Origin of the sequence: Streptomyces spiroverticillatus (genome assembly GCA_014650415.1) — a bacterium.
Classification (GTDB): Bacteria; Actinomycetota; Actinomycetes; order Streptomycetales; family Streptomycetaceae; genus Streptomyces; species Streptomyces spiroverticillatus.
Genome location: BMUX01000005.1, coordinates 111,368 through 223,727 on the forward strand (window position 1 = coordinate 111,368; position 112,360 = coordinate 223,727).

Here is a 112,360-nt window from a genome sequence, read left to right on the forward strand (position 1 = left end):
ATCGAACTCCCCGACGGCAGCGCCCTGCTGGTCGTCGGCGATGTCGCCGGGCACGGGCTGGACGCGGTCGCCACCATGGCCCAGCTGCGCTTCACCGCCAAGGGCATGGCCGTCACCGGCACACCGCTGCCCGAGATCCTGACCCGCCTCAACACCCTCCTCCTGCACACCTCCGGGCGGAACTACGGCACCGCCACGATGATCATGGGTCGTTACGATCCCGCCACCGCCCGGCTCTCCTGGGTGCAGGCCGGGCACCTGCCGCCCCTCCTGCTGCGCGCGGGCCAACCGCGCTACCTGCCGGTCCCCCGGGGCATCCTGCTCGGCGCCATGACGGAACCCGTCTACGAGGAGGCCACCCTCCAACTGCTCCCCGGCGACCACCTGTTGCTCTTCACCGACGGCCTGGTCGAGATCCCGGGCCGTGACATCTACGAGGGCCTCGCCCGTCTCGCCCGCGCGGCGGCGGACCAGGTGGACAATCCCCGCATACTGGACGCACTGGTCGGGCCGGAGTCCCGGCACGACGACACCTGCGTGCTGCACGCCACGCTCTGACCAGGCCTCTCGCCGGGTGCAGGCGTCTCACCGGGTGAGGGAGGCACCCCGCGTTGACAGAGAACTGTCGACATGTTGCTATGCGATCCCACAAACCCCACTGATCCCGGACAGAGCGAGGACCCATGCCGCAGCGCGCTGCGACCATCGTCGGCGGCGGCATCGGCGGACTCGCGACCGCCCTCGCCCTGCACCGCCGCGGCTGGCGCGTCGAAGTGCTGGAACGCGCCCCGGAGTTCACCGAGATCGGCGCCGGGATCTCCCTGTGGCCGAACGCGCTGCACGCCCTGAAGGCGCTCGGCCTGGCCGACGCCGTGCTGGCCCTCGGCGCCGTCGAGACCACGGGCGGCATGCGCGACCTGCGGGGCCGCTGGCTGTCCCGTACGGACAACGCGGAGGTGGCGCGCCGCTTCAGCCACCCGCTGGTGGTGCTGCACCGCGCCGACCTGCTGCGGGTGCTCGCCGACGCGCTGCCCGCCGACTGCCTGCGGCCGGACGCGGAGGTCTCGGCGGTCCGCGACCCGCAGCACCGGCCGGTGGTCGAGCACCGTGGCGGCGAGTCCCGGGCCGACCTCGTGGTCGGCGCGGACGGGCTGCGCAGCGCGGTCCGCCGCACCCTGTGGCCGACGGCGGCCGGCCCCCGGTACGCCGGTTACGCGGGCTGGCGCACGATCACCGCCCCGCTCGCACAGCCGCCGGCCGAGGGGGCGGTGACCTGGGGGCGCGGGGAGCGGTTCGGGTTCACGGCACTGCCGGGCGGGCGGATGTACTGCTTCGGGACGGCGTCCGTGCCGGAGGGCGGTACGGACACGAAGTCCCCGTACGCCGAACTCCTGCGCCGGTTCGGGTCCTGGCCCGATCCGATTCCCGCGCTGCTGGCCGCCGTGCCCGCCGACGCCGTACTCCGGCACGACCTGTACGACCTGCCGCCGCTGCCCTCCTTCGTGCACGGCCGCGTCGCGCTGCTCGGCGACGCGGCCCACGCGATGACGCCCAACCTGGGCCAGGGCGCGTGCCAGGCGCTGGAGGACGCGGTCACTCTGGCGCACTGCCTCGACGGGACCGGCGACATCGAGGCGGGCCTGCGCTCGTACGACCTGCTGCGCCGCCCCAGGACGCAGGCCGTCACGCGCCGTTCCGCCCGGCTGGGCACGATCGGCCAACTGTCCTGGCCGCCCGCGGTGCTGCTGCGCGACACTGCCGCCCGTCTGACGCCGATGCGGGCGACGCTGCGCTCCATGACCCCGGTGCTCGACTGGACCGCGCCGGGCGACCCGGCCGCCCGGTGACCGGTTCACCGGACGCCCCCATGAACGCAACGTCGCCGGACGCCCCATGAACGTAGCGCCGCCGGACGCCCCCATGAACGCAACCAAGAACAAATGCCCTCGAGAGGCACGAAACCGATGAGCGAGAGACCCTGATGCCGGACTGGACGTATCACCCGCTGCGCGGCCTGGCCGCCGCCGTCGTCGGCAGGCGGCGCTCGCAGCGGGCCGCGCTGCGGCTGCTGGCCTCGGTCGGCTCGCGGCCCGCCGGTGCGCGGCTGATCTCGCGGGGGTTCGGGCACCGGCATCCGCACGAGAGCCTTGCCGGTGAGCTCGCGGGGGTGCCCGTGAGCGTACGGGTCGGCATCTCGGTGCCGCCCGCGCTGGCCCGTGAGACGGTGCGCGCGATGGCACCGTTGGGGGCCGGGGTCGTGGAGGTGACGGGGGTCGGGGCGGCGGACGTGGAGACGGTACGGGAGGCGGCGCTCGGCCGTTCGGTGCCGGTGGTCGTCCGCACCGACGACCCGGCCGTCGAGGCCGTGCTCGCGCCCGATGTCGACGGGTTCACCCGCGGCGACGACGGCCAGCGCGTGGTCCGTACGTCCGACCCCTCCGTCACCGCATCGGCGACCGCGCTCGCGGAGCCGGGCACCGTCGTGCTGGCCCGGCCCGGGGTGCTGGTCGCGGCCGGGCCCGGCTGGTTCCAGCGGGTCGCCGAGGCGGCCACGCCCACCGCGCCCGCCCAGGGCCTCCGGGACCTCGGGCTCGACCCGCGCCGGTGGCCCGCCTGGGCGTGGGCGCTGCTCCTCGGGCTCGGCATGACGGTCGCCGGTCTCGGCGCGGCGGCGATCACGCTCGGTCCGGTGCTGCTCTGGTACGACCGCGACTACCTCGGCCTGACGCTGGACGACCTGCACGCCGCCAACCACCACCTGGTGCACTTCCTCCAGCACGACCGGATCACCATGGCCGGGACGATGGTGGCGATCGGTTCCCTCTACATCGGGCTCGCCTGGGGCGGGATCAGGCGCGGCCGGGCCTGGGCGCGCGAGGCGTACCTGGTGTCGGGGGCGATCGGCTTCCCGACCCTCTTCTACTTCCTGGCCACCGGCTTCGTGGAGCCACTGCATACGGCGACCGCGCTCGTGCTGTTCCCGATGTTCGTGCTGGGGGTCCGGCGGGGCCCGCGCACACCCCGGTGGGAGCCGGTCCCGGAGGGGCCGGAGCGGGAGCGCCGGCGGGCGCTGGTGGGCCAGTTGCTGCTGATCGTCACGGGGGCGGGGCTGTTCGTCGGCGGGGCGGTGATCTCGGTGGTCGGGCTGACGGGCGTGTTCGTACCGAGCGACCTGACCTTCCTGCGGACCACCGTGCGGACGCTGGAGTCGGTGAGCCCGCAGCTCGTGCCGTTCATCGCCCATGACCGGGCGGGGTTCGGCGGGGCGCTGATGTCGGCGGCGGCGGCCATCGTCCTGCTCAGCACGTGGGGCTGGCAGCGGGGCGAGGGGTGGGTGTTCTGGAGCCTGGCCGGGGCGGGGGCGGCCGGTTTCCTGCCCGCGGTGTTCGTGCACGGCACGATCCACTACACGGACTTCCTGCACCTGGCGCCGGTGTACTTCGGCATCGTCCTGACCGCGACGGGGCTGGGGCTGGCCCGCCCGTACCTCTGCGCCGCGCGGGCAACGGAAGGGGCACAAGCCCGCGTTATGCCCAGTCGCTAGTACCCGCGACCTCCTCGTTTCGGCACGCTGGGGCCGTCAGCCCCACACGACACACGCACCTCAGCGTGTCCCCCGAAACGAGGAACCATGAAGATATCCAGGCTGGTCCCCGCCGCCTTCGCCGCCGCCGTCTCCGTCGTCGCCCTGATGTCCCCCACCGCGTCCGCCGCCCCGGCCCCGGCCGCCACGGGCAACCAGCCGATCATCGGCGGCGGTTACGCGTCGAACGCGCCCTGGGCGGCGCGGCTCTTCTCCAACGGCAGAGAGACCTGTTCCGCGACGATCATCGCGCCCACCTGGATCCTGACCGCCAAGCACTGCGTCTCCGGCGGCGGCCTCTCCTTCCGCATCGGCAGCCTCGACCAGCACAGCGGCGGCACCACCGCCAACGGCGTCCAGACCTACACCAACAGCGCCGACCTGGCCCTGGTCCGCCTCGACCGGTCGGTCTCCGGTACGTACGCCCGCCTCGGCCAGCCGGGTTCGGTGACCGTCGGCCAGAGCGTCCAGGTCTACGGCTGGGGCGCCACCTCCCAGTGCGGCTCCGAGATCAACTGCCAGTCCCGTCTCCTCAAGGTCGCCAACGTGACCGTCACCGGCGGCTGCACCGACGCCTACGGCGGCTCGGCGATCTGCGCCCGCCGGGGCAACGGCATCACGGCGGGCGGCGACTCGGGCGGCCCGATGAACGCGAACGGCATCCAGGTCGGCGTCGCCTCCACCAGCGACCGCCAGACCACCACCGCCTACACCAACGTCACCGCCTACCGCTCCTGGATCCGCTCCGTCGCGGGCGTCTGACCTCCCCCGTCCCCCTCCCCGTCCCCCTCCCCGTCCCCCTCCCCCTTCCCCGCACTCCGACGCCGCCCGGGCAGGCTCCCTCGGGCGGTGTCGGCCGTCCCGCGACCGTGCCGTAGCCTCACGCGGGACGGCTGGGGGGGGAGTCCGACCATGAGACTGCGATACGCACGCGCCGGGGCACTACCGGCCCTGGCCCTGGCCCTGGTAACGGCCTGCGCCGGGCCCGCCCAGTACTACGAGGGCTCGGGCCTCCACGACGCCACACCGACCGAGGCGACCGGCGACTGGTCGGGCGCCGAGGGCACCCGCGTGACGCTCCGCCCGGACGGCACGGCGACCCTCCGCCGCCTCGACGGCCAGGACTTCGACTTCGACACGGGCTGGCGCCTCACCGGCACGGGCACCTGGAAACTCTCCGACGCCCGTGCGGGCCAGCGTGTCCGCCTCACCCTGGCCAAGCGCACCGCCGTGGACCGCCGCACTCCCGCGACGCCGGCTCCGGACGCTCCGGCCCCCGACGCCTCCGCGCCCGAGACCCCGTCGACGTACACCTGGAGCCTCGACGTACGCCGGAATCCGCAGAAGGCACTGGAGCTGTACTTCTTCTTCGGCGACCCCGACGCGGGCAACACCTACGTCCTCCGGCGCACGGGCTAGTCCGCGTACACCGGCGCGAGGTCGATGTAGATGAGCCATTCGCTGGCCTTCTCGCCCCGGAAGGTGAGGATGTCCGCGTTGGGGACCGTGACCTGCCGGCCGTCCTTGCGGGTGTAGGTGACCTCGGTCCGGACGATCACCGTGTCGCCGGACTCCCAGGTGGAGAGGACCTCGTGGGAGAGTCCGGCGATCGTGGCGAAGAAGTCGGTGACGCCCTTGCGCACCTCCGCCGGTCCGGTCAGTTCGGGTGCGTTGGCGAAGCGGAAGACGACGTCGTCGGTGAGGTGGGCGACGAACTTCTCGGGGTCGAAGGTGTCGATGTCCCGGAAGATCGCGGCGATGTCGCGGCGGGATGAAGAGGCGTGCTCGTCCACGGGGTCCCCCTTTGTACGGCAGTGCGCGTTTTCCGTGAGAGTACGTCAGGAACCATTCCTGGCAGGGGATTTGGGAGAGCTCAGCTCCGGTCCTGTACGCGCTGGAGGTCGGGCATCCGCAGCCAGCTCTCGATCTGGCGGGCCATCGGGAGCAGCCCGTCCAGGGCCAGGAGTACGACGACGAGCAGCCCGGTGACCCCGAGCGCCGCCCCCTCCCCGTGCAGCCCCGGCAGGGCGAGCGCCCCCACCGGAAGCAGCGCGAGCAGGGTGGTCGCCAGCGCCCCGACCACGGTGATGCGCGGCAGGATGTACGCGAAGTATTCGGCGGTCGGCCGCCCCGGCCGGATACCCGGCACGAACGCCCCCTCCCGCTTCAGCTTGTCCGCGACCTCCACGACGTCGAAGTCCAGGATCCCGCGCACGTACGCACCGGCGAAGACCAGCACCGCGTACGCCACCACGAGCCACGGCCTCGGCGGTGCGGGCAGCAGCAGGAGCAGGGAGGCCGCGAGCATCAGGCCGAACCGGGCCCGGCCGCCGTGGATCGGGACGTAGGTCGCCCCGCCGCCGTGCGGCCTGCGGCCGATCATGCGTTTCGCGTACTGGATCGGGATGCGGCGCGCGCTGTGGCGGACGGTGACTGCCAGGACCGTGGCGAGTGCCAGGGTCAGCAGGAGGACCACGGGCGCCACGACCACGGCGCATGTCCCGTGCGCGCGGGCCACCTCCGCCACCTGCCCGGGGAGGACCGCCGCGACCTGGACGAAGAGCAGCAGGTACAGGCCCTCGCCGAAGCCGTGCCGGGTGATGATGCCGCTCAGCCACAGCACCACGGCGGTGCCCGCCGTCAGGCAGGCCACCAGGGTGAGCTGGGCGAGAGCGCCCGTGCCGTGCAGCACGTCCGCGTCGGCGGCGGCCAGCGGGGGACGGCCGTCGGCCGTCATGCGTACGACCACGAAGGCGAGCCCCGCGCCCACCACGACCGCGACGTACCGGGCGTAGAGCGCGAGCCTCGCCTCCCCCGCGCTGCCCGCCTCCGCCAGCGCGCGCAGGCGCGGGCTCACTGCTCCGGCGAGCACCGTCACCCAGTGCGCGGCGACGACCGGCACCACGCCCAGCGCGAGGACGGACAGGTGCGCCAGACCGCCGCCGGTGAACAGGTCGAGGAGTCCGGCCAGTTGGCCTTCGGGCCGGTCGGTCGCCGCCAGTGCGGTCACGTCCACCCCGGGCAGGGGCAGGTGCTGGCCGAGGCGGAACAGCACGACGGCCAGCAGTGTGACGAGCAGCCGCCGCCGTACGTCGGGCAGCGTGTAGAGGCGCTTGAACACCGTCGATTCCCCCGTCTTCCCGTACGTGTCCGTGCCGGACCCCGCCCGTGCCCGGCTACCCGCCCGCACCCAGCCGCCGCAAGTGCACCGCCGCCCGCTCCGAGCCCTTCGCCACCGCCCGCCGGTACCACTCCACGGCCTCCGCCGGCCGCACGGCCTCCAGCACCTCGCCGAGGTTGAGCATGCCCATCGGCTCGCCCGCCTCCGCCGAACGCCGGTACCACTGCTCGGCGTCGGCCCCCCGGTCGCTGTACCGCAGGATGTTGCCGAGGTTGTTCATGGCCTGCGGATGGCCCTTGTCGGCGGCCTTCCGGTACCACTGTTCGGCCTCCGCCTCCCGCCCGGCGTCCTGCACCAGCAGGGCCAGGCTGTACATGGCCGACCGGTGGTCCTTGTCGGCCGAGGCGCGGAACCACTTCTCGACCTCCCCCGTACGGCCCCCGATCTCGTTCAGCAGCATGCCCAGTACGTGCATGGCGTGCGCGTCACCCTGCTCGGCCGCCCCGTGCATCCACCGTTCGGCCTCGTCCAGCCGCCGCTCCTCGTAGGCGCGGAAACCTTCCTCCACCATGGCGGCGGGGTACCGGTGCTCGGCGGCACGGCGCTGCCAGGCGGCGGCCTCCGCCTTCTGCCCGGTCCGCTTGTAGACGACGGCCAGGTTGTTCATCGCCATCGGGCTGCCGAGGTCCGCCGCACCCCGGAACTCCCTTAGCGCGCCCGCCGTGTCGCCCTTCTCCAGCAACGCCGCGCCGAGCCGGATCATGGCGTCCGCGTCGCCGGACCGCGCCCCGCGCCGGTGGCGGGCCTCGGTGGTGTCGAGCTTCGGATCGGCGGTGAACCTTACGAGGGCCTGGAGCAGCGGCTCCAGCTCGGTGCGGCGTCGCCCGCCGGCTCGCGGGCTGTCAACTCGGCCGTGTGCCACGGCAGTTCCTTCCGTCGTCCCTTCGGTCCCGCTCGGCTCTGCCTGCACAGACGCCGCCGGGTCGACCGCCAGTTCCCAGTCGAACTCCCAGATCCGTACCGCCCCTTGGGCCTCCGCCGTCAACGCCCAGCAGCCGTCGGGGCCGAACACGGCGTCCCCGAAGTCGCCGTCCAGCACCCGCAGACAGCGTCCGGTGGCCAGCTCCCACAGCCGCAGCACGCCCTCGCTGTCGCGCGAGAGGACGAACCGGCCGTCGGGGGTGAGCCGCAGCACGCGCGCATAGTGCGGCTGCGCCTCGAACTCCCTTACACACAAGCCCTCTTGGAGGTCCCACAGCCGGATGCGGTCGTCGCCCCTCCCGCCGCAGGACACCAGCAGCCCGCGCTCCTCGTCCACGGCGAGCGCCTCCACGGGTGCGGTGTGTCCGCGCAGTTCCCGCAGGCGGCGGCCGGTGGTCAGGTCCCAGGTGCGTACGGTGTTGTCCGGCCCGGCGGTGGCCGCGCTCCGGCCGTCGGGGGCGAGCCACAGCCGCCGGTCCCGGCCGTGGTCCCCGTCCAGGGTGTGCAGGCACGTCCCGCTCGCCATCTCCCACAGCCGTACGCGGTGGTCGGCGCCCCAGACCAGGGCGCGCGCCCCGTCCCCGGTGAACCCGGCGGCTGCCGCGCCGAGGGTGAGGGAGATCGACGCCTGCCGGGTGCCGTCGGCCACGGACCAGGCGTCGAGCGTGCCGTCGGCGTTGGCCGTGAGCACGGTGCGCCCGTCGGCGGTGAAGTGGACGTCGCGCAGGACGTTCATGCCGTAGCTCTCCGGCAGCCCCTCGATCACCGTGCCGCGTGCGCCGGTCGCCACGTCGACGAGGTGGAGGTCGTGCGGGAGGCGGATGGCTGCCGTGCGCCCGTCGGGGGACAGCGCGAGGTTCGCCCGGCCCTCGAAGTCCCCGAGCGTCCGCGACGGCCAACTGGCGCGCAGACCGGTCCTGTTGACGTACGGCTCACGGGCAAGCGCATGCCAGGCGTCGAGCGCGCGGGGGTCGCGCTCGTGGCCGGGGACGGAGCGGGCGCGGCTGAGACGGTCGAGGGCGTCGGCGGTGCGGCCCTGCGCCCGCGCCTCTTCGGCGTCGGCGACCAGGCTCGCCACCCGCCCGTCCAGGCTGCTCAGTTCGTCGTGCCGCCGGGGGCGGCTGAGCCGGGTCGCCGCCGTGTACGCACCGGGCAGCCGCAGGCGGCGTACGGTGCCGTCGTGCCCGGCGGCGAGCAGGTGCCACCCGTCGTCCAGGAACACCACGGCGGCGGCCTCGCCCGCGTGCCCCCGGTAGGTGCGCAGGGTGCGGCCGGTGGCCACCTCCCACAGCCGGACCGCGCCGTCGCGGGCGCCGCCCGCCAGGAGGCGCCCGTCGGGGCTCAGGTCGAGGTGGTCGGCGGAGGCGCTGAGGGAGCAGAGTTCGTCGCCGGTGCGGGTGGCCCACACCTGGATGCGGCCGTAGTCGGCGGTGGCGGCGGTGCGGCCGTCGGCGGAGAGGCACAGGGGCGCCTCGAAGCGGTTCCCGTTCGGCATGCGGGTCTCCTCCCGCGCACCGAACGGGTCACGGAGATGGACCAGCTCAACTGCCCCTTGGAACAGGAGGTGTTGACCCTCCACGGCCGCCCGTACGGCCCCGCTGTGGAAGCCCTCCAGGGTGTGGCGCACCCGGCCGGTGGCGAGGTCCCAGCAGAGGACCGTGCCGTCGCTGGTGCCCGCGACGGCCAGCCCGGGCCCGGGCAGGAGCGTGGGCTGCCGTACGGCGGTGTCGCCAGTGCGGTACTGCGGGGTGAAGGTCCGCAGGCAGTGGCCGGTCTCGGCGTCCCACAGCCGGACCAGGCCGTCGGAGCCCACGGTCAACGCCTGCCGCCCGTCCTCGCCGAGGCCGACCTGACCGTGCGTGCCGTCGAGTTCGCGCAGGCAGCGCCCGGTGGCCAGATCCCAGAGGCGTACGGCGCCCCCGACGCTGGACAGGGCGCGGCGACCGTCGCGGGTCAGCCGTACCTGGCTGTCCTTCGTGCCCTTGGTGCGGTACGAGGACCAGCGCACCTCTCGTACGTCGTCCCCCGCACCGGTCGCACCCCGCTCGCGGTGGACCTCGTCGAGGAGGGGCCGCACCCGGGCGGCGTCCTCCGCGTCGGCGCCGACGGCTTCGAGGGCGGAGATCAGGTCCTCGTCGGTGATCCTGCCGCGCCGCCAGCGGGCCAGGCCCGCGTTGTAGGTGGCTTCGGGGTGGCGGGGGTCGGCCCGGAGGGCGGCCTCGAAGGCGGTGTCGGCCTCTTCGGTGCGGCCGAGGTCGAGGAGGGAGAGGGCCCGGTTGTTGAGTTCGTCGGCGCGCAGTTCGGCGGCGCGGGGCTGCGGGCGCGGATAGGGACGGCCGAGCAACTCCTCGTACAGCACGATGAGTTGCGCCGCGAGGGCGGCCATCGACTCCGGCCTCTGCTCCGGGTCCTCGCGCAGGCAGTGGGCGAGGAGGTCGGCGACGGGGGGCGGCAGGGCGACCGGGCCCTCCCAGTCGAGCCGCAGGGCCTCCAGGGACTCCCCCGCCACCGGTCCCATCAGCCAGGTCACCTCGCCGCTGAACAGCTCCAGCAGCGACACCGCGAAGCTGTAGACGTCGGTGCGCACGCTCAGCGGCCGGTGCCGGGCCTGTTCCGGCGAGGCGTAGGCCATGGTCATGCCGACCGGGGCGGCCTCTCCGCTGCCGGCCGCGCGGGCGCTCGCGATGCCGAAGTCGGTGACCTTGGCGGTGCCGTCCGTGTCGAGGAGGACGTTGGCGGGCTTCACGTCCTGGTGGACGAGGCCGCGTTCGTGGGCGTGCTGGAGCCCCCAGGCGGTCTGCACGGCAAGGTCCAGGACGCGGGCGAGGACCTCGTGCGGCGGGCCTTCGTAGAGGCTGCGGTCGTGGATGCGGTCACGCAGGCTGCCCCCGGGGACGTACTCCGCGAAGACCCTGGGCACACCGCCCAGGACGCGTACGTAATGACAGCCGCAGACGTGCGGGTGCAGCCCGAGCGACACCCAGGTCTCGGCCTCGCGGACGAACGCCCGCTGCTGCTCGGGGGTGCGGAAGAGCTCGGGGCGCGGGCACTTCACGGCCAGGTCCGTGTCCCAGTCGCGGTGCCGGACGCGGTAGACGAGGCCCATGCCGCCGTCGGTGTGGACGCCGGTCACCTCGTACTGGCCCGAGACGACGTCGCCGACCGCCCACGGCTCGTCCTGCGGCACCTCAGCGGGTCCGGAACGGCGGCAGCGCCTTGAACTCCCGTGCCACCACGGCGCTTTCGCGTACGGTACGCACCCACGCCCGCGCCTTGGAGAGCGGGTGGCGGGGGAACTGCTCGTCCCAGGCGGGGTCGTCGCTGGGCTCGAACGGCAGCTCGGGATCGTAGGGGTGCCCGCCCCTCTTGCCGTCCGGGCCGCCCGTCTGGAGGTTGACCAGCGACTCCCGCATGCCGCTGATCTCCCACTCCTCGAACTGGCCGGTCAGCACGGCGGTACGGTCCGCCTTGGCCAGCACGAACGAGGCCCGGAACAGGCGGCCCGTCGCCGACTTGGGCAGCTTCTCGGCGACCAGCGTGTACAGCGCCAGGCATCCGTCCAGCGCGACGGCGTCCGCTTCGAGGAGCCGGGCGGTGGGGTGCGGGTCGAGGCCGGGCGCCGGTCCGGGTACCGGGCGGGCGGCGTGGGTGTGTGCCAACTCCCGCCGCAGCACGTCGATTTCGTACAGCCAATGCGTGCTGCGCGGCAGTGCCTCGCCCACGCCGAGCACGACGACGTCCCGCGTTTCCGGGTCGAACCACCGCGTCCCGTCGAGGTGTTCGAACCCGGTGGTGTCGAAGGTGATCGGCTGCGCTTCCCAGGTCAGTTGAGCCACGCCCGCAAATTAACACGCGCCACTTGCCGCACACCATGCTCAACTGCCCTGGCCCGATGGCCTATTGGGCTACTTCCAGCCTTTCTTTCGGCGCGTAGGCAGAGTGGGTGCCGAAGGTGCGGTGGGCGTAGACGAGCGGTGCGGCCGTGCGGGAGTCGGCGGAGGTGACGGTGCCGATCAGCAGCAGGTGGTCGACGTCCCGGCGGGCGAAGGTGGTCGCGGTGGCGGCCTGCGCGTACCGGAGTGGTGCGCGGCCCACCCCGCCTTCCACATCGCCCCGACCTCGGGCACGGGCTCGGCCCGCTTCCTGGAGATCATGGAACGCATGCGGGACGGGACGACGATCCACCACCGCTGGATGGCCACCTACGACGCCACCGCGGTGGACCGCATGACGGCGGGCACCTGCGCTTTATTGCGTTGCCCGTGTCCCGCGAGTCCGCTTAGTCTGGTGCGGTTCCGCCGGTGCCCGTTCCGGGGCCCGGCGCTGTGTTTCGAGGTGATGGCATATCTCCCAGGCCGTGTAGCCGCTCGTTCTGAGGCGCTCTTTCCGGTATGTCCGCGTTCGCGGGCTACCGACGCATGCCTCGACGGCGGTGCTCCCGATGGCCTGGGCTGGTAGCACTCCTCATTCCCTCTGTCGCGCGGTAGGCGCACAGGGCATGCCCAGGCCTGCCCTGTGTCCCCTTTTCCCTTCCGTACGCGACAAGGACCCTTCCCTCGTGTCAACCGACACCCATACCCACCCGGCCCCGGCCGGCCGGACCGCCACGATCGCCCTGGCCGTGATCCTGATCGCCGAGCTGATGAACGCGCTCGACGGCTCCATCGTCCACACCGCCCTGCCGTCCATCCAGGCCGACACCGGGGCGACGAGCGCGGTGGTGCAGTGGATTCCCGCCGCCTACACCCTCACCTTCGCCCTCGCCCTGATCACCGGCGGCCGCCTGGGCGACCTCCACGGACGCAAGCGCGTCTTCCTCGCCGGCACCGTCGTCTTCACCGCGGCGTCGCTGCTGTGCGGGATCGCCACCGGCCCGGACTTCCTGGTCGCCGCCCGCGCCCTCCAGGGCGCCGGTGCGGCGGTGATGGTGCCGCAGGTCATGGCGACCATCGCGGTCACCTTCCAGGGGGAGTCGCAGGCCAAGGCGTTCGGCATGTACGGCATGATCATGTCGCTCGGCGGGGTCCTCGGCCCGGTCCTGGGCGCGGTCCTGACCTCCGCCGACATCGCCGGGCTCGGCTGGCGGGCGGTCTTCCTGATCAACCTGCCCATCGGCCTGCTCACGGTGCTCTTCGCGCTTCGATACGTCCCGGACTCCCGCGACCGGCAGGCCCGCCGCCCGGACCCGCTGGGCATGCTGCTCTCCGCCGCCGGTGTGCTGCTGATCGCGTACCCGCTCACCGTGGGCGGCGAGCAGCACTGGCCCGCCTGGAGTTTCGTCCTGCTCGCCGCAGGCGTGGCCGTCCTTGCGGTGTTCGTGCTCCAGCAGCGGGCCAAGACCCGCAAGGACGGCTCCGCGCTGGTGGCGCTGTCGCTGTTCCGCAGCACGGCGTTCGCGGGCGGGCTAGCGGCGCAGCTGGTGTTCGGGCTGGTCTCCGGGGTGTTCCTGCTGACGTGGGTGCTGTTCATGCAGTCCGGACTCGGCCTCACCCCGGGGCAGTTCGCCCCGGCCTCCGTCGCCATCTCGATCGGCGGCATGGGCGGGGCCGCGCTCGCCTCCCGGTGGGCGGGCACCCACCTGCGGCGCGTCCCGCAGGCCGGAACCGTACTGATCGCCCTCACGCTGGTGGGCTACCAGCTGCTGGTCTCCGCCCAGCAGACCGAGGTGCCCCTGCCGGCCGCCGTCGCCCCGATGGTCCTGGTCGGCGCCGGGTTCGGAATGGTCGGCGCGGGGCTCGCCGGGCTCACCCTCGGGCAGGTCGACCACGAGGACGCGGGGTCGGCGGCGGGGCTGTTCAACACGGCCATGCAGCTCGGCACCGCGCTGGGGATCGCGCTGGCGTCGCCGGTCTTCTTCCAGTACGCCCCGGCGGGCAGTCACGGCAGCGCCGTCACCCACGCCTTCGCGGGCAGCGTCTGGTACGTGGTCGGGGCGCTGGCGGTGATGTGGGCGCTGATGTTCCTCCTGCCGAGGCCCGCCCCCGGAACCGGCCGAACGACCTGACCTGACCCGGCGGCCGGGCGGCCCGCCCCTCACCGGGCGGGCCGCCCGGCCCCCTCCCTCCTTCCGGCACGGACAGCACCCTCGCGGTGCCTCTCCGCCCTGCCCGGAACGACGGCGACCCACCTGGGCCGGGCCCCGTACCGCCTCCTCCTGTGCGCATTCGGCGTACGGGACGGGCCCGGCCCTCGCCCGTACATCCCCCGATCCCACAGGAACAGGAACCTCCCCCGTGCCCCACGAGCCGACCACGACCAGCAGTCCACCGTCCCGGCCCCGGACCCGCACCCTCACCCGCACCCGCACCCAGCCCCGCACCCGGACCCTCGCCCTCGCCGTCGTCCTGACCGCCGAGATGATGAACGCGCTCGACGGCTCGGTCGTCTACACCGCGCTGCCCACCATCGCCGCCGACACCGGTGCCGGCACGGCGGCCCTCCAGTGGATCCACGCCGCCTACGCCCTGACCTTCGCCCTCGGCCTGATCACCGGTGGCCGCCTCGGCGACCTCTACGGCCGCAGACGAATCTTCCTCATCGGCACCACGATGTTCACCCTCGCCTCCCTGCTCTGCGGAATCGCGGACGGCCCCGCCCTCCTGATCGCGGCCCGTGTCCTCCAGGGCGCCGCAGCCGCGGCGATGGTCCCGCAGGTCCTGGCCACGCTCCACGTCACCTTCGCCTCCGACGAAGGCTCCCGCACCAAGGCATTCGGCCTCTACGGAACGGTCATGTCGCTGGGCAGCGTCGCCGGACCCGTCCTGGGCGGCGTCCTCACCCAGGCCGACCTCTTCGGACTCGGCTGGCGCCCCGTCTTCCTCATCAACCTGCCCCTCGGCATCGCCGCTGTCCTCTTCGGCCTGCGCTGCCTCCCCGAGTCCCGCGAGAGCACCACGCGCCGCCTGGACCCGTACGGCATGCTCCTCTCCACGCTCGGCCTGCTGCTGATCACCGTCCCCCTGACGATCGCCGACGAACACGGCCTGCCCACCCGGTCGTTCCTGACCATGGCCGCCGGCGTCCTCGTCCTGGCCGCCTTCGTCGCCCAGCAGAAGACCAAGACCCGCAAGGGCGGCTCCCCCCTCGTCGTCCTCTCCCTCTTCACCGGCCGCGCCTTCACCGGCGGACTCGCCACCCAACTGGCCTTCGGGCTGCTCTCGGGCGCGTTCTTCCTCTCCTGGGCCCTGTTCATGCAGGACGGCCTGGGCCTGACCCCGGGCGAAGCCTCCCTGGGCTTCGTCGCCGCCTCGCTCGGTGAGATGGGCGGCGCGTGGCTGGCGATGAGCCTGGTCCGCCGCTACGGCCGGGCAGTCCCGCAGGCCGGAGCCCTGCTCTCCGCCGCCACCCTGGCCGCCTACCACCACCTGATCACCACCGAAGGCACGAGCATGGGCCTCGTCCTGGCCGCCGCCCCCATGCTCGCCGTCGGCCTCGGCCTCGGCATGATCGGCGCCCCCCTCGCCGACCTGACCCTCGGCCGGGTCCCCCACGACGACGCCGGATCGGCCTCCGGCCTCTTCAACACGGCCACCCAACTGGGCATCGCCCTCGGCACGGCCCTGACCACCCTGATCCTCTTCACCGGAACCACCGCACGCCCCCAGGGCCCGCCCCTGAACACCGCCTTCGCCCACAGCCTCTGGTACGTCATCGCCGCCCTCGCCGCGATGTGGGCCCTGATGCTCCTGCTCCCCCGAGGCACCCGCCCGGACCGCCAGCGTCCCTCACCCACCCAGGAAAACCCTGCCCGCGAGTAGCTCCAACACCTCCTCCCACCGGAAGTTCGCCGCCGCACCCTCCTCGTCCGGAGAGTCCGACCGCTGCCGCTCACCGGGCGAGCCTGCGTGTGGCGCATCATCACCGACCTGGCGTCCTGGACGTCACCGGGGCGGGTCTCGTCCTGGTGGAGACCGCATCCGGCGTCAGCGCCGAGCAGGTGGCGGCGGCGACGGCGGCTCCGCTTGTCCACCGGACGGTGGACTGTGGTTCCTGACCGACTGGGGTGAACTGGGCGGGCCGTGCCGCACCGCGGTCTCCGACCACTGCCCTGGGGGAAGAAATGACCCGTGAGAACAAGCCCGTCCTCAACCGCCGCACCCTGCTCGGCGGTACCGCCGCAGCCGGTGTCGGTGTCGTCGTGCCCGCCGGGGCCGCCGCCGCACAAGGCGCGGGCGGGCGCGGGCCCCTCGACCAGTCGGCGATCGACGCCGTCGTCCGGCGCGTCGAGCGCAGTCTCGTGGAACTGCGGCGCGATCTGCACGCCCACCCGGAGACGGCGAAGAGCGAGGCCTCCGCGGGCGAGGTCGCCACGTCCCGGATCGTCGCGCACCTGCTGCGTGCCGCCGGGCTCGAGGTGACCACCGGGGTCGGCGGCTTCGGCGTCGTCGGCGTGCTCAGGGGCGCACGGCCCGGACGTACCGTCGCCTACCGCGCCGACATGGACGCCGTGCCGAAGGAGGGGATCTTCCCCGGCGCCGACCGGGCCGCCCATGCCTGCGGGCACGACATCCACACCGCCGTCGGCGTCGGCGTGGCGCAGACCCTCGCGCGGTTGCGGCACCGGCTCGGCGGCACCGTCGTCTTCTTCTTCCAGCCGGGGGAGGAGACCCTCCAGGGGGCTCGGGCGATGATCGACGCCGGTGTGCTGCGGGACCACGCGCCCGAGGAGATCCACGCCCTGCACTGCGGGCCCTTCCCCGTGGGGCAGTTCGCCGTGACCCCCGGCAGCGGGCTGCCCGGGCAGGACGGGACCGTCATCGAGGTGAACGGTCCCGACGCGCTCGCGCGGGCCGAGCGGCTCGCCGCCGAGATCACGGAACTCAGCACCGTCGCGCCCCCGGAGACGTCCGCCGCACTGGAGAGGATGGTCGCCGACGTGCAGGTCAAGGGCGGGCCGCTGGCCAGGTTCGTGACCGTCTCGGCGGGAGCGGCGAAGGACAAGGACACCGGGCGGGTCACGGTCTCCGTGTGGTACCGCTGCTGGCCCGAGGAGCGGTACGTCGAGGTGCGCGAGACCGTTCGGGGGCTGGCCCGGAAGTACGCGGGCACCGTGGTCGACTTCGACCGGGAGCCCTTCCCCGCCCTGGTCTGCCCGGAGCGCGACGCACTCGCCCTGGGACGGCATCTGCGCCGGGTCCTCGGCCCGGCCGGGGTCACCGTCATGCACGCCGCCTTCCCGTTCAACGGCGAGGACTACGCGCTGTTCCTGGACCGCATCCCGGGCACGTACTCCTTCCTCGGCGTACGGCGGCCGGGGGCCGACATCGCCGAGGCGGTCCCGCACTACGCCACCTTCGACCCCGACACCAAGGCGATCGGCGTCGGGGTCCGGGCGATGGCGGGGTGGCTCGCCGCACGGGCGAAGGGCTGACCGCCGGTGCCGGGGTGAGGTGAGGCCGCATCCCGTCAGGGGTGCGGGGCCGTACCGGTCCGCGGCTGCCGCCACGCGGGCGCGCCCTACCCCACCGCCCTCTCCCCCGCCCCCAGTTCGATCGTCGTCGTGATCCGGGTCAGCGCCGGATCCCTCGGCACCGACCCGAAGCCGAAGCGCACCGGCGGGTCGACCGGTGCGAGGGTGCCGAGGTCGGCGCCCTCGTAGGTGCCCGAGAGACCGGTCACCGGGTGCAGGTCACGCGCCCCGTACCACTCGCGACGCCCTCCCCCGGCGCTGCCTCGCGTGCGGACCCCGGGGAGCAGGAACCGTACGGACAGGTCGGTCACCGCACACCACGCCGGGTGGGCGGCCACCGGTCCCGGCACCGCCCGGAGCACCCGCCCGAGGGGCCCGCGCCGGCCGGTCCGGAAACGTACGTCGAGCGGACCCGCCGAGACTGCCCAGGCCCCGTCCTCGACGCTCACCCGGACCGGCGTGACACGGACCGTGTCGTAGGTGTACGTACGGCGGATGAATTCGGCGGTCTCGGCGGTGGGGGCCAGCAGCAGCCGCTCCCCGTCGGGCCGTTCGAGCATGACGTCGCTGAGCGGGCCGAACGGCGAGCGCGGCCAGTGGCCGAGCACGATCCGGGTCCCGCCGGAGGTTCCCATCCCGGCGATCCAGCCGTCGAAGCGCAGCCTGCGGTGGAGATGCGTCCTGTTCACCCTCATAGGGTGGCTCCGGGACGACCGTTTGTCAGCGTACGGACCGGTCATCGGCTACAGGAGCTTGTCCAGGGTCAGCGGCAGCTCCCTCACCCGCCTCCCCGTCGCGTCGTGCACCGCGTTCGCCACGGCCGCCGCCGCGCCCACGATGCCGACCTCGCCCGCTCCCAGCACGCCCAGCGGCATCGTCGGGTCCGGGTCGTCCAGCATGTGCACGTCGATGGCGGGGATGTCGGCGTGGACGGGGACGTGGTACTCGGACAGGCTCGCGTTCATGATGCGGCCGGTGCGCGGGTCGACCAGCGTCTCCTCCGCCAGCGCCATGCCGATGCCCATCACGATGCCGCCCCGCAACTGGCTCGCCGCCGTCTTGGCGTTGACGACCGTACCGATGTTGGTGCCCGTCAGGCCGAGCCGCTCGCGCAGCGCGTCCAGCAGGCTCACCCGGGGTTCGACGTCCAGCACCCGGGCCGAGCCGTTCACCCGCAGTTCCACCTCGACCATCGACCGCACTCCGCTCCGAAGCCGTACGTTCACCGTGCGGCCCAACGTATGCGCACCCCTCCCCCGGCGCACCGCGGAATTTCATGGCTTATCCCCGGCCGTCCGGGGCACTCGGCACTCCATGCACGGACGACACGCACGCCACACACCCCGCCCCCGTCCGCATGCGCGCGGCCGCACCACCGGCCGTCTGCGGCGGCGTCTCCTGGCGTACCGGGAGGTGGACTTCCAGGACACGCACCTCCCCGAGGCGCCGTCGGGCAAGGCCTCCGAGGAGTGCCTGCTGCTCGTCCACGTACGGCAGATCGTCGGCCGGGTCCACTACCGGATGTGCGAGCGCTGCGCCCGGGCCGTCATCACCGGCATCAGCATCGACGAGCGCTTCCGTACGACGGGCCTGGGCACCCGCGCCCTCTCCCACCTGCGCTCCCGCCACCCCGGAGTCACCTGGCGCAACAGGGCCCCCGGGCGCACCACCCGTGACCTGGTCCGCCGGATGTGCATCCCGACGGCGGACGACGCGGCGCCGTGTCCGCACACGGCGTGATGCCCGGCCCCTCCGCAGGAGGGGCCGGGCACGCGGGTCGACGGGTCAGCGCAGCTTCAGCGCCTCGCGCATCGTGCCGAACAGGTCGGTCTGGTTGGTGACGCCCAGCACGCGGTAGGCCTGCGGGCCCTGGGCCGCGATGCGGACCTGAACGCCGGTGTGCTCCTGGGACTTGCCCGGGGTGTTGGTCGAGTAGTTCACCTTGAGCTGCTGGCCCTCGTCGGTGACCAGGGTCGAGGTGAGACCCGGCGGGGTGGCGTCCAGCGGGACGATCTGGCTGGTGTGGCCGTGGTCGGCGGTGGTGACGACGAGGGTGTCGGGGTGCTTGGCCGCGTAGTCGCGCGCCACCTTGACCGCGCGGTCGAAGGCGGCGGTCTCGCCGATCTGGCCGCACGGGTCGGCGGCGTGGTCCTGCTTGTCGATGGAGGCGCCCTCGATCTGGAGGAAGAAGCCCTTGTCGGTGTGGCGGGACTTCTGCTTGGCCTCCAGGAGCTGGATGGCCTTGGTCGCCGAGTCGGCGAGGTTCGGGGTGGTGGCGGGGCGCTTGGGGTTGGAGGTGACGCAGCGCTGCGGGGCGGTGCCGCCGACCGCGGCCGTCTTGCCGGTCCACTCGGTGGGCACGTTGCCCGAGGCGAACAGGCCGAGGACGGGTGCGCCGGGCTTGGCCGCCTTGAGCGAGGCGTCGTCGTTGACGACCTGGTAGCCGAGCTTCCGCGCCTGCTCGGTGACGGTCAGCCCCTTGAACTTCCCGTCGGTCACCTTCTGGTCGAAGCGCTGCTTGCCGCCGCCGAGCAGCACGTCCACCTTGTGGTTGACGCTCTGCTCCGCGATGGAGCCGGGGCCGCCCTTGGCGATCGTGTCGGCGGGGCAGGAGGCCATGTCGGCCGGGCCCTGGCAGGAGCGGTCGGTGACGTGCGAGGCGAGCACGGCGGGCGTGGCGTCGGTGAGTTCGGAGGTGGTGACGCTGCCGGTCGCGTATCCGCCCTGCTGGGCCAGCTCCAGGATGGTCCGTACGGCCTTGTCGGTGCCGGGGGTCTTGGAGATGCGGCCGTTGACCGTCTTCACGCCGGTCGCCCAGCCGCTGCCGCTGGCCGCGGAGTCGGTGACGTAGTCGGGGGTGCCGTCCGGGTGCACGGCGTACGTCGTGTACGCGCCGGTCAGCGGGAAGCGGTCCATGTTCAGGCGGCCGGCCGCACCCACGGTGTAGTCGCGGGCGAGGGTGATCTCGGAGTCGCCCATGCCGTCACCAATCAGCAGGATGACGTTCTTGGCATGGCCGCCCTTGATGGACCGCTGGGCCTGCTCCTTGGTGTCGTAGGCGCTGACCGAGGTCGTCACGGCGAGCGCGGCCGCGGTCGCGGCGAGCATGGCGGTGGCGGCCTTCAGGTGACGGCTGGTGGGTCTGGGCATCGCGAGGGCTCCTTGGTGCGCCGGCCGGCGCGGACTGGCGGGTGACGACACGCCCTACGTCACCAGCCGCCGGTGAAGCACGGGTGACGCCCACCCGTCCGCACCATGGCGACGAAACCATGGCGGCGAAGGCACCACCGGCCGGACGCGTGGACGTGCCGGAACGCCGTGCCCGGGAGAGCCTGGGGACACACGGACCGGCCGACCGACCCACGGAGAACGCCATGCCCCAGAACGACGGAGCCCCCAGGACCCGGCGCCCGAACGTCTCCCCCCGGCTCGTGGCGGGCGTGCTGCTGGTCGCCCTCGCCATCTGGTTCGTACTGATCAACAACCGTTCCGTACGGATCCACTTCTGGATCCCGTGGGCGGAAGCACCCATGTGGTTCGTCCTCGGCGCCACCTTCCTGGCAGGCGCCGCCACCACCTGGCTCTTTCAGCTCCGGAAGAAGTAGCCGATCAGGCAGCTCGGGAAGAAGTGGCCGGTCAGCCGGTCGACACCAGCGCGTGGGACCGCAGCGTCCGGGCCGTCTGCCGCAGGTCGTCCAGGAACAGGGACGCCAGCCGCGGGGTGAACCCGGTGCGCACGACCACCCGCAGCGCCCAGGTCTCGGTCAGCCCGGTGGGCAGCGGGTAGGCGGGCACCTGCCAGCCACGGGCGCGCATCGCCTGGGCGACGTCGCGTTCGTGGATGCCGAGCGCGTGCGCGCGGTCGCTGAGACGGAACGCGAAGGCGGGCAGCTGGCTGCCGTCCGTGAAGAGGTCGAACAGGTCGATCTCGGCGACGCCCGCCGCGACCGCGCGGGCCGTGCGCCGCGACTCCAGGTGCAGCCGCCGCATGCCTTCGTGGCCGTACCGGGTGAAGGTGTAGTACTGGGCCGCCACGTGGGACGCGGGGCGGGTGAAGGTGAGCGAGAAGGTGTTCATCTCGCCGCCGAGGTAGTCGACGTGGTGCACCAGGTCGGCGGGCAGCGCCTCCGCGTCGCGCCACAGCGCCCAGCCCAGACCCGGGAAGACCTGGCCGTACTTGTGGCCCGAGGTGTTGATCGACGCGACCCGGGAGAGCTGGAAGTCCCAGAGCAGGTCCGGGTCGAGGAAGGGCGCGACCATCGCGCCGGACGCGCCGTCGACGTGGACCGGGATGTCGTGCCCGGTCGCCTGCTCGATGCCGTCGAGCGCCATGCACAGGTCGGCGATCGGCTCGTACGAACCGTCGAAGGTGGACCCGAGGATGCCGACCACGCCGACGGTGCGCTCGTCGCAGTACTGCGCGAGCAGATCGGGGGTGAGGTGGAGGCGGCCGGGGGCGAGGGGGACCAGGCGCGGTTCGACGTCGAAGTACGAGCAGAACTTCTTCCAGCAGACCTGGACGTTGGCCCCGGCGACGAGGTTCGGGCGGGCGGTGTCCTTGCCGGCGGCGCGCCTGCGGTGCTCCCAGCGGCGCTTGAGGGCGAGCCCGGCGAGCATGGCGGACTCGCTGGAACCGGTGGTGGAGCAGCCGGTGGCGCGGGCCGGGTCGGGGGCGTGCCAGAGGTCGGCGAGCATCCGTACGCAGCGCGCCTCCATGTCGGCGACCTGCGGGTACTCCTCGGTGTCGACCAGGTTCTTGTCGGCGGTTTCGAACATCAGCCGGCGTGCTTCGTCCTCCATCCACGTGGTGCCGAACGTGGCGAGGTTGAGACGGGTGCGCCCGTCGAGGAGGAGTTCGTCGCGGATCGCGCCGTAGACCGCGCGCGGGTCGGACTCCTCGCGCGGGAAGGCGGTCTCGGACGGGGTGAAGGAGGCGGCGGCGCACAGGGACGCGAGGGACGGGAGTGACGGAACGGGGGTGGAGGTGGAGGACATGACCTCTCCAGTTCGGACGGCGGCGGGATGCCGATCACGCCGAACCTAGATCGCCTCCGGGTCCACCGGCCTGCGCGTATTCACCCGTACGAAGGAAGCAAGCCCGATGTATAACCCATATTTTACGGACCGATTGACGCCCTTTACCCCGCTTTACCGCGCTTTGGCGAGGAGCGGGCCCGGTGCTCAGGCCGCGCCGTCGGCCTCGGCGTCCGTCTCGGGGTCGACGTCCGCGTCCGTGGTCATCCGGGCCACGTGCAGCGCCAGATAGGAGACCTCGTCCTCGCTCAGGCTCTCGCCGAGCCGCATCTCCACGATGGTCGCCAGGCGCTGCGCGGTGCGGGTCGCCTCCGGGTAGTGGCGGCGGATGCCCTTGCCGATCGTGGACTCGTGGCCCTTGAGCTGCCGGTGCTGCTGGATGCGTACGAAGAGGTAGCGCACGTGCGTGATGAAGCGCGCCGCGCTCATCGACTCGCGGGAGGCGTCCAGGCCGTACTGCTGCTGCACGACGGCCAGCATCTGCTGGATGACGCCGGTCATCGTGTACGTGAAGGACAGATCGCCGGAGGCGAAGCCCGCGTTGACCAGGTGCAGGGTGAGGGCGGTCGCCTCGGAGGGGTCGAGCTTGGGGTCGACGCGTTCGTTGATCGCGGCGAGGAGGCGCTGTGCCTGGGCGTACTCGTCGGCGTACAGGGCCTGCGCCTCGGCGCGCAGCGGATACTCGACGACGACGCCCCGCTTGGCCCGGTCCAGCGCCCCGGCGACGTGGTCGGCGACCGCGATGGCGAGGGTGGGCCGGGTGGACTCGCGGCCCTCGATGCCGACCTCGCCCAGCGCGATCACGACGGCCCGCAGCACCTCCTCGCCGACCAGCGCGAGGGCCTCGGCCAGGTGGTCGGGGTCGCGGCCGTCGGCGGGGACGAAGACCCGCACGATCAGCGAGGGGTCGACGGGCTTGCCCTGGCGGGCGTTGAAGCCGATACCGCGCCCGGTGAGGATGACCTCCTGGCCCTTCCCGTCGCGCGCGAGGACCACGTTGTTGTTGAGGACACGCAGCGTTTTCAACGCCTGCTCTCCTTGGGTTCGTTCGTGGTCGGCTCGTCCGCGGTCCGGTTTCCGGCCAATGTTCCTGCATTGTCTGCTGTACGGTCCATCCTCCCCCGGACCTGCGCGGTGCCCGCACCCGCCCCCTCCGGGACGTGTACGGGCACCTTCGTGCGGGGACGGCGTTCGTCAGCGCCGTACGGTCACCACGGGCGCGCCGGCGGCGACTTCCTGCCCGGTGTGCGGCTCGACCGAGGCGAGGTCGGCGGTGTTGGGGACCGTCATGAGGGTGACGGTCGGGTGCCCGGCGGCCCGGATGGCGGCGAGGTCGACCTCGGCGAGGAGGTCGCCGGCGGCCACCTTCTGACCGGCCTCGACCCGTACGTCGAAGCCCTCGCCCTTCATCTGCACCGTGTCGATGCCGACGTGCACGAGCACCTCGACGCCGTCGTCGGTACGGATGCCGAAGGCGTGGCCGGTGGCGACGGTGGTGACCAGCTCGCCGTCGACCGGGGCGACGATGCGGCCGTCGGCGGGCTCGACGCCGACGCCCTCGCCGAGGGCGCGGGAGGCGAAGACGGGGTCGGAGACCTCGTCGAGGGAGACGACCCGGCCCGCGACGGGTGCGCCGAGGACGGTCTCCTTGGCGGCGGGGGCGGAGGCCTCCACCGGAGCGGCAGCGGCGGCCACGGAGGCACCGCCCGCCGAAGCAGAAGCAGAAGCCTCAGCCGCACCGACGCCGACCAGCTCACGGTCGTCGGCCGGGGCAGCGGCCCCCTCGGCCGCGTCGCGCTCGGCGTTGGCCAGGGCGCGCTCCTCCGGCGTACGGAAGTCGGAGAAGTACACGAGCGCCATCGAGGTGAAGAAGGCCGCGGTGATCGCGATGCCGTAGGTGGCCATCGGGGAGAAGACCGGGATGGTCAGCAGCGAGGTGAAGGCGAACGCGTTGGTGTCGACACCGCCGAGGACACCCACGAGCACACCGCCGACGAGGCAGCCGACGAGCATGCGCGGGTAGATCCGCTTGAAGCGCAGGTGGATGCCGTACAGCGAGGGCTCGGAGATGCCGCCGAAGAGGCCCGCGGCGAGCGCACCCGTGGCGGTCTGGCGCATCTCCTTCTCGCGGTGGCGGATGGAGAGAAGCAGCACACCGGCGGTGGCGCCGAAGCAGGCGAAGTTCCAGGCGCCCATGGGGCCCTGGATGAAGTCGTAGCCCAGGGTGTTGATGTTGACGAGCATCAGCGCGTTGAGCGGCCAGTGCAGGCCCAGCGGGACCAGGAACGGGTAGATCAGCGGAATGATGATCGCGAAGACGATCGGGGCGTTGCCGTTCAGCCAGGACAGGCCCTCGCCGAGGCCGTTGCCGGCCCAGATGCCCATGGGGCCGATGAGGAAGGCGGTGACCGGGATCATGATCAGCATGCTGAAGAACGGCACGAAGACCATGTGCACGTTCTCCGGGAAGATCCGCTGGAGGCCCTTGTAGACGAGGGCGAGCAGGGCGACCATCAGCAGCGGCACGAAGACCTGGCCGCCGTAGTCGTTGAGCTGCATCGGCAGCCCGAAGACGTGCGCCACGCACTCCTGGGTGCCCAGGGTCTCGTTGGTGGTGCAGGTGATGCCGGGGATGCCGGAGTCCTTGTTGAGCATCCCGGTGAAGTTGGGGGTCATCACCGCGGCCATCACGGCGGCGCCCACCCACGGGTCGATCTTCAGCTTCTTGGCCGCGTTGTACGCGACGAAGATCGGCAGGAAGTACAGCACCGAACGCCACATCGCGTCGACGAAGACCCAGGTGGCGGACTTGTCGGCGGCCCGGAAGTCGATCACGCCGAAGGCGTCGAGGACGGAGGCGATCGCGATGATCAGCGAGGAGCCGAGCAGCACGCCCATGAGCGGGCGGAACGAGTCCGAGAGGTACTCGAAGAAGTTGTCGACCCAGCTGTAGCGGCCGCGGCTCTTGGCCCGCATCGCCGCCTTGACCTCGGCGTCGGACTGCGGGCGGGGCGTGCCGCCGCCGGTCATCGACGGCAGGTTCATGATCTCGGAGTAGACGCGGGCGACCGCGCCGCCGATCACGATCTGGAAGCGGTCGCCGGACTGGGCGACGGTCCCCATGACGCCGTCGAGGGCGTCGAGGGCGGCCTTGTCGACCTTCTCCCCGTCGTGGAGCTGGAAGCGCAGGCGCGTGGCGCAGTGCGTGAGGCTCTCGACGTTCGCGGCTCCGCCGACACCGCGGAGGATCTTCTCCGCGAGGGCCTCGGGTCCCGGTGCGTGTGTGTTCATGATGCGTCCTTGCATCTTCGCGGCACCTCGCGGCATCTCTGGGCGCGTGCCGTGCTGGATCGGTTCGCGATCTCTCACGCCGGATTCGGGCAACAAAAAAGGCCCGGGGCGCGCACGCGGCGCGTCCCAGGCCTTGCCTCCCCTCAAGCGGTGAGCCGCCGTTGCGTCGCGCGGGGCGACGAACGGTTACGTCCTCGGGGAGTAACAATCCTGCGATCGAGATCGATCTGGCACGACTGTAACACCGGCTCCGGCGTACTCGTGTCAGCCCCGGCCCTCACCGTGTTCGCCGCGGCTCAGGCGGTCACCGTGGCGACGAACGCCGAAAGGTTGGTGAGGGTCCGCTGCACCTTCTCCTCCAGGGTGAGGGACTCGTGCAGCCGCGAGCCGACGCCCGCATCCTTCAGTCCTCGTACGTACAGCGAGCAGGCCAGGTCGCTGCACACGTAAATGCCCGTGGAGTTGCCCTGCTGCCCGGCCTTGCCCGCCTTCGGCGCGACCATCAGCGAGACGCCCCCGGTGTGGGTGGTCACACACACCGAGCACATGCTGCGCCGGGTCTGCCAGGAGCCGGCGCTGGAGGTGCGGAGCTGCACGCCCACCAGGCGGTCGTCGAGTTCGGCGACGAGGTAGGCCCGGTCGGGGGCCTGGGGATCTCGCCAGCCGAGGAAGTCCAGGTCGTCCCAGGGCCGGTCCTCCAGGTCCTTGGGCACGTGCATGCGCTTGGCCTCGCCCTTGGTGCAGTTCACGAAGGCGGTACGGATCTCTCGCTCACTCAGCTGCTTCATAACGACCACGCTAATTTGCCTAAACCGATTAGGCAAATGGATAATCGCCCTACGACGACGTTGAAGGCCACGAGGCGGAGGTGGGCATGGCCCGGGTAGGACTGACCACGGAGCGCCTGGTGCGGGCGGGCGCGGAACTCGCCGACGAGATCGGCTTCGAGCAGACGACCCCGGCGGAGCTGGCCCGGCGGTTCGGGGTGAAGACCGCGAGCCTGTACTCGCACGTGAAGAACGCCCACGACCTCAAGACCCGCGTCGCCCTGCTCGCCCTGGAGGAACTCGCCGACCGGGCGTCCGAAGCGGTGGCGGGCCGGTCGGGTGCCGACGCCCTGACGGCCTTCGCGGACGCCTACCGCGACTACGCCCTGGCCCACCCCGGCCGCTTCACCGCCGCCCGCTACCCGCTCGACGAGGAGACCGCCGCCGCGAGCGCGGCCCCCCGGCACTCCCGGCTGAACCGGGCGGTCCTGCGCGGCTACGACCTGGCCGAACCGTACGAGACGCATGCGATGCGGCTTCTCGGCAGCGTCTTCAGCGGTTACGTCACCCTGGAGTCGGCCGGGGGCTTCGCCCGCAGCGCGCCCGACGCGCAGGAGAGCTGGACGGAGATCGTCCGCGCCCTCGACACCCTGCTGCGCACCTGGCCGGCGGCTCACTGAGCGTCGAGCAGTTCCAGCTCCTCCCCGCTCAGCGTGAGGTCCGCGGCCGCGGCGGAGTCGGTGACGGAGGCCGGGCGGCTGGCTCCCGGCAGCGGGATCACCGCCGGGGAGCGGGCGAGCAGCCAGGCCAGGGCGACCCGCTGGGGGCTCACGCCGTGCGCGGCGGCGACGCGGTGGAAGGCGGTGCCGTGGGAAGTGGGTCCCGACGGACCGTCCAGGGAGCTGCGCGAGATGCCGCCGAGCGGGCTCCAGGGCAGGAACGCCAGCCCCAGTTCGGCGGCGAGCCGCAGTTCGGGCTCGCTGTCGCGGACGGCGGGCGAGTACCGGTTCTGTACGGAGACGAGACCGTCGCCGAGGATCGCGTGCGCCTCCCGGATCTGGGCGGTGGTGACGTTGGAGACGCCCGCGGCGCGGATGGTGCCCGCGTCGAGGAGTTCGCGCAGGGCTCCGACGGATTCCGCCCAGGGCACGGCGGGGTCCGGCTTGTGGAGTTGGTACAGGCCGATGGCGTCGAGGCCCAGGCGCCGTGCGGAGTCTTCGGCGGCTCGCCGGAGGCGGTCGGGGCCGGCGTCGACGGTCCAGCTCCCGTCGCCGGGCCGGCCCCGGCCGCCCTTGGTGGCCACCAGGACGTGCGAGGTGTCGCCGCCGTAGCGGGCCAGGGCGCGGGCGATCAGGAGCTCGTTGTGTCCGGCTTCGCCCGCGTGCCAGTGGTAGCTGTCGGCGGTGTCGATGAGCGTGACCCCGGCGTCCAGGGCGGCGTGGAGGGTGGCGATGGCCCGGGTCTCGTCCGGGCGGTGCTCGATGGAGAGCGGCATCGCGCCGAGACCGACGGCGCTGACGGAGGTGTGGGCGAGGGTGCGGTACTGCATGGGGGTTCGGGCTCCTCAGAGGGTGGGCGGGTGTGGTGCGCCGACCACGGCGGACGACGGCAGGGCTTCGGCAACGGCGGGTACCGGGACGGCTTCGGCAACGGCGGGCGGCAGTACGGCTTCCGCAACGGCGGGCAGCGGCACGGCTTACGCCACGCCGGGTGCCGGGACGGCTTACGCGGCGGCGGATGCCCGCATGGCTTCGGTGATGGCTGCAGGCAGCCAGTCGGCCGTGTGGGAGACGGGGAAGCCCAGCGCCTTAGCGCGGGCGTTGCTCATCGCGTAGTGCCGGTCGAAGGAGAAGGGCGACGCCTCCTCGCCCGCCGCGACGATCCGGTGCACGGGCTCCCGGCCCACCTGCGCGGCGACGAGCGCGGTGAGCCCGTACACGTCGAGCGGGCCGTCGGAGCAGGCGTTGAGCGGGCCGGTGAGGTCGGTCCCGGCCGCCCGGACCAGGACGTCGGCCAGTTCCTCGTACGCGATGAAGACCGTGGGCAGCGTCCGCGCGTGCACCGCGATCTCCTCGCCCCGGGCGACGCGCCCGACGTAGTGGGCCAGCCGGCCGGTGAACTCCTGTGCGCCGCCGCCCAGTACGTGGGCGCTGCGTACGCTCGCGAACGCGAAGCCCCCGGCGCGGGCGAGGACCGCCTCGGCCTGGCGCTTGCCCTCGGCATAGTGCGCCCGGACGTACGCGTCGTCGTGCCAGGGCAGATCGAGGGCGACGTGCCATGCGGCCGAGTCCACGTGGGTCTCGGACACCGGGGTGCCGGGCGGCACGGTGGGCAGTGCGGCGGTGGCCGGGTCGTACACCTCGATGGTGGAGGTCATGACGTAACGCCGGGTGCGTCCGGCGAAGACGCGGGCGGCGACGGCGGCCTGCACAGGGGTGTAGCAGACCTGGTCCATCACGACGTCGAAGGTGCGCGGGCCGAGCGCGGCCGTCAGGGCGGCCTCGTCGTCGCGGTCGGCGACGAGGTGCTCGACGCCGGCGGGCGGCCGGGCGGAGCCCCGGTTGAGCACGGTGACGTGGCGGCCCGCCGCGTGCAGGCGTCGTACCAGGAGCTTTCCGAAGTACCGGCTTCCGCCGATGACGAGGATCCGCTGCGGGCCGTCGAGTGACGTGTCTTCCTGTGTGCGTTGCATGGCTCCATGCTGGAGAACTACGGTCATCACCGGAAGTGTTGATTTGCTGGGCACGTATGAAGGAAAACTGTTGATCGATGTGCAGAGGCTGCGCGTGCTGCGGGCCGTCGCGGAGCACGGCAGCTTCAACCGGGCGGCGGCCGCTCTCCGCCTGACCCCCTCGGCCGTCTCGCAGCACGTGGCCGCGCTGGAGCGCAGTCTCGGGGCGCAGGTCGTCGCGCGCAGCACGCGGGGGGTCACCCTCACCGGGGCCGGGCAGATCATGGTGGCTGCCGCCGAGTCGGTCGCGGCGGAGCTCCGGCACGCCAGGCAGCAGGTGGAGGCGCTGGGTTCGGACCGGGTGCCGCTCACCGTCGCCACCTTCACCAGCGGCGGTCGGCTCCTGCTGCCGGGGGCGCTGGCCCGGCTCTCGGCGGCCCATCCCCACATGGTGCTCCACGTACGGGAGAACGAGCCGGAGGAAGCCCTTCCGCTGGTCCGTCAGGGTGCCGTGGACCTGGCGCTGGCCTATCACTTCGACGGCCCGCTGCCGGTGGGGCCGGACGCCGGGTCGCGGCCGGACGCGGGTGCGCGGCTGGAGTGGACGCCGCTGCTGGAGGACCCCCTGTACGCCGTCCTCCCGCAGGGCCACCGGCTCGCGGACCGGGACGCGCTCGACCTCGCGGAGCTGGCGGCCGAGCCGTGGGTGCTGGGCTGCCTCAAGACCGAGGCGTACCTGCGCCGTTACGCCGAGCGCGCCGGTTTCGAGCCGGACCTGCGCGGGACCACCACCGACTACTTCTTCGCCCGTTCCCTGGTCGCCGCGGGCGTCGGTGTCTCCCTCGTCCCGCGCATCGCACTGGACCCGGAGGTCCCGGGCGTGCGCACGGTCCCGATCAGGCGGCCGGGCCCGGTCCGCCACATCGGCGTCGCCGTGCTCCGCAGACCCGGCCGCCCCCACCTCACGACGCTGGTGCGGGCGCTCGAGGAGGAGGCCGGCCGGGTCCCGGCCCGGTAACTCCCCGCCCGCGGCCGCTACTTGAGCCCCTCGGCACGGGCATGGGCGACCAGCGCGTTCGCATGGCCGTGCCCCAGGCCGTGTTCCGTCTTGAGCCAGTTGACGAGTTCCGTGTGCTTGGTGAGCGGGGAGGTGCGGATGAGTTCCAGCCACTCCGTGATCGGACGACCGTACTTCGCCTCGATGGAGGGGAAGTAGCTGGCCGGGCCCTTCACTGCGTCCGTCATGTCGTTTTCCTTCGCTGGTGCGGGAGTTGAGAGGTCAGTTCGTTACGGGAGAACCGGCGAGCCGGTAGGTGACGGCGCTCAGCCACAGCAGTCCGAGCGCCGCGCCTGCGGTGAAGGCCAAGACCGAGGCGGCCGAAGCCAGGAACCCCGCGAACACCACGACCGGCACGACCCGTGACGCCACGGCCCAGGTGCGGTGCCCCCGGTCCGCGAGCGGCCGGGCCAGCACGAAGAACGCGGCGCACAGGGCAAGGTAGCCGATCATGCCCGCCGCCATGTGCGCGGCACCGGCACCGGTCATCACCGCCGCGTCCGGAGCCCCCGCCGGGAAGCCCGCACCCGCGTCGGCGGGGAAGGCGGCGGCCGCCCAGAAGGACAGCCCGAAGACGCCCACGAGGACCGGGCCGCCTCTTCGCCCGCCGAGGTTCCGGTGCAGCCCGGCCGCGCACGCGAGCAACAGGGCTCCCACGACCAGGAAGTTGAGCGTCTGGACCCAGCCCGCCTCCCCCAGCGCCAACTGGCTCAGCGCGTTGCGGCCGAAGTCGAAGCCCTCCCGGGTGAGCCCCTGCACCGCACCCGCCGCCAGGAAGAGCGGGCCCGCCGCGACCCCGCACAGCAGGACCCCGAGACGGGCGGTGGAAGTGCGGGCGGGTGCAACAAGCGTGTACGTCATGACCAGGGCCTTTTCCGTCGCTGTAGTGGTAAGGGGTAGACCCGTGACAGCGGCGAAAGTCATCGCGGCGAGCGATGTGAGGGGCGTCACAACACGCGCCGTCTCAGGGGCTGTTGAGGTACGCGAGGACGGCGAGGACGCGGCGGTTGCCGGAGTCGTCGTCCGTGAGGCCCAGCTTGCCGAACAGGGACGTGGTGTATTTGCTGATGGCGCTCTCGCTGAGGAAGAGCCGTTGGCCGATGGCCTGGTTGGAGAGGCCCTCGGCCATGAGGCCGAGGACGGAGTGCTCGCGTTCCGTGAGGGCTTCGAGGCGGCGGTGCGAGGTGCCACTGGAGAGCAGTTTGGCGATGACGGCCGGGTCCATGGCGGTGCCGCCCGCCGCCACGCGTTCCAGGGCGTCGATGAACTGGTCGGCGTCGAACACGCTGTCCTTGAGGAAGTAGCCCACACCCCCGGACCCGTCGGCCAGCAGTTCCCGGGCGTACAACTGCTCGACGTACTGGGAGAGTACGAAGACCGGCAGGCCGGGCACCTCGCGGCGGGCGGCGAGCGCGGCGCGCAGGCCCTCGTCCTTCTGGGTCGGCGGCATGCGGACGTCCACGACGGCGACGTCGGGCCGCCACTCCAGCAGTGCCGTGAGCGTTTCGGGGCCGGTGGCCGCGGTGGCGACGACCTGGTGACCGTACGCCTCGATGAGGCGGACCATCCCGTCCCGCAGGAGATACAGGTCCTCGGCTACGACGATGCGCACGGCACCCTCACCCTCATACTGGTCGGCCCGCCCTCCGGGCTGGTGATCTCCAGTGTGCCGTCGAAGGCCGCGAGGCGGCGGCGCAGCCCGGCGAGGCCGCCGTCGGCGCGGGGGACGGCTCCGCCTCGGCCGTCGTCCTCGACCCGGACGACGAGGCCGGTGGGGTCCTGGCCGAGGGTGATGCGGGCCCGGGTCGCGCGGGCGTGCTTGGCGGCGTTGGCGAGGAGTTCGGCGACGGCGAAGTACAGGGCGGACTCGATGGGGGGGTCGAGGCCCGCCGGCAGGTCCGCCTCGACGGTGGTTTCGAGCGGGCTGTCCAGGGCGAGTGCGCGCACGGCGTCGGCGAGACCGCGGTCGCCCAGCACGGGCGGGTTGATCCCCCGGACCAGTTCGCGCAGTTCGGTGAGCGAGGCGGTGGCGCCGTCCCGCGCCTCCCGCATCAGGGCCCTGGCCCGTTCGGGGTCGGTCGCCATCAGCTTCTCGGCGGTCGCCAGGGAGAGCCCGAGGGAGACCAGGCGGGCCTGTGCCCCGTCGTGCAGGTCGCGCTCGATGCGGCGGATCTCGGCGGCCTGCGCGACGGTGGCGTCGGCGCGCTGGGCGGTCAGCTCCGCCACCCGGTCCGCCAGCGCCATCGCCGCCGAGGGGCGCAGGAAGCGGACGGCGACCGGCTCCAGACACCGCCAGGCGTACGGTGCGCAGGCGACGGCCACGAGCAGGCCGAGCACCCGGACCGGGAGGCCGAAGGACCCGAGGGCGGCGACCACCACCCCGCTCGGCGGCAGGCAGGCCACCGCGCCCGCCGTGAACGGCAGGACGGCCGTGAAGCGCAGGTCGCGCCAGTTCGCGGGGTCCTTCCACCGGACGCGCAGGCGCTGGTCCATCAGGGCGTCGCGGCGCGTCCGTTCGTAACCGAAGCCGTTCCACCAGTACCCGGTGGACAGTTGGGCGACGGGCGGGGCCTGCCGGTAGCCGTCGGGGACGGCCGTGCCCGTCCACCGCTCGACGAGACGACGGACCGTACGGCAGACCGGGCGGGACAGCCCGAGCGTGCCCCCGCACACCAGCACCACGGGTGCCACCCACGACCACGGGTTCCCCGCACCCCACCGGATGCCGAGCGCCACGGCGGCCGCCCACACGCACGGCACCAGCAGGGCGACGGCCGCGACGACGCACGCCCGCACAAAACCCCGGCCGGCACGCACCCACCACGCACCCACCTGTCCCATGTCACTCTCGCCCTTCGTCCGGTGCCTCCACTGTGCACCGCGAAAAGCCTGCCGCCGCGCCGGCCGAACGGGGAGTGGGGCCAGGCCCACTCTTCCGTGGGCCCAGCCGGATACCGCGCCGCCCGAGGCTTTCCTAGCGTCGCTGAGCATGAAGACAAACGAACCCACCCGGAAGACGAACGAACACACCCTCAAGACCTGCGTCAGGATCTACGGCGCCCTGAGCACGGCCGCCCTCGTGGCGGTCGTCGTCGTGGCCGCCACCGGGCAGGCCCCCGTCAACACCTTCATGTGGGTACGGGCGGTTCTGCTGCCGGTGGTCGCCGTCCCCCTCCACCTGCTGGCGGTCGCGGCCAAGCGGGGCTCCCGGCGGGCACTCGACCGGCTGCGCACCCTGACGGTGATCATGCCGATCGCCGTCGTCGGCGTGGACCTGGTCCCGGGGGTCTGCCCGTGGTGGTACGCCGCGGCGCAGGCCGTGTGCATGCTGCCGGTCGTCCGTATGGCACTTCTCGTGCGGGGGCCGGCCCGCGCGTCGTCGTCACGGTGACCCGGTGGTGCCCCGCACGCCGCCCCGCAGGCGGGCCGGTATCGCGGTCAGCAGGCGCGAGAATGCCGTCCGTGTCGCCGCCGCCCCGGTTGCGGTACCGGGCCGCGACGAACCTCACCGGCGAGACGCTCATCTCGATGAGCGTGCCGCGTATGTAGCTGCGCTCGGCGGTGCCCTGACCCCCCTCTTCCTGGAGGTGAGCCCCCCCGTACGCGGCACCCGGGAGGAAGGAGGAGGGCAGTGGTGGGGCGGGCCGCCAGGACCGTGGCGGAGGTTCATGGCCGCAGCCATCCGGCCCGCACCACTGCCCGCCCGTCACTGCTCCCCGCGCATCCGGGCGAACGCGCCCCGCAGGGGGCCGCCGGACTGCTGCGAGGGGCGCTGCTGTTCGCCGTGCAGGGCGTTGAGGACGACCAGACCGCCGGTCAGGGCGGGCAACGCCCATTGCATCCAGGCGAGTTGGCGCTCCGCCTGGCCGGGTCCGACCGGCACGGCCTCGGTGATCTCCTCGCTCTCCGTCTTCTCCGAGGAGGCCAGGTCGATCTTCTTGCCCAGGACGCGGGTGTACGCGGTGACGGCGAGCGCCGCTCCGGTCAGGAGGGTCTTGGCCACGGTGTTGGCGGCGACGCCGCTCTGCCGCTGGACGCGGCCCCGGTCTCGGTGACGCCCTCTTCCCTGGCCGCGCCGTTGACGCCCACCGCTCCCATCAGGGAACCGCCGAACCATGCGGCCAGACCCAGGTCGTGTGCGCTGCGCAGGAAGGTGTTGCGTTCCGTCATGGTGATCCCTCGGTTCGTACGGAGCACAGCTCGCGGAAGGCCGAAACGGGGGGCACCGGAACGAGGGCCGAAAGGCGCCGCCGCCCACCGGGAGCCTGTGCGGGGACAGTTCGCCGGGGGCCGGGGCTGCTTCGCACGGTAGGCGCTCGCACCGCGAAGCACCATGCCCGCCGCCGACAGATCCGGAAAAGCACGGCTTCGGAGGGTGAAACGGAAAACACGGGACAGGCGGACGGGAGACCTCCTTCCGTGCCCGGCCCCGCACGGAGTCCCTCCACACCGTGCCCGCACGGGCCGCACCGTACCCGCACGGGCCTCCCGGGGAACTTCCCCACCCGCCAAGCCACTTGACGGAACATCACTTCTGGAGGATCACATGTACGGTTCCCCCACGTCCGACCCGCTCGGCGCCCTGTCCGCGGCCGGAGTGTCCGTCTGGCTGGACGACCTGTCCCGCGAACTGCTGGCCGGTGGCACCCTGGCCCGCCTGATCGCGGAGAAGCACGTCACGGGGGTCACGACGAACCCCACCATCTTCGCGTCCGCGCTGGCCGAGGGCGAGCGCTACGACAGCCAGGTGCGCGCACTCGCCGAGCGCGGCACGAGCGTCGACGACACCGTCCTCGCCCTGACCACCGACGACGTACGCAGCGGCTGCCAGGCCCTCGCGGACGTCCACCGGCGCACCGAAGGGGTCGACGGCCGGGTCTCCGTCGAGGTGGACCCCCGGCTGGCCGAGGACCCGGACGCCACCCTCGTGCAGGCGCAGAAGCTGTGGGAGACGGTCGGCGAGCCCAACCTCTTCGTGAAGATCCCCGCCACCCGGGCGGGGCTCGCCGCGATCACGGCCGCCGTCGCCCGGGGCCTCAGCGTCAACGTGACCCTGATCTTCTCGCTGGAGCGCTACCGCGAGGTCATGGACGCCTACCTGACCGGTCTGGAGAAGGCACTCGCCGACGGACACGACCTGGCGGGCATCCACTCGGTGGCGTCCTTCTTCGTCTCGCGCGTCGACACCGAGGTCGACAAGCGCCTCGAAGCCCTCGGCACCCCCGAGGCCCTCGCCCTGCGCGGCCGGGCGGCCGTGGCCAACGCGCTGCTGGCCCACGAGGCGTTCGTGGCGGTGACCGGTTCGCCGCGCTGGCGGGACCTGGAGGGCGCGGGCGCACGCCCGCAGCGCCCTCTCTGGGCGTCGACCGGCGTCAAGAACCCCGACTACCCCGACACGCTGTACGTCGGCGAGCTGGTCGTCCCGGGCACGGTGAACACCATGCCGGGCGCCACCCTGGACGCCTTCGCCGACCACGGCTGCGTCGAGGCCGGGGCGCCGGCCGCCGAGCGGTACACCCGGGCGGCCGCGCACTTCACCGCACTGGAGCGGGCCGGCATCGATTTCCGGGACGTGACGGACTTCCTGGAGCGGGACGGCCTGGCCAAGTTCGAGGCGAGCTGGACGGAGCTGGGCGAGACGGTGGAGCGCCGGCTCCGGGCGGGCGCCCGGGCGACCGGCACGAGGACCCGCACGGCCGACGCCGGCGAGCAGCGGGCGAAGAAGCAGCCGCCCACGCCCGCCGAGCTCCTCGGCATCTACCTCAACGACCATCTGGCGGGCGCCACTTCGGGCCTGGAGCTGTTCCGTCGCGCGGCGGGCTCCCAGGCCCGCAAGCAGGCCCAGACCCCACTGTCCGAGCTCGCACAGCAGGTCCGGGAGGACCGGGACTCCCTCCTGCGGATCATGGCCGACCTGTCCGTCCCCGCGGAGCGCTCCAAGGTCGCGCTCGGCTGGCTGGCCGAGAAGGCGGGTCGCCTCAAGCCCAACGGGCACCTCTTCGCCCGCTCGCCCCTCAGCGACGTGCTGGAACTGGAGGCCATGCTGCTCGGCGTCCGGGGCAAAGCCTCCTGCTGGCGCACCCTGCACGCCCGGGCCGACACCGACCCGCGCCTGCGCGCCGAGCAGCTCGACACCCTCCTGGAACGCGCCCAGCAGCAGTCGGCCCGCCTGGAGGAGCTGCGCCTCGCGGCGGCCGCGCACGCACTGGACGACAGGCCGACGCCGTAACGCAACCCGGGACGCGGGCCGGGGCATCCGCTCGGCCCGCTGCGGGAGGTCCGGCTGAAGGCGCCGACGGCGGAGCGGGCCTTCGGACGACCCTCACGCCGTGAGGAGTTCGAGGGTGTCGATCACGCGGTTCGAGAAGCCCCACTCGTTGTCGTACCAGGCGACCACCTTGATGTGCCGGCCGTCGACGCGGGTGAGGGCCGAGTCGAAGATCGACGAGGCGGGGTTGCCGGTGATGTCGGAGGAGACGAGCGGGTCCTCGGAGTATTCGAGGACACCGGCCAACGGGCCGTCGGCCGCCGCCCGGTACGCCTCCAGCACCTCTTCCCTCGTCACGTCACGCGCGACCGTCGTGTTCAGTTCGACGATCGAACCGACGGGGACGGGTACGCGGATGGAGTCGCCGGAGAGCTTGCCGTCGAGGCCGGGAAGCACCAGGCCGATGGCCTTGGCGGCACCGGTCGTGGTCGGCACGATGTTGACGCCTGCGGCGCGGGCGCGGCGGGGGTCGCGGTGCGGGCCGTCCTGGAGGTTCTGCTCCTGGGTGTAGGCGTGCACAGTGGTCATGAACCCGTGCTCGATACCGGCGAGTTGATCGAGTACGGAGGCGAGCGGTGCGAGCGCGTTCGTCGTGCAGGAGGCACTCGAGACGACCGTGTGCAGGGCCGCGTCGTACGCGTCGGTGTTGACGCCGAACGCGAGCGTGACGTCCGCACCGTCCGAGGGCGCGCTGACCAGCACCTTCGTGGCTCCGGCGTCGAGGTGGGCGCGGGCGGCCTTGGCGGAGGTGAACCGGCCGGTGGCCTCCAGCACGACGTCCACACCGAGTTCGGCCCAGGGCAGTTGGGCGGGCTCGCGCTCGGCCAGCACCTTGATGCGGCGGCCGTCGACGACGAGGGTGTCACCGTCGACGGTCACGGGCCGGCCGAGCCGTCCGGAGGTGCTGTCGAAGGCGAGGAGGCGGGCGAGGGCGGTGGGCTCGGTGAGGTCGTTGACGGCGACGACCTCCAGCGCGCTGTCCCGCTCCAGCAGGGCACGGAGCACGTTGCGCCCGATGCGGCCGAATCCGTTGATGGCGATACGAGTCATGGCTGACATCCCTTCACTTCGCGTGACTGCTCACTTCGCGTGGCTGCTCCACCAGGTTCGCGCGGGAGGGTCGGGGCTGACAGTGGCGCGAGCGCCATGGTTCACAAGGATCCCGCCACTGCCTGCCGACGGCGGACCGGGTGCCCGGAGGGCGAGGTGGTGAGCCAGGTGCCGTCACCCAGAGGGTAGAAATCGTACGGATCGTACGGATTGTCCGAACCCGCATCGAACTCCTCCTGGATCACGCCGGTTTGCGCGTCGACGCGGTAACGGCGCATCCACTCCTCCCCCTCCTCGGTCTCGCCGGTGAGGGTGACGACGAGGGTGTCGGGGGTGAGGTATCCGCCGCTCCAGGCCACGCAGACCAGGTCCGGGTCGTGTCCGAAGGCGTCGACGGTGAGGGTGAACACCGGCTCGCCGTCGGGGCAGGTGTGGACGGTGACGTCCGCCTGCCCATGGTCGACGGTCATGAAGTGCCGCCCGTCGGGGGCCAGGTCGATCAGGCAGCGGTCGCGCCAGGGGTAGCAAGTGAGGTCGATACGGTCTCCGCGCAGCTCGGCGCGGTGGACGACCGCACCGTCCTGCCCCTCGCCGACGTCGACGAAGACCCGGTCGTCGGCCGGGTGCCGGAGCTGGTGCCCGCCGTGGCCGACGGTCTCCAACTCGACCTGGGCGAGGACCTTTCCGGTGGCGGTGTCGAGGGCGGCCCACTGGTCCCGGCCGTTGCGTCCGGCCATGGCATCGGGCCGGTAGACCCACAGCACACGCCCGTCCCACGACAGCATGCAACTGGGCAGGGACCCGAACTCCTCGTCCGTCCGGGGTTCGAACGGCGACCGCCACACCTCGGTGCTGTCGGCGGTCGCGAGGCAGACGACCGCGTGAAGCGTCGTGTAGTAGGCGTGCCGCAGGTCGGTGGCGACGGCGTGACCGACCTCGTCCCCGGGAGCGGGGCGCACGGACACTGCGGACGAGAGCACCCCCGTCGCGCCGCCTGCCAGGTCGTAGGCACGGACACGGCCGTCCACGAAGCGGGTGACCGGCGGCAGGGGGCGAGGGATTCGAACCATGCGCGGGAGGCTACCTCGCGACGCTCACGCCCCTTGAGTGAAGGTGCGCCGGTAGTCGCTCGGGGTCGTGCCGAGGATGCGCTGGAAGTGGAGGCGGAGGTTGGCGCCGGTGCCGAGGCCGGTGTCGGCGGCGATCTGTTCGACGCCGAGCTGGGAGCGTTCCAGCAGTTCGCGGGCGAGGTCGATGCGGGCGCGCATCACCCACTGCATGGGCGTGCAGCCGGTCTCCTCCACGAAGCGCCGGGAGAACGTCCGGGCCGAGACGCCCGCCCGCCGGGCGAGTATGTCCAGGGTCAGCGGCTCCCCGAGCCGGTGCAGCGCCCACTCCCGGGTGGCGGCGAACCGCTCGCCGAGCGGCTCGGGAACACTTCTCGGTACGTACTGGGCCTGGCCGCCGCTGCGGTAGGGGGCGGCGACGAGCCGCCGGGCCGCGTGGTGCGATGCGGCGACGCCCAGGTCACCGCGCAGGATGTGCAGGCACAGATCGATGCCGGAGGCGGCGCCCGCCGAGGTCAGCACGCTCCCCTCGTCCACGAACAGCACATTCGGGTCGACCTGGACGAGGGGGTGCCGGGCGGCGAGGGCGCGGGTGTAGTGCCAGTGGGTCGTCGCGCGCCTGCCGTCCAGCAGACCGGTGGCGGCGAGGGCGAAGGCACCGGTGGAGATGGCGGCGAGGCGGGCACCGCGCGCGTGGGCGGCAACCAGGGCGTCCAGCACGCCCTGCGGAGGGTCGTCGCGGTCGGGGTGCCGGTAGCCGGGGACGAAGACGATGTCGGCCCAGTCGAGGGCGTCGAGCCCGTGCGCGACGTGGTACGCGAGCCCGTCCCCACCGGTCACGAGGCCGGGCGCGGCCCCGCAGACCCGCACTTCGTACGGCATGCTCGCGCGGGTGGTGAAGACCTGGGCCGGGATACCGACGTCGAGGGGCTTGGCCCCTTCGAGGACGAGGACGGCGACGTGGTGGGGCACGGGTCGAGGGTACGGGGCGTGGGGGCGCGGGGCTGTGTCGCTGTGCGGCTGCCGCCGCACGGGCGCGCCCTGCCCGTGCGGGCCGCTTCGTTTCCGTGCCCCTTCAGGGGCGCGGGGAACTGCGCGACCAGCCACGACGCACCCGCACGGGAACCGTGCAATTGCCCCGCGGGTTTAGGTGAAGGGGCGGGGTTGGGGACCCTCATGGCCCGGCGGGCCGGTGCTTCACGTGCCCGGTACCGGGAGGCGTCCCGAGGGCCCCGGGGCTGCGCGCACCCGGCACCCAAGGTGCGGGCAGGGGGCGGTGCCGGGGTGGGCCCGGATCGGGCGGGCCGCCCCCTTGCCCGCCCGTCCCGCCCCCGGGGGGCGGCCCCGCCGCCCAAGGGGACGAGGGGAGGGGGGAGAGGGCAGGACCGGGCCCAACGCCCCTCTGTCCGCGCCCTGTTCAGGCAACCACCTGCACCCCCCTCCCCACCAAGGTAATATCCAATCCCGGAATTGGACCATTACACCCTCGCGGGAGGCCACCATGATCGCCGAAACCGTCACCACCTGGGTGCAGGGCTGGGCCCTCTCCCGAGGAACACCGCCCCCGACCCCCAAGCCCTGGGGCCACTACATCCACGTGACCGACAGCGACGCCGAAGTCGGGCGTCACGTCCTCCCCGAAACCCGGGAGTTACTCGTACGGAGCGCCGCCGATTCCGTCACCACACCCCGCACCTGGATGAAAATGCCCGCCGAGCCCGACGACATCGCCCCCTGGATGCCACCCGGCTGGGTCGTGGCGTACGAGGAGACCGGACACCTGATGGCGGTGGACGTCCGGACCACCCACCCGGTCGTGCCCGACGGGTACACCGTGGAGGTCGAGCGCACGGACGCCGTCGTGTTCGTACGCCTGCGGGACGCGGACGGCGGCAAGGCGGCCGCCGGCCAGATGGCACTCCTCGGGGAGACCGTGGTCGTGGACCGGGTGGTGACCGACAGCGCCCACCGGCGGCGCGGGCTGGGCCAGTTCGTCATGCGCACGCTCGCCGACGAGGCCGTCGCGGCGGGTGCCCGGCAGGGGGTCCTCGGCGCGACCGCCCCCGGGCACGCCCTGTACGAAACGCTGGGCTGGAAGAAGCACGCCACCCTGGCGGAGTGCGTGTACCGGCCCTGACGGGGCGGTGGTTAGGCTCACGCCATCGCTTCACCCGCGTACCTCTCGTACCCCAGAACGGACCGACCGTATGACCACCTCCGACTTCGCCGCCATCCCCACCACCACCCTCGCCGACCTCCTCGGACGCGCCCAGGTCATGGACCTCGGGGTGCGTCCGCTGTGGGCCGGGATGCCCCGCCTCGCCGGGCCCGCGTTCACCGTGCGGTGTCCGGCCGGGGACAACCTGATGCTGCACGCGGCCATTTACCGGGCCGAGCCCGGCGCGGTCGTCGTCGCCGAGGCAGGGGGCGACGTGGAGTTCGCGCTCGCCGGGGGCAATGTGTGCGCGGTCGCCCAGCGGCGCGGGGTCGCCGGGTTCGTACTGGACGGGGTGATCCGGGACCTCGCGGAGATCCGCGAGATGGGCTTCCCCGTGGTCGCCCGGGGTGTCGTGCCCATCCCGGGGACGAAGAAGGTCGTCGCCCCGCACAACGAGCCCGTGGTCTGCGGCGGGGTGACCGTGCGCGCCGGTGACGTGGTCGTCGCGGACGAGGACGGTGTGGTCGTCGTTCCGGCCGACCGGCAGGAAGAAGTCCTCGCGGACGCCCGGCGCAAGCTGGCGAAGGAGGCCGCGGAGACGCTCGACGAGTGGGAGGCGGCGCACCGCGCCCGTATCGAGAAGGCGTTGAGCGAGCAGGGTTTCCAGGGCTGAGGACTCTCGCCGGAGGGCCGGGGCATGGTACTCCCGCGGGTCGTCGCCGCGGGAGACCCCCCGTGGGTACACCGCCCCTGAGCAGCATGTTTGCATGTTTTGATGATCATTAACGGACAGGAAGACACCGATACCACCACCGACCCGACCGCGTTGAAGCCGCCGACCTATGTCGACCGCGTCCTGGAGCGCTGGCAGCAGGACGAGGACACGGAGGCCCTCGTCCAGGGCACTCAGCGGCTCACCCGCGCACAGGCCCGGACGCGCCTCTTCCGCCTCGGCCACGCCCTGCGCGCCCAGGGCCTCGCCCCCGGCGACGGCGTCGGACTGTTCCTGGCGAACCGGGTGGACTCCGTACTCGTCCAGCTCGCCGTGCACCTCGTCGGCTGCCGCGTGGTGTTCCTGCCGCCCGAGCCGGGCCCGGGTGAACTGGCCGCCCTGGTCGAGCAGTCCGGGGCGCGGGCGGTGGTCACCGACCCGCTGTTCGCGGAGCGCGCCGCCGACGCGGCCGGGCGCAGCGCCCACTCCCCCGTGCTGCTCAGCCTCGGCCCCTGCGACCTGCCCTGCGCCGACCTGCTCGCCCTGGCGTCCGACCAGCCCGCCACCCGCCCCGAGGGCGTCCACTCCCCCGGCCCCGAGGAGCCCGTCACCGTCCTCTACACGGGCGGCACCCTGGGCCGGCCCAAGCTCGCCGCGCACAGCCGTCGTCTGTACGACGCGCTGGTGGAGCTGGTGGTGGACGCCCCGGAGGGTGCCGCCTCGGCGTTCCTCACGGACTCGGAACCGGCGGACGGCCCGGGTGCGGAGCGTGTGCTCGCCGCCACGCTGCTCACCCACGGCAGCGGTCATCTCACCTCGCTCCAGGCGCTGGTGACGGGCTCGACGCTGGTCGTGCTCCCCGAGTTCGACGCGGACGCGGCCATGACCGTACTGCGTGAGGAGCGCATCACGGCGACCATGTTCGTGCCGCCGATGCTGTACGCGCTCCTCGACCACCCGGAGTGCGTGCCGGGCGCGCTGCCCGCGCTGCGCCGGATCGCCGTCGGCGGCGCGGCCTCCTCACCGGCCCGTCTGCAGCAGGCGGTCGAGGTCTTCGGGCCCGTCCTGAGTCAGGGTTACGGTCAGTCCGAGGCGCTCGGCATCACCGTGTTCGGCGCGCGGGAGCTGGCCTCGGCGGGGGCGGAACGCCCCGAGCTGTGGCGCAGTTGCGGGCGTGCGATCTCCGACGTACGGATAGAGATCCGCGGCGAGGACGGTACGACGGCGCTGCCCGCCCGCCAGGTCGGCGAGGTCTGTGTCACCGGGCGCACCGTGATGCTCGGCTACTACCAGGACCCCGAGCGCACGGCGGAGGCGCTGCGCGACGGCTGGCTGCGCACGGGCGACCTGGGCTATCTGGACGCGGACGGCCACCTCTATCTCGTCGACCGGGCCAAGGACATCATCGTCACCGGCGCGACCAGCGACAACGTGTACTCCCGGGTCCTGGAGGACTTCCTCCTCACGCTCCCCGGAGTGCGCAACGCGGCGGCCCTGGGCGTGCCGGACGAGGAGTTCGGCGAGGCCGTGCAGGTCTTCCTGGCGACCGCGTCGGACGCGCGGGTCGCGCCGGAGGAGGTGGGCGAGGCGATCACGGCGGAGCTGGGCGAGCTGTACGCGCCACGCCGGACGGTCCTGCTGGACCGTCTGCCGACGACGAAGGTGGGCAAGGTCGACAAGAAGGCGCTGCGCGCGGCCTGGACGAACGGCGAACTGGACGCGCTGTAGCGGTGCGGCCGGGGTGGGGCGCGGGGCCGGGTTAACGTCGACGGCATGACCGACAACAGTACGTCCAAGGACACGTCCCACGACACGACGGACGACACGGCGGACGCCAAGACCCTGCGCTCCGTCACCGTCGAGCGCTCCGGCCCCGGCCGCTTCACCGTCACCAACGCCCGCGGCGGCACCCTCAGCTTCGGCACCGGCGGGGACAGCGACTTCACGCCCGTGGAGCTGCTCCTCGCCGCGATCGGCGGCTGCACGGCCGTCGACGTGGAGTCCGCCACCGGGCGGCACGCGGAGGCGACCACCTTCTCCGTCGAGACGACGGGCCACAAGGTCGTGGACGAGAGCGGCAACAGCATGCGGGACCTCGCGGTCGCCTTCGACGTGGCGTTCCCGGAGGGACCCGGCGGGGACCGCGCGCGGACGATCCTGCCCCGGGCGGTGAAGAGCTCGCACGACCGGATCTGCACGGTCAGCCGCACCGTGGAGGCGGGCACGCCGGTCCGTACGACCGTGAACGGAACCGAGGGCTGAGCCAGTCCAATTCCCGCCTCCCCGGGGTAATCTGACGCCTCATCAGCAAAATGGGGGGGGGCGGATGATCGACACGACCAGTACGGACGTCCCCGACGGACAGGAGCGGCTGCGCCTGGACGTCGGGGAGGACGGCATCGGCACCGTCACCCTCTGCCGTCCCGGCAAGCTCAACGCCTGGAGCTGGGAGTCCACCCGGCAGCTGGGCCTGCTGGCCGACCGGATCCGCTTCGACGACCGCATCCGGGTCGTGCTGCTGCGGGCCGAGGGGCGGGCCTTCTGCGCGGGCATCGACGTCACGGCCCCCGGCGGGGCCATCACCGGGCGCTCGCCCGCGCAGCGGACCCGTAACTACGCCGAGGGAATCCGGTGGGCGCACGAGCGGTTCGCGGCGTTCGCGCGGCTGCCGCAGCCGGTGGTGGCCGCCGTGCAGGGGTACTGCCTGGGCTTCGGGTTCGAGCTGGCGCTGATGGCGGACCTGCGGATCGCCGCCGACGACGCCGTGTTCGCCCTGCCCGAGGCGCGTCTGGGCGTGGCGGTCGACGCGGGCGGCGACCTGCGGATCGCGCGGGACGCGGGGGCGGGCTGGGCGAAGCTGCTCGCGCTGACCGGCCGCCGCATCGACGCGGCGACGGCGGAACGGCTCGGACTGCTCCAACAGGTGGTCGGCGTGGGCGAGTTGGAGAAGGCCGCACGGTCCGTCGCCGCCGAGATCGCGGCCAACGCACCCCTCGCCGTCCAGTCCGTGAAGCGCTCCGTCGACGCCTACGCGGACGCGGCCCTGCCCGCCGCCCTGGACCGCGCCGCCCTGGCCGCCGCCCTCACCCTCACCTCCGAGGACGCGGGCGAGGGGTACGCGGCGGGGGCGGCGCGGCGCACGGCGCGCTTCGAAGGGGCCTGAGCCCGGACCGTACGGAACGCGAGGCCGTCAGGAGGTCCCGTACGGGCCCCGCCCCAACTGCTCCCGGACCGGTACCACCGGCGGGCTCACGACCCCGCGCCGCTGCCAGTTCGCGCCGTCGACCACCAGGGTGTGGCCGGTGATGTAGCGGGCGTACGGGGAGGCGAGGAAGGTGGCCGCCCAGCCCAGTTCACGCGGCGCGCCGACGCGGAGGGCGGGCTGGCGGCGGTCCAGGGAGGCGGGGTCGCTCAGGTTGGCGCGGATGTCCGCCGTCATGTCCTCGTGCGGCATCAGGCCCGGGACCAGGCCGTTGATCTGGATGCCGTACGGGCCCCACTCGACGGCAAGGGTCTCCACCAGGTTCTTCACGCCGGCCTTGGCCGCCGAGCTGTGCGCGAAGCCGGGGCCGCCGGTCCACGCGTACGACGCGCCGACGCAGATCACCGAGCCGGGGGTCCCGGCGGCCAGGTGGCGACGGCCGAACTCGCGGGTCATGAACCAGGTGCCGGTGAGGGTGATGTCCACGACCGCCCGCCAGGCGTTGGGCGACAGATCCTCGGCGGGGGCGGGGAAGTTGGCGGCGGCGCTGTTCACCAGGACGTCCGGGGTGCCGTGCGCGGCGTAGACCTCGGCGATGCGGGTGGGGTCGCGGATGTCGCACACGGCCGTCCGTACGACGGTGCCCAGCTTCCCCAACTCCGCCTGCGCGCCCGCGAGATGGTCCTCGCCACGGCTGACGAGCAGCAGGTCCGCGCCCAGCCGGGCGAACTCCGCCGCGATCGCCTTGCCGAGGCCCGTCCCGCCCCCGGTGACGAGCACGGTCCTTCCCTCGTACGTCGCCGGGGGCAGCGCACTCCCGCCCGCGTCCGGCGGCGCGGGGAGCCCCGGGGCTGCCGGGGCTGCCGGATCACTCGGTTCGCTCATGGCGGCATGGGAGCGCACGGCGTGCGAAAAGGGAAGGGGCGAGGAGGCCTCCTCCCGCTGCCCGGTGCGACAGGACCCGCTGCGGCAGGACCTTCTTCCCCAATGTGATGCAAAGCACAGGTAATGAGCTGTACGGAATTCCCCAAAGCGGCACGGAATCGCAAGGAATTCGGCTCGGGACCTTTGGATTCGGCCCCTTCGGAGGGGAATGCACGGGACCTTCCGGCGGGTGCACCATGAATTCCGGAAAGACCGTGCCAGGGAATTGCCCCTGACCGTGCAAGGAGGTTCTGATCATGCGCAAGGCACTCACGGCTTCGGCCATCACTGTCGTCACGGCCGCGGCCCTCGCCGTGCCCGCCGCCGCGTTCGCCGACGCTCCGGCCCCCTCTCCGGTGGTCACGGTGACCTCGCTGCCGGGCGACGGCGGGCAGGACACCCCGCGGCCCGCCGACAAGGCGCAGGTATCGCTTCAGCTCTCGGCCCCCGGCGACCCGGCCGGATTCCACTCCGGGGAAAGCGTCACGCTCACGGCGACCACGTCGGCCAATGCCGCCAACGGCGTGACGGTGTCGTCCCCCGCTTTCGGCACCACGCACCTCGCCCCGACCGATGCGTCCGGCACGTCCTGGTCGGGTACGGCGGTCATTTCCCGCAACGCGGGTATCGGCACCCTCCCGGTGAAGTCGGTGGCGGATTTCGGTGACACCGGGGCACAGACCTCGGCCAGCATTCTCGTGAACACCACACCGGCCCCCACCCCCCGCGAGGCCTCCCTGAGCCTGTCGACGGACGGCGCCGGGCCGGGCGACAAGGTCCAGGTCACCATCGACAGCGGTGACCTGAAGGGAGCCGCCCGTGTCGAGTCCGGCGCGTTCGGCGGGACGGTGAACCTCACGCCCGACGCGGACTCCACCACCTGGCACGGCACGGCGACCGTCGCGGCGAGCGCCAAGCCCGGGTACGACCGGGTGGACGGGTTCGTCGGCGACCAGAAGATCGACTCGGTGAAGTTCGGCATCGCGGACACCACACAGCACCGTACGACCCCGAACAAGCACCACACGGTGGCACCCGTGCACCACCGCCGCACCGTGACACCCCTGCGTGCCGACGGGCGCACGGTCCCCCGGGGCGCCGTCAACGCGGGCGCCTCGACCGCCCCCGGCTCCGGCGTCGACACGGGCCTGATCGCGGGCGCGGCCGGGGTGTCGGCGGCCGTCCTGCTCGGCGGCACGGTCCTGTGGCGGCGGCGCCGTACCCAGGGCTGAGCCTCTCCCGGCGCCGACCCGCAGCGCCGGCGGAAAAAACTTCGAAGAAGTTCGCGGGAAGTGTCGATCGCGGCGACCGCCGTTCGACGCATGGGTGAGAGGACGGGGAAACGCCCCGTCCTCCGCACCTGTCAGGAGAACGTCATGCCTCGCTTCCTCTCGATCATCCGCGTCGACGAGAACACCTCCCCCGCCGAGCCCAGCGACGGGCTGATGGAGCGCATGGGCGTGCTCATGGAGGAGATGACCAAGGCCGGTGTCCTCCTCGACACCGGCGGCCTCGGCCCGGTCGACACCGGCCGCCGGGTGCAGTGGAGCGGCGGGAAGGCGACCGTCCTGGACGGCCCCTTCACCGAGGCCAAGGAGGTCGTCGGCGGGTACGCGCTGCTCCAGACCAAGGACCTGGACGAGGCGGTGGAGTGGACCCGGCGGTTCGTGCAGATCCACGACGCCGAGTGGAACCTCACCTGTGAGGTGCGCCAGGTCTTCGGCCCCGGCGACGAGTAGACGGTTTGCGGGGCCGCCGCGGTTTGCCCGACTGCCGTGCGGCTGCTCTGATGGGTGGCCGTGACGGCAGGAAACGTGGTCGAGACCGTGTTCAGGATCGAGTCCGCGCGGATCATCGCCGGTGTCACCCGCATCGTGCGCGACGTGGGCATCGCCGAGGAGATCGCGCAGGACGCGCTGGTCGCCGCGCTGGAACAGTGGCCCGAGTCGGGCGTCCCGGACAATCCGGGCGCCTGGCTCACGGCCACCGCCAAACACCGGGCGATCGATCTCGTACGCAGACGGGAGACGTACGCCCGCAAGCTCGCGGAAGTCGGGCGGGGCCTGACGGACGTGGCCCCGCCGCCCGAGCCGCCGGGTCCCGGCGACATCGACGACGACCTCCTCCGGCTCATCTTCACCGCCTGCCACCCGGTGCTCTCCGCCGAGGCGCGCATCGCGCTGACGCTGCGGCTGCTGGGCGGGCTGACCACGGACGAGATCGCCCGCGCGCATCTGGTGCCCGAGGCGACGGTGGCCCAGCGGATCGTCCGGGCCAAGCGGAAGCTGGCGCGGGCCGGGGTGCCCTTCGAGGTGCCGTACGGGCAGGAACGCGCACAGCGCCTCGCCTCCGTCCTGGAGGTCATCTACCTGATCTTCAACGAGGGGTACGCCGCCACCTCGGGCGACGACTGGGTGCGGCCGGATCTCTGCGAGGAGGCGGTGCGGCTGGCGCGGGTGCTGGCGGGGCTGATGCCGCAGGAGGGTGAAGTGCTGGGCCTGGTCGCCCTGTTGGAGATCCAGGCGTCCCGCACCCGGACCCGGACCGGCCCGGAAGGACGCCCGGTGCTGCTCGCCGACCAGGACCGCACCCGGTGGGACCGCCTGCTGATCCGGCGCGGCCTGACCGCGCTCACGCACGCGCTCGAACGGGGCGGCGACCCGGGCCCGTACACGATCCAGGCCTCCATCGCGGCCTGCCACGCACGGGCCGCGAGCTGGGCGGACACGGACTGGGCGCAGATCGCCGCCCTGTACGCACTCCTGCCCCCTTCGCCGGTGGTGGAGCTGAACCGGGCGGTGGCGGTGGGCATGGCGCAGGGGCCGGAGGCGGGGCTGGCGATCGTCGACGTACTGGCGAAGGAGCCGGAGTTGGCGTCGTACCACCTGCTGCCGAGCGTGCGCGGGGACCTGCTGGCGCGGCTGGGCCGGACGGCGGAGGCCCGGACGGAGTTCGCTCGCGCGGCGACACTGACGCGCAACGAGGCGGAGCGGGAACTGCTGCTGCGCCGGGCGGCGGGAGATGCCTCCTGACCTGGGGCTTCGGGGTGCGGGGCGGCCGATTGTCAGTGGCGGGACCTACGGTGTCGGTATGTCAGACACGTCAGATGCATCAGACACGTCGGCCAAGTCGGTCGTTGAGGTTGTCGCACGGGTCCGGGTCGGCACCGGGCACCCGCTGGAGCGGTTGTCCTGTCACCCCCGGCTCCCCCTGATCGCCGCGCTGGACTCGGAGCGCCCCGCGGTCCGCGTCTGGTCCTTCGAAGGGGGCGGGCTGACCGAAGTCGGGTTGGTGGGCGGGGACTCGGAGGTCTACGGCGACGCGTCGAGCTGGGACCGGTACGAGCGGATACCCGGGGTGGCGTGGCATCCCCGGCAGCCGCTGCTGGTGGTGGCGGGCGAGACCGGGACGGTGCAGTGGACCCCTGCCGGGGTGACGGCACTGGACGGGCTGCCCTCGGCGACCTGCGTGGCCTTCGCCCCGGACGGCCGGGCGGTGTGGGCCTCGCCGTCGTCAGAGGGGGACGAGGAGGACCGGTGGGAGCGTTCCGACACCCTCGACCTCGCCACGGGGGCGGTGAGCGCGGGGCCGCGCTGGGACACGGGCGTGGTGGAACACCCCGGCGGCAGCCTGGTGGCCACACTCGCCAGCGACCAGGGCGCGACACAGGTGCTCTTCGCACGCACGGACCTGGACACCGCCGCGCCCGCACCCGGGATGCATGTGCTGCGCCGTGCGCTGATCCTGGACGTCGACGGCTACGAGGCACCGGTGTTCAGCGCGGACGGACGCCGCTTCGCGGTCCGCGGCAACGCGTACGCCAACACCCTGCACGTCTTCGACTTCCCCTCCCTGCGCAGTGTCCTGGCGACGGAACTCGACGAGCCCGACCCCCAGGAGCGGCCCGACGGGACGAAGTCCTGGTCGCGCCAGAACATCGCCTTCGGCCCCCGCCCCGACGTCCTCTGGATCGGCACCCCCACCGGCACCCTGATCGAGCTCGACCTCTCCACCGAGCACGCGACCGCCCACGCCCCGCTCCCCCACCCCTCCGCCGTCACCGCACTCGCCACCGCCTCGACGGGCCAACTCGCCCTGGCCGACGGCGAGGGCGGCCTCGCGCTCCTGTCCGTGGACACCGACTTCGCCCTGCCGCAGCCCGACACGGCACAGCAGCACCTCGACACCGCGCAGGCAGCGGTCGCCGCGTTCATGACCGCGACCTCCGAGGTCCCGTCCGACGGCGATCCGGAGTCGCACCTGCACCTGACCGACGGATCCCGCGAGTGGACGCCTTCGGAGCTGGACTCCGTCACGGACGCCGCGGAGACCGACCCGTCGTGGCTCCAGATACAGGCGGCGATGAACTCCTACCGGGGGAAGGACTCCTGACCCCCGCACAGGTCCTGCGGGCCGGACGGCCGTCAGGCAAACCGCTCCGGGCGGAAGTCCGCCAGCAGATCCGACCGCGTCCCGGTGAGGATCTCCGAGGCGAGCAACTGGCCGATGACCGGGCCGAGCGTGATGCCGCTGTGGGAGACGGCTTCGTAGTAGCCGGGCACGGCCGACAGCGCCCCCACCGAGGGAAAGCCGTCGGCGGGGACGGGGCGGTGGGCCACCCGTGTCCCGGTGATGCGGGACTCGTCCAGTTCGGGAACGACTCGGCACGCAGCCTCCCGCAATGCGTCGGCGAGCCGCTCCACCCCCTTGCCCTCGTCGATCAAGGCGTCGACCTCGCGGCTGTGGAGGACCACCGAGGTGTCCCCGTCGGGGCGGATCTCGACGTGCGGCGCGTGCATGGCCCGGCGGACCGGGACCCGCGCACAGGCGACCCGGGTGACGACGCCCGGTTCGCGGCGCATCGGGAGGCGGCGGGAGACGAGAGCGGCGCCGTGGGAGGCCTGCGGGCCCGCCGCGTTCACGACCGTGTCGACGGAGAGACGGCTTCCGTCGGCGAGCTCGACCGCACGGACGCCTCCGTCGGAACGGGTACTGATGCCACGGACCGCGCTGCCGGACCGGAGTGCGGCCCCGGCGGCGACAACCTGCTCCACCAGTCGGCCGACGAGCTGCCGCCCGTGCACCCAGGCTTCGTCGGGGTAGAAGGCGACGGGGGTGCGGGCCGGGACCGCGAGGGCCGGTTCGAGGCGGTGGCGCACATCGGCTCCCGTACGCATCTCCACCCGGTAGTCCCAACTGCCCAGAAGCTCGGCCGTCTCCAGCAGCTTCGCCTCCGCTGCGGGGTCGTCGGCCCAGCGCAGGTGTCCGGTGGGGTGCCACCACCCGTCCGGGCCGATGACCGCGGCGAGTTCGCGGTGTGCGGCGAGGCCCGCGACGTTCAGGTCGAAGTAGGACCGGCGGGCGGTCTTGTTGCTGGCGTTGGCCCAGGAGAAGGACCAGTTGGTGACGCCTTCGCCTGGGGGTCCCGCGTCGACCAGGACCACCTCGGCGCCCCGGCGGGCCAGGTGCAGGCCCACGCTCGCGCCGAGGACGCCGACGCCGACGACTGCCACACGTACCGCTCGACTCACCGTCCGCGACCTCCTCGCCCTGCTCGCGCCGCTCGCCCCTGGTCAGCCACCATCACGCGTGTGTACGTCGCCGAGGCGCACGACGGGACGGCCCAACATCCGCTCCAGCACATGCTGTTGACGCTCCGTCATCGGCGTCAGGAGCACCACGGCATCCGCCTCCCTCTCCTCACCGAGCGCGGCCGGCTCGCGCACCTTCCCGTAGCTGAGGAGGGTCCGCGCGGAGAAGGGCAGGGACATCTTCGCGACCCCGCCGTGCGAGACCCCGCGCCGCTGCACGATGCGCCCCACGACCCGGACCCCGCACTGGGTCAACCGGCATTCTGCGGCGTCCATCTGCGCGGCGAAGTCCTTCTGCTTGCCGGAGAAGAGCCCGACGAGGACGACGTCGGTGCCGGTCACGGGCCGTGTCCGGGCCCGGCGCGGGGACGTCACCCCCGCGCGACGGGGCGGCCGCCGGTCGCACCTTCGGGTCTGGTGCATGGCCGCGAGACTAGGCCGGGCACGGCCTGCCGCGACAGCCATTTCCCTCCGGTCGTCGCGACGAGCGGGCCCCTACGCTGCAACGCACCCTCTGAACCCGCCAAACCGGAAGGCACGACGACACGATGACAAGCACCCCCAGACCCTCCCCCGAATCCATACTCCGGGCGATGCCCGAACTCGCCCCGCACGCACGCGCCGCGACCCTGTTCCACCCCGAGCGGGCAGAACCGGACCACCGGAGCAGTTCGATCGGCGGGCCGTTGCTGTGGCCGGCCGACGAGCCGTGGCCCACCTGCTCCCTGCCCGACGAGAACAGTGCCGACGGCACGCCCGCCAACGCCATGGTGCCGGTCGTGCAGATCTTCCGGCGTGACGCGCCGGGGGCCTGGTGGCCTGCCGACGCCGACCTCCTGCAGATCCTCTGGTGCCCCAACGAGCACTGGGACCCTCCGCTCCAGCAGGCCGACATCAGCCCCGTGGTCGAATTCCGATGGCGTCGGGCCGCCGAGGTGACCGGGCAGCTCTTGAACCCCCCGGCGCCGTCCCGGTACGACGAGGACAGCTACCTGCCCAGGGCGTGCACCGTCACCGCCGAGCAGGTGACCGACTTCCCCTTCCGCGACGAGTTGCCCGCGGAACTCCACCCGCGCCTGGAGAAACTCGTCCACGAGACCGGCGGCGACGGACACGACGTCATCACCCGCCTCGCCGGCTGGAAGCTCGGCGGCTGGCCCACCTGGCACCTGACCCAGCCGACGGAGATCCCCTGCGAGGACTGCGGCACGGCCATGACCCTGCTGTTCACCGTGGCCAGCGACAACGTGACGGGAGTGGTCGTCGGCCGCTGGGGAGACCTGCGCATCTTCACCTGCCCCACCGACCACCGCCACGCTTTCCAGGTGGACCTGCACTGATGGTGGACCTGTGCTGATGATCGGATCCCTCATCGTGATACGGAGGCGGACATGACTGACGAGGGCGTGGCGCGGTGTCGCTGCGGGCACCTGTGGACGGTGCACCTGGAGGGCCACTGCGACGGGGCGCAGGGGCGTGAGTGCGAGTGCCGCGGGTTCTATCCGGAGGGCTGGAGTCGGAACACCACCCACACCTGCCGCGGGTGCAAGCACGACCGGTCCGAGCACTCCGGGGTGAGTTGTCGGGCCGTCGTCGGTCAGGACACGGTGACCGAACGGCACTTCGGCGGCGACGGGGACACCTGGACCACCCAGAGGTCGGTGGACGTCCGGTGTTCCTGTCAGGCGTTCTGGTAGGGGCGTGCGGCGACCGGGTCGGCGTCGTTGCAGAGCCTCGAAAGGGCTTGATCTCAAGTGCAGTTGAGGTTCTACGGTCCCCCCATGGACTCCTACTTCACCCCCAAGGAACGCACCTACCTCCTCGGCCAGGGCCTCGGCCGCCTGGCCACCCTCGGGCCGGACGGCGTGCCCAACATCCGGCCGGTCGGCTTCCGGCTCAACGACGACGGCAGTATCGACATCGGCGGCCCCGACAACGCCAGGAGCCGCAAGTTCCGCAATGCGAAGGGACACCCGCACGTCTCCTTCGTCGTCGACGACTTGACGCCGGAGGACGAGCCCGACGCCGTCGCGCCCGGGTGGGGACGCGGCGTCGAGATCCGGGGGCGGGCCGAGCTGATCGTGGTGGACGTGCCACCCCTGTCGCCGGACTTCTTCAGCCGTGATGTGATCCGCATCCACCCCGAGCGCATCGTCAGCTGGCACATCGAGGGCCAGGGGAACCACGCCCGCAACACCTGACGGCCTGCGCCCAGCCAACACCTGACAGCCGGCGCCCGGCCAACACCTGGCGACAGCCAACGCCAGGCGGCCAATGCCCCAGCAGGCACACCCAAAACCTGACACGCATCATCGGTTTCCGTGCGCAAGCTCGTCCTGAGGGCGGAGAGGTCCCGTCCGTGGCGCGTCAAGGATGGAAGGGACCGCTCCTCCGACGACAGACGGGACCGATCCGCCCATGCACGACACCACCACTGCCTTACGATCCTGCCCCGCCCGCCGCAGAGCCCGCCTGACCGCAGTGGCCTCGGCGGCCCTGCTGACGCTGGCCGCCGGGACGCTGCCCGCCGCGGCCGGCACCACGGCCGCGCCCGCCCCGGCCGCAGCTGCCGAAGCCGAAGCCGCCCCGCGCCTCGACCGCCAAGCCCTCCGGGCCTCCCTCGACGCCTTCCACCACGCCGGAATGATCGGCGCGTACACCGCCGTCCGGGACGGCTCCGCGCAGTGGCGGGGCGCGACCGGTCTCGCCGACCTCGGCACGGGACGGCCGACACGGCCCGACCTGGAGCACCGTATCGGCAGCATCACCAAGTCCTTCACCGCCGCGGCCGTCCTCCAGCAGGTCGGCAAGGGCCGCATAACCCTGGACGCCCCGATCGGCCGCTACCTGCCGGAGCTGGTGCCCGGCGAGCGCGGCCGCAAGGTGACCGTACGCATGCTGCTCAACCACACGAGCGGCATCGCCGACTACATCCTCCCCGCCTTCCCGAAGCTCGCGAGCGACCCCGGACAGGCCCTGGACGAGGCCCAGTTCCACCGGTTCGCCCCCGAAGAACTGGTCCGCCTGGGCCTGGCGGCCACCCCGCTGAAGCCGCGCGGGACATTCGCGTACGCGAACACCAACTACGTCCTCGCCGGGCTGCTGCTCCAGAAGGTCACCGGCCAGGACCCGCGGACGTACATCACCGAGAACGTCATCCGCAAGGCGGGCCTGCGGCACACGTACTTCCCGCGCACGCCCCGCATCCGGGGGCCGCACGCCCGGATGTACGAGTCGTTCTACGGGTACATCGACCCGCCGCGCGACTACAGCGTGTACGACATGTCCTGGGCCGGGGTGGCCGGGGCGCTGGTCTCCACGGCGAGCGACGTCAACGACTTCTACCGGCAGCTCCTGTCCGGAAAGCTGATCGGCGCGGCGGAGCTGCGGGAGATGAAGAAGACCGTCCCCGGGTACGAGACGCAGCCGGGCGAGGAGGCACGGCTGGGGTACGGACTCGGCCTGTACAAGGTGAAGCTGCCGAACGGCTCCTGGTTCTGGGGGCACGACGGCGGCGTGTTCGGCGCCGGGACCTGGGCGCTGTCCACGGAGGACGGGCGCCGCCAGATGACGGTCGGCTACAACCTGATGAAGTACGAGCGCTTCGACGAGAACAACCAGCCCCTGCCGAACCCGATCGGCGCGGCCCTGGTCGCGTACGTGAACACGGCCATGGGCGGCACCGCCGCTCCCCCGGTGCCGCCGCGGCGGCTCATGGCGACCGAACCCTTCCCGGTGCCGCAGCGACCCGTCGACAACCCTCACGCCCGGTAGACGAGTTCCCCTCCGACGAACGTCAACTGCACACGCGTGGCGTGCACTTCAGTGACGGGGATCTCGAAGGGGTCGCGGTCGACGGCGATGACGTCGGCCAACATGCCCGGTTCGATGCGGCCGACGCGGTGCGCCATGCCCTCCTGGCGGGCCGCGTTGACCGTGAAGAGGTCGAAGGCCTCCTCGCGGGTGACGGCCTGGGCCGCGCCGAAGCTGTCGGCGCTGCCGCCGGGCTCCTGGCGGGTGACGAGGGATTCGATGGCGGCCCACGGGTTCACCGAGGGCACGACGCACCAGTCCGAACCCGCCACGACCAGGGCTCCGGAGTCGAGCAAGTCCCGTACCGGCCAAGCTCGTTCGACGGCCTTCGCACCCACGGCGGCCGTGATGTCGGAGCAGATCGGGGAGGGCCGCCACAGGTAGGGCGAGACCTCGAAGGTCGCGCCGATGCGTGCGGCGCGGGCGAGGTCGGAGGGGGCGACGAAGGTGCAGTGGCCGACGTTGTGCATGTGCGGGCTGGGCCCGTTGGCCTCACGGGCGGTCTCGATCGCGTCCAGCGCCGCCCGCACCGCCGCGTCGCCCGCCGCGTGGAACTTGACCGTGATGCCCTCCCGGTCGAGGCGTGTCACCAGGTGGTTGAGGACGGGCGGCGCGATGGCAAGGATCCCGTACCGGCTGAACTCGGGATCCCGCCCGGCCACCGTGTCCTGGTACGGGGCGAGCATGGCGGCGGTGTGGCTGTCGGTCGGCACCCCGTCGAGGAAGACCTTCACGCAGTCGGGCGTGAGCCGGCGGCTCGCGTAGTGGTTGCGCCGGGCGATGACCTCCTCGCAGGTGGGATCGTGCGGCGACCACACCAGGCACAGCCGCGCCCGCTGCTTGACGGCGTCGCGGGCGGCGAGGCGCGTGTAGGCGCGCAGTTCGGAGGGCGCGCCCGCCGTGAAGCCGACGGCGGCCTCGGTGAAGGAGGTGATGCCGTACGAGAGCATCTCCCCCAGCGCCCACTCCAACGCCTCCTCCACCTCCTCGTCGGAGGCCCTGGGCGCGTGGCCCGCCAGGAATTCGGCGGCGGTCTCGCGCTGGACGCCGGTGGGGCGGCCGTCGGCGTCGCGCTCGAAGATGCCGCCCACGGGGTCGGGCGTGCCGGGCCCGATCCCGGCGGCCCGCAGCGCGGCGCTGTTGGCCCAGGAGCTGTGGCCGCTGGTGTCCTCGAGGAGGACGGGATGGTCGGGGGCGATGGCGTCGAGCTGGGTACGGTCCGGGGTCGCGCCGAGTGCGTACGCGTCCCACTGGCCGCCGAGCACCCAGGCGCCGGGGGCGGCCCGCGCGACGTGTTCGGCGACGATGCGCAGGGTGGTCGGGAGGTCGGAGCCCTGGGGGACCTTGCAGCGGCGCTCGCGGACGCCCGCGTAGATCGGGTGGACGTGGAGGTCGTGCAGGCCGGGCAGGACGGTGGCACCGGCCAGCTCGAACACGCGGGTGCGGGGGCCGCGCCGGCGCAGCACGTCCGCGTCGGTGCCGACCGCGTCGATGATTCCGTCGCGTACGGCGAGGGCCTGGGCGGGGCCGGTGGGGGTGCGGATGTTGCCGCCGATGAGGAGGGTGTCGGCGTACGGATCGGGCGTGGCGCCCGTACGGGAGTCGGCGGGCACGGCGTTCGGGTCGGGCATGGTGCTCCCCCAGATCGCTCAGCGGTGGTTCGGCGGCGGCTACGACAGCGGTTTCAGCGGCGGTTGATGAACCCGGCGTCGATCGGCAGCGTGACGCCGGTGACGTAGCGGGCCTCGTCGGAGGCCAGCCACAGGACGGCGTTCGAGACGTCGACGGCCTCGATGGTGCGCACCGGGAGGGCGTTGGGGCCCTGCGCGGAGAGGTTCGGGTCGCGGGCGACAAACGCGGCGATGGCCGGGTCGGCGACCATGCGGGTGGCGACTCCGGTGGGGTGCACGGAGTTCACCCTGATGCTGTGCGGGGCGAGGTTGTTGGCGTACGTACGCATCAGGCCGACCGCACCGTGCTTGGAGGCGGCGTAGCCGAGCCCGCCGTTGCTGGAGCCGCCGATGCCGACGAGCCCGGCGGTGGAGCTGACGATGACGATCGAGCCGCCGCGCCGGGCGGCCACCATCGACGCGATGGCCACCTCGATCGTGTGAAAGGTGCCGGTGAGGTTGACGTCGATGGCGTCGTGCCAGGCCTCGACACGGTCCTCGACCAGGAGCGGTGCGATGCCCGCGTTGGCCACGACGACGTCGATGTGCCCGAACTCGGCGAGCCCCGCGTCGTACGCCTGCTGGAGCGCCCCGCGGTCGCGCACGTCGGCCTCGCGGGCCACCACGCGGCGCCCGTGCGCCTGTATCTCCTCGACGGCCTCGCGCAGGTCCTCGGGGGTGGACTGCGGGTAGGGCACGGTGTCGACGGAGCGGCAGATGTCGACGATCACCAGGTCGGCGCCCTCCTCCGCCATCCGCCGCACATGGCTGCGGCCGAGGCCCCCGGCGGCGCCGGTCACGAAGGCGACCTTGCCGTCGAGACGACCGGCCGACTGCGGGGACGGGGCCTGGGGCTCGGGCTCGGGCTGAGTCGTCGGGGGCTGCTGCTGGTACTGGGGCTGAGTCGTGGGGGACTGCTGGGGGTACTGGGGCTGGTGCGGGTGCCCGTACGGCATTCCGAATCGCATGGTTCCGGCCTACCGCAGGGATCATCGGACGTCACGACCACGCACCGGCCAGATGCGGGCGCGGCAAGTGCACCGCCGTCTGAGCGGAGGGATCGATTCCTTCCAGGAACCCCTGGTTTCACGCCATTCGGACCGGCCCCCATTGACAGCAACTTGACCATCTCTTTACCTTCGAACGGCGGGATGATCACAACAAAACCCGCTGTACACCAGCAAATGACACCTATGCCTGCACATATGGGCGAACTCGGAGGTAATCCGCATGGAGCAGCTCGTGAAGCGCATGACCGAGGAGACCGTCTGGCAGAAGTGGGTCACGGCGAACTCCGCGACCGCCGAGGGCGCCCGGGCCAAGGACGGCTGTATCAGCGCGACGCAGAAGAGCGGGTGCATCAGCGTGGCCGGGGCCGGGAAGTCCGGCTGCATTTCGTGACGACCGGGGCGCCTGCCCCGCGGCACTGAGCGCTGCGGACCGGGGGTGCGGAAGGGAGCCGTCCTCTCCGCACCCCCTCACCAACCGACCTCCCTGGAGGGCCACTTGAACCACCTGCCGACCGCCGAAGTCCTGGACCGGGTACGGAACATCCCCCTGTACCGCGCCTCCGTGGAACGGGGCCACTTCCCCGTGCTGGAGAAGCCCGAGATCGCCCGGGACTTCCCCGCCAACTGGATGACCCCGGAGCTGGAACGGGCGCTGGAGTCCGGCGAGGCAGAATTCGTGCTGTCGACCGGCACCAACCACGCCCGGATGCAGCTGATCCGCCCCCCGTACTTCCTGCTGCGCTCGTACTACCGCCTCTGGAGCGAGCACCCGGAACTCGGCCCGAGCTGGCACGACGGCGCCCGGCGGGTATCGCTGACGACGGTCCTGGCGACCGAGCACGTGGCGCGCGTGAACGCGAAGAAGCCGGGGGCGACGGCGGGCGAACGCTGGCTCGACGAACGGACCCTGTACCTCAACAGGCAGCTGGACCCGGCGAGTTGGGACCGGGGTGAGGTGGAGCGGATACTCGCGGAGATCCGCGAGGTCAGCGCCGCGCACCCCCGGGGCTCGTACCTGCTGGACTGCTCCGGCTACCACCTGGCGCACCTGGTGCGGAAGGTGGACGAGTGGGACCTGTGGGCGGGCTTCCCGGCACCGGCCGGGATCGTGCACGCCTACGAGTACACGCCGCGGAACGTCCGGGCGTATCTGCGCGCGCACTTCGACTGCCCGGTGGTCGACCTGTTCGGCAGCACGGAGCTGGGCTACCTCTTCCACAGCGACGCGGACGGCCGGTACCAGCCGTATCTGCACGACATGAGCGTGGAGCTGCTCCCGGTGGAGCCGGGCAGCGGCATCCACAGCCTGATCGTCACCAGCATCCGCAACCCGCACATGCCGCTGGTGCGCTACCGCTCGGGCGACTGCGTACGCACGACGGACGGCAGCGCGGACCCGACCCGGATCGAGTCCTTCTGCGGACGCGAGAAGGAACTGCTGCGGACGCCCCGGGGGCTGGTCGCCCAGGCCGATCTGGACGCGGTGATCGCGGAGACATCACCCCGGGTCTTCCTGCACCAGCTCGCCCCGGAGGAGGGAATCCTCCGCTACACGACCTTCGACGGGAAGCCGCTCGACGGGGAGCGCGAGGCGGAACTCGGCTTGCGGGTCGGCGACTTGACGGGCCGCCAGGTGAGGGCCGCGCACGAGGGACACGTACCGATCGGGAAGTCGGGCAAGCACGCGTGGCTGGCGGCATGACCGCGCAGACCCCCGCACCGACCGCGACTTCGAACGCGACCTCGACCTCGACCGCAGCCGACTACGACAGGAGCCTCACCGTGCCCGACACCGCCATCGCCCCCGCCCTCACGCCGGAGCGGATCCTCGGCGCGGAGCTGTACCGGGAAACCCTGGCGCACTTCACGCAGAAGCCGGGCGCACCCGAGGCGGACGTCGTCGCCGCCCAGGTCCGGGAATGCGCCCGCTACCTCCACCTGGTCTCCCGGCACCGCGACCGGCTGGCCGGGCTCTTCCTGCCCGTAGAGCAGGACATCGACGAGATCTGGCACTTCCTGATCCTCCAGACCCGCGAGTACCGGGACCTGTGCGAACAGCGGCTGCCGGGCGGCCACTTCATCCACCACCGCAGCATCTCGTACGACGCCTACCGGACGTCCGCCGAGACCGTCGCCCCGTCGCGGGCGACGGCCGCGGAGGAGGCCCTGCGCTGGATCCCCCTCTACGCGGAGGCGTTCGGGGGGTACGACGCGGAGGGCCTCCCGCACTGGACGGTGGTGCGCTTCCTGCACGAGGAGCTGGGCCTGTCGCTGACGGAGATCAACGCGCTGGAGAACTGACGGAGCACCGGAAAGCGCAGGCCCCGCAGGGCCCGGAAGGTCAGTTCCCCAGATCCCGGTTGAACTGCTTCGAGCACTCGTCCTGCTCGCTCTGCGTCTTCGCGTGCTGGATGCAGTCGCTGAAGCTCTTGAACTCGTCCGAGTTGATGAACGAGGCGCCGATCGCGAGGAGCACGCCGGAGGCGATGAGACCCAGACCGCCGAGCACCGCGCCGATGACGGCCATCACGCCGTGCTCGGCGCGCCCGCCGCGGGCCTTCAGCGCGGCGATGATGCCGAAGATCAGCGCGAGCAGGCCGAACAGGATGCCGCCGATGATGATGATGGAGGAAAGAACGGCGAGGATGCCGAGCACGAGTGCCGCGACGGCCATTCCGTTCTTCTGCTGCTGCATCGGGGCGCCCTGGTAGGGCTGGCCGTAATCGCCGTTCTGCGGCGGGTAATTGGGGTAGGACATGCAGTCACGCTCGCTTCTGTCGTAAAGGGCTTTACGGGGCCGATCTACTACGTATGCCTATATCTCAGCAGAAAATGGGCGTACAGGGAAACGCGCCCACCTTCAACTCACTCTCAGAACGGCACGTCTACCCCCAATTTGCTCAGCGGAACCAGCGCACGGCCCATGCATTCCTCGGCGGTACGTCCGTCGGCTCGCATGCCGGTGCCCACCGCACCGCCCCCGGCGGCGAAGGTCCACGGGGGCCGCCCCTCCGCCAGGCGCTCGGCGTCGATGCGGATCGTGGCGCCGATGCCCTGCTCGCCGAGCCACTCCAGGATGAGCAGGGTCACGTCGGCGACGCCGCGCTCGGGATCAAGCCGGGGCCACCGCTCCCTGCTCACCATCGCACCCGTCCCATCTCCTTGCCCCACCTCTCGTCTCAGCGCGTCAGGACGAGGAGTTCGTCGAGCGCGGGCTCCGACTCCGGGCCACCGTAGGTGAGGTGGCCGATGGCCGCCATCGGTGCGACCACGCGGCTCCAGCCGTACAGCCGCTCCCCGTCGAGCCCGCACGCGGCGGCCACCCGCCGGCACCGGGCCTCGACGCCCTCGTGCCCGGCCCCGGCGACCACGTAATCAACGGCGTCGAAACACGGATCGCCCACGCACGCCTTGGGATCGATCGCGACCAGCCCACGCCCGGGACCGCCGTCCAGCGCATTGCCGAGATGCAGATCCCCATGCAGCAGTACGGTCTCCTCCTGGCTCTCCAGCAGCCGCTCGCAGCGCCGCATCGCCCGCTCCCACGCGGCGGTGCCGATCCGGTCGGCGATGACCGGCTCGGACAGCCGCCGCCCGATCCGGGCGAACGACTCCTCGAACCGCCCCCGCAGATCCAGGGCCCAGCCCTCGGGCGGCGCCACCGCATGCAGCGCGCCGAGCAGTTCCCCCCACTGCTGCGGCAAGGTCTCCTGCGCCATGTTCTCGGCCTCGGTCCCGGGCCGTACCTCCTCCAGCACCATCGCCCCGGCCTCCGCATCGGCGGCGTACACGGCCGGCACACGCCCCGAGGCGGCGAACAGCCCGAGCATCTCCGCCTGCTGGGCCAACAGCGCACGATCCGGGCTGAGTTTGAGCACCGCCGGGCTGCCGTCCCCCCATCGACAGCGCAGTACGACGGAGGAGGCCCCGCTCGCGAACACCTCCCCCGCCTCGAACCCCCACCGCGAGGCCAGCCGAGCAACCGTCCCCGGCACCTCCCCGACCCACCCCTCGGCCGCCGCCCCGTACCGCCCCACGAACAGCGCCTCGACCTCGTCCATATCCACCCGTGCATGCATCCGGGCAGCTTGCACCGCAAACGGCCGCCCGTCACATGCTTATTCGCCGGTACGTGCGTGTTCTTCGCCGGTACGTGCTTGTTCGCCGGTGGCAGCCCGGGCGTGCGGGTCGCCCCGCGTACACCGTCCTGCCGGTCGGGTACGACCTCACCGGCGATGTGCCGTACGGTGGACGAGTTCCTGTGCCGAGGTGTCGGTGGCAGTGTTCGGATCTTCTGTTCCTTCCGTTTGTTGATCTTGAGGTGACTTCTTATTAACCAGGCCGTGTAGTCGTCCGCGTTTCCCCGCGTGCTGTTGTGTCGCACGTGTTCGGGGGCGGACGTCGCGCCGGTCTGAGTTGCGTCACCGTTCCCCGCAGTTTTCTGTCCCGGGTGCAGCTCTGCCGTCTGCCCCGGGCTTTGGTGTTCTCCGGTCCCGGTGCGGCTGTCGGCAGTGCTCCCCGGTCCTCCACGGATCAGGAGTTCCCGTCTTGTCTTCCTCCGCGCTCGGCCACGGGCCAGAGCACACCGCCCCGACCCCGACCTCACGGACTGCCTTCGCGGCCCGCATCGCCCTGCTCGTGCTGCTGACCGCCGAGCTCATGGACATCCTCGACCAGTCGGTCGTCCTGACCGCGCTGCCCGCGATCCAGGACTCGACCGGCGCCGGACCGGCCGCAGTGCAGTGGCTGACCACCGGCTACTCCCTGCCCGTCGCCATCGGGCTGATCACGGGCGGGCGCCTCGGCGACCTCTACGGCCGGCGCAGGCTCCTGCTGACCGGCACCGTCGTGTTCACCACGGCCTCCCTGCTGTGCGGCCTCGCCTCCGGGCCGGGCGTGCTGGTCGGGGCCCGCGCGCTCCAGGGCGTGGGAGTCGCGCTGATGATCCCGCAGGTCCTGGCCACCCTCCACGTCACCTTCGCGGGGCGCAACCGCAGCAAGGCCTTCGGCCTGTACGGGGCCGTCCTCTCCATCGCAAATGTCCTCGGCCCGGTGATGGGCGGCCTGCTCACCGAGGCCGACCTGTTCGGCCTGTCCTGGCGGCCGATCTTCCTGATCAACGTGCCCGTCGGCCTCGCCGTGATCGTCCTGGGACGCCGGTTCGTCCCCGAGTCGACGGAGCAGAAGGCCGACCGGCCCGACCTGGCCGGCATGGCGCTGTCCGCGCTGGCCGTCGTCCTGATCGTCTTCCCGCTCACCGAGGGGCACCTCCACCACTGGCCGCTGTGGGTCTTCGGCCTGCTCGCCGCCGGTCTCCTCACGCTGGCCGTCTTCCTGCGCCACCAGCGGCGCAAGCAGAACGGCGCACCGCTCGTGCCCCCGTCCCTCTTCCGGGGCAGGCAGTTCCCCGGCGGCACGGCCGCGCAACTGGTGCACGGTCTGCTGTGCGGGCTGTTCTTCATGACCTGGACCCTCTACCTCCAGCACGGACTGGGCATGAGCCCCTTCCACGCGGCCCTGGCCTTCGTCCTGCTCTCCGTCGGAGAGCTGGGCGGAGCGACGATCGCGGCGAAGAGCGCCGGGCGCTTCGCCCGCCGGCTTCCCCAGACCGGCCTCCTCATCACGATCGCCGCGATGGCCGGCTACGGACTCCAGATCACCGCGTACGGATCGGGCCTGACCCTGCTGGGGATGACCGCTCCGGTCGTGCTGGTCGGCTTCGGACTCGGCATGGTCAGCGGGCCTCTCGCCGACCTGTCCCTCGCGGAGGTTCCGCACGACAACGCGGGTGCCGCGTCCGGCGTGTTCAACACGGCCATGCATCTGGGCATCGCCCTCGGCACCGCGATGACCGCCCTGGTGTTCTTCACGACCACCGACGGCTCACCGGACGCCGGGCTCAACCGCGAGGCGTTCCTCGCCGTCCTGTGGTGGGTCGGCGGCCTCCTCGCCCTGATGTGGGCCCTGACGTTCTGCCTGCCCCGGCACGCGACCGTCCAGGCCGACTGAGCAGCCTGTCGTACCCCTCCAGGGGCGCGGGGAACTGCGCGCTCAGCCACCCACTCACCCGCACGGAACCGGCCCCATGCCCCGCGGGTTTAGGTGAAGGGGCGGGGCTGGGGACCCTCTTGGCCCAGCGGGCCGGGGCTTCACATGCCCTGTAGCGGGAGGCGCCCCGAGGGCCCCGGGGTGAGCGCGTCCGGCGTGCAAGGTGCGGGCAGGGGGCGGCACCGGGGCGGGCCCGGAGCGAGAGGGGCCGCCCCCTTGCCCGCCCGTCCCGCCCCCGGGGGGCGGCCCCGCCGCCCAAGGGGGCTCGGCGGAAAGGCCCTGCCGCCCAAGGGGGCGAGGGGGAAGGGGGAAGGACGGCCCCGCCGTCACCCCGTCCTGCGCGGCGCGGGACTGCTGGTCCCCGCCCGGTCCGGACGGTCGGTGCTCTACCGGCACACCCCGCTCGGCGAGGCACTCGTCGGGGGTCAGATGCGGTAGCGGCGCAGGGCCGGTGCCGTCAGGGCCAGGAGGGAGGTCGTGGCGAGGACGAGGAGGCCGCCGGTGACGACCGCCGCGGGGGCGCCGAAGGCGGAGCCCGTCGCGCCGTGGAGGGCGTCCGCCAGCCGGGGGCCGCCCGCGACCACCACCGTGAAGACGCCCTGCATCCGGCCGCGCATCTCGTCCGTCGCCGCCGAGAGGAGAATCGCACCGCGGAAGACCATCGAGACCATGTCCGCGATGCCGGCCACCGCCAGGAACGCCACCGCCAGCCACAGGCTGCCGGAGAGGCCGAAGCCCGCGATGGCCGCGCCCCACACCAGCACCGCCCCGATCACCATCCAGCCGTGCCGCCGCGCCCGCGAGAACGTACCGGAGAAGAGGCCTCCGAGGACCGCCCCCACGGGTATCGCCGCGAACAGCAGGCCGAGGGCCAGGCCTTCGCCGTACGGCGCGTACGTCTCGGACGCGAGCTGCGGGAAGAGGGCGCGGGGCATCCCGAACACCATCGCGATGATGTCCGCGAGGAAGGAGAGGAGGAGGACCTTGCGGGAGGCGATGTAGCGGAAACCGGCGAGGATTTCGCGGAAGCCGGCGGGGCGGCGACGGCTCCGGGCACCGTCCGTCCCCGCCGTGTCGAGGGGTGGCAGGGCGGGGAGCTTGTAGACGGCCCACACCGTCACGCACAGGGCAAGTGCGTCGATCAAGTAGAGGTCGGGCAGCCCGATGACCGGGATCAGAACGCCCGCCAGCAGCGGGCCCACGATCTGGCCGGTCTGCATGACCGTCGAGCCGAGGGCGTTGGCCGCGGCGATCTCCTCGGCGGGGACCAGCCGGGCGATGGAGGCCGTGCGGGCCGGGGCGTTGAGGCCCCAGAAGGCCTGCTGTACGGCGAGCAGCAGCATCAGCGCGAGAACGGAGTCCAGGCCGGTCGCCGCCTGGAGCCAGAAGAGCACCGAGGTGACGGCGATGCCACAGTTGGTGACGAGGAGCAGCTTGCGCCGGTCGACGGCGTCGGCGATCGCACCGCCCCACAGGGCGAAGACGACGAGGGGGACCAGGCCCGCCAAGCTCGCCGCGCCGACCCAGGCGGAGGAGCCGGTGAGGTCGTAGATCTGCTTCGGTACGGCGACGGCCGTCAGCTGGCTGCCGACGGCGGTGACGATGGTCGAGGACCACAGGCGGCGGTAGGCGGGGATGCGCAGCGGCCGGGTGTCCATCGCCCAGCGCCGCCAGCCGCGCCGGGGCGGCGGTGCGTCCTCGGAACCAGCCGCAGCCGCGGACTCCGGCCCGGACTCGGCCCCCGAGGCGGTCGGCTGCGGGTCGTCGGCCCCCGAGGCGGTCGGCTGCGGGTCGTCGGCCCCCGAGGCGGTCGGCCGCGGGTCGTCCCCCGCGCTGTTCTTGCTGGTGTTCACGGTCTTCCCGGGTGCTCGCCGCAAGGCACTTCCGTACGGAATGCTCCCTCCCGCACGAAATGGTGCCCGCTACATCTATCGGAACCGCTCCAGTGTCCCAGCCCGGGGATTCCGCAGCACCGGCGGAGGGCGGGTGCCCGGCTCGTCGCCGGAAACCCGCCCTCTCGCCCGTTCAAGCAGGCGCACGCCGCAGCGCGGCTCAGCGCTTGAAGGTGTCCTTGGTCTTCTCCTTGGTCTCCCGGGCCTCGCCCCGGGCCTCCAGGGCGGCGCCCTTGGCGGCCGTGGTGTCCTGGCCCACCGCGTGGGCCGTCTTCTTCACGGCCTTGCCGACGACCTGCTCGGTCTTGGCCTTGGCCTTCTCTCCGGCGCTCATGACGTGCTCCTTCCTTCGTCGTTCGAACAATCGCCTGCCCCTCGCATCCCGGCGGAAACGGTGCTCCCTCCCACGAGTTCTCCGCCGCGGTCAGCCCAGCAGGTCGATCAGGCCCGCCGGGAGGTACGCGAGCCCGTGCGGCTGTCCGATGCGGTACCCGTCGAAGCCGAGCGAGGCAGCGGTCTCGACCTCCGCCGCCGCCTCGCCCTGGAAGACCAGCGTGCAGCCGCCTCCCGAGGTGCCGTTCGCGCAGGGAGCGCAGGTGGGCGGCGGCGCGGGGCAGGTAGTCGAAGCTGCCGTTCTCGGCGGTGGGCACGAGGGTCTCGCCGAGGTCGAAGCAGACGACGGGGCAAGGGCTTTGGGCCCGGGGTACGGCCTCGGGCCTCGCCGGTGCACTGCCCTGCACGTAGAGGAGGATCTGGTCACGGCGGTGACGCCCCTCTCCTCGGCGAATGCGACATGCGACGCCCGTCCCCACCCAGCGACACCGCCCGGAACTCCGCCCTCCGTCCTCCACTACGGCCGTCCCCGGCACTGACGGTACGGTCGCCGCATGTCTGAGATCCGCCTGACCACCCCCTCCTTCCTCGTGCTCGGGGTCATCGACCAGCTCGGCGAGGCGAGTCCGTACGACGTGAAGGTCGAGGCCGGGCGGACGGTCGGCCCCTTCTGGTCCGTGCCGCACGCGCAGGTGTACGCGCAGTGCGACCGCCTCCTGGAGGCGGGGCTCATCGCGGAGGTCCGCCGCGAGGGCGGCCGCAACCGGCGCGTGATGCGCCTGACCGACGCGGGCCGCGAGGCGCTCGCCGGGTGGCTGGCCGACCCCGCGTTCGTCCCCGTCGAGGCGCGCGAACGCGGCATCCTCAAGCTGTGGTTCGGGGCACGCCCGCAGGAGCTGGCCCCGGTCCAACTCGCCGAGCACCGGCGCACGTTGGCCGAGTACGAGGAACTCGCGGAGAGCGTGGGCGAGTTGCTGACCGGCGGACAGCGCGGGGCGCTCGAATTCGGCATCCGGTACGAGCAGATGATGGTGGATTTCTGGCGTTGGGTGGAGGCTCCCGCGGAAGCTGCCGACGAGTAGAACTCACCGGTAACCCACCCCCTCCAGCCCGTTGACGCCATGTCTCACACCCCTCTACCGTCTCGATAGTCCAGAAAGGACTATCGCAACGGGCAGCCCCGAGGGAGCCGTGGGAAAGCCGTGAACCACCTCAAGCAAGCCCCCTGGAAGCGCATCGCCGCCGTCGCGACGGTCGTCGTGTGCGTGACGTACGCGCCGGTCGCGATGACCGAACTCTGGCCGTACGCCCGGCCGGGCGCGCCCGCGATCGGCGAATGGGTGCTGGGCAAGGTCGTCACCCCCGGCTACGTCGCCGAGGCGCTGGCCACCCGCATCGCACCGTACGGACGCAGTCTGATCCCGTTGGTCGTCCATTCGGTACTGGGCGGCGCGCTGATGCTGCTGGGCCCGGTCCAGCTCCTGTCGGCGGTGCGCCGCCGGGCCCGCCTGCACCGGATCGCGGGCGTGGCGTTCGCCGTGACGGTGTACGCGTCGATGGCCGGGGCGGCGCTCTACCTGCTGCGGACCGCGCCCGAGGACGCATTCGGCGGGGCGTCGTTCTGGATCGTGCTGGCGACCATCCTCCTCGGCACGGTGCTGAGCGTGACCTTCGGCACCCTGGCGGCGGTGCGGCGCATGCCCGAGCTGCACCAGCGCTGGATGCTGCTCTGCTACGGCTTCCTGATGACCGCCCCGCTGCTCCGCCTGGAGTGGGGCGGCCTCCCGCTCCTCCTCCCGGGCCTGCCGATGGAGGAGATCAACCGCGTCGCCATCATGCACCTGGGCTCGCTCGTCGTCTTCGGCGCGCTGCTCGCCTCGCGCGGGATGGACCGCCGGGGCAAGTCGGCCTCGATGGAAGGGACTTGGGCGCCGGGACCGGTCCTGGTCCTGGCCCACCTGGCGGGAGCGGCGGGGCTCGTGTGGATCACCACGGGCTTCCTCTCCGAGGGCGCGTCGGGCCGCCGCCTGCTCGGCGGCTTCCTGATCCCGTACGTCATCACGTACGCGGTGATGATCCACCGGCACCGCGCGGCGACCCGGCGCGGCGACTCCTGGGCCCGCGAGGAGTGGCGCCTGCACCTGACCGCACTGTGCCTGGCCCCTGCCCTGTCCGCCGCACTGGCCCTCCCCCTCCAGCACGCCATGTCGCTCGACCGGTACACGGCCCTGGCCTCGACGGTGGGCATCGGCTGCGGGGTGACGGCCTTCGCGGCGACGACACTGCTGAGCCTGCGCGTCGTCCACGCCCACGAGACGGCCCGCCGGGCTTCGGCACCGCCCCTGCCCCACCCCACGGCCCCGAGGACGGAGCAAGCCGCACATGCGAAGTGACACGAACAGCGAAACGCACAGCAGCGCGAGCAGCAGCACAACCAGCGGCACGACCCCCGCGGCGGTCGCACCCGAGGGCGGCCGACCGCTGACGGCGGGCATCGCGATCCTGGCCTCCGTGGTCGCGGCGGTGAGCCTGACGACCGGCGGAATCATGGCCGTCGCCGGGGCACTCGGCCACACCTTCAGCCCCTGGAAGTCCGCCCTCCCCGTGAGCCCGGGCCTGATCGGGGCGGCGATGGCGGGGGTGGCCCCTGGCCTGTTCGCGATCTCCAGGGCACGTGTCTGGGAGGAGGTCCGCACGCTCGTCCTCCCCCTCCTGATCGTCCTGGCCGGAACCTTCACGGTGACCCTCCTCAACGCGGGCCAACTCCAGGCGGCGGCAGGCGGATCGGCGGTCCTGGTCCTCTTCAGCCTCGGCTGGGTGGCGATCCTGGGCGCTCTGGCGCTGAGCGCGCTGCTGGCGGTGGGCTTCCAGTACGCGAAGCCGGCCGCGCCGATCACCACCCCCGGGGTGCCGCTCCCCAACTGGTCCAAACCCCTCGTCGCGGTGCTGGGTTCGAGCTGGCTGGGCATCGGTACGGGGCTGCTCCTGCGCCCCGACTTCTGGGACGCCTTCGTCCCCTGGACGGTCAACCGCCCCGACGCGCAAGGCCTGGGCATCTGGGCGGTCGCCCTGGGCACGGGCGTCCTCGGCTCCCTCGCGGAGGACGACCTGACCCGCCTCCGCCCGGCCCTGCGGGCACTTCCCGGCGTCGCCCTCGCCCTGACGGTGGTCCTGGCGGCCCGCGCGGGCTCGGTCGCCTGGACCTCGGGCCCGGGCCTGTCCCTGGTGGCGCTGGTGCTGGGCCTGGGGGCGAGCGGCCTGACGGGAAGCGTGCTGGCGAGGCGGACGCGTCAGCGTCAGCGGCGTCCCTCTTGAAACACCCCCGCCCAGGGCAGGCTTCCCCAAACCTCCGCCCCCCCCCGGGAGCCCCGATGCCCACCACCGACCGGCACCTCCACCCCCTCACCCACACCACCCCCGAAGCCGCCCGGCACTACGAACACGCCCTGGACGCCCTCCTGTTCTTCCGCCCGGAGGTCGTCGAGCACTCCGCCGACCTCCTCCGCGCCTCCCCCGACTCGCCCATGGGGCAGGCCCTGAACGCCTACCTCGCCGTCCTCGCCACCGAGGAGAAGGACACCGCCGCGGCCCGCGCCCCGTACACCCGCTTCCGTACCGCACTCGACCCGTCCGCCGTCACCCCGCGCGAGCGCATGCACCTCGCCGCCGCCGGGGCCTGCCTCGACGGGGACCTGCACGGCGCGGCCCGCATCCTCGACGAGCTGGCGGTCGGCTGGCCGCGTGACGCGCTGGCCCTCCTCGCGGGCCACCAGCTGGACTTCCTCACCGGCGACGCGGGGCGTCTGCGCGACCGGATCGGCGGGGCGCTGAGTGCGTGGGACCCCGAGGATCCTCACTACGGGCCGCTGCGCGGCATGTACTCCTTCGGGCTGGAGGAGTCGGGGCACTACGAGCAGGCCGAGGAGGCGGGGCTGGACGCCCTCGCCCGCAACCCCCGCGACGTCTGGGGCGTGCACGGTGTGTCCCACACCTTCGAGATGCGGGGCCGCTACGAGGACGGCATGCGCTTCCTCGACGCGCGCACCGCCGACTGGGCGACCGGCAACTTCCTGACCGTGCACAACTGGTGGCACTACGCCCTCTTCGCGCTTGAGGCCGGGGACGTCCCGCGCGTCCTCGACATCTACGACAGTGCCGTCCACCCGCCGGACGCCCCGGCCCTCGCCATGCAACTCCTGGACGCCTCCGCCCTGTTGTGGCGGCTCCTGCTCGCGGGGCACGACGTCCCCGACCGGTGGGAGCGCCTCGCCCAGGACTGGGCGGAGCGCGCGGACGGCCCGTTCTACGCCTTCAACGACGTGCATGCGGTGATGGCGTACGTGGGGGCCGGGCGCATCAAGGACGCCGAGGCGCTGGTGGCGGACCGGCAGCGCTGGCTGGACCGGTCCCCCGCCGGTCCGGGCCTGTCCCCCGCCGGCCCGGGCCTGTCCAACCTCGCCATGACCACCGACATCGGCCTCCCCGTGTGCGAGGCACTGATCGCGTACGGAACGGGCCGCGACCTGCGGACAGTCGACCTGCTCCTCCCCCTGCGCCACCGCCTCGCCTCCTTCGGCGGCAGCCACGCCCAGCGCGACGCCGTCCAGAAGACCCTCCTGGAGGCGGCTCTGCGGGCCGGCCGCCACGACCTCGCCCGCACTCTCCTCAGCGAGCGCATCGCCCTGCGCCCGTCCTCCCCGTACAACTGGCTCGCCCAGGCCCGGCTCGCCGACAGTCTCGGCCACCACGCGGAGGCGGCGACGGCCCGCCGCCGCGCACACGGCGACGCCCCGTAGCGCTTCGCACCGGAGCGGCGCCGCTGGTGCGCTGCCCCGGTGCCGGGCGCGCCCCGGTGTTACGAGTGCAGTGCGCGGGGCTCTGCCGTGTAGAGGGGAGTGGTGGGCCCGAAGAAGGCGGTCATCTGTCCGTTGCCGGTGAGCGTGCGCTTCACGGTGACGGAGTAGGTGAACACGCTCTTCTCCTTGCTCCGCAGGGGCCCGGACCACCTGAGGCTCTTCCCGGGGGTGAAGACGAAGGTGCCCGGAGGGCCGGAGACGTTGCGGACGTCCTGGTTGTAGTCGGCGTCGTCGAGCACGTCCGTCAGGTCGACGAGGGCCGAGATTCCCTGCCCCCGGGTGAAGTCCACCCCGCCCGCGTTCTCCACGGTGATGGTCACGTCCAGGCGCTGACCGGGCCGCGGGTTGTCCGTGCGACCGCCGAGCATTGCCAGGTGGATGGCAGACAGGCGCACCTCGGCCGAGCACTCCGGCGCGGTCCCGGTGGGGCAGCTGGTGCCGTTCGCCTGGACGCTGTTGCGCAGGGAGTAGTCGGCGCCCCGGCGGGCCACCCTCACCTTGTAGGTGAGGCGCAGCTGGGTACCGGCCCGGAGTGCGCCCCGCCAGGTGAGGGTGCGGGCGGCCCGGTCGAACTCCGGTGCCGCGGCGGGCCGGCCGTCTATGGTGGCGGTCAGCGTGTCCGCGAGCAGGGTGCTTTCGTCGACGACTCCGGTGAGGTCGTCCTTCAGGACGAAGTCGGGCCGGTCGGTGTCACCGTAGTTGCGGGCGTCCGTCGTGAAGGTGACGGTGTCCTGGCCCACCGCCGTGCGCAGATCGGTCGTGGTGCGCACTTACACCGGCGAGTTCGGGTCGGCGGCGGCCGTGCCCGGTGCCTGGGCGAGCGAGCCCAGCACGGCGAGACCGCACAGGGCGACGGGGAGCCTGCTGCGGGAAAGTACGCGGGGGGATGACAAGGGTCCTCCTGAGGAACCGAAGACGATCGACCGGATCCGGCCAGCAGGGATCTTGGAACAATCGTTCGCAAAATAGGGCAAAAGTTGCAACAGCCCACTCCAACGCCCGTCGACACCACCCGTTCGGTCCGCCTCCGGCGTCCGGGGCCCGAAGTGGACTAGAAACTTGCCCCACAAATAGTGACTTTCGGGACGATGCGGACGGTGTGACAGTGCGGCACAACGCGGCGGACAACGGCAGAGGGCCCGGGCGGCGCACGGTCCTGGGACTGGGTGCGGCCGCGCTCACCGCGCTGCCGGGGGCGGTGGCGCGGGCGGCGGAGGACAACGTATCGACGCGTCGGCCGCCGCTGGACGTGACCGCCGAGAACGCCCTGCCCGGTGCGGCGGACTGGCGGATCTCCCGGACCGGGCCCGCCCGGGCGGTGGAGGGGTACGCCGAGCGGGTCAGCGTGCTGGCCGGGGAGCCGCTGGGGCTGCGGGTGTCGACGAGCTCGGCGGCGTACACCGTGTCGGCGTACCGGATGGGCTGGTACGGAGGGCGGCGGGCCCGTCTCGTCGGGCCACGACGAATACTGGAGCCCGGAGCAGCGCCTGCACATCACCCGCGCCCGCGACGCCGGGACCAACCTCGCCGTGCTCGGGGCGAATTGCTGCTACCGGCGGATCCGTTTCGAGAAGTCGCCGATCGGCCCGGACCGTATCGCGGTCTGCTACAAGGACGACTACGCGCAGGACCCCGGCTTCCGGCGGGGCCTTCCGGCGACGAACGACTTCCGCCGTCTCCCCGACCCCGACCCGGAGAGCGCCGCGCCCTGCTCGGGGTGATCTACGCGGGCTATCCGGTGGACGCCCCGGACGTGGTGACCCACCCGGACCACTGGCTGCTCGAAGGAACCGGGGCGCGGGCGGGGGACACGTTCCCGCACCTCGTCGGGGTCGAGTTCGACCGCGTCAACCTGCGGCACCCGACCCCGAGGCCACTGGAAATCCTGTCCCGCTCGCCCGTGGTGTGCAAGGGCCGCCCCTCGTACGCGGACACCGCCTACGCGACGCTGCCCGGCGGGGCGGCCGTCTTCGCGACCGGCACGATGCGCTGGGTCGAGGCCCTGGACGCCGACAAACACGCCGCGCACCAACTGGACGCCCGCGCCGCCCACTTCACGCGCACGGTCACCGCCAACGTCCTGCGCGCGTTCGCGCAGGGCCCGGCGGGACTGACCCGTCCCGCCGAGGACAACGTGGCCGATCCCCTCACGGACCCTCCCCGCCTCCCTGTTTGACGCTGCGTGGTCGGTTCGTCGCACGGCGCGGTCGGGAATGTTGGATGATGTCCCTCAGCGGTATCCCCCGGTGGTACCGGTCAAGAAGCACGCAGGGAGGGGCAGTTCGTGGCGCAGGCCCATGTGGACAGCGAGCGGGTGGCGGGGCGGTCGTGGACCGTACGTCTCGACGCCGTGGGGCGTGACGTGGCGGCGGTGAAGGTCGACTGCAGCCGGCCGGCCTGCGCGGCACGGCAGTTGCCCTCGGCCGCCGAGGGGCGGACCTACGCGGGCGCGCACCTCACCGCCCATCTGCGGGCCGCCGGCGGCCCGCGCCCGGAGGCGGCGTGTGCGTGCCGCGCCGAGGGCTGCCAGGCGCACGCCGAGACCGGGCGGAACGCCCCGGCCCCGCAGTGCGGCGGGGCGGTGGTGCTGGCCGTGGCCGTGGACCCGATGGGCCGGTGGTGGCGGGCGTGGGAGTGCTGCGCGCGCTGTGCGGCGGCGCATCCGACGGCGCGGGTGGTGGCGTCGGCGCAGGCCCCCGTCCCCAGCGCCGCCGTGCCTCCGTCCGTGGGCGGCGTCGGGGCGCCCCTGTTCTCCGCCGCCGGGGCACCGCCCGTGCAGGGCCCCGGCGGCGGGCTGCCTCCGCAGCGTACGAACGGCCCGAAGCCCCGGCGGCTCCGTCGGCAGGGGAAGGTCGCGCAGCGGCTGGTGCCGCACGACCTGCGGCCGGTGTCGCTGCGGGACGAACTCATCGAGCTGGGCGACGCGTTCCGCGCCTACCAGAAGTCCGGCGAGCCCGATCTGGCGTCACTGGCCGACCTGCACGAGCGCAAGGCGCAGGCCTTCACCACCTGGGCGGACGCCACCGGCGACGGAAGCCTGCGGGCGGAGGCGCGGCGCGCCGAGCAGGCCGCCGCGACCATCCGCACCCAGCACGCGCACCGCACCGGCGAAGGCGTCCCGGGCGGCATCGAGCGCGTCCTGACCAGCCCGAACCACTGGTCGTACGCACGGAAGATCCTCGCCCATGTGCGGGACCACGCCCCGGTGCCGGGCCCGGAGGCCCGGCTGCTGACGCTCCTGCTGACGCTGCGCGCCGCCCGTACCGGCAGTGGCAACGTCACCGGCCAGGACGTCAACGGCTGGCCGCTGGGCGACGCCGGGCAGGTCCTCCAGGACCTCGTGGACTCGGGGTGGATCGAAATCCCTTCCACAGTCGAGGACTTGCTGACCTCGGCGCCGGAGAACCCGTCCGCCATCCTCGTGCCGTCGCTGGTGCCCGGCGAGGGCATGGTCGGCCCGTTCGGCTTCGGCAAGGTGGCGCGGACGAAGCTGTCGGGGTGGGCGCAGAAGGGCGTCGGCGACCGCAAGCTGCGCAAGAAGAAGACCCCGGCGGCCACCCGCCTCCTCGCGCTCGCCTGCGCGGCGCACAGCAGCGCGGACGGCAGCCTCGGGGGCGACGGCGATGGCCTGGAGGCGGCGGAGCTGGCCTCGCTGTGCGCCGTCGAGGAGGGGCAACTCGGTGCATTCGTCGACCAGTTGGTGTCCTTCGACTGGCTCGCGGAGGCCGAGCTGTCCGAGGGGTGGGTCACCGGCCGTCTGTCGGAGCGGGTGCTGCCCTTCGGGTGTCCGGTGGTGGAGGGGGCCGACGAGGCGGGGGGAGTGAACGCGCGAAATACATGACCAAGGGTGTCGTACTTGGCTTGAGAGGGTCATGACCACGACGTCGACGGACGTACGTACTCCCTTGATCACAGGACGTCCGCACGGGCGTTCACATGAACGGAGCCGTCATGGCAATCGAACGCACCGCAGTCAACCCGGTCGACTGGTCCCTCCCGCTGGGCTTCAACCAGGGCGAACTCGTCTCGGGCCAGACCCGCACCCTGTACGTCTCCGGGCAGACCTCGATGGACGCCGACGGCAAGCCCCAGCACGAGGACGACATCGCGGCGCAGCTGGCGCTGAGCGTCGACAACCTGGAGGCCGTGCTCGCCGGGGCGGGCATGACCCTCGCCAACCTGGTCCGGCTCAACGTCTACACGACCGACATCGACGCACTCTTCCCGCACTACGGCGCCCTGGCGGGACGGCTGGGCGCGGCGCGGGTCGCGCCGACGACCACGATGCTCGAAGTGCGGCGGCTGGCGATCCCCGGCCAGTTGGTCGAGCTGGAGGGAACGGCCGTCGCGTAGGGCCTTTCGTCCCGTCACGAAGGGCCTTCCGGCCCCGGGTTGTCTCCGAAAGTCCCGGATTTGTCCGCGCTCCGTAACGGACGGATCCCTTTGCCGCTGTTCCTCGTCCTGCCATGTGATCGGGGAACAGCGCACCAAAGGGGCGGGACATGGGACGGCACGAGAGCACACGGGGCTGGTACGGAAAGGTCGTCGGGGCGGCGCTCGGCGTGGCCCTGCTCGCGGGCGGCGCCTCGGTGTGGACGGCCCAGGCAGGCACCGAGGCGCAGGCCGACACCGGGACACCGGCCGGGAACAAGGCACCGGCTGCGGCCCCCCGTACCCCCGTGAAGCCCGTCGACGCGAGCATCGCGCACGCGTCCGACGCCGGGGCGCGCGGCCTCAACCTCACCATCGACGACGGCCCGGACCCCCGGTGGACCCCGCAGGTGCTGGAGCTGCTGCGCAAGCACAAGGTGAAGGCCACGTTCTGCATGGTGGGGCCGCAGGCGCGGGCGTACCCGGACCTCGTGAAGAAGGTCGTCGCGGACGGGCACCGGCTGTGCGACCACTCGGTGTCCCACGACACCGCCATGGACAAGAAGTCCGAGGCCTACCAGAAGCAGCAGATCCTCGACGCGGAACGCATGATCACCGAGGCGTCCGGGGGCGTGCACCCGATGTACTACCGGGCGCCGGGCGGCGCGTTCACTCCGTACAGCCGCAAGCTGGCGGCGGACCGGGGCATGCGGCCGCTGGGCTGGAACGTGGACAGCAAGGACTTCGAGCGTCCGGGCGCGAGCACGATGGTCAACACCGTCGAGCGCGAGCTGCGCAACGGCCCGACGATCCTCTTCCACGACGCGGGCGGCGACCGCGACCAGACCGTGGAGGCCCTGCGCCGCCTCCTGCCCCGACTCCTCTCGCAGGGCTACTCGTTCGGCTTCCCGATCCGATGAGGCTTCGTACGGAGAGATTCGTACGGAGAGATAGGTTGCCCGGCATGACCAACACCGCACCGGGCGACTGGCCCCCCGCCCCCATACGCACCGCCCGCCTGGTCCTCCGCGCGTCCGAGGCCCGGGACCGTCCCGCCTTCGTCGACCTGTTCTCCTCCCCCGAGGTGAATGCGTACGTCGGGGGCCCGCAGCCGCGCGAGAAGCTCGAGGAGACGATGCCCGAGGTGCCGGGGCAGCGCGCGGGGAGCTTCGTGGTGGAGTGCGACGGCGAGATGATCGGCCAGATCCTGCTCGGCTGCGAGCCGGGGCAGATCGAACGGGCCGCCGGGCGGGCCGAACTCGGCTATCTGTTCCTGCCGAAGGCGTGGGGACAGGGGTACGCCGCCGAGGCGTGCGGGGCGGCACTCGGCTGGTTCGACGCCACGCGTCCCGGCGAGCCGGTGGTTCTGGCCACGCAGAGCGCCAACGTCTCCTCGATGCGGCTCGCGAAGAAGCTGGGATTCACCGAGGTGGCGCGGTACGAGTCGTGGGGTGCCGAGCAGTGGTTCGGGGAGCGGACTCCCGTGTCATCAGGCCAAGTTCGGGCACGCCGTGGAGGTCTAACCCCACCGGGGTTAGCGTGGGGTTAGACCTCGTCCCGATGGGGGCGGGGCCTCCCCACGGAGGTGTGTCCATGCCGAAGATCAACGTCTATCTGCCCGACGACCTCGCGGAAGCCGTCAAGGAATCCGGCGTCCCCGTCTCCGCCGTCTGCCAGCGCGCTCTGGAGCACGCCGTGCGCAGGGTCATAGCCATCCGCGAGGCCGTCCTCGGCGACCTCGACGGCGAACCCACCGGCGCCGTCGCCCATTTCACCCCGCGCACCCGCACCGTGCTGCGCCTGGCCGCCGAGCGTGCGCGGGACACCGGCGCGCCCCGGATGCGCACCGAGCACCTGCTGCGCGCACTGCTGGACGAGAACACCAACCTCGCCCTGCACGTCCTGCGCGCCATGGAGATCGACCCGGCGCAGGTCCGCCGCGACCTGGACCTGAGCATTCCGGCGGACGCACGCCCCGAGCCGGACAACGACCCCCGCCGCTACGACCCGAACGCCGCCAACGCCCTCGAACTCACCGTCACCGAGGCCACCTCGCTCGGCCACAACTACGTGGGCTGCGAGCACCTGCTGCTCGGCCTGGTCACCGAGCCGGACGGGGTAGCGGGCCAGGTGCTGCGCGGCCTGGGCGCCGAACCCAAGCTGGTGCGGCGTGCGGTGGTGGCCGCGCTGGCCGGGTACGTACACCTGCGGGCGCAGAGCGGGCCGCCGGCCGCGTCGAGCGACGTGGAACAGGCGCTCACCTCGGCGCTCCGCCAGGAGCTCGGGCCGCTGAACGACCGCATCGCGCGGCTGGAGGAACATCTCGGTCTCGCCGCGCAGGAGTGACCGCCGGGGCGGGAACTTCCATACGGACGACCGCCGTTGACCCCGTATGACGAACACGGCATGGCAGGTGATCGGTCTCGCCGTCCTCGCCGGAGCGATCTTCCTCGCGGACCGCGTCCTGCTCTGGATGGAGAGCCGGGGCTGGATCTACTGGCGCCGGCGCAAGGGCCTGACGGCCATGGGCGCCGACCTGATGCAGGACCTCTCCCCCGCCGCGCAGGCGCAGCGGCGGGCGCTGGAGCAGGAGCGGGTGCGCAAGAACGTCCGGCCGGCGGAGGAGCCGCCGTTCCAGGTGGACCTGGACGCGAAGGTGGTCCGCATCCGCACCACCACCGGTGAGCGCGACCGCCCCCGGCCCTGAGCCCCGCTCAGACCTGGTCGGAGCTGGTCGGAGCTGGTCAGGGCTGCGCGAAGCGGACCCGGTCGCTCTCCCCGTCCGACAGGAAGGCGGCCAGCCGCTGCCCCTCCTCGGTCAGCGCGGTGCGGTCGGTGCGGGAGAGCGGGCCGAGCGGCGTGACCGTCACCGTGCCGTCGGCGTCCGAGGTCCAGGTCGCGGCGACCCGGCCGTCGACCAGGGCGACGCGGGTACCGGCCACGGAGAGCCCCCGGTGGGCGTCGTCGATGATCCGGCTGCGGTCGTGGAAGCCGAGGATCGCGTTGTCGAACGCGGGCAGGAACCGCACGGGGGCGGGGGTGTCCGGGTCGGGGCGCGCGGCGTCGGGCAGATCGAGCAGCTCACGGCCGCGCTCATCACGGAAGCTGACCAGCTCTCCGCGTACGGCGGCCACCGCGGCCGGCAGCCCCGCGAGGCCGCACCAGGCGCGCAGGTCGGCGGAGGCCGCCGGACCGTACGCGGCGAGGTAGCGACGTACGAGCGTCTGCCCGACCGGATCGTCGGGAGCCTCTGCGGCATCGGGCAGCGGATCGGGGTCCCGCCCCAGCCAGCTCGCCAACGTCAGATTCCGCACGCCCGCCTTCTGGCGCCACAGGCCGCGCGGGGGCAGTTGGGCCATGGGGACGAGGGCGGCCACGACCAGCTCGCCCAGGGGCCGCGGCCCGGGCTCGGGCCAACGGTCGGCGAGGGCGCGGGTGATCTCGGCCACGGTGCGTGGCCGACCGTCGGCCATGACCTCGTGCCCGGCCGCGGCGAGCGCTTCGAGATCGATCCCGGCGAGTTCGCGCCGGTAGACCGCGAGGACCTTCTGCTGGAGCATCGCGGTGTGCCGGGACCGCCAGGCGAGGGCGTCGTCGGCGGCCACGAGGTGGACGGTACGGCGCATGAGATGCGTCCGCACCACCTGACGCCCCGTCAAAAGCTCGTCCAGCCTTCCCGCTTGAAACCCCCTCAGCCTGCTCCACAGCCCGATGAAGGGCTCTTGCGGCTCCTGCGCCTGCACACCGCCGAGGTGGGTGACCGCATCCAGGGGCGGAAGGTCGGAGCGATCGAGGAGGAGCTGGCGGGCGAGGGTGGCGCGGTTGAGCGCACGGGCGTCGAGGACGGTGGCGGTCATCGGAGTTGTTCCGTTCCGGACGACGGGACGCGGCTGGTTCCGCGCAGGATATCCGGGCGGGGCGCCGAATAGCGGTTAGCGGGGGTCGGGGCGGCCGGGCTCCTGGCGAGCCGGCTCCAGGGGTCTTGCGGGCGGGCCGCCGCAGCACGGCATGCCATGGTCAAGGCCCTCTGGGCCTGAGGTACCGCCCCCTCAGCCCTCCAGCTCGACCGTCACGTACGGAACCAGTGCCCGCAGGAAGTCCGGTGCGTCGAAGATCGTGCCCGCCGATGCCACCCCCGTCGTACGGATCCGTCCGGAGAGCACCCGTTCCACCGCCTCGACCACGAGCGGTGCGGTGACCGCGTAGATGTCGCGGCCGTGGGCGGAGGCGCGGCGTTCGACGCCGCCCGCGCGGACTCGGACGTCGACGACGAAGGTCTGGTCGGAGCGGCCGAGTTCGTCCACCGGTGCGGGGGCCGGGGTGTCCTCGCCCGCCAGGTCGCCCGCCGCCTCCAGCGACATGTGCGTACGCACCTCGGGCACCGCGAAGTGGCTGGGGACCGTGACGACGTCGGCCATGGTGAAGTCCGCGACCACCGTGCGCCGGCCGAGCGGTGCCGGGAAGTCCCATTCGCGGCGGACGACCGGGTCCTCGTGGTAGTCCAGGGCCCCGCCGGTGAACCGCACCCGTCGCCCCGCCCGCCGCTCGTGCGAGACGGCACCGGCCTCGCGCGTGCCCGGTGTCGGGTGCCAGCTGCTCAGGCCGTACGCGACCTCGACCTCGTCCGCCTTCTCCCACTCCTCCATCGCCGCCGTCACCAGCAGGTCGCCCAGCCCGCCGTAGAACGCCATCGCCGGGACGACCGGCACGCCCGCCGCCCGGGCCGCCTCCGTACGGTCGGCGAACATCGCGGCGTTGGCCTCGATCTCGGCCGCGACGTCGACGTACGGAATGCCCGCCCGCAGGGCTGCGGCGACGACCGGTCCTGCCGTCACGGCGAAGGGCCCGGCGCAGTTGACGACGGCTGCCGCTCCGGCGAGGGCGCGGTCGAGCGCGTCGGGGTCGTCGACGGCTGCCGGGCGTACGAGCAGCGCCCCGTCCTCGGCGCCCATCGCCTCCAGCGCGGGCGCGTTCCGCCCCGAGACGATGGTGGCGATGCCGCGTCTGCGCAGCTCGGCGACGACAAAACGGCCGGTGTGTCCGGTGGCCCCGTAGACCACAACTGCCCCATTGGTACTCACGATTGAGCCTCTTCTCTCCGTCATTCGCTGGTGAGTCGAGTCTGCGCGGACAACCGGCCTCCGCGTGAGCGGCCGAAACGACCTCGTGCGTACACTTTCGGACATGCCCTCTGTCGCGCTGCTCGCCGCCGGACGTCCGCTGCACTTCGAGCTGGGGGTGGCGTACGAGATCTTCGGCAATCCGCCGGTGGAGCGGCGCGGTCCCGGCCAGTGGTACGACGTGACTCTCCTCGGGGACACGGCAGTTCGGGTCGGGCCGTTCCTGGTGGAGCCCGAGCGGGGGCTCGCGCACGCGGCCGGGGCGGACCTGGTGGTCGTGCCCGCGTGCGCCGATGTCGACGAGCCGCCGCCGGTGGAGCTGGTCGAGGCGGTTCGGGCCGCGTACGAGGCGGGGGCGCGGGTCGCGTCGCTGTGCACCGGTGCGTTCGTGCTGGGGGCGGCGGGGCTGCTGGACGGGCGGCGGGCCACCACGCACTGGGCGCACGCCGAGGAGCTGGCGGCGCGCCACCCGCTGGCGGAGGTCGACGCCGACGTGCTCTACACGGACAACGGCCGCATCCTCACCGCCGCCGGGAAGGCCGCAGCCGTGGACCTCTGCCTGCACATCGTCCACCGGGACCACGGGGCCGCCGTCGCCAACTCCGTCGCCCGGCGGCTGGTCATGCCGCCGCACCGGCCGGGCGGGCAGGCGCAGTTCGTGTCGACGCCGGTGCAGGTGACGGGCGAGGGCGACGCGCCGCTGGCCGACCTGCTGGCGTGGGCCGGTCAGCGCCTGGACCAGCCGCTGACCGTCGTCGACCTGGCCCGCCGGGCGAACACCAGCACCCGCCACCTGGGCCGCCGCTTCCGCGCGGTGACCGGGCAGACGCCGTTGCAGTGGCTGCTGGCCCAACGGGTGCGCCGGGCGCAGGAGTTGCTGGAGTCGACGGACGAGAGCATCGAGTCGGTGGCGCGGGCGACGGGCATGGGTACGGCGACGACGCTGCGGCGGCAGTTCAAGCGGGTGGCGGGGGTCCCGCCGGACAGCTACCGGCGGGCGTTCCGGGGGACAATCCACGCATGAAGCCACTGCACGGAGAAATGGTCGAACTGCGCCCGGTGACCCCCGGGGACGTCGAGATCCTCGAACGCATCGTCAGGGAACCGGAAGTCGCCGCCTGGTGGTCGCCGCCGGACGACTACACCGGCATGCTCTCCGTGGTCCACGACGGCGAGGTGGTCGGGGCGGTCCAGTACGACGAGGAGACCGACCCCGAGTTCCGGCACGCGGGCATCGACGTCTTCCTCTCCGCCCGGCACCACGGAAAGGGCCTCGGCTCCGACACCGTACGCACCCTCGCCCGCTGGCTGATCGACGAACGCGGCCACCACCGGCTGACCATCGACCCCGCCGCGGCCAACGAGGCGGCGATCCGCTGCTACGGCAAGGTCGGCTTCCGCCCCGTCGGCATCATGCGCGCCTACTCCCTCGACCACAACACCGGCACCTGGCAGGACGGCCTCCTGATGGACCTGCTCGCCGCCGAACTGGCCTAACCGGTGGGGACGTCGAGGACGCATACCGGCACAGGAACGACGAGGGCCTCGGTCACGACTGCCGCAAGCCCGGCCGGTACGGAACCGCCGCACAGACCATCGACGTAGGCGACGGCCTCGGCGGGGGTGAGCGCCGGGACCCTCTGCCGCAGCAAGCGCATGGCGACGATGCGACCGCGAGCCGGTGGCGTCCGGTGCAGCTCCGTGTGCAGGTCGTCGACGGCCGTGCGGAGCGTCATGCCCCGGATGCGGGTCCGGTAGTCCGTCTCCCACTCTCCGGTGCGCGCCGACAGCACCCCGACCATGTGCAGCCCGGCGTCCACACGATCGACGAGATACGGACCGTTGCCCACCAGTGCGGTGGAGGTGTTGCCCGTCCGTACGTACTCCACGGACTGGTAGGAGACGATCCACACCAGCTCGTGCTCCCGGACCCCGGTCACCACCAGTTGCCCCGGCTCCTCACGCTCCAGTTGCGCCTCGACCAGTCGGCGGGCTTCTTCACGGTCGACCATGCGGGCAGCATCGCCTACCGGCTCGGGAACGACCAGCCGTTTTCGCCCGTGACGATCGCGAAGATCCACAGGTGCGGTTCCGCGCCCGCCAGGACCGCGTAGTGGAGGATCGCCGCCGACGTCGTGATCACCCGTACCGTCTCGTCCATCTCGTACTTGTCGGCCTGCGGCCACGACCAGGGATCGCCGCAGGCCCGCAGCACGGCGGCATAGATCTCCTCCTTGGCCGGGGTCGGCAGATCCCTGACCGCCCGCCCGACGTGCGCGGCGAACCGCGCGGGAATCGCGCTCACGTGCCGAAGCCCTCGCCCATCAAGTCCGTGTACGTGCATAGGTGTTCACCGCGTCGCCGCCCCCATGCTCCCGGAGGAGCGCCACGGATGTCCCCCGCCACCGTACGCGCGCTCGACCGCACCCCGGCCGGGAATGGGCGGAATCACCCCACCCTGACCGCAGGTTGACGTTCGGCGTCGGTCGAGCCCCACCGGGACGGGGCTCGACCGGGGCCGGGGCCGGGATCAGTCGAGGCCGAGGGCGGAGATTGCCTGTTCCGCCATGCGGCGTTCGCCGAGGGCGTTCGGGTGGACGGGGACGATGTTCGTGCCGAACAGCACCGGCTCGATCCAGCGCGTCCCGATCGGCTTGCACGCGTCGTGGCCCTCGGAGGCCGCCGCGAGGTCGACGTAGGTGGCGCCGTTCTCGCGCGCCGCCCGCTCGACGGCGGAGTTGAGGTGGGCCTGGATGCCGCGCAGGTAGGGGACGTCGCCGGTGGCGAGGGGCATCTTGGCGAAGCAGGTGGGGTCGGCCTTGGCGGGGGTGATCCAGGGGTAGCCGAGGACGGCGACCCGGGCGTTCGGAGCCTTGGCGCGGACGGCGCCCAGGGCGGCCCGGAGGGCGGGGAGGGTGCTGTTCTCGATCTGGTCGTCGAAGGTCGTGCCGTTCTTGTCCTTGCAGGGGCTGCCCTTGCCGCCAGTGAGGACGCCGGCGGTGCCGCAGGCGACGATCGCGTTGATGAAGGTGCCGTTGTCGTTGCCGCCGATGGTCAGGGTGACGAGGTCGGTGGCGGCGGAGAGGGCGTTCAGCTGGGGTGCGGTGCCGGGGTACTGGGCCTGGGCGAAGTCCTTGGTCTGGGCGCCGCCGCAGGTGACGTCCTTGAGGCGGGCGCCGGTTCTGGATGCGAGGACGTGGGGGTAGTTGCGGGTGGAGCGCAGGCAGAGGAGGTTGCTGGGATCGACGGGGAGGACACCGGAGCCCGCGCTGTAACTGTCGCCCAGGGCGACGTAGTTGAGGGGACCGGAGGAGGATGCGGCGGCAGGGGTGGTGAGGCCGAGGGCCATGACCCCGGCCAGACTTGACGCAGCCATGACACTGCGGAACGACTTCGGCATGTGCTCTCTCTTCTCGTGAAGCCTCGCGGGCCCCGGGTGCGGCCGGGGCGGGCGGGACGGCGGAGGGGGGACGGACCCGGCGACGTACGAGACGTGCACCGCGCCCGTGACGCGCGGACGGAAGTGGGTGAGCAGCGGCAATGCGGGCACAGTCGGCACGAACCGGCTTACGGACACCGGGACTTACCGACAGGTAGGTCTACCGATAGGTAATGTGCGGCTGCTGTTGTGCCCGCGTCAACCGTGCTGACACAGTTGCTTTGCACGCGCGCCGGCCCGCCGCCGCGAAGGGCAACGGAAGGGACTCAGCCGATGGGCGTGATCGCCGCACTGGGCGCCGTGGCCGCTGCGGCACTTCTCCTGTGGGCGGCCCGCTGGACCGGCGGCAAGGCCCTCGACCTGCTCCGTACCGTACGCAGCGCACTCCGCGGCAGCGCTGGAGCGGTCGGCACCTACGTCAGCTCGAACCACTCCACCCACCTGTACCGCTTCACGACGTCCGACGGCAGGAGTGTGCACGCGTACGTCCCGCGCACCTCGTTGCAGGACACGCGACGCCGGGCGGGCTCCACCGCGCGGCTGCGCTACCGGATCGACGACCCGAAGACCGTCTCCTTCGCGGCCGTGGACCTGTTCGCCATGCCGGTGGGCGTCGCCATGACCTTCCTCCTCACGGCGATGTGCGTGGTGTTCGCCGTGGTGCTGCTGTTCCTGGGCTTCATGGCGGCCACGGGCAGGTGACGAGCGACGCACGGCGGGGGACGAGGTCGCCGTGTCGATGACCGTACGTCTGTGACCCTCCCCGCCGATGCGTTCACCGGAAGGGGTGATCAATTGGCCTCCCCGGCGCGGAAGTTCGGCCCTCGCCCGTCAACGTGGTGAATACTGCGGCCGAACCCGAAGATCACCGCCCGGCACGGGCGGCGGCGACGTGGCCCGGGCCCCTCGGCGGACAGGAGCAGCACGCAGCATGGACATGGCCGTACAGCAACAGCCCACCCACGAAGAGTGGCTGGCCTCCATGGTCCGTACGACCTCCGCCGCATCGGTCGTCTTCCACGATCCCGAACTGCGCCTGCTGCTCCTGCACGCCACGTACGAAGACGCCTGGCAGTTCCCCGGCGGAACGGTCGAGCACGGCCAGGACCCGTGGGAGGCCGCCGTCCGCGAGGTCGACGAGGAGATCGCCCACCGACTCAGCTGCCCCCCGGACCTGTTGGGCGTCGACTGGTGCCGCCCGCCGGACCTCGCCCCGTACACCCAGTTCCTCTTCCGCGGCCCCACGATCACGCTGGACGGCTTCACCCCGGCGCTGTCCCACGAGCACGACGACTGGGGCCTGCGTACGGTGGAGGAGTGGGAACCCCTGGTCGGCCCCCGGCAGACGGCGCGGCTGGTGCTCGTACGGGAGGCGTTGCGGACGGGCGGGACGTTGTACTTGCAGGACGGGGAGCTCGTGCTGTCGTAGCGGACGGCACGAATTGCCCCATGGGCAGGTGGAGTTGGAGGCGGGACCGGTGACCTTGCGTTCCGATGTGGCTCGGTTGCTGGCGGGGGCGGGGATCGTCGATGTGGATGTCGACGAGGCGGTCGCGGACGAGCATGTGCGGGGGTGTGCGTACGCGCGGGTCGTCGCGGTGGCCGTTGCCTCGGGGAGTCGTGAGGGGGACCGTGCGGTCGTGGCCGCGATCCTGCGTGACCCCCACGAGATGGGGGCCAAGGGGGCGGTGGTCGCGCTCGTGGACGGGATCGCGGGGAAGGCGGTGGGCCCGGCGGAGTTCTGGCGGTGGGCGCAGGAGTCGCTGCTGCCGGAGCTGGGCGGGCTCCGGACCGGGGCGTACCGGGAGTTCGTCCGCCGTCGCGTCGACGACTGGCTGTTCCGGCTGTCCCTGGAGGAGCGACACGTGCCGACGGCGCTCGAACTGGCGGGGGTCACGGACTGGATGCAGCGCCTGCTCGCGGAGGGGGCGACATCGCCGGCCGTACTCGGGCTGCTCGCGGAGTCGGGCAGCACCCGGAAGATCCGCAACATCGCGGGGAACAGGCGGGGTGGGGGCGGGCGGGGGACGGGGTGAGTCGGCGGCGGGGCTGGGGACCCCCTTGGCCCCGCCGGGCTCAATGCGCCCGGGTCGGTCACATCCGGGCGTGCAGAACGTCGAGTTCGCAGCCGGGGCTCGCCGGGTCGAAGCCGTGGTCCAGGAGCCAGCGGACGGCCAGGAGACTGCGGAGGGACCACCACGCGCGGATGACGGCGAGGTCGACCGGGGAGCCGTAGCCCGCGAGGAGGTCGGGGAGGCGGTCCTCCTGGCCCAGGGTCAGTGTGGCGAGGTCGTGGAGGGCGTCGCCCCGGCCCGCTTCCGACCAGTCGAGGATTCCGGTGACGCGCTCGCCGTGGGTGAAGACGTGCGCGATCTGGAGGTCGCCGTGGGTGAAGGCCGCGGGCCACGGGCGCAGCGCGGCCTCGGCGACCCGGCGGTTGCGGGTGACCACGGCGGCGGGCAGCACGGCGTGGGCCACGAGCCATGCGCATTCGGTGTCGAGTTCCGCCGTCAGGACGTCGACGGTACGTCCCGCTCCGCCGGGGCGGGCGGGCACGGGGGCGGTGTGCAGCTCGCGCAGGGTGGCACCCGCTGCGCACCAGGCCGCGGCGGATGCGGTCGACGGGGTGCCCAGCCGCCCGAGCGGGGCTCCCGGCAGCGCGGCGAGGGCGAGGACGGGGGGCTTGCGCCAGAGGATGCGCGCGGTGGGGACCGGGGCCAGGGCCATGGCGGCGACCTCGGCGTCGATGCGGTCCTGATCGGGGTCCACCTTCAGGAACACGTCACCGACGCGCAGGGTCGCACGCTCGGAGTGGGCGACGACGACCTGGACCTCGTCCGCCGGGGCTGTGGAGACCATACGGACCAGCATCCCGGATGCGGGCCGGCGCCTTCAGGGATTTTCTTGCGCCAACAGCGGTGCCCAGTGGGCCCGTACCCGCTCCAGGCGCTCGCGGTGGTCGGCGAGCCAGTCGTCCGGCGGGACGATCGGCACGCGTACGGTGACCATCGAGCCCGACTCGTCCTCGACGACCACCTCGGGGCAGTCGCGTTCACCGGTGAGGTGGAGGGTGAGGGTCGCCCCCCGGTCCATCTTCATCCAGGCGACGTCCTCCCCGGCTTCCAGACGGCCCAGCGCGTCGGCCCAGCTCGCGAACTTCCTCACCGAGAGGGAGAGGTAGCAACTACCGCTCACGAAGGGTGTGTTGACGGTGATGGCGGCGTCGAGGCCACCGGCCCAGCGCGGGCTGCGGCCGTGGATGGTGACCGTGACGCTGTTGCCCTCGTCGTCGGCGAGGGAGATGAGGTCGACCGGGGCAGGGGTCAAGGTCGTACTCCCAGTTCGTGCGGCGGCGGTGCGCGCAGGCGGTGAGGTACGGCGTGCTGCCGCCGCTGCCCCGGGCGGCCTTGATAGTAATGCTCATGCCACGCCCGGACCTGCGCTTTTCAGTCCGTGGGCGCCTGCCCGGAAGCGCGGGCGGGGAATCGCAGGAATCGCACCGGATGCCGGACACCGCTCACCCCAGGACCTTCAACCGTCCCACTGCGCAAGGGGGTTGAGGCCACCACCCGGGTGACACCACCTCCCCGCCCGAAGGTGGCTCCGCCCCGATGGTCCGGGCCGGGGCCGCCCCGTAGCGTCCGGCGCATGCTGACCACCTCGGCGGAATCGACGGACTCACCTGCGGTGCGCCGCCGCAGTCTCCTCACCTATCTCGTCCTGGCCTACGCGGGCATGTGGGCCGCCATGGCCCCGCTCCTGCTCGGCGGATTCCGGCGTGCGGACGCCCGGCAGGGCACGGGTGCGCTGGAGGAGGTGTGCATCGCAGTCGCCATGGCGGCACCCGCGCTCGCCGCACTGTTCGCGGTACGGAAGGTGGAGCGCCGTCCCTCGGTGCGCGCGGCCCTCGCGCTCAACTGGCCCCGGCCCTGGCCCCGTACCGTACGTGCCTGCGCACTGGCCCTCGCGGTGCCCGCCGGGCTGACCGCCGCCGCCCTGGCCCTGGGCACGCTCGCGGGCGACTACCCCTTCGGGGGCGTGCGGCTCGACGCCTGGGCGCTCGCGGCGCTCGGCGGGTTGCTGGTGTCGCTCCCGCTGTTCTTCGGGGAGGAGCTCGGCTGGCAGGGGTTCCTCTTTCCGCGTCTCGTACGGGCGTCGGGCGGGACAGCCGGTCTGGTGCGGGCGTACGTGCTCACGGGTGCGGCCTTCGCGCTCTGGCACCTGCCCACGCTGCTGATGGGCGGGCAGTACCCGGGCCGGGCCTGGTACGTGGCGGTGCCCGCGATGCTGGTGAGCTGCGTGCTCGTGCTGCCGGTGTTCACCTGGCTGCGGCTGCGGTCGGGGTCGGTGGTGCCGGCGGTGATCGGCCACGCCTTCTGCAGCACGGTGAGCGTGGGCATGGTCAAGCAGTTCGCGGATGCGGAGGGCGCGCTCGATCCCCTGCGCATGGGGCTCACGGGGTGGCCGGGGTGGGTGGTGACGGGGGTGTTCGTGACCTTCCTGGCGGTGAGCGGGCGGCTGCGGCCCGCGTACTACGCCGAACGCCTGGCCCGGTAGGCGGCGGCGCGCTCCTCGTAGGCGCGGTGCTCCTCGGCGGGGTCGGGGGCGCGGTGGAGGGCGGGGGCGGTGTCGCCGAAGAAGTGCTGGAGGGCCTGGTTGGCTCCGGCGGCGAGGGCGGTCGCACGGTCGCGCATGGCGTGCTCGTGGCGTCGGATCGCGGCGTCGAGGGTGGGTTCGGCCGCGACGGCTTCGGCGAGTTCGGCGCCGTCGAGGAGGGCCAGGTTGACGCCGTGGCCGCCGAAGGGCGACATCACGTGGGCGGCGTCGCCGATGAGGGTGACGCCGGGGGTGTGCGGCCAGGTGTGGGCGTCGGGCAGGACGTGGATGGGGCGCAGGCGGTAGCCGCCGTCGACGTCGGTGAGGAAGGGGAGCAGGCTCGCGTCCCAGTGCGCGAAGACCTCCGACAGGCGCTTCCGTACGGCGACTTCCCCGCCCGGCGAGGCGAGGTCACCGATACCGGGCCAGTCGGCGGGGGCGCGCATCGCGAGGTACGCGCGGACGACGCCGTTGCTGTTGCGCTGGGCGATGACGGCGTTGCCCTGCCCGTCCCGTACGAACAGGTGCCCGTCGCCGACCAGTCGGGCGATCCCGGGGTGCCGGACGTCCGCGTCGTCGTACCGCACGTCGAGGAAGCAGACACCGGTGTACGTCGCGGTGGCGGGCGAGGCGAGGGGGCGCACCCGGGACCAGGTGCCGTCGGCGCCGACGACGAGGTCGGCGTCGGTGTGGGTGCCGTTGGCGAAGTGGAGGCGGTGGGTGCCGTCGGGGAGGGTTTCGGTGCCGGTGAGCTTGTGGCCCCAGCGCAGGGAGGCGGGGTCGACGTGGTCGGCGATCATGCGGCGCAGTTGGCCGCGGTCGATCTCGGGGGCGGCGGTGTCGTCGGCGTCGGGGGTGAAGCGGTTGAGGACGGTGCCGTGGTGGTCCATGGAGGTCTTGGCCTGGCCCTCGGGGCGGGCGAGCGCGTGGAAGGCGTCGGTCAGGCCGGCGATCTCCAGGGCGATCTGCCCGGTGTCGGCGTGCAGGTCGAGCGTGCCGCCGAGGTCGCGGGCGTCGACCGAGGCGTCCATGTCGTACACGGTGACGGGGACACCGTGCTGCTGGAGCACGCGGGCACAGAGGAGGCCGCCGGGGCCTGCGCCGATGACGGCGATGCGGGGGGTGGTGGGCATGGTGTGACTCCTTCTGTCATTTACTGAACGGGCGGTCGGTAAGTGAGGTTACTTAACGGCCGTTCGGTAAGCAAGGGAGGAGGGGCACGGCGGGCATGCGGAAGCGCCCTGCGGGCCGGGGCTCCGCAGGGCGCTTTCGGGGTGGCGACGGGATGGCGCAGGGTGGTGCCGGGTGGTGGCCGGGGCGGGCTACTCCCCCGCGTCGAGGAACGACGGCTCGGTCAGCGCCAGGGCCGCCCGGCGGGCGCACGCCAGGATGTCGGCGTCGGAGGCGGCCGTCCCCTGCGAGGCCAGCAGGGTCGTACGTACGGTGTCGAAGGCCATCCGCAGCCGCAGCAGGGCGGCGGTGGAGGCGCCCTCTCCGGCGAGCGCGACGAGGATGCCGTCGAAGACGCCGGGCACGTCGCCGCCCTGGGCGGCGAGCCGCCGGACGACGGGCTGGTTGGCCTGGGCGAGGCGGAGGACCTGGAGGTTCTGGCCGTCGGTGCCGTCGAGCCAGCGCAGGACGGCGCGGCGGGTGAGGTCGGCGGCGGGCGGCTGCGCGGCGACCCATGCGGCGAGCTCGGCGGCTTCGTCGCGGCGCTCGGCCATGAGGGAGGCGAGGATGTCCTCCTTGTTGCGGAAGTGGTAGTAGAGCGAGGACTTGGTGAGGTCGAGGGCCTCGGAGATGTCCCGGACGGAGGTGGCCTCGTACCCCTTCTCCGTGAAGAGCTCGACGGCGACCTGGAGGATGCGGGCCCGGGTCTCGGCGGCGGGTCTCCGGGAGGAGGGGCGGGAGGTCGGGGTCGGCACGGGGGTCCTCTCGGGGCGGGTGGGGTGTTGTGCGGAGTTTAACGAACGGGCGGTAAGGGGGGGCGTCTCGGGCGGAGGAGCCCGGGGTTCGGGGCCAGTCGCTTCTGGCCTGTTCGGGGAGACGGTCCGGCTGCTGTTGGGGGCTACCTGCTTCCGGTTTCGCCTGCGGCGGGCGGCCCCGGACCCGCCCCTTCACCTAAACTCGCGAGGCTGTGAGGGGGCCCATGCGGGATGGTTCGTGGTCTCTGTCACGTGCGGGTTCGTTGTGGCTGGTCGCGCCCACGCGGCGGAGCCGCACATCGAAACGGCCCCGCGCCCCTAATGGCGTGCCCTTCGGGCAGCCATGTCGCCCCGGCGCAGCGCAAGTGCGGCCGGGACCACCGCCGCGAGGACCGCCAGCAGCGCACACACGCCCGCAGTCGCACCGAGTGCCGCCCACGGCAACCCGACCGACGTCCACGCCGAAAGCCGACCGAGCGCGCCCCACATGCCCGCCAGATTGAGCCCGGCGACCAGCGTTCCCAGCACGCTGCCGAGCAGGACCACCGTCAGCGCCTCCGCGCCCACCAGCCGCAGCACCTGCCCCCTGGTGGCCCCGGCCAGGCGCAGCACTGCCAGGTCGCGGGCCCGGTCGGAGGTCGCCATGACCATGGTGTTGGCCAGCGAGATGCCGGTGTAGAGCAGGGCGATGCCGAGGACCAGCAGGAAGCCCATGCGGGTGGTCCGGTCGGTTTCGGGGTACTTCGCCCGCACCCACTCCTCGGCGGTGGCCACCGCCGCACCCGAGGAGCCCACCGCGTCCCGGAGAGCGGCCGCCGTGGCGGTGCCGTCCGTGAGGCGTACGTCGACCCGGTCGACGGGTGCGTCCGGCGCGTTGCGCGGGGTGACGTAGGCGCCGTTGTCGCCCGTGCCGGTCGCCATGACGGCGGCAATCCGAAGGGACTTCTTCGTGCCGTCGCCGAGCCGGACGTCCACGCGCTCGCCGACCGTGTGCCGCTCCCACTCCTCGTTGACGATGATCGAGTCGTCGTCCAGGTCGGTCGTCCTTCCGGCGGTGACCGGCAGCCGGGTGGTGGCGGCGAGCAGCCGGGGATCGGCGGCGCGGGCCTCGGACTTGATGAGGGCCACGCCCTCCTCCAGGACGTACACGGCGCTCGACGAGGTCGCGGAGACCTCGGTGCCGGGCACGGCGCGCAGCTTCTTCAGCGTCGCGGCGTCGAAGCCCGCGTCGCCCGCCGGGGTGATGACGAAGTCGGCGGCCGTCTGCTCGCGGATCTCGGTGGCCCCCGCCCCGTTGAGGGTGGCGGTGGCGCCCAGCAGCGATCCCGCCAGCGCGACGGTCACCAGGACGGGTGCCGCGACGGCGGCGGTGCGGCGTACTCCCGCGGCGATGTTCTCCCGTACCAACATCCCTGTGGCGCCCGGCAGTTGGGCGGGCAGCCAGGCGATCAGCCGGGCCAGGGGGCGCACCAGCAGGGGCGCGAGCAGCGCCACCGCCGTGATCAGCAGCATCGGCCGCGCCACGTAGGTCTTGCGGTGCAGCAGGTCGCCGGGGTCCGAGAGCAGGGCCAGGGTCAGCGTCACGGCGGCGGTCAGCAGCAGGGCCGCACCGGCCAGCCCCCGGCCCCAGGTCATCGCCCGGGTGTCCACGGCCGCCTCGCGCAGGGCTTCGGCGGGCCCGGTGCGCCCCGCCCGCCAGGACGCGGCCAGCACTCCGGCCAGGGCCACGAACAGGCCGGTCCAGAAGGCCAGGTGGTACGGCCAGGAGTGGTCGCCGATGGTGAACCACCTGGGCGCGAGGCGTTCCTGGACCGCCCACGCGGCGAGTTTCGGCGCCCCGTACGAGCCGAGCACACAGCCTGCCGCCGAGGCGAGCACGCCGATCAGCAGGGCTTCGGCGACGACCGTGCGGCGGATCTGCCCGGGCGTCGCCCCGGCCGTACGCAGCAGCCCGAACTCGCGGCGGCGCTGGGCGACCGCGAACGCGAAGGTCGACGCCACCACGAAGACGGACACGAACGCGGAGACCCCGCCGGCCGTGCCGAACAGGGCGTTCATCGCGGTGAGGGCTTCGTCGTCCCGGTCGGGGTCGGCGTCGGCGTACCGGCGTGCGTCGCCGGTGAGGACCTGGACGCCTTCGCTGCCGCGCACGGCATCCCGTACGGCCGCCGGGTCGGCGTCGACGACGAGTTGGAGGCTGCGGGGTGCGATGTCGGCGGCGCGGGCGTCGGTGTGGAAGACGGCGTTCTCGAAGGCGGGTCCGGCCACGGTGCCGACGACCCGTACGGTGCCGGTGTCGGTACGGAGGCGTGTGCCGAGCCCGGCCCAGTCCCCGCTGACGGCGACCTCGTCCGCGGCCTTCGGCGCCCGGCCCCCGTCGAGCCGGTACGGCGCGAAGGCGGCGGTCGACCAGGGGTGGCCCACCAGGTTCGCGGGCCCGCCCCGGGCCCGTACGGCGAAGGAACGGTCCTCGACGACGGTCCCGAGCCTCTTGAGCCGGGCGACCACCTCGGCGGGTACGGCGCGCGGCTGCGCCAGCGGCTTCGTCCGTTCGCCGATCGGGGTCGCCACCCGCAGCGTGTCCATGCCCTTGACCACGACCGGTGCCGCGGCGAACCGTTCGGGCTTGCGCTCGGGGGCCTCCAGCGAGGACGCCAGGGCGAGCCCCATCACGTTGATCAGCGCCACGCCCAGCGCGAGGGCGACGAAGCTGCCGACGAAGGTGACCCGGCGGGTGCGCAGCGTGCGCAGTGCGGTGCTCAGCACGGTGCGGCCTCCAGCCTGGTCATGCGGGCGGCGATGTCCTCGGCGCGGGCGCCGGCCAGTTCGCCGTCGACCCGGCCGTCGACCAGGAGGACGACGCGGTCGGCGCGGGAGGCGGCGACCGGGTCGTGGGTGACCATGACGATCGTCTGGCCCGCCCGGTCGACCATCTCCCGCAGGAGGGTGAGCACTTCGCGGCCGGTCCGCGAGTCGAGCGCACCGGTCGGCTCGTCGGCGAACAGCACCTCGGGGCGTGTGATCAGGGCGCGGGCCAGGGCGACGCGCTGCTGTTGGCCGCCGGACAGCTCCGTCGGCCGGTGCCGTGCCCGGTCGCCCAGTCCCACCCGGTCGAGCACCTCGCGGACCTGGTTCTTCTTCGGGCGGCGGCCGGCCAGTCGCAGCGGCAGGGCGACGTTCTGTTCGGCGGTCAGGGAGGGCATCAGGTTGAACGCCTGGAAGACGAAGCCGATGCGTTCGCGGCGCAGCAGGGTCAGCTTCCTCTCGCTCAGCCCGGCCAGCTCCGTGCCGCCGATCCGGATCGAGCCCGACGTGGGCCGGTCGAGTCCGGCGGCGCACTGCAGCAGGGTCGACTTGCCGGAGCCGGAGGGGCCCATCACCGCGGTGAAGGTCCCCCTCGGGAAGGCGAGCGACACCCGGTCGAGGGCGGTGACGGACGTACCGTCGGCACCGAACTCCCGTGACACGGAGTGGAGTTGGATCGCGTCGCCGCTCATGTGATTCATCTGGTTCATGCGATTCATGTGATTCCCCACCGGCTCTTGTTCCTCGGCTCGTCGATGCCTCTACGAAACCGTGGGGACCCCTGGTCACACAGTCAGGCCAGAACGAGACCTGGGGTAGGGCCAGGCATACCCCCGATCCGGGTACGGGACCGATGGCACCGGACCGGTGGGGCCGCCTACGGTCATGCACATGCACCCTCGAACCGTGTGGCAGGCCATGTCCCGGCCGGGCTTCCTGCTGTCGTCCTGGCCCTGGCGCTCCACCGCGTATCTGCTCACCGGCGCGCTGATCGGCGCCGGCACCCTGGTGGGGATCGTGGTGCTCGCCGTGGTCTGCGGTGCGCTCGCCGTCGTCCTGGTGGGGCTGCCGCTGCTCGTCCTGGTCGCCCTCAGCGGGATCCCGGTGGCCGAGGTGGAGCGGCGCAGGCTGCGCCTGGTGGATCCCGCCCCGGTGTCCGGCGGGCATCTGACGCCCGCCGCGCCGGGGCTGTGGGCCTGGCTGACCACCCGGCTGCGCGAACAGGAGACCTGGCGCGAGCTGGGGTACGCGCTGCTGTTCGCCGGACTGCTGTGGCCGGTCGACGCCCTGGCGCTCACGGTCGCCCTGCTGTTCCCGCTGGCCATGGTCGCCACTCCGGTGATGCTGGCCACGGTCGGTGACGGCCTGGAGGTGAAGGTGCTCAAGCTGTGGACGGTCACCGGCTGGCCGACCGCCTTCGGCGTGGCCGTGCTGGGCCTGCTGCTGATGGCCCTGGGCACGTACGTACTGGGGGTCGCGGCGGGCGCCCGTGCCGGTCTCGCCCGGCTGCTGATCGGCTCCTTCGAGGGCGAGTTGGGCACCAGGGTGGTCGAACTGGCCCGTTCTCGGGTCCGGTTGGTGGAGGCCTTCGAGGCGGAACGGCGGCGCATCGAGCGTGATCTGCACGACGGCGCCCAACAGCGCCTCGTGGCCCTGTCCATGACCCTCGGGCTGGCCCGCCTCGACGCCCCGCCCGGCCCGCTCGCCGACCAGCTCGCCAAGGCCCACGAGGAGGCGGGCAAGGCGCTCGCGGAGCTGCGCGAGCTCATCCACGGCATCCACCCGCAGGTCCTCACGGACTACGGCCTGCACGCGGCGGTCGCCGACGCCGCCGACCGCTGCGTGGTCCCGGTCGACCTCGGCCTCGACCTGCCGCCGGGCCGGCCGTCCCGCGCGGTCGAGTCCGCGGCGTACTTCGTGGTGTGCGAGGCGCTCGCCAACGTCGCCAAGCACAGCGGGGCCGACCGTGCGTGGGTGAGTGGCGGTCATCGCGACGGACGCCTGTTCCTGGAGGTGTACGACGACGGCCGCGGCGGTGCGGAGGCGTCGGCGGGCAGCGGGCTGACCGGCCTCGCGGACCGGGTGTCGGTGCTCGATGGCAGACTGGCCCTGACCAGTCCGCCGGGCGGACCGACTGTGCTGCGGGTGGAGTTTCCTTGCGAGTTGACGAAGGCGGCAGAGCACTTCGCGTAGTGCTGGCGGAGGACAGCGTGCTGCTGCGGGACGGGCTCGTCGGCCTGCTCCGCCGCTGCGGCCATGAGGTGGTGGCAGCCGTCGGGGACGCCGAGGCGCTGGTCGCGGCGGTCCAGGAGCACTCCCCCGACGTCGTGGTGACGGACGTACGCATGCCGCCCGGCTTCCAGGACGAGGGCCTGCACGCGGCGGTGCGGCTGCGTACGGAGCGCCCGGCGCTGCCGGTCCTGGTGCTGAGCCAGTACGTGCAACGGACGTACGCCGCCGAGCTGTTGGACTCCGGGGACGGCACCGGAGTCGGCTATCTGCTCAAGGACCGGGTGGGCCAGATCGAGGAATTCGTGGCGGCGCTGCACAAGGTGGCGGACGGCGGGACGGTGGTCGACCCCGAGGTCGTACGCCAACTGCTGCGCCGCCGCCGCGATCCGCTGGAACAGCTCACCCCGCGCGAACGCGAGGTGCTGGCGCTGGTCGCCGAAGGCAGGTCCAACGGTGCGATCGCCCAGGAACTGGTGGTGTCCGAGGCGGCGATCGGCAAGCACATCGGCAGCATCCTCACCAAGCTGGACCTGCCGGTGACGGACCAGACCCACCGCAGGGTGCTGGCCGTGCTGGCCTACTTGCGGGCGTAATCCCGGCGGGGAGGGGCGGCGACTACCGTGGCCGCATGATCACACAAACCCATGCCCTGCCCGACGGGGTCGCCCTGCGCCTCGCCACCCTCAAGGACGCCGAGGCGCTCGCCGAGGCCGTACGGGAGAACCGGGAGCACCTCAGCCCCTGGGAACCCCGCTGGCCGGAGAGCTACTTCACCACCGAGGGCCAGGCGGAGCGCCTGCGGGACCGGCTCGTCCAGCACGAGGAGGGGCGGCTCGTGCCGTGGCTGATGGTGCGGGAGGAGCGGGTGGTGGGCGCGGTGACGCTGTCGGGGATCGTGAGGGGCCCGTTCTGCAGCGCGTACCTGGGGTACTGGGTGGCCGCCGACCAGCTGGGCCGGGGCCTGGCGAGCGGGGCCGTGCGGCACGTGTGCGAGGTGGCGGGCACGCAGCTGGGGCTGCACCGCATCGAGGCGACGACCGTGCTGCACAACGTGCGGTCGCAGCGGGTGCTGGAGAAGTGCGGCTTCGAGGCGATCGGGAGTGCGCCGCGCTATCTGCACATCGACGGGGAGTGGCGGGACCACCGCATCTTCCAGCGCATCCTGCACGACGGGCCTCCGGCGATGTAGCTGATGCAGCTGGCGCCGGCGTTACGTCAGTGATCGGCGCCGTCCGCCACCGCCACCAGCAGGACCCGGGTGTCGGGGCCGGTGGCGCGCCAGCGGTGGCGGACTCCGCCGGCGAGATAGAGGGTGTCGCCGCGCCCGAGGACGAGGGTGCGGCCCTCGGCGTGGACCTCGGCGGTGCCGTCGGCGACGTACATCAACTCGTCGTTCTCGTGCAGGAATTCGCGGTCGGCGTGCTGCGGCCCGGTGAATTCGAGGGCGTGCAGCTTGCGGTTGCCGCGCACCAGGGGGCGTACACCGGTGTCCGTGGCGAGGCCGGGGTCGTCCTGGGCGCGGACGACGTGGAGGGCGGTGCGGGTGTCGTCGGCGGCGGCCATGAGCTGGACGGCGGTGGTCCGTAGGCCGTCGGCTATGCGTTGCAGGGAGCGCATGCTGGGGCGAGCGCGCTCGTTCTCGATCTGGCTGAGGAAGGGCACGGAGAGGCCGCTGCGGTCGGCGAGGGCGGCGAGGGTCAGGTCGAGGGCCCGGCGTCGGCGGCGCACGGCGCCGCCGAGGCCGGTGTGGGCCGCGGCCTTGCCGCTGCTGCTGTCGCTGTCGGACGCCATGTCGGACCCGTCGACCCTGCTGGCCCTGCTGGCCCCGCTGGCCCTGCTGGCCCCGCTGGCCCCGCTGGCCCCGCTGGCCCCGCTGGCCCCGCTGGCCCCGCTGGCCCCGCTGGCCCCGCTGGCCCCAGCGTCGGCGCCCACATCCTGCGCGTCACTCTGCGTGTGGCCCTGCATGCCGCTTTGCGCGTCGCCTTGCACGCCACTCTGCGCGTCGACATGCCCGCCTTCCTGCGCATCGCCGTGCACGTCACTCTGCGCATCGCCTTGCCCTTTGGCCTGCGCATCGCCGACAACGACGTCCCGGCCGCCTCGCACGCCCGCATCGCGCGCACCGGCGCCGTGCACACAGTTGGTCTCGCCCGCATCCCGCGCACCGGCACCGGCACCAGCACCAGCACCAGCACCAGGCAGACCGTCGGCCGCGCCCACACCTCGCACACCAGCACCGTGCACACCGTTGGCCACGCCCACACCCCGCACACCGACACCAGGCAGACCGTCGGCCACGCCCGCACCCCGCGCACCTGCGCCGGGCACGCCCTCGGTCGTCCCTGCGTCCATGGGGCCGGCAGGACCGCCCACGCCCACGTCCTTCATGTCCGCGTTCCGCGCATCTGTCATGGTCGTCGCCCGCCTTTCGCGATCACCCTATGCGGGGCCGCGCGAGGCTTCGTACTCCTGTCACATCGCTGACACACAACTCCCCTAGCTTCAAAGGCATTCGACTGCATCAAACAAATTCTGATCCTCATCGGAAGGGCTCGCCGTGACCACCGTCGACCAGAACCAGCGCCGCCGCCGCGGCACGGGGCTCATCGCTCTCGACCCGGAGCACGCCTTCGCCGGGTACACCCTCTTCGCCCCGCTCACCGGCGGTGGGCAGGTCCACCTGATCGACCTGTACGGCACCGAGGTCCACACCTGGAAGCTGCCGTACCGGGCCGGCCGGCACGCGCGGATCCTGCCGGGCGGGCACCTCGCCCACAACGGCGTACTCCCGGACCAGGAAGCCCTGTTCCCCATGTGGCACAAGTACCGGGGCGGAGTCATGGGCGTGTACGCCCCGGACGGCACGCCCCTGCGCGAGCACCTCGACCCCCTCCAGCACCACGACGCCCACCACCTCGACGACGGCGGCATCCTCTACACCGCCCTCGAACCCCTGACCGGCGCGGACGCGGAAGCCGTGCGCGGCGGGGTGCCGGGCTCGGAGGCCCAGGGCGGGACGGTCTGGGCGGACACGATCGTCGAGGTCGACGCCGACGGCACCGAGCTGTGGTCCTGGCGGGCCGCCGAACACCTCGACCGCGAGGCGTACGCCCTGCACCCCGACTACGCGCGCGAGCACTGGCCCCTCATCAACTCCGTCACCCCGCTCTCCGACGGCAACATCCTGGCCAGCCTGCGCAGTTCCTCCGCCGTCATCGTCATCAGCCGCGAGACCGGCGAGGTCGTGTGGCGCACCGCCCCGGGCCAGGTCTCCCAACAGCACCACCCCACCGAGCTCCCGGACGGCCGCTTCCTCGTCTTCGACAACGGCGTCTTCCGCCCCGGCCACGACGTCCCGTACTCGCGCGTGATCGAGATCGACCGCGCGACGGGGGAGGTGGCCTGGGAGTACCACGACCCCGCCCGGGAGTCCTTCTTCGCCCCCTTCATGGGCTCGGCCCAACGCCTCCCCAACGGAAACACGCTGATCACGGACTCCCCCGCCGGCCGTCTCTTCGAGGTGACGGCGGACGGGCTGGTCGTCTGGGAGTACGTCGTCCCGTACTTCGGCGGCTACGAGGAGTCCGAGGTCCGCGGCCTCTTCCCGGCCGAACCGAACGCGGTCTTCCGCTCGTACCGCTACGCGGCGGAGGAACTGCCGTGGCTGGAGACGGACCGATGAGCGTGCCGCAGCCGGGGACGAAGCGGAGCGCTGGGGCAGGGGAGGTGGCGGAGCCCGTCACGGGTCCGGGCACGGAGCCGGGCGCGGGTTCGGTTGCGAAGCCGGTCACGGGTCCGGGCGCAAACCCGGGCGCGGGTCCGGTCGCGGAGCCGGTCACAGGGCCGGACGTGGAGCGGGGCGCAAAGCCCGTCACAGGGACCCTCACAGGGCCGGACGCGAAGGCAGGCGCGAGTTCGGTTGCGGAACCGGTCACAGGGCCGGGCGCAGGTTCGGGCGCAGGTTCGGGCGCAAAGCCCGTCACAAGACCGACCGCTAGGTCGACCACGGAGCCGAGCGCGAGGCCGGGCACGGAGGCCGCCGCGAAGCCGGGCGCGGACCCCGTCACAGCACCGGGCGCAAAGCCCGTCACAGGGCCGACCGTTAGGTCGACCACGGAGCCGGGCGCGAGGCCGGGCACGGAGCCAGACGCGAGGCCCGTCGCGAGGCCCGACGCCGAGCCGGGCGCGGAGGTCGACGAGTGGGTGCCCGTTGTGCGCCTGGTGCCGCTCGCGCTTCAGCATGTTCTGGCGATGGCTGCGGCGCCGATATCCACCGTGTTCCTGACCTCCGCCGCACTGCACCTCTCCCCCGCCCGCACCGCGTCGCTGCTCAGTGCCGTGCTCGTGCTCTGTGGGGCGGGGTCGCTGCTCCAGTCGCTCGGAGTGTGGAAGGTGGGGGCCCGGCTGCCGTTCGTGATGCTGCCGGGCGGGGCGGCGGCCGCGTTGTTCCTGCAGATCGCCGCTGATCACGGGCCTGCCGTGGCGACGGGGTCAGTGTTCCTCGCGGGGCTGCTCCTGCTGGCGGTGGTGCCGCTGTACGCGCGGATCGTACGGCTCTTCCCGCCCCTCGTCATGGGCGTGACCGTGCTGCTCATCGGCATCGCCATGGTGCGGGTGGCGGCGCAGCTGATCACCGGTCCGACGGGGCAGGCCCTCCCCAAGTCGGTCGTCCTCGCCGGTCTGACGGTCGGCGTCACGCTCGCCGCGTACCTGCTCCTGCGGGGTGTGTGGCGGCAGAGCGCGGTGCTGATCGGCATGACGGCGGGCACGGTGCTCGCGGTGACGACGGGGCTGGGTTCCTTCACCCCGGCGGCGGGCACGGGCTTCGCGCTGCCCTCCCTCTTCCCGTACGGCGCTCCCCGGTTCGACCTCCTCGCCGCCCTTCCCCTCCTCGTCTTCAGCCTCACCACCCTCGCGGAAATCACCGGCCAGACCGTCCTCAACAGCGAGACCTCGGGCCGCGAGGTCGCGCCGGGGCGGGACGTGCCGAAGGTGGCGCGGGCGGACGCGGTGATGTCGCTGCTGGGCGGGCTGTGGGGCACGTCCCTGATGGTCACGAGCTCCGAGAACATCGGCATCGGCCGGCTCACCGGGGTGCGCAGCCGTTACGTCACGGCCGCGGCCGGTGCCCTGCTGGTGGCCGTCGGCCTGCTGGCCCCGGTGTCGCGGGCGGTGGCGGGGATTCCGTCGGCGGTGGTGGGGGGTTCGGCGCTCGTCGTGTACGCGCTCATCGCGGTGATGGGCGTGCAGATGCTGGCCCGTGCCGACCTCGCGCAGCAGGGGCACTCGATGGTCGCGGCGCTCGCCCTGGCGGTCGGCCTGCTGCCGGTGGTGGCCCCGCAGCTGTACGCGGAGTTCCCGTCCTGGGTACGGACGGTGCTCGGCTCGGGCGTGGTCGCCGGAACCCTGACGGCGGTCCTCCTGCACGGGCTGGTGGCCTGGACGGGCTCCGGCCGGCCCCGGGAACGGATCCCGGCACGGGTCAGGTGACGGCCGGGGGCAGCTCAAGGGCCGCCTCCGCCCCGCCCTCCGGCGCGTTGGCGAAGACCAGCCGGGCGCCGAGCACCCTGGCCTGCCCGAGGGCGATGGTCAGCCCGAGCCCGTGCCCGTGCCCGGGGGCTCCCGTGCGGAAGCGTTGCGGTCCGGCGGCCAGCAGCCCGGCGGGAAATCCGGGGCCGTGGTCGCGTACGACGATCCGTGATCCGGTGACGGTGACGCTGACGGGGGCCGCACCGTGCCGGTGCGCGTTGGCGACGAGGTTGGTGACGATGCGCTCCACACGGCGCGGGTCGGTACGTACGACCTCCGTGTCCTCGACGACCACCTGCGTACTGCCACCGCCGTGCGGCCCTCGCCGGATCACGTCGGTGACCAGCTCGCCCAGGGGCACCTCGTCGAGCCTCGCCCGCTCCGCGCCGGCGTCGAGGCGGGAGATCTCCAGCAGGTCTTCGACCAGGCCGCGCAGCGTCGCCACCCGCTCGCGCACCAGCCCCGCCGCCTCGTCGTCCTCGGCGAGCAGTCCGGCCGAGGTGATCAGCCCCATCAAGGGGGTGCGCAGTTCGTGGGCCACGTCCGCGGTGAACTGCTTCTCCGCCTCCAGCCGTGCCTGAAGGGCTCCGGCCATGGCGTCCACCGCGTCGGACAACTCGGTGATCTCGTCACGGGCCCGGCCCCGGCGCCCGATGCGGGCGTCGAGATCGCCACCGGCGATCCTGCGTGCGGTGCGCGCCCCGTGGCGCAGCCGCCGGTTCATCGGCTCGGTGGCGAGCGCGGCGAGCGGGACGACGACGAGGAGCGCCGCCAGCACCGCCTTGACGATGCTCCGGTCCAGGAGTTGCAGGCTGCGCACCTCGGCGCTCATGTCGGTGCGTACGACGAGCACGCGATCCCCTTCGACCGGCACGGCGGCCCACAGCCAGTACCAGTTCGGCTCCTTCACGTCGTACCAGGTGGCGTAGGTGTCGGGCTGCCGCTCCGCCACGGCGCGTGCCAGCGGTCCGGGCAGCTCGTCCGGGGTCATGAGGGAGGCGGCCTCGGGCCTGACGCCCGTGCGCTGGAACTCCCTTTCCGCGGCGAGCAGTTGGGTGGCGACCCGGTCGTCCCCCGCTCGCTGTCCGTGCTCGGCCGTCGCCTCGTGGACGAGCAGCCCGACCACCGTGGCGACCGCGCAGCAGGCGGTCGCGGTCAGCAGCGCGACCTTCCAGCGCAGTGCGCGCAGGTTGAGGAATCCCATGGCCGCCGTCTCAGGTCCGCAGGAGCTTGTAGCCGAAGCCGCGCACGGTCTCGATGCGGTCGGCCCCGATCTTCTTCCGCAGCCGCACCACGGCCACGTCGACGACGCGGGTGTCGCCCTCCCAGCCGTAGTCCCAGACGTCGCTCAGCAGCCGCCGCCGGTCCAGCACGATGCCGGGATGCTCCGCGAACGCCAGGAGCAGCCGCAGTTCGGTGGGGGACAGCAGGACCGGCTCACCGCCTCGGCACACGTTCAGCCCGAGGAGGTCGATGGTCAGGTCGCCGAAGACGAGCGGCCCGTCCTGTGCCGCAGGGGCACCCGCGGCGGCCCCGTCGGCCCCCGGGGCCGGTGCCGGGTCCGGGCGGAAGGTGGCCCGGCGCAGCAGCGTGCGGATCCGTGCGACGAGGATCCCGATGTCGACGGGCTTGACGACGTAGTCGTCCGCCCCGGCCTCCAGCCCGGACACGACGTCGAGGGCGTCACCGCGCGCCGACATCATCAGTACCGGTACGAGGCTCTCCTCCCGGATGCGGCGGCACAGCCCGATGCCGTCCAGGTTCGGCAGCATCACGTCGAGGATCAGCAGGTCGTGCTGCCCGGCCCGGAAGGCGTCCAGCCCGTCGAGCCCGTCACCCGCGACCGTGACTTCGTACCCGTAGCGCTCCAGGGCCAGCTGGACCGAGCGCCGGATCACCGCGTCGTCCTCGACGACCAGGATCCTCACCGGAGCCGGAGCCGGAGCCGCTCCCGGACCCGGTGCCGGTGCCGGGAGGTGCGATGCAGACAAGAAGTCACCCTTTTCGAACGTTCATGCCGATTATTGATCGAATCAAACCGAATCGAATCGTAGCCGTACGCCGACGGCAGCGCCGTAGGTCACAGGCGCAGTGAGGTCGCCACCGGCAGGTGATCGCTGCCGGTGCCGGGCAGGGTCCATGCCGCCACGGGCGTCACCCCCTTCACCAGGATCTGGTCGATCCGCACCACCGGGAACGACGCGGGCCAGCTGAACCCGAATCCGTCCCCCGCCTCCTCCTGCGCCGACCGGAGGAGCCCCGTCAACGACCCGAGGGCCGAGTCGTCGACCGACCCGTTGAGGTCACCGGCCACCACCACCCGGGGCAGCTTTTCCGCCCGTACGGCGTCGGCCAGCTTCCCGGCCGCCTCGTTGCGCTGCGCCGTCGCGAATCCCCCGACCGGCAGGACCCGTACGGAGGCGAGATGTGCGACGTACAGCGCCACGGGCCCCTGCGGGGTGCCGACCGTGGCCCGCACGGCACGCGTCCACGGCATGATCTCCACCGGTTCCACGGCCGACAGCGGGTGTTTGCTCCACACCCCGATGCCTTCGCGCACCGCGAAGTAGGGGTAGGAGGACGCCAGTTCACGCTCGTACACCGGCGCGCTCCGGCGCGAGAGTTCCTCCAGCGCCAGCACGTCGGCGCCGGAAGCGGCCAGTGCCCGCGCGGTCCGGCCGGGGTCGGGGTTCTCCTCGCTGACGTTGTGGCTGACCACGGTCAGATTCCCGCCGTCGGCACGCCTGTCGCCGAGCGTGCCCGCGAACAGGGAGCACCAGACGACGGCAGGGATGAGCACGGCCACGGCCGCGAGCGCGGAACGCCGCACACCCGCGAGCACCGCAAGGCCCACCACGGCCACGCCGGACCAGGGCAGCACCGTCTGCCACAGACTGCCGAGATTGCCGAACCCGTTCGGCACCAGGGAGTGCGCCGCCATGAGCAGGGCGCAGAGAACGGCGGCGACGCCGACGACCCGCCCCCGCCGCCACCGGCCGGAAACCGTACGAGGCGGCTCGGCAGGCCGTACCACCGGCTCCACATCGCCAGGCTGTACCTCCGGCTCCACCAAGGTGCGCCCGTCCTCCACCGAGGTGCGCCCGTCAAGCCCGGCGCCGGCGCTCACGCCTGCCCCGCCAGAGCTCGCGGAAGCTGCTCCTGGAGGGCGTCGAGCAGCCGCCCGCTGCTCTCCAGCGCGGCCCGGCGCCCCTCGGCGGGCGTGGTTCCCGCGCGCTGGCCCAGCACCACCCCGTACACCAGCCGTCGCTTCGTGCCCTCGGGGACTTCGGCGGCCCACATCAGGTTGCCGCCCGCCGGGGTGCTGGAACCGGTCTTCAGCCCGATCACACCGGGCCGTGCGAGCAGTTCGTTGGTGTTCCGCACCGGCTCGGTCCGCCCCGGAACGACCGTGCTGCGCAGCGCCACGGTCGCCCGCAGCGCCGGGTCCTTCATGGCCTCGCGGGCCAGTTTCAGCTGGTCGGCCGCGGTCGACAGGGTGGTGGCCTCGATGCCGCTGGCCCCGGTGTACGTCGTGTCGGTCATCCCCAGCCGGGCGGCCGCCGCGTTCATCTTGGCGACGAAGCGCGCCTCGCTGCCCGCGTCCCAACGGGCCAGCAGGCGGGCCACGTTGTTGGCCGACGGCAGCAGCATCAGCTCCAACAGCTTGCGCTGGGACAGCCGTTGGCCCTCGACGACGGCGGCGGTGGACTCGCTCAGCGAGTGCGACTCGGCCGCGGCCTGCGCGTCCACCTCGACCGTGGGCCCGTCCTGGCCGCCCCTGAGCGGGTGGTCCTTCAGGATCACGTACGCGGTCATCACCTTGGTGACGCTGGCGATCGGCACCGCGCGCCGTGGACCGGTGCCTCCGATGTCACCGATCCGCTCCACCGCGACGGCCGCCTGGCCCTCGCCGGGCCACGGCAGGTCGAGTTCGGCGGCCACCGCGGGCAGCCGCCCCGTACCCCCTCCGCCCGCGGGGACCAGCCAGGCGCCGACACCGCCGACCAGCAGCACCGCCACCGGGCCCCACAGCAGGCCCGGCCGCCCGCGCCGGAGCCTTCCGTACGCGACCAGGCCATATCGCTTCGTAAGTGTCCACACAGCAGCGGCCTCCCAGAGCCTGCACATGTACTCCGGCCATCGGGTACGTGCACAGGCTGGGCGACCACCGCTGCCGGCCGGTCAGGGCGGGACTTCGGCAGCCGCACGGCTGTGTTGCAGTTGCGTTTCAGGGAGGGGAGGCATCCCCCTTCACGCCCTGACCCTCTTCTGCGCCGCACGCGCCACGCCCCGCGACTTCCGCTGCGCCGTGCGCACAGTGCGCGCCCGGGCCGCCTCCGCGCGACGGGCCGTCAACTCCGCCCGGTGGCCGGCACGGTGCGTCACCCGCCGCCCCTTCGTCGCCGACCTGCGCGCCCGCCACGCCACCGACGGCTTGCCGTGCGTGTCGGCGGCGGTGATCAGCAGCCCGCCCACCAGTGACATGTTCTTGAGGAAGTGGTTGCGCTGCTCCGCCTTCGCCTCCGGGTCCTTCTCCTCCCAGAAGCGGTGCCCGGCGAGCGTGGTCGGCACCAGCGTCCCGGCGAGGGCCAGTGCGGCGAGGCGCGGGAAGCGGCCCACGGCGAGCAGTGCGCCCGCGCCGACCTGCACCGCGCCGTTGATCCGTACGAGCTTCTCGGGGTCCGTCGGCAGCTTCGGTATGCGCCGCCCCACCGGAACCGCCACGGGTTCGGCCTCGGGGGCCACCTTCTCCGGGTGCCGGAGCGTGCCGATGCCGCCGCTGATGAACGTCGAAGCCAGCAAGGGCCTTGCGATCCTCCTGATGAGTGCCATGCGGCGCGGGTTCCCCGCCCTGCCGCCCGACATGCACCGAACGCGCGCTTCCGCAACAGGTGCGCCGTGAGCGAACCCCCTGGGCATCCGGCCCGGACCGGGTGTTGCCTGTGGGGCATGGAGATCTTGGTTCTGGGTGGAACGGCATGGCTGGGCCGGGAGTTGTCCCGGCAGGCGATCGAGCGCGGGCACGCGGTGACGTGCCTGGCGCGCGGCGAGAGCGGCGAGGTGGCGCAGGGGTCGCGGCTGGTGGTGGCCGACCGGTCGGCCCCGGACGCGTACGCGGGCCTGCTCGACCGCGAGTGGGACGCGGTGCTGGAGGTGTCCCGGCAGCCCGGTTTCGTACGGGACGCGCTCGACGCGCTGAAGACGCGGGCCCGGCACTGGACGTTCGTCTCGTCGGTCAGCGCGTACGCGACGCACGACGAGCACGGCGCCGACGAGTCCGCCGCCCTGCTCCCGCCGACCCCGCCGGAGGTGCGCGAGGCGGCGCCCGAGCAGTACGGCGAGGCGAAGTCGGCCTGCGAGCAGGCGTCCACGGCGGCCGTGGGCGACCGCCTGCTGATCGCGCGGGCGGGCCTGATCGGCGGCCCCGGCGACCACAGCGGGCGTTCCGGCTACTGGGCGGCCCGCGCCGCCCGCGCCCCCGAGGACCCGCTGCTGGTCCCGGACGAGCCCGCCCTGCCGACGCAGGTGGTCGACGCGCGCGACCTGTGCGCGTGGCTGCTGGACTGTGCGGAGAAGGGCACGACGGGTACGTACAACGCGGTGGGCCCGGTCCTCCCGCTGGCGGAGTGGATCGAGCTGTCGCGGGCGGCGGGCGGGCACACCGGCCCGGTGGTCAGCGCCTCCTCGGCCTGGCTGCGCGAGCAGGGCGTGGTGGAGTTCATGGGCCCGGAGTCGCTGGCGATGTGGATCGTGGAGCCCGGCTGGCAGGCCTTCACCGACCGCAGCGGCGCCGCCGCGCTGGCCGCCGGTCTGCGGCACCGCCCGCGCGCGGAGATGGTCGCCGACACCCTCCGCTGGGAGCGCGAGCAGGGCCTCGACCGCGAGCGACGCGCCGGGCTGAGCGCGGCCCGCGAACAGCAGCTGATCGAAGCCCTCGGCTGACAGGGACCCGGACAGCACAAAGGCAGGGAGATCACTCTCCCCGCCTGTCTCAAGGTATACCCCACCGGGGGTCTTGCCACAAGGCCCCCGGAATGCCGCAGAATCATCCGCCGAGGCCACCACCTGCGGAAATGAGAGCGGCACACATGAGCCAGCAGTACGTACGGGAACTCCGCGAGACCAACGGCACGCAGATCGAGTCCGTCGGCGGCAAGGGCGCCCACCTGGGCACCCTGTCGCACATCGAGGGCGTCCGCGTGCCGGACGGCTTCTGCGTGACGACCGACGCCTACCAGCACGTCGTCGCCCAGGCCCCGCCCGTCCTCGCCCTGCTGGACGAGCTGGCCCGGGTGCCCGCCGACGACCAGGAGTCCGTACGGAGCCTCAGCACCCGGATCCGCCGCGCCGTCGAGGAGCTCCCCCTCCCCCCTTCCCTCGCCGGGGAGATCACCCGCGCCGTCGCCCGGCACGGTGAGGCTGACGCCTACGCGGTCCGCTCCAGCGCGACGGCGGAGGACCTGCCCACCGCGTCCTTCGCCGGCCAGCAGGACACGTACCTCAACGTCGTGGGCGCGGACGAGGTCCTGCGGCACGTGAGCCGCTGCTGGGCGTCGCTCTTCACCGAGCGGGCCGTGGCGTACCGCAGGCACCAGGGCATCGACCACCGGACGGTGCACATGGCGGTGGTCGTGCAGCGGATGGTCTTCCCGCAGTCCTCCGGCATCCTCTTCACCGCCGACCCGGTCACCGGCAACCGCCGGACCGCCACCGTGGACGCCGGTTTCGGCCTGGGCGAAGCGCTGGTGTCGGGATTGGTCAACCCGGACGTCTTCGCCGTACGGGACGGGCAGGTCGTCAGCCGTACGATCGCCGCCAAGCAGCGCGCGATCGAACCGCTGCCGGGCGGCGGCACGCGCGAGGTGACGCTCGACGCGGGGCGGCAGGAGCAGCCCGCGCTCACCGACGAGCAGGCCGTACGCCTCGTTGAGCTGGGCCGCCGTATCGAGGCGCACTTCGGGCGCCCGCAGGACATCGAGTGGTGCCTGGTCGACGACGCCTTCCAGATCGTCCAGAGCCGCCCGATCACGACGCTCTTCCCGGTCCCGGAGGCCGCCGACGAGGACAACCACGTGTACGTGTCCGTCGGCCACCAGCAGATGATGACCGACGCGATGAAGCCCCTGGGCTGGTCCATGTGGCAGCGCACGGCGATGGCGCAGATGCAGGTGGCGGGCGGCCGGCTGTTCGTCGACGTCACCGCGCGCCTGGGGATTCCCTCGGTCCGCGCCGGGCTCCTGGACCTGTTGGGGAAGGGCGACCCGCTGGTCCGGGACGCGCTGGAGACCGTACTGGAACAGGAGAATTTCGTACGGGAACTGCCTGAGCCCGCACCGGCCCCGCGTTCGGCGGGGCACGCCGCGCCCGAGCCGCTCGGGAACGCCCCGGAGGTCGTCACGGCACTGATCGCGCGCAGTGAGGCGTCCGTCGCCGCGCTGGAGGAGGCCGTGCGCACGAAGACGGGGCCGGAGCTCTTCGACTTCCTGGACGGGGCCTTCGAGGAGCACAAGCGGGTGCTCGGCGACCCGCTGAGCATGCAGGCGATCATGGCGAGCCACGAGGCGACGTGGTGGCTCAACGAGAAGCTGGAGGAGTGGCTCGGCGAGAAGAACTCCACCGACACGCTCACCCTCTCCGCCCCCGACAACATCACCTCCGAGATGGGTCTCGACCTGCTCGACGTCGCGGACGTGATCCGTCCGCACGCGGAGGTGGTGGAGTACCTGCGCGAGGTCTCCGGCGACGACGTCCCGTTCCTGGACGGGCTGGCGAAGGTGCCGGGCGGGGCCGAGGCGCGCGACGCGATCGAGAAATACCTCGACCGGTACGGGATGCGCTGCGTCGGCGAGATCGACATCACGCGCCCGCGCTGGAGCGAGCGCCCGAGCACGCTGGTGCCGGTGATGCTCGACAACGTGCGGAACTTCGGACCGGGCGCGGCGGCGCAGCGTTTCGAGGAGGGAAGGCTGCGCGCGGAGCGCAAGGCCGACGAGGTGGTGGCGCGGCTGCGGGAGCTGCCGGACGGGGAGGCGAAGGCCGCCGAGACCCGGCACATGATCGAGCGGGTGCGGACCTTCATCGGCTACCGGGAGTACCCGAAGTACGGGATCGTCTGCCGCTACTTCGCCTACAAGCGGGCCCTGCTCGCGGAGGCGGAACGCCTGGCGGCGGCAGGGGTGCTGGTGGAGGCGGAGGACGTCTTCTTCCTCACGTACGAGGAGTTCCGCGAGGTCGCCCGCTCCGGTCGGGCGGACCGGGAGCTGGTCCTGCGGCGCAGGGAGGACTTCCGTACGTACGAGTCCCTGACCCCGCCCCGGGTGCTGACCTCGGACGGCGAGGCGCTCAGCGGCTCCTACCGGCGCGACGACGTGCCGGAGGGCGCGCTGACCGGTCTCGCGGTGTCGGCGGGGACGGTGGAGGGGCGGGCCCGCGTGGTGCTGGATCTGGCGGACGCCGACCTGGAGGCGGGCGACATCCTGGTGACGTCGTTCACGGACCCGAGCTGGTCACCGCTGTTCGTCGGCATCGCGGGCCTGGTGACGGAGGTGGGCGGCCTGATGACGCACGGTGCGGTGATCGCCCGGGAGTACGGGCTGCCGGCGGTGGTGGGCGTGGAGCGGGCGACGCGGCTGATCAGGGACGGGCAGCGGATCCGCATCCACGGCACCGACGGCTTCGTCGAGTTCCTGGACTGACCGGCACTCGCTCTGGCGCCCGCCCCTTGGCTCAGGCTGCGGGGCGGGCGTACCGGCGGATGCGGTAGCGCAGCCCGGACGTGGAGGTCTGCCAGTCGCCGTCCGTGGCAACCTGCCAGGTCCCGTCCGGCACGGGCGCGTACGTGTCGCCCTCGACCGGCGAGTCGACCTCGGTCACTGCGAGGACGGTGGCGTGGTCCAGGGCGGCCCGGTAGATCTCGCCGCCGCCGATCACCCACACCTCGCCGGTCTCCGAGGCCTTCGCCGCGAGTTCCAGCGCCTCGGTGACGGACCCGGCGCGCTCGGCGCCGTCGGCCGACCACTGCGGGTCACGTGTGACGACGACGTTGTGCCTGCCGGTCAGCGGCCGGAAGCGCGGGGGCAGCGAGTCCCAGGTCTTGCGGCCCATGACGACGGGGTGGCCGAGGGTGGTGGCCTTGAAGTGGGCCATGTCCTCGGGCAGCCGCCACGGGATGGCGTTGCCCGCACCGATCACGCCGGCGGTGGTCTGCGCCCAGATGAGCCCGATCTGCGTGCTCATACGGCGACCGGAGCCTTGATCGCCGGGTGGTGCTTGTAGTCGACGACCTCGACGTCCTCGAAGGCGTAGTCGAAGAGCGAGTCGGCCTTGTGCAGGCGCAGCTCGGGGAAGTCGAAGGGGGTGCGCGAGAGCTGCTCGGTGACCTGCTCGACGTGGTTGTCGTAGATGTGGCAGTCGCCGCCGGTCCAGATGAAGTCGCCGGGCTCCAGGCCGACCTGCTGGGCGACCATGTGCGTGAGCAGGGCGTAGCTGGCGATGTTGAACGGGACGCCGAGGAAGAGGTCCGCGCTGCGCTGGTAGAGCTGGCAGGAGAGCTTGCCGTCGGCGACGTAGAACTGGAAGAAGGCGTGGCACGGGGCGAGCGCCATCTTGTCCAGCTCGGCGACGTTCCAGGCGGAGACGATCATCCGGCGGGAGTCCGGGTCGTTGCGCAGCGTGTCCAGGACACCGCTGATCTGGTCGATGTGCGCACCGTCCGGGGTGGGCCAGGAGCGCCACTGGACGCCGTAGACGGGGCCGAGGTCGCCGTCGGCGTCGGCCCACTCGTCCCAGATGGTGACCTTGTTGTCGCGCAGCCAGCCGATGTTGGAGTCGCCGCGCAGGAACCACAGCAGCTCGTACACGATCGACCGCAGGTGCACCTTCTTGGTGGTGACCAGCGGGAACCCCTGCGAGAGGTCGTACCGCAGCTGGTGCCCGAAGACACTCCGGGTACCGGTGCCCGTCCGGTCGGCCTTGGGCGTACCGGAGGTGAGGGTGAGCTTCAACAGGTCTTCGTACTGGGTGTCCGTCACAGCCGTCGAGTCTACTGACTGCTCACCCGTGACGTGCCCGCACGCCCGGCGGGGGCACACGGACAGTCACGTGCGGTGACGGCGCGAGGTGCGGTCTCACGGGGTCGGGCACGGGCTCACAGGGTCGGGCACGGGCTCACAGGGTCGGGCACGGGCTCACGGGGCCAGGCGGCGGGTCTGGTCGGTGAGGATCTCGATCGTGCCGCGTACGTAGTCCTCGATGACGGCGAGCTGGGTCTCGTCGTACCGGGCCATGAACGCGCCCATCGCCCGGCCCAGCTCCTCCAGCGCACCCGATCCGGGGGCGTCGGGGCGGGCGGCGACGAGGGTGCGGCGGCGGTCGGCGGGGTCGGCGGCGCGGCGGACGTGGCCGCCGCGCTCCAGCCGGTCGATCAGGCCGGTGGCAGCCCCGGACGTGACGCCGGTGCGCTGGGCCAGGGCCCCGGCGGTGAACGGGCCCTCCCGGCGGATCAGGCTCAGGGCCCGCTGGTCGGCGGCGCTGAGGCCGACCTGCCGGCCGACGGCCTCGTGGAAGAGCACGACGGCGGTGCTCAACTCGGCCCCGAGACGGTCGCCTTCACGGGTTCTGCGGAATGCGGACACGGGTCTCCTCCGGTGGTGCGCTCCCGGGGACTCGGGGGGGCTCGGCCTCCAGGATCTCAGGGTCGCCTCAGGGTTCGTGTCAGGGTCAGCAACCCTTCACTTCACTAAGTATCTTACTAAGCTAAGAGACATGAAGCGACGCAGCGGATCCACCTTATCCGTCCGACCCTTCGTCAACTCCGTTCTGGAGACGCCCCGTTGGGCCCTCTCCTTCCACCGCCGACATGTCCTCGCGATCACGGCGCTGGGCCTCGTCGCCGCCTCCGAGCGCTTCTTCTCGCGGCTGTTCGAGGACCTCCCCCGCCTCCCCCTCGAAGCCCTCACCATGGCCTCGCGCCTGGCACTCGTGGCGTACGTCATCCATCTGGCCCTCCGCAAGGACCCGGCGGTCGCCTTCGGCCGGGGCGAGGGCTCCGTACCCAAGCGGCACCCCACCACCGCCAGGGCCTTCCTCCCCTACCTGGCGGGTCAGGGTGTCCTGCTCTGCGCGGCCATGTTCGTCTTCGACTTCCTGCCCGAGCAGGTCTTCGCCAGGTACGTCCCGGCCGCCCATCACCCGCTCTACTTCGGCTGCCTCCTGGCCCTGAAGAACGTCACCGTCATCCCCTTCACCCTGATCTGGGCGACCGGCATGGCCCGCCGCCAACTCCTCATCGCTGAACCGGTGTTGGCTACCCCCGCCGCACCAGCGAGGGCGTAGTTGCCGGCGGGGGCGTGGTTCAGGGTGCCGCAGTGCCCCGGGTGGTCGGCGGGGTGTGGCACTCGCGGGCGGCGGACTCGCCGCCGTCGCGGAGGTCCTCGTACACCGCGACCTTGAAGCGGATCAGGTCGAGGGACTCGGTCAGTGCGGCGATCTGCGCGGTGACCCGTGCCTCGTGCTCGCGCATGAGCGCGAGGCGCTCGGGCTCGTTGCCGACGCCCGCGCGCACCAGTTCGGTGTAGCGGCGGAGCACGGGCAGGGGCATGCCGGAGGCGCGCAGGATGATGCAGACGTTCAGCCAGTCGACGTCGTGCCCGGTGTAGACGCGGCGGCCGCCGGACAGGCGGCGTACGGGGTTGAGGAACAGCCCCTCGCGCTCGTAGAAGCGGAGGGCGTGCACGCTCAGGCCGGTGCGCTCGGCGACCTGCCCGATGCCGAACTGCGCCTCTTCCTCGACCGATTCCTCAACCATGCAGGTCAGGGTAAGGGCTTGTGCTAGAG

General features: G+C 72.6%; 112 protein-coding genes and 2 pseudogenes (1 of these 114 only partly in view). 59 read left to right on the forward strand and 55 right to left on the reverse strand.

From position 1 onward, the window contains the following. The 5 genes from IE269_RS14995 to IE269_RS15015 form a co-directional block, all read left to right on the forward strand. Positions 1–558, forward strand: partial view of a PP2C family protein-serine/threonine phosphatase gene (locus IE269_RS14995; protein ID WP_229897704.1) — the end only. 1,086 nt of this gene lie to the left of the window's left edge; only the last 558 of its 1,644 coding nucleotides appear in the window; the start codon falls outside the window, past its left edge; its stop codon occupies positions 556–558. A gap of 125 nt (positions 559–683) precedes the next feature. Beyond that, the gene (locus tag IE269_RS15000; protein ID WP_189823447.1) at positions 684–1,847 is read left to right on the forward strand and encodes an FAD-dependent monooxygenase; all 1,164 of its coding nucleotides are present in this window, start codon (positions 684–686) and stop codon (positions 1,845–1,847) included. Between the two features lie 134 nt (positions 1,848–1,981). Continuing rightward, positions 1,982–3,544: a hypothetical protein gene (locus IE269_RS15005; RefSeq protein WP_189823448.1), complete on the forward strand. Its 1,563-nt coding sequence runs from the start codon at positions 1,982–1,984 to the stop codon at positions 3,542–3,544. A gap of 87 nt (positions 3,545–3,631) precedes the next feature. Then, complete coding sequence (locus IE269_RS15010; RefSeq protein ID WP_189823449.1) at positions 3,632–4,345, forward strand: S1 family peptidase; 714 nt, start codon at positions 3,632–3,634, stop codon at positions 4,343–4,345. 150 nt (positions 4,346–4,495) lie between these two features. After that, positions 4,496–5,002, forward strand: coding sequence for a hypothetical protein (locus tag IE269_RS15015; protein ID WP_189823450.1), 507 nt, complete (start codon positions 4,496–4,498; stop codon positions 5,000–5,002). On the opposite strand, the gene IE269_RS15020 is transcribed toward IE269_RS15015, so the two are convergent. The 5 genes from IE269_RS15020 to IE269_RS15040 all read right to left on the reverse strand — a co-directional run bounded on the left by IE269_RS15020 (position 4,999) and on the right by IE269_RS15040 (position 11,780). Beyond that, positions 4,999–5,376, reverse strand: a complete 378-nt coding sequence (locus IE269_RS15020; protein ID WP_189823451.1) for a nuclear transport factor 2 family protein — start codon at positions 5,374–5,376, stop codon at positions 4,999–5,001. The genes IE269_RS15015 and IE269_RS15020 overlap by 4 nt on opposite strands. 80 nt (positions 5,377–5,456) lie before the next feature. Beyond that, positions 5,457–6,704, reverse strand: coding sequence for a preprotein translocase subunit SecY (locus IE269_RS15025; protein WP_189823452.1), 1,248 nt, complete (start codon positions 6,702–6,704; stop codon positions 5,457–5,459). Between the two features lie 55 nt (positions 6,705–6,759). Next, positions 6,760–10,872: a protein kinase domain-containing protein gene (locus IE269_RS15030; RefSeq protein WP_189823453.1), complete on the reverse strand. Its 4,113-nt coding sequence runs from the start codon at positions 10,870–10,872 to the stop codon at positions 6,760–6,762. Position 10,873: 1 nt separating this feature from the next. Continuing rightward, positions 10,874–11,521, reverse strand: coding sequence for a hypothetical protein (locus tag IE269_RS15035; protein WP_189823454.1), 648 nt, complete (start codon positions 11,519–11,521; stop codon positions 10,874–10,876). 61 nt (positions 11,522–11,582) lie between these two features. Continuing rightward, on the reverse strand, positions 11,583–11,780 hold the full coding sequence (locus IE269_RS15040) for a hypothetical protein (RefSeq protein ID WP_229897706.1): 198 nt from the start codon (positions 11,778–11,780) through the stop codon (positions 11,583–11,585). A gap of 463 nt (positions 11,781–12,243) precedes the next feature. Between IE269_RS15040 and IE269_RS15045 the strand changes: the two genes are divergently transcribed. From IE269_RS15045 to IE269_RS15060, 4 genes are all read left to right on the forward strand, one after another. After that, the gene (locus IE269_RS15045; RefSeq protein ID WP_229897708.1) at positions 12,244–13,689 is read left to right on the forward strand and encodes an MFS transporter; all 1,446 of its coding nucleotides are present in this window, start codon (positions 12,244–12,246) and stop codon (positions 13,687–13,689) included. Positions 13,690–13,918: 229 nt separating this feature from the next. Next, a complete protein-coding gene (locus tag IE269_RS15050; protein WP_229897710.1) occupies positions 13,919–15,442 on the forward strand; it encodes an MFS transporter in 1,524 nt (507 codons plus the stop codon). Positions 15,443–15,531: 89 nt separating this feature from the next. Next, a complete protein-coding gene (locus IE269_RS15055; protein WP_189823456.1) occupies positions 15,532–15,678 on the forward strand; it encodes a hypothetical protein in 147 nt (48 codons plus the stop codon). A gap of 66 nt (positions 15,679–15,744) precedes the next feature. Then, positions 15,745–17,055, forward strand: coding sequence for a M20 metallopeptidase family protein (locus IE269_RS15060; RefSeq protein ID WP_189823457.1), 1,311 nt, complete (start codon positions 15,745–15,747; stop codon positions 17,053–17,055). An 86-nt stretch (positions 17,056–17,141) separates the two neighbouring features. Here the strand turns inward: IE269_RS15060 and IE269_RS15065 are convergent, their stop codons facing one another. Together IE269_RS15065 and IE269_RS15070 are read right to left on the reverse strand one after the other, a co-directional pair. After that, positions 17,142–17,729: a hypothetical protein gene (locus tag IE269_RS15065; RefSeq protein ID WP_229897782.1), complete on the reverse strand. Its 588-nt coding sequence runs from the start codon at positions 17,727–17,729 to the stop codon at positions 17,142–17,144. A 108-nt stretch (positions 17,730–17,837) separates the two neighbouring features. Then, positions 17,838–18,320: a molybdopterin cofactor-binding domain-containing protein gene (locus IE269_RS15070; RefSeq protein ID WP_229897712.1), complete on the reverse strand. Its 483-nt coding sequence runs from the start codon at positions 18,318–18,320 to the stop codon at positions 17,838–17,840. Between the two features lie 88 nt (positions 18,321–18,408). Here IE269_RS15070 and IE269_RS43135 point away from each other — a divergent pair, with 88 nt between their 5' ends. Beyond that, positions 18,409–18,834, forward strand: coding sequence for a hypothetical protein (locus IE269_RS43135; protein ID WP_229897714.1), 426 nt, complete (start codon positions 18,409–18,411; stop codon positions 18,832–18,834). 45 nt (positions 18,835–18,879) lie between these two features. Here the strand turns inward: IE269_RS43135 and IE269_RS15080 are convergent, their stop codons facing one another. Further along, entirely contained in the window at positions 18,880–20,244 is a 1,365-nt protein-coding gene (locus IE269_RS15080; protein ID WP_189823459.1) for an alkaline phosphatase, read from the reverse strand. A gap of 224 nt (positions 20,245–20,468) precedes the next feature. Here IE269_RS15080 and IE269_RS15085 point away from each other — a divergent pair, with 224 nt between their 5' ends. Continuing rightward, positions 20,469–20,699 (forward strand): LapA family protein, encoded by a 231-nt coding sequence (locus IE269_RS15085; protein WP_189823460.1) that lies wholly within the window; start codon positions 20,469–20,471, stop codon positions 20,697–20,699. Between the two features lie 31 nt (positions 20,700–20,730). On the opposite strand, the gene gad is transcribed toward IE269_RS15085, so the two are convergent. The 4 genes from gad to IE269_RS15105 form a co-directional block, all read right to left on the reverse strand. Next, a complete protein-coding gene (gad, locus tag IE269_RS15090) occupies positions 20,731–22,089 on the reverse strand; it encodes a glutamate decarboxylase (protein ID WP_189823461.1) in 1,359 nt (452 codons plus the stop codon). A gap of 186 nt (positions 22,090–22,275) precedes the next feature. Beyond that, positions 22,276–23,154 carry a PRD domain-containing protein gene (locus IE269_RS15095; RefSeq protein WP_189823462.1) on the reverse strand — a complete coding sequence of 293 codons (879 nt, stop codon included), beginning with the start codon at positions 23,152–23,154 and terminating at the stop codon, positions 22,276–22,278. Between the two features lie 168 nt (positions 23,155–23,322). Then, complete coding sequence (locus tag IE269_RS15100) at positions 23,323–25,419, reverse strand: glucose PTS transporter subunit IIA (RefSeq protein ID WP_189823463.1); 2,097 nt, start codon at positions 25,417–25,419, stop codon at positions 23,323–23,325. A 296-nt stretch (positions 25,420–25,715) separates the two neighbouring features. After that, a complete protein-coding gene (locus tag IE269_RS15105) occupies positions 25,716–26,207 on the reverse strand; it encodes an FBP domain-containing protein (protein ID WP_189823464.1) in 492 nt (163 codons plus the stop codon). A gap of 86 nt (positions 26,208–26,293) precedes the next feature. Here IE269_RS15105 and IE269_RS15110 point away from each other — a divergent pair, with 86 nt between their 5' ends. Further along, entirely contained in the window at positions 26,294–26,866 is a 573-nt protein-coding gene (locus IE269_RS15110; RefSeq protein WP_189823465.1) for a TetR/AcrR family transcriptional regulator, read from the forward strand. Here IE269_RS15110 and IE269_RS15115 read toward each other — a convergent pair. Both IE269_RS15115 and IE269_RS15120 read right to left on the reverse strand, forming a co-directional pair. Continuing rightward, positions 26,860–27,735, reverse strand: a complete 876-nt coding sequence (locus tag IE269_RS15115) for an aldo/keto reductase (RefSeq protein ID WP_189823466.1) — start codon at positions 27,733–27,735, stop codon at positions 26,860–26,862. The genes IE269_RS15110 and IE269_RS15115 overlap by 7 nt on opposite strands. 174 nt (positions 27,736–27,909) lie before the next feature. Further along, positions 27,910–28,878: an NAD-dependent epimerase/dehydratase family protein gene (locus IE269_RS15120; protein ID WP_189823467.1), complete on the reverse strand. Its 969-nt coding sequence runs from the start codon at positions 28,876–28,878 to the stop codon at positions 27,910–27,912. A 70-nt stretch (positions 28,879–28,948) separates the two neighbouring features. Here IE269_RS15120 and IE269_RS15125 point away from each other — a divergent pair, with 70 nt between their 5' ends. Further along, on the forward strand, positions 28,949–29,875 hold the full coding sequence (locus IE269_RS15125; RefSeq protein ID WP_189823468.1) for a LysR family transcriptional regulator: 927 nt from the start codon (positions 28,949–28,951) through the stop codon (positions 29,873–29,875). A gap of 17 nt (positions 29,876–29,892) precedes the next feature. On the opposite strand, the gene IE269_RS15130 is transcribed toward IE269_RS15125, so the two are convergent. The 4 genes from IE269_RS15130 to IE269_RS15145 all read right to left on the reverse strand — a co-directional run bounded on the left by IE269_RS15130 (position 29,893) and on the right by IE269_RS15145 (position 32,755). Continuing rightward, entirely contained in the window at positions 29,893–30,102 is a 210-nt protein-coding gene (locus IE269_RS15130) for a DUF4287 domain-containing protein (RefSeq protein WP_189823469.1), read from the reverse strand. 34 nt (positions 30,103–30,136) lie between these two features. Continuing rightward, positions 30,137–30,775, reverse strand: coding sequence for a DUF998 domain-containing protein (locus tag IE269_RS15135; RefSeq protein ID WP_189823470.1), 639 nt, complete (start codon positions 30,773–30,775; stop codon positions 30,137–30,139). Between the two features lie 103 nt (positions 30,776–30,878). After that, complete coding sequence (locus IE269_RS15140; protein ID WP_189823471.1) at positions 30,879–31,526, reverse strand: response regulator transcription factor; 648 nt, start codon at positions 31,524–31,526, stop codon at positions 30,879–30,881. Beyond that, a complete protein-coding gene (locus IE269_RS15145) occupies positions 31,511–32,755 on the reverse strand; it encodes a sensor histidine kinase (RefSeq protein ID WP_189823472.1) in 1,245 nt (414 codons plus the stop codon). The genes IE269_RS15140 and IE269_RS15145 overlap by 16 nt, the downstream gene beginning before the upstream one ends. A gap of 148 nt (positions 32,756–32,903) precedes the next feature. Between IE269_RS15145 and IE269_RS15150 the strand changes: the two genes are divergently transcribed. Then, positions 32,904–33,305: a hypothetical protein gene (locus IE269_RS15150; RefSeq protein ID WP_189823473.1), complete on the forward strand. Its 402-nt coding sequence runs from the start codon at positions 32,904–32,906 to the stop codon at positions 33,303–33,305. A 315-nt stretch (positions 33,306–33,620) separates the two neighbouring features. Here the strand turns inward: IE269_RS15150 and IE269_RS15155 are convergent. Next, positions 33,621–34,084: pseudogene (locus IE269_RS15155) on the reverse strand (hypothetical protein). A 376-nt stretch (positions 34,085–34,460) separates the two neighbouring features. On the opposite strand from IE269_RS15155, the pseudogene tal reads away from it, so the two are divergent. Further along, positions 34,461–35,570 (forward strand): annotated as a pseudogene (gene tal, locus IE269_RS15160) (transaldolase); the annotation flags it as partial. A 666-nt stretch (positions 35,571–36,236) separates the two neighbouring features. Here the strand turns inward: tal and gap are convergent. The 3 genes from gap to IE269_RS15175 form a co-directional block, all read right to left on the reverse strand. Then, positions 36,237–37,232 carry a type I glyceraldehyde-3-phosphate dehydrogenase gene (gene gap, locus IE269_RS15165; protein WP_189823475.1) on the reverse strand — a complete coding sequence of 332 codons (996 nt, stop codon included), beginning with the start codon at positions 37,230–37,232 and terminating at the stop codon, positions 36,237–36,239. Positions 37,233–37,333: 101 nt separating this feature from the next. Beyond that, positions 37,334–38,302: a hypothetical protein gene (locus tag IE269_RS15170; protein ID WP_189823476.1), complete on the reverse strand. Its 969-nt coding sequence runs from the start codon at positions 38,300–38,302 to the stop codon at positions 37,334–37,336. Between the two features lie 24 nt (positions 38,303–38,326). Next, positions 38,327–39,271, reverse strand: a complete 945-nt coding sequence (locus IE269_RS15175; protein WP_189823477.1) for a GlxA family transcriptional regulator — start codon at positions 39,269–39,271, stop codon at positions 38,327–38,329. 529 nt (positions 39,272–39,800) lie between these two features. Between IE269_RS15175 and IE269_RS15180 the strand changes: the two genes are divergently transcribed. From IE269_RS15180 to IE269_RS15200, 5 genes are all read left to right on the forward strand, one after another. Further along, positions 39,801–40,436, forward strand: a complete 636-nt coding sequence (locus tag IE269_RS15180; protein WP_189823478.1) for a GNAT family N-acetyltransferase — start codon at positions 39,801–39,803, stop codon at positions 40,434–40,436. A gap of 70 nt (positions 40,437–40,506) precedes the next feature. Further along, positions 40,507–41,130, forward strand: a complete 624-nt coding sequence (locus IE269_RS15185) for an RraA family protein (RefSeq protein ID WP_189823479.1) — start codon at positions 40,507–40,509, stop codon at positions 41,128–41,130. Positions 41,131–41,232: 102 nt separating this feature from the next. After that, positions 41,233–42,897, forward strand: a complete 1,665-nt coding sequence (locus IE269_RS15190; RefSeq protein ID WP_189823480.1) for an AMP-binding protein — start codon at positions 41,233–41,235, stop codon at positions 42,895–42,897. Positions 42,898–42,942: 45 nt separating this feature from the next. After that, positions 42,943–43,431 carry an OsmC family protein gene (locus IE269_RS15195; protein ID WP_189823481.1) on the forward strand — a complete coding sequence of 163 codons (489 nt, stop codon included), beginning with the start codon at positions 42,943–42,945 and terminating at the stop codon, positions 43,429–43,431. Positions 43,432–43,495: 64 nt separating this feature from the next. Continuing rightward, positions 43,496–44,332, forward strand: a complete 837-nt coding sequence (locus IE269_RS15200; protein ID WP_189823482.1) for an enoyl-CoA hydratase/isomerase family protein — start codon at positions 43,496–43,498, stop codon at positions 44,330–44,332. 27 nt (positions 44,333–44,359) lie between these two features. Here IE269_RS15200 and IE269_RS15205 read toward each other — a convergent pair whose 3' ends face one another. After that, the gene (locus tag IE269_RS15205) at positions 44,360–45,256 is read right to left on the reverse strand and encodes an SDR family oxidoreductase (protein ID WP_189823483.1); all 897 of its coding nucleotides are present in this window, start codon (positions 45,254–45,256) and stop codon (positions 44,360–44,362) included. 296 nt (positions 45,257–45,552) lie between these two features. Here IE269_RS15205 and IE269_RS15210 point away from each other — a divergent pair, with 296 nt between their 5' ends. From IE269_RS15210 to IE269_RS15225, 4 genes are all read left to right on the forward strand, one after another. After that, positions 45,553–46,527, forward strand: coding sequence for a hypothetical protein (locus tag IE269_RS15210; protein ID WP_189823484.1), 975 nt, complete (start codon positions 45,553–45,555; stop codon positions 46,525–46,527). 144 nt (positions 46,528–46,671) lie between these two features. Further along, on the forward strand, positions 46,672–47,034 hold the full coding sequence (locus IE269_RS15215; protein ID WP_189823485.1) for a YciI family protein: 363 nt from the start codon (positions 46,672–46,674) through the stop codon (positions 47,032–47,034). A gap of 60 nt (positions 47,035–47,094) precedes the next feature. Next, a complete protein-coding gene (locus IE269_RS15220; protein ID WP_189823486.1) occupies positions 47,095–48,327 on the forward strand; it encodes an RNA polymerase sigma factor in 1,233 nt (410 codons plus the stop codon). Between the two features lie 58 nt (positions 48,328–48,385). Continuing rightward, on the forward strand, positions 48,386–49,687 hold the full coding sequence (locus IE269_RS15225) for a WD40 repeat domain-containing protein (protein ID WP_229897715.1): 1,302 nt from the start codon (positions 48,386–48,388) through the stop codon (positions 49,685–49,687). A 32-nt stretch (positions 49,688–49,719) separates the two neighbouring features. Here the strand turns inward: IE269_RS15225 and IE269_RS15230 are convergent, their stop codons facing one another. Both IE269_RS15230 and IE269_RS15235 read right to left on the reverse strand, forming a co-directional pair. After that, positions 49,720–50,826, reverse strand: coding sequence for an NAD(P)/FAD-dependent oxidoreductase (locus IE269_RS15230; RefSeq protein WP_189823487.1), 1,107 nt, complete (start codon positions 50,824–50,826; stop codon positions 49,720–49,722). Positions 50,827–50,868: 42 nt separating this feature from the next. Further along, entirely contained in the window at positions 50,869–51,228 is a 360-nt protein-coding gene (locus IE269_RS15235; RefSeq protein ID WP_229897716.1) for a hypothetical protein, read from the reverse strand. A 251-nt stretch (positions 51,229–51,479) separates the two neighbouring features. On the opposite strand from IE269_RS15235, the gene IE269_RS15240 reads away from it, so the two are divergent. From IE269_RS15240 to IE269_RS15255, 4 genes are all read left to right on the forward strand, one after another. Then, positions 51,480–52,226 carry a hypothetical protein gene (locus IE269_RS15240; RefSeq protein ID WP_229897717.1) on the forward strand — a complete coding sequence of 249 codons (747 nt, stop codon included), beginning with the start codon at positions 51,480–51,482 and terminating at the stop codon, positions 52,224–52,226. A 51-nt stretch (positions 52,227–52,277) separates the two neighbouring features. Beyond that, positions 52,278–52,583, forward strand: coding sequence for a hypothetical protein (locus IE269_RS15245; protein ID WP_189823489.1), 306 nt, complete (start codon positions 52,278–52,280; stop codon positions 52,581–52,583). Between the two features lie 84 nt (positions 52,584–52,667). Next, complete coding sequence (locus tag IE269_RS15250) at positions 52,668–53,087, forward strand: PPOX class F420-dependent oxidoreductase (protein ID WP_189823490.1); 420 nt, start codon at positions 52,668–52,670, stop codon at positions 53,085–53,087. Between the two features lie 217 nt (positions 53,088–53,304). Further along, positions 53,305–54,660, forward strand: coding sequence for a serine hydrolase domain-containing protein (locus IE269_RS15255; protein WP_189823491.1), 1,356 nt, complete (start codon positions 53,305–53,307; stop codon positions 54,658–54,660). Here IE269_RS15255 and IE269_RS15260 read toward each other — a convergent pair. Together IE269_RS15260 and IE269_RS15265 are read right to left on the reverse strand one after the other, a co-directional pair. Next, positions 54,648–56,330, reverse strand: coding sequence for an amidohydrolase (locus tag IE269_RS15260; protein WP_189823492.1), 1,683 nt, complete (start codon positions 56,328–56,330; stop codon positions 54,648–54,650). The genes IE269_RS15255 and IE269_RS15260 overlap by 13 nt on opposite strands. Before the next feature lie 53 nt (positions 56,331–56,383). Continuing rightward, positions 56,384–57,337 (reverse strand): mycofactocin-coupled SDR family oxidoreductase, encoded by a 954-nt coding sequence (locus IE269_RS15265; RefSeq protein WP_229897718.1) that lies wholly within the window; start codon positions 57,335–57,337, stop codon positions 56,384–56,386. A gap of 262 nt (positions 57,338–57,599) precedes the next feature. On the opposite strand from IE269_RS15265, the gene IE269_RS15270 reads away from it, so the two are divergent. From IE269_RS15270 to IE269_RS15280, 3 genes are all read left to right on the forward strand, one after another. Further along, complete coding sequence (locus IE269_RS15270) at positions 57,600–57,770, forward strand: hypothetical protein (protein ID WP_189823493.1); 171 nt, start codon at positions 57,600–57,602, stop codon at positions 57,768–57,770. Positions 57,771–57,875: 105 nt separating this feature from the next. After that, positions 57,876–59,081, forward strand: coding sequence for a phenylacetate--CoA ligase family protein (locus tag IE269_RS15275; RefSeq protein ID WP_189823494.1), 1,206 nt, complete (start codon positions 57,876–57,878; stop codon positions 59,079–59,081). Beyond that, positions 59,078–59,680 (forward strand): glycine-rich domain-containing protein, encoded by a 603-nt coding sequence (locus tag IE269_RS15280; protein WP_229897719.1) that lies wholly within the window; start codon positions 59,078–59,080, stop codon positions 59,678–59,680. Before IE269_RS15275 ends, IE269_RS15280 begins: the two co-directional genes overlap by 4 nt. 40 nt (positions 59,681–59,720) lie before the next feature. Here the strand turns inward: IE269_RS15280 and IE269_RS15285 are convergent, their stop codons facing one another. From IE269_RS15285 to IE269_RS15295, 3 genes are all read right to left on the reverse strand, one after another. Continuing rightward, positions 59,721–60,137: a DUF4190 domain-containing protein gene (locus tag IE269_RS15285; RefSeq protein ID WP_189823495.1), complete on the reverse strand. Its 417-nt coding sequence runs from the start codon at positions 60,135–60,137 to the stop codon at positions 59,721–59,723. Between the two features lie 113 nt (positions 60,138–60,250). Continuing rightward, the gene (locus IE269_RS15290; protein ID WP_189823496.1) at positions 60,251–60,523 is read right to left on the reverse strand and encodes a hypothetical protein; all 273 of its coding nucleotides are present in this window, start codon (positions 60,521–60,523) and stop codon (positions 60,251–60,253) included. A gap of 35 nt (positions 60,524–60,558) precedes the next feature. Further along, a complete protein-coding gene (locus IE269_RS15295; RefSeq protein ID WP_189823853.1) occupies positions 60,559–61,440 on the reverse strand; it encodes an aminoglycoside phosphotransferase family protein in 882 nt (293 codons plus the stop codon). Positions 61,441–61,927: 487 nt separating this feature from the next. Between IE269_RS15295 and IE269_RS15300 the strand changes: the two genes are divergently transcribed. Next, positions 61,928–63,388, forward strand: a complete 1,461-nt coding sequence (locus IE269_RS15300; RefSeq protein ID WP_189823497.1) for an MFS transporter — start codon at positions 61,928–61,930, stop codon at positions 63,386–63,388. Between the two features lie 464 nt (positions 63,389–63,852). Here the strand turns inward: IE269_RS15300 and IE269_RS15305 are convergent, their stop codons facing one another. Beyond that, the gene (locus tag IE269_RS15305) at positions 63,853–65,280 is read right to left on the reverse strand and encodes an MFS transporter (RefSeq protein ID WP_229897720.1); all 1,428 of its coding nucleotides are present in this window, start codon (positions 65,278–65,280) and stop codon (positions 63,853–63,855) included. A gap of 199 nt (positions 65,281–65,479) precedes the next feature. After that, a complete protein-coding gene (locus IE269_RS15310) occupies positions 65,480–65,653 on the reverse strand; it encodes a hypothetical protein (RefSeq protein ID WP_189823498.1) in 174 nt (57 codons plus the stop codon). A 553-nt stretch (positions 65,654–66,206) separates the two neighbouring features. Here IE269_RS15310 and IE269_RS15315 point away from each other — a divergent pair. The 4 genes from IE269_RS15315 to IE269_RS15330 all read left to right on the forward strand — a co-directional run bounded on the left by IE269_RS15315 (position 66,207) and on the right by IE269_RS15330 (position 70,448). After that, positions 66,207–66,734: a PadR family transcriptional regulator gene (locus tag IE269_RS15315; RefSeq protein ID WP_189823499.1), complete on the forward strand. Its 528-nt coding sequence runs from the start codon at positions 66,207–66,209 to the stop codon at positions 66,732–66,734. A 120-nt stretch (positions 66,735–66,854) separates the two neighbouring features. Continuing rightward, entirely contained in the window at positions 66,855–68,045 is a 1,191-nt protein-coding gene (locus IE269_RS15320; protein WP_229897721.1) for a DUF2306 domain-containing protein, read from the forward strand. After that, positions 68,035–68,967, forward strand: a complete 933-nt coding sequence (locus tag IE269_RS15325) for a hypothetical protein (RefSeq protein ID WP_189823500.1) — start codon at positions 68,035–68,037, stop codon at positions 68,965–68,967. The genes IE269_RS15320 and IE269_RS15325 overlap by 11 nt, the downstream gene beginning before the upstream one ends. A gap of 56 nt (positions 68,968–69,023) precedes the next feature. Continuing rightward, the gene (locus tag IE269_RS15330) at positions 69,024–70,448 is read left to right on the forward strand and encodes a tetratricopeptide repeat protein (protein WP_189823501.1); all 1,425 of its coding nucleotides are present in this window, start codon (positions 69,024–69,026) and stop codon (positions 70,446–70,448) included. Between the two features lie 59 nt (positions 70,449–70,507). Here the strand turns inward: IE269_RS15330 and IE269_RS15335 are convergent, their stop codons facing one another. Beyond that, entirely contained in the window at positions 70,508–71,278 is a 771-nt protein-coding gene (locus tag IE269_RS15335) for a DUF7927 domain-containing protein (RefSeq protein WP_189823502.1), read from the reverse strand. Next, a complete protein-coding gene (locus IE269_RS43140) occupies positions 71,279–71,401 on the reverse strand; it encodes a hypothetical protein (protein WP_268253597.1) in 123 nt (40 codons plus the stop codon). It lies immediately after the preceding gene. Positions 71,402–71,782: 381 nt separating this feature from the next. On the opposite strand from IE269_RS43140, the gene IE269_RS43145 reads away from it, so the two are divergent. From IE269_RS43145 to IE269_RS15370, 8 genes are all read left to right on the forward strand, one after another. Next, complete coding sequence (locus IE269_RS43145) at positions 71,783–72,229, forward strand: N,N-dimethylformamidase beta subunit family domain-containing protein (protein ID WP_308436946.1); 447 nt, start codon at positions 71,783–71,785, stop codon at positions 72,227–72,229. Beyond that, positions 72,226–72,684, forward strand: coding sequence for a N,N-dimethylformamidase beta subunit family domain-containing protein (locus IE269_RS43150; protein WP_229897723.1), 459 nt, complete (start codon positions 72,226–72,228; stop codon positions 72,682–72,684). The genes IE269_RS43145 and IE269_RS43150 overlap by 4 nt, the downstream gene beginning before the upstream one ends. A gap of 108 nt (positions 72,685–72,792) precedes the next feature. Continuing rightward, complete coding sequence (locus IE269_RS15345) at positions 72,793–74,349, forward strand: hypothetical protein (RefSeq protein WP_189823503.1); 1,557 nt, start codon at positions 72,793–72,795, stop codon at positions 74,347–74,349. A gap of 110 nt (positions 74,350–74,459) precedes the next feature. Continuing rightward, positions 74,460–74,861 carry a RidA family protein gene (locus IE269_RS15350; RefSeq protein WP_438817556.1) on the forward strand — a complete coding sequence of 134 codons (402 nt, stop codon included), beginning with the start codon at positions 74,460–74,462 and terminating at the stop codon, positions 74,859–74,861. Between the two features lie 149 nt (positions 74,862–75,010). Then, entirely contained in the window at positions 75,011–75,799 is a 789-nt protein-coding gene (locus IE269_RS15355) for a polysaccharide deacetylase family protein (RefSeq protein WP_189823504.1), read from the forward strand. Between the two features lie 44 nt (positions 75,800–75,843). Beyond that, complete coding sequence (locus IE269_RS15360; protein ID WP_189823505.1) at positions 75,844–76,428, forward strand: GNAT family N-acetyltransferase; 585 nt, start codon at positions 75,844–75,846, stop codon at positions 76,426–76,428. Between the two features lie 44 nt (positions 76,429–76,472). Next, a complete protein-coding gene (locus IE269_RS15365; protein ID WP_189823506.1) occupies positions 76,473–77,225 on the forward strand; it encodes an ATP-dependent Clp protease ATP-binding subunit in 753 nt (250 codons plus the stop codon). Between the two features lie 46 nt (positions 77,226–77,271). Beyond that, complete coding sequence (locus IE269_RS15370; RefSeq protein WP_189823507.1) at positions 77,272–77,586, forward strand: hypothetical protein; 315 nt, start codon at positions 77,272–77,274, stop codon at positions 77,584–77,586. Positions 77,587–77,623: 37 nt separating this feature from the next. Here the strand turns inward: IE269_RS15370 and IE269_RS15375 are convergent, their stop codons facing one another. Together IE269_RS15375 and IE269_RS15380 are read right to left on the reverse strand one after the other, a co-directional pair. Further along, positions 77,624–78,736 carry a winged helix DNA-binding domain-containing protein gene (locus IE269_RS15375; RefSeq protein ID WP_189823508.1) on the reverse strand — a complete coding sequence of 371 codons (1,113 nt, stop codon included), beginning with the start codon at positions 78,734–78,736 and terminating at the stop codon, positions 77,624–77,626. A 192-nt stretch (positions 78,737–78,928) separates the two neighbouring features. After that, positions 78,929–79,960: a saccharopine dehydrogenase family protein gene (locus IE269_RS15380; protein WP_438817557.1), complete on the reverse strand. Its 1,032-nt coding sequence runs from the start codon at positions 79,958–79,960 to the stop codon at positions 78,929–78,931. A gap of 103 nt (positions 79,961–80,063) precedes the next feature. Here IE269_RS15380 and IE269_RS15385 point away from each other — a divergent pair, with 103 nt between their 5' ends. Both IE269_RS15385 and aac(6') read left to right on the forward strand, forming a co-directional pair. Beyond that, positions 80,064–81,023: a GlxA family transcriptional regulator gene (locus IE269_RS15385; protein ID WP_189823510.1), complete on the forward strand. Its 960-nt coding sequence runs from the start codon at positions 80,064–80,066 to the stop codon at positions 81,021–81,023. Continuing rightward, positions 81,020–81,496: an aminoglycoside 6'-N-acetyltransferase gene (aac(6'), locus tag IE269_RS15390; RefSeq protein WP_189823511.1), complete on the forward strand. Its 477-nt coding sequence runs from the start codon at positions 81,020–81,022 to the stop codon at positions 81,494–81,496. Before IE269_RS15385 ends, aac(6') begins: the two co-directional genes overlap by 4 nt. Here the strand turns inward: aac(6') and IE269_RS15395 are convergent. The 3 genes from IE269_RS15395 to IE269_RS15405 form a co-directional block, all read right to left on the reverse strand. After that, positions 81,493–82,011, reverse strand: coding sequence for a YrhB domain-containing protein (locus IE269_RS15395; protein WP_189823512.1), 519 nt, complete (start codon positions 82,009–82,011; stop codon positions 81,493–81,495). The genes aac(6') and IE269_RS15395 overlap by 4 nt on opposite strands. Positions 82,012–82,025: 14 nt before the next feature. Beyond that, positions 82,026–82,304, reverse strand: a complete 279-nt coding sequence (locus tag IE269_RS15400) for a hypothetical protein (protein ID WP_189823513.1) — start codon at positions 82,302–82,304, stop codon at positions 82,026–82,028. A 225-nt stretch (positions 82,305–82,529) separates the two neighbouring features. Continuing rightward, the gene (locus IE269_RS15405) at positions 82,530–83,399 is read right to left on the reverse strand and encodes an SGNH/GDSL hydrolase family protein (RefSeq protein WP_189823514.1); all 870 of its coding nucleotides are present in this window, start codon (positions 83,397–83,399) and stop codon (positions 82,530–82,532) included. 312 nt (positions 83,400–83,711) lie between these two features. Between IE269_RS15405 and IE269_RS15410 the strand changes: the two genes are divergently transcribed. From IE269_RS15410 to IE269_RS15420, 3 genes are all read left to right on the forward strand, one after another. Further along, positions 83,712–84,140 carry a hypothetical protein gene (locus IE269_RS15410; RefSeq protein ID WP_189823515.1) on the forward strand — a complete coding sequence of 143 codons (429 nt, stop codon included), beginning with the start codon at positions 83,712–83,714 and terminating at the stop codon, positions 84,138–84,140. Between the two features lie 229 nt (positions 84,141–84,369). Beyond that, positions 84,370–84,867 (forward strand): NUDIX domain-containing protein, encoded by a 498-nt coding sequence (locus IE269_RS15415; protein WP_229897724.1) that lies wholly within the window; start codon positions 84,370–84,372, stop codon positions 84,865–84,867. 49 nt (positions 84,868–84,916) lie between these two features. Continuing rightward, entirely contained in the window at positions 84,917–85,474 is a 558-nt protein-coding gene (locus IE269_RS15420) for a hypothetical protein (protein WP_189823516.1), read from the forward strand. Positions 85,475–85,532: 58 nt separating this feature from the next. On the opposite strand, the gene IE269_RS15425 is transcribed toward IE269_RS15420, so the two are convergent. Then, positions 85,533–86,297, reverse strand: a complete 765-nt coding sequence (locus tag IE269_RS15425; RefSeq protein WP_189823517.1) for a phosphotransferase family protein — start codon at positions 86,295–86,297, stop codon at positions 85,533–85,535. A 33-nt stretch (positions 86,298–86,330) separates the two neighbouring features. After that, complete coding sequence (locus IE269_RS15430; RefSeq protein WP_189823518.1) at positions 86,331–86,765, reverse strand: DUF5959 family protein; 435 nt, start codon at positions 86,763–86,765, stop codon at positions 86,331–86,333. Positions 86,766–87,086: 321 nt separating this feature from the next. On the opposite strand from IE269_RS15430, the gene IE269_RS15435 reads away from it, so the two are divergent. Continuing rightward, positions 87,087–87,995, forward strand: a complete 909-nt coding sequence (locus IE269_RS15435) for a CPBP family intramembrane glutamic endopeptidase (RefSeq protein WP_229897725.1) — start codon at positions 87,087–87,089, stop codon at positions 87,993–87,995. Here the strand turns inward: IE269_RS15435 and IE269_RS15440 are convergent. The 4 genes from IE269_RS15440 to IE269_RS15455 all read right to left on the reverse strand — a co-directional run bounded on the left by IE269_RS15440 (position 87,971) and on the right by IE269_RS15455 (position 93,465). Continuing rightward, positions 87,971–89,167, reverse strand: a complete 1,197-nt coding sequence (locus IE269_RS15440; protein WP_189823519.1) for an FAD-dependent oxidoreductase — start codon at positions 89,165–89,167, stop codon at positions 87,971–87,973. The genes IE269_RS15435 and IE269_RS15440 overlap by 25 nt on opposite strands. 189 nt (positions 89,168–89,356) lie before the next feature. After that, on the reverse strand, positions 89,357–89,959 hold the full coding sequence (locus tag IE269_RS15445) for a TetR/AcrR family transcriptional regulator (RefSeq protein ID WP_189823520.1): 603 nt from the start codon (positions 89,957–89,959) through the stop codon (positions 89,357–89,359). Positions 89,960–90,277: 318 nt separating this feature from the next. Beyond that, positions 90,278–92,725 carry an ABC transporter permease gene (locus tag IE269_RS15450; RefSeq protein WP_189823521.1) on the reverse strand — a complete coding sequence of 816 codons (2,448 nt, stop codon included), beginning with the start codon at positions 92,723–92,725 and terminating at the stop codon, positions 90,278–90,280. Beyond that, positions 92,719–93,465: an ABC transporter ATP-binding protein gene (locus IE269_RS15455; RefSeq protein ID WP_438817565.1), complete on the reverse strand. Its 747-nt coding sequence runs from the start codon at positions 93,463–93,465 to the stop codon at positions 92,719–92,721. Before IE269_RS15455 ends, IE269_RS15450 begins: the two co-directional genes overlap by 7 nt. A 217-nt stretch (positions 93,466–93,682) precedes the next feature. On the opposite strand from IE269_RS15455, the gene IE269_RS15460 reads away from it, so the two are divergent. The 3 genes from IE269_RS15460 to IE269_RS15470 are packed head-to-tail and all read left to right on the forward strand — an operon-like array spanning position 93,683 to position 96,185. Next, positions 93,683–94,957, forward strand: coding sequence for a sensor histidine kinase (locus IE269_RS15460; protein WP_189823860.1), 1,275 nt, complete (start codon positions 93,683–93,685; stop codon positions 94,955–94,957). Next, the gene (locus IE269_RS15465) at positions 94,957–95,589 is read left to right on the forward strand and encodes a response regulator transcription factor (protein ID WP_189823522.1); all 633 of its coding nucleotides are present in this window, start codon (positions 94,957–94,959) and stop codon (positions 95,587–95,589) included. Before IE269_RS15460 ends, IE269_RS15465 begins: the two co-directional genes overlap by 1 nt. Positions 95,590–95,624: 35 nt before the next feature. Beyond that, entirely contained in the window at positions 95,625–96,185 is a 561-nt protein-coding gene (locus IE269_RS15470; protein WP_189823523.1) for a GNAT family N-acetyltransferase, read from the forward strand. Positions 96,186–96,211: 26 nt separating this feature from the next. Here IE269_RS15470 and IE269_RS15475 read toward each other — a convergent pair whose 3' ends face one another. Continuing rightward, the gene (locus tag IE269_RS15475) at positions 96,212–96,787 is read right to left on the reverse strand and encodes a helix-turn-helix domain-containing protein (protein WP_189823524.1); all 576 of its coding nucleotides are present in this window, start codon (positions 96,785–96,787) and stop codon (positions 96,212–96,214) included. A gap of 162 nt (positions 96,788–96,949) precedes the next feature. Between IE269_RS15475 and IE269_RS15485 the strand changes: the two genes are divergently transcribed. From IE269_RS15485 to IE269_RS15495, 3 genes are all read left to right on the forward strand, one after another. After that, a complete protein-coding gene (locus IE269_RS15485; RefSeq protein ID WP_189823904.1) occupies positions 96,950–97,480 on the forward strand; it encodes a hypothetical protein in 531 nt (176 codons plus the stop codon). Positions 97,481–97,553: 73 nt separating this feature from the next. Then, on the forward strand, positions 97,554–98,678 hold the full coding sequence (locus IE269_RS15490) for an aryl-sulfate sulfotransferase (protein ID WP_189823526.1): 1,125 nt from the start codon (positions 97,554–97,556) through the stop codon (positions 98,676–98,678). Between the two features lie 569 nt (positions 98,679–99,247). Further along, entirely contained in the window at positions 99,248–100,486 is a 1,239-nt protein-coding gene (locus tag IE269_RS15495; RefSeq protein ID WP_189823527.1) for a uracil-xanthine permease family protein, read from the forward strand. Here the strand turns inward: IE269_RS15495 and IE269_RS15500 are convergent. The 5 genes from IE269_RS15500 to IE269_RS15520 all read right to left on the reverse strand — a co-directional run bounded on the left by IE269_RS15500 (position 100,479) and on the right by IE269_RS15520 (position 105,358). Beyond that, positions 100,479–101,729 carry a sensor histidine kinase gene (locus IE269_RS15500; protein ID WP_189823528.1) on the reverse strand — a complete coding sequence of 417 codons (1,251 nt, stop codon included), beginning with the start codon at positions 101,727–101,729 and terminating at the stop codon, positions 100,479–100,481. The genes IE269_RS15495 and IE269_RS15500 overlap by 8 nt on opposite strands. 10 nt (positions 101,730–101,739) lie before the next feature. Then, positions 101,740–102,516 carry a two-component system response regulator CseB gene (gene cseB / locus IE269_RS15505; protein WP_308436947.1) on the reverse strand — a complete coding sequence of 259 codons (777 nt, stop codon included), beginning with the start codon at positions 102,514–102,516 and terminating at the stop codon, positions 101,740–101,742. 89 nt (positions 102,517–102,605) lie between these two features. After that, on the reverse strand, positions 102,606–103,559 hold the full coding sequence (locus tag IE269_RS15510; RefSeq protein WP_229897783.1) for an endonuclease/exonuclease/phosphatase family protein: 954 nt from the start codon (positions 103,557–103,559) through the stop codon (positions 102,606–102,608). An 89-nt stretch (positions 103,560–103,648) separates the two neighbouring features. Further along, the gene (locus tag IE269_RS15515; RefSeq protein WP_438817558.1) at positions 103,649–104,626 is read right to left on the reverse strand and encodes a D-alanyl-D-alanine carboxypeptidase family protein; all 978 of its coding nucleotides are present in this window, start codon (positions 104,624–104,626) and stop codon (positions 103,649–103,651) included. Positions 104,627–104,776: 150 nt separating this feature from the next. Then, positions 104,777–105,358, reverse strand: a complete 582-nt coding sequence (locus tag IE269_RS15520; RefSeq protein WP_189823530.1) for a DoxX family protein — start codon at positions 105,356–105,358, stop codon at positions 104,777–104,779. A 117-nt stretch (positions 105,359–105,475) separates the two neighbouring features. Between IE269_RS15520 and IE269_RS15525 the strand changes: the two genes are divergently transcribed. After that, complete coding sequence (locus IE269_RS15525; protein ID WP_189823531.1) at positions 105,476–106,468, forward strand: Rossmann-fold NAD(P)-binding domain-containing protein; 993 nt, start codon at positions 105,476–105,478, stop codon at positions 106,466–106,468. Between the two features lie 146 nt (positions 106,469–106,614). After that, a complete protein-coding gene (rph, locus tag IE269_RS15530) occupies positions 106,615–109,221 on the forward strand; it encodes a rifamycin-inactivating phosphotransferase (RefSeq protein WP_189823532.1) in 2,607 nt (868 codons plus the stop codon). Between the two features lie 31 nt (positions 109,222–109,252). Here rph and IE269_RS15535 read toward each other — a convergent pair whose 3' ends face one another. The 3 genes from IE269_RS15535 to IE269_RS15545 all read right to left on the reverse strand — a co-directional run bounded on the left by IE269_RS15535 (position 109,253) and on the right by IE269_RS15545 (position 111,159). Next, positions 109,253–109,762, reverse strand: a complete 510-nt coding sequence (locus tag IE269_RS15535) for a dihydrofolate reductase (protein WP_189823533.1) — start codon at positions 109,760–109,762, stop codon at positions 109,253–109,255. Then, complete coding sequence (locus IE269_RS15540) at positions 109,759–110,556, reverse strand: thymidylate synthase (RefSeq protein ID WP_189823534.1); 798 nt, start codon at positions 110,554–110,556, stop codon at positions 109,759–109,761. Before IE269_RS15540 ends, IE269_RS15535 begins: the two co-directional genes overlap by 4 nt. Before the next feature lie 156 nt (positions 110,557–110,712). After that, complete coding sequence (locus IE269_RS15545; protein ID WP_189823535.1) at positions 110,713–111,159, reverse strand: MarR family transcriptional regulator; 447 nt, start codon at positions 111,157–111,159, stop codon at positions 110,713–110,715. Positions 111,160–111,289: 130 nt separating this feature from the next. Between IE269_RS15545 and IE269_RS15550 the strand changes: the two genes are divergently transcribed. Beyond that, positions 111,290–111,859 (forward strand): hypothetical protein, encoded by a 570-nt coding sequence (locus tag IE269_RS15550; protein ID WP_189823536.1) that lies wholly within the window; start codon positions 111,290–111,292, stop codon positions 111,857–111,859. A 19-nt stretch (positions 111,860–111,878) separates the two neighbouring features. Here IE269_RS15550 and IE269_RS15555 read toward each other — a convergent pair whose 3' ends face one another. Next, the gene (locus IE269_RS15555; RefSeq protein WP_189823537.1) at positions 111,879–112,331 is read right to left on the reverse strand and encodes a MerR family transcriptional regulator; all 453 of its coding nucleotides are present in this window, start codon (positions 112,329–112,331) and stop codon (positions 111,879–111,881) included. Positions 112,332–112,360: the final 29 nt, after the last annotated feature.

Coding starts and splice junctions, on each gene's coding strand:
- IE269_RS15000 (WP_189823447.1), top strand. CDS start 684: ATGCCGCAGCGCGCTGCGACCATCGTCGGCGGCGGCATCGGCGGACTC.
- IE269_RS15005 (WP_189823448.1), top strand. CDS start 1,982: ATGCCGGACTGGACGTATCACCCGCTGCGCGGCCTGGCCGCCGCCGTC.
- IE269_RS15010 (WP_189823449.1), top strand. CDS start 3,632: ATGAAGATATCCAGGCTGGTCCCCGCCGCCTTCGCCGCCGCCGTCTCC.
- IE269_RS15015 (WP_189823450.1), top strand. CDS start 4,496: ATGAGACTGCGATACGCACGCGCCGGGGCACTACCGGCCCTGGCCCTG.
- IE269_RS15060 (WP_189823457.1), top strand. CDS start 15,745: ATGACCCGTGAGAACAAGCCCGTCCTCAACCGCCGCACCCTGCTCGGC.
- IE269_RS15065 (WP_229897782.1), bottom strand. CDS start 17,729: ATGGGAACCTCCGGCGGGACCCGGATCGTGCTCGGCCACTGGCCGCGC.
- IE269_RS43135 (WP_229897714.1), top strand. CDS start 18,409: ATGCACGGACGACACGCACGCCACACACCCCGCCCCCGTCCGCATGCG.
- IE269_RS15080 (WP_189823459.1), bottom strand. CDS start 20,244: ATGCCCAGACCCACCAGCCGTCACCTGAAGGCCGCCACCGCCATGCTC.
- IE269_RS15085 (WP_189823460.1), top strand. CDS start 20,469: ATGCCCCAGAACGACGGAGCCCCCAGGACCCGGCGCCCGAACGTCTCC.
- gad (WP_189823461.1), bottom strand. CDS start 22,089: ATGTCCTCCACCTCCACCCCCGTTCCGTCACTCCCGTCCCTCGCGTCC.
- IE269_RS15100 (WP_189823463.1), bottom strand. CDS start 25,419: ATGAACACACACGCACCGGGACCCGAGGCCCTCGCGGAGAAGATCCTC.
- IE269_RS15105 (WP_189823464.1), bottom strand. CDS start 26,207: ATGAAGCAGCTGAGTGAGCGAGAGATCCGTACCGCCTTCGTGAACTGC.
- IE269_RS15110 (WP_189823465.1), top strand. CDS start 26,294: ATGGCCCGGGTAGGACTGACCACGGAGCGCCTGGTGCGGGCGGGCGCG.
- IE269_RS15115 (WP_189823466.1), bottom strand. CDS start 27,735: ATGCAGTACCGCACCCTCGCCCACACCTCCGTCAGCGCCGTCGGTCTC.
- IE269_RS15120 (WP_189823467.1), bottom strand. CDS start 28,878: ATGCAACGCACACAGGAAGACACGTCACTCGACGGCCCGCAGCGGATC.
- IE269_RS15130 (WP_189823469.1), bottom strand. CDS start 30,102: ATGACGGACGCAGTGAAGGGCCCGGCCAGCTACTTCCCCTCCATCGAG.
- IE269_RS15135 (WP_189823470.1), bottom strand. CDS start 30,775: ATGACGTACACGCTTGTTGCACCCGCCCGCACTTCCACCGCCCGTCTC.
- IE269_RS15145 (WP_189823472.1), bottom strand. CDS start 32,755: ATGGGACAGGTGGGTGCGTGGTGGGTGCGTGCCGGCCGGGGTTTTGTG.
- IE269_RS15150 (WP_189823473.1), top strand. CDS start 32,904: ATGAAGACAAACGAACCCACCCGGAAGACGAACGAACACACCCTCAAG.
- gap (WP_189823475.1), bottom strand. CDS start 37,232: ATGACTCGTATCGCCATCAACGGATTCGGCCGCATCGGGCGCAACGTG.
- IE269_RS15170 (WP_189823476.1), bottom strand. CDS start 38,302: ATGGTTCGAATCCCTCGCCCCCTGCCGCCGGTCACCCGCTTCGTGGAC.
- IE269_RS15180 (WP_189823478.1), top strand. CDS start 39,801: ATGATCGCCGAAACCGTCACCACCTGGGTGCAGGGCTGGGCCCTCTCC.
- IE269_RS15185 (WP_189823479.1), top strand. CDS start 40,507: ATGACCACCTCCGACTTCGCCGCCATCCCCACCACCACCCTCGCCGAC.
- IE269_RS15190 (WP_189823480.1), top strand. CDS start 41,233: ATGATCATTAACGGACAGGAAGACACCGATACCACCACCGACCCGACC.
- IE269_RS15195 (WP_189823481.1), top strand. CDS start 42,943: ATGACCGACAACAGTACGTCCAAGGACACGTCCCACGACACGACGGAC.
- IE269_RS15200 (WP_189823482.1), top strand. CDS start 43,496: ATGATCGACACGACCAGTACGGACGTCCCCGACGGACAGGAGCGGCTG.
- IE269_RS15205 (WP_189823483.1), bottom strand. CDS start 45,256: ATGAGCGAACCGAGTGATCCGGCAGCCCCGGCAGCCCCGGGGCTCCCC.
- IE269_RS15210 (WP_189823484.1), top strand. CDS start 45,553: ATGCGCAAGGCACTCACGGCTTCGGCCATCACTGTCGTCACGGCCGCG.
- IE269_RS15215 (WP_189823485.1), top strand. CDS start 46,672: ATGCCTCGCTTCCTCTCGATCATCCGCGTCGACGAGAACACCTCCCCC.
- IE269_RS15225 (WP_229897715.1), top strand. CDS start 48,386: ATGTCAGACACGTCAGATGCATCAGACACGTCGGCCAAGTCGGTCGTT.
- IE269_RS15240 (WP_229897717.1), top strand. CDS start 51,480: ATGCCCGAACTCGCCCCGCACGCACGCGCCGCGACCCTGTTCCACCCC.
- IE269_RS15245 (WP_189823489.1), top strand. CDS start 52,278: ATGACTGACGAGGGCGTGGCGCGGTGTCGCTGCGGGCACCTGTGGACG.
- IE269_RS15250 (WP_189823490.1), top strand. CDS start 52,668: ATGGACTCCTACTTCACCCCCAAGGAACGCACCTACCTCCTCGGCCAG.
- IE269_RS15255 (WP_189823491.1), top strand. CDS start 53,305: ATGCACGACACCACCACTGCCTTACGATCCTGCCCCGCCCGCCGCAGA.
- IE269_RS15260 (WP_189823492.1), bottom strand. CDS start 56,330: ATGCCCGACCCGAACGCCGTGCCCGCCGACTCCCGTACGGGCGCCACG.
- IE269_RS15265 (WP_229897718.1), bottom strand. CDS start 57,337: ATGCGATTCGGAATGCCGTACGGGCACCCGCACCAGCCCCAGTACCCC.
- IE269_RS15270 (WP_189823493.1), top strand. CDS start 57,600: ATGGAGCAGCTCGTGAAGCGCATGACCGAGGAGACCGTCTGGCAGAAG.
- IE269_RS15280 (WP_229897719.1), top strand. CDS start 59,078: ATGACCGCGCAGACCCCCGCACCGACCGCGACTTCGAACGCGACCTCG.
- IE269_RS15285 (WP_189823495.1), bottom strand. CDS start 60,137: ATGTCCTACCCCAATTACCCGCCGCAGAACGGCGATTACGGCCAGCCC.
- IE269_RS15290 (WP_189823496.1), bottom strand. CDS start 60,523: ATGGTGAGCAGGGAGCGGTGGCCCCGGCTTGATCCCGAGCGCGGCGTC.
- IE269_RS15295 (WP_189823853.1), bottom strand. CDS start 61,440: ATGGACGAGGTCGAGGCGCTGTTCGTGGGGCGGTACGGGGCGGCGGCC.
- IE269_RS15310 (WP_189823498.1), bottom strand. CDS start 65,653: ATGAGCGCCGGAGAGAAGGCCAAGGCCAAGACCGAGCAGGTCGTCGGC.
- IE269_RS15315 (WP_189823499.1), top strand. CDS start 66,207: ATGTCTGAGATCCGCCTGACCACCCCCTCCTTCCTCGTGCTCGGGGTC.
- IE269_RS15325 (WP_189823500.1), top strand. CDS start 68,035: ATGCGAAGTGACACGAACAGCGAAACGCACAGCAGCGCGAGCAGCAGC.
- IE269_RS15330 (WP_189823501.1), top strand. CDS start 69,024: ATGCCCACCACCGACCGGCACCTCCACCCCCTCACCCACACCACCCCC.
- IE269_RS15350 (WP_438817556.1), top strand. CDS start 74,460: ATGGCAATCGAACGCACCGCAGTCAACCCGGTCGACTGGTCCCTCCCG.
- IE269_RS15355 (WP_189823504.1), top strand. CDS start 75,011: ATGGGACGGCACGAGAGCACACGGGGCTGGTACGGAAAGGTCGTCGGG.
- IE269_RS15360 (WP_189823505.1), top strand. CDS start 75,844: ATGACCAACACCGCACCGGGCGACTGGCCCCCCGCCCCCATACGCACC.
- IE269_RS15365 (WP_189823506.1), top strand. CDS start 76,473: ATGCCGAAGATCAACGTCTATCTGCCCGACGACCTCGCGGAAGCCGTC.
- IE269_RS15370 (WP_189823507.1), top strand. CDS start 77,272: ATGACGAACACGGCATGGCAGGTGATCGGTCTCGCCGTCCTCGCCGGA.
- IE269_RS15375 (WP_189823508.1), bottom strand. CDS start 78,736: ATGACCGCCACCGTCCTCGACGCCCGTGCGCTCAACCGCGCCACCCTC.
- IE269_RS15385 (WP_189823510.1), top strand. CDS start 80,064: ATGCCCTCTGTCGCGCTGCTCGCCGCCGGACGTCCGCTGCACTTCGAG.
- IE269_RS15395 (WP_189823512.1), bottom strand. CDS start 82,011: ATGGTCGACCGTGAAGAAGCCCGCCGACTGGTCGAGGCGCAACTGGAG.
- IE269_RS15405 (WP_189823514.1), bottom strand. CDS start 83,399: ATGCCGAAGTCGTTCCGCAGTGTCATGGCTGCGTCAAGTCTGGCCGGG.
- IE269_RS15410 (WP_189823515.1), top strand. CDS start 83,712: ATGGGCGTGATCGCCGCACTGGGCGCCGTGGCCGCTGCGGCACTTCTC.
- IE269_RS15415 (WP_229897724.1), top strand. CDS start 84,370: ATGGACATGGCCGTACAGCAACAGCCCACCCACGAAGAGTGGCTGGCC.
- IE269_RS15425 (WP_189823517.1), bottom strand. CDS start 86,297: ATGGTCTCCACAGCCCCGGCGGACGAGGTCCAGGTCGTCGTCGCCCAC.
- IE269_RS15435 (WP_229897725.1), top strand. CDS start 87,087: ATGCTGACCACCTCGGCGGAATCGACGGACTCACCTGCGGTGCGCCGC.
- IE269_RS15440 (WP_189823519.1), bottom strand. CDS start 89,167: ATGCCCACCACCCCCCGCATCGCCGTCATCGGCGCAGGCCCCGGCGGC.
- IE269_RS15455 (WP_438817565.1), bottom strand. CDS start 93,465: ATGAATCACATGAGCGGCGACGCGATCCAACTCCACTCCGTGTCACGG.
- IE269_RS15460 (WP_189823860.1), top strand. CDS start 93,683: ATGTCCCGGCCGGGCTTCCTGCTGTCGTCCTGGCCCTGGCGCTCCACC.
- IE269_RS15470 (WP_189823523.1), top strand. CDS start 95,625: ATGATCACACAAACCCATGCCCTGCCCGACGGGGTCGCCCTGCGCCTC.
- IE269_RS15475 (WP_189823524.1), bottom strand. CDS start 96,787: ATGGCGTCCGACAGCGACAGCAGCAGCGGCAAGGCCGCGGCCCACACC.
- IE269_RS15495 (WP_189823527.1), top strand. CDS start 99,248: ATGGCTGCGGCGCCGATATCCACCGTGTTCCTGACCTCCGCCGCACTG.
- IE269_RS15500 (WP_189823528.1), bottom strand. CDS start 101,729: ATGGGATTCCTCAACCTGCGCGCACTGCGCTGGAAGGTCGCGCTGCTG.
- IE269_RS15520 (WP_189823530.1), bottom strand. CDS start 105,358: ATGGCACTCATCAGGAGGATCGCAAGGCCCTTGCTGGCTTCGACGTTC.
- IE269_RS15525 (WP_189823531.1), top strand. CDS start 105,476: ATGGAGATCTTGGTTCTGGGTGGAACGGCATGGCTGGGCCGGGAGTTG.
- rph (WP_189823532.1), top strand. CDS start 106,615: ATGAGCCAGCAGTACGTACGGGAACTCCGCGAGACCAACGGCACGCAG.
- IE269_RS15535 (WP_189823533.1), bottom strand. CDS start 109,762: ATGAGCACGCAGATCGGGCTCATCTGGGCGCAGACCACCGCCGGCGTG.
- IE269_RS15550 (WP_189823536.1), top strand. CDS start 111,290: ATGAAGCGACGCAGCGGATCCACCTTATCCGTCCGACCCTTCGTCAAC.
- IE269_RS15555 (WP_189823537.1), bottom strand. CDS start 112,331: ATGGTTGAGGAATCGGTCGAGGAAGAGGCGCAGTTCGGCATCGGGCAG.